The organism is Ruegeria sp. YTSC004 (assembly GCF_059609805.1).
Genome location: NZ_JBXWMJ010000013.1, coordinates 1 through 114,683 on the forward strand (window position 1 = coordinate 1; position 114,683 = coordinate 114,683).

112 protein-coding genes and 2 pseudogenes (1 of these 114 running past the window's edge) are annotated in these 114,683 nt (G+C 55.1%); 74 read left to right on the forward strand and 40 right to left on the reverse strand.

Features of this window, described 5'->3' with window-relative positions; translation table 11 throughout:
• Positions 1-330 precede the first annotated feature (330 nt).
• The 4 genes from AC2FFP_RS19335 to AC2FFP_RS19350 all read left to right on the forward strand — a co-directional run bounded on the left by AC2FFP_RS19335 (position 331) and on the right by AC2FFP_RS19350 (position 3,015).
• A complete protein-coding gene (locus AC2FFP_RS19335; RefSeq protein WP_496881383.1) occupies positions 331-1,359 on the forward strand; it encodes a branched-chain amino acid ABC transporter permease in 1,029 nt (342 codons plus the stop codon).
• Positions 1,360-1,363: 4 nt separating this feature from the next.
• A complete protein-coding gene (gene kce, locus AC2FFP_RS19340; protein ID WP_496769514.1) occupies positions 1,364-2,302 on the forward strand; it encodes a 3,5-dioxohexanoate:acetyl-CoA acetone transferase in 939 nt (312 codons plus the stop codon).
• Between the two features lie 77 nt (positions 2,303-2,379).
• Positions 2,380-2,592, forward strand: a complete 213-nt coding sequence (locus AC2FFP_RS19345) for a hypothetical protein (RefSeq protein WP_496769512.1) — start codon at positions 2,380-2,382, stop codon at positions 2,590-2,592.
• A 66-nt stretch (positions 2,593-2,658) separates the two neighbouring features.
• Positions 2,659-3,015, forward strand: a complete 357-nt coding sequence (locus AC2FFP_RS19350) for a YHYH protein (protein WP_496769508.1) — start codon at positions 2,659-2,661, stop codon at positions 3,013-3,015.
• A gap of 402 nt (positions 3,016-3,417) precedes the next feature.
• Here AC2FFP_RS19350 and yghX read toward each other — a convergent pair whose 3' ends face one another.
• The 5 genes from yghX to AC2FFP_RS19375 all read right to left on the reverse strand — a co-directional run bounded on the left by yghX (position 3,418) and on the right by AC2FFP_RS19375 (position 8,309).
• Entirely contained in the window at positions 3,418-4,305 is an 888-nt protein-coding gene (gene yghX / locus AC2FFP_RS19355; RefSeq protein ID WP_496769506.1) for a YghX family hydrolase, read from the reverse strand.
• Positions 4,306-4,394: 89 nt separating this feature from the next.
• Positions 4,395-5,918 carry a malonate--CoA ligase gene (locus AC2FFP_RS19360; protein WP_496769504.1) on the reverse strand — a complete coding sequence of 508 codons (1,524 nt, stop codon included), beginning with the start codon at positions 5,916-5,918 and terminating at the stop codon, positions 4,395-4,397.
• On the reverse strand, positions 5,915-7,213 hold the full coding sequence (locus AC2FFP_RS19365) for a malonyl-CoA decarboxylase (RefSeq protein WP_496769502.1): 1,299 nt from the start codon (positions 7,211-7,213) through the stop codon (positions 5,915-5,917). The genes AC2FFP_RS19360 and AC2FFP_RS19365 overlap by 4 nt, the downstream gene beginning before the upstream one ends.
• Position 7,214: 1 nt before the next feature.
• Entirely contained in the window at positions 7,215-7,871 is a 657-nt protein-coding gene (locus AC2FFP_RS19370) for a GntR family transcriptional regulator (RefSeq protein WP_496769500.1), read from the reverse strand.
• A gap of 51 nt (positions 7,872-7,922) precedes the next feature.
• On the reverse strand, positions 7,923-8,309 hold the full coding sequence (locus tag AC2FFP_RS19375; protein ID WP_496769498.1) for a YciI family protein: 387 nt from the start codon (positions 8,307-8,309) through the stop codon (positions 7,923-7,925).
• Between the two features lie 84 nt (positions 8,310-8,393).
• On the opposite strand from AC2FFP_RS19375, the gene AC2FFP_RS19380 reads away from it, so the two are divergent.
• From AC2FFP_RS19380 to AC2FFP_RS19430, 11 genes are all read left to right on the forward strand, one after another.
• The gene (locus AC2FFP_RS19380; RefSeq protein WP_496769496.1) at positions 8,394-9,278 is read left to right on the forward strand and encodes a fumarylacetoacetate hydrolase family protein; all 885 of its coding nucleotides are present in this window, start codon (positions 8,394-8,396) and stop codon (positions 9,276-9,278) included.
• Entirely contained in the window at positions 9,275-9,940 is a 666-nt protein-coding gene (locus AC2FFP_RS19385; protein ID WP_298934018.1) for a malonic semialdehyde reductase, read from the forward strand. The genes AC2FFP_RS19380 and AC2FFP_RS19385 overlap by 4 nt, the downstream gene beginning before the upstream one ends.
• Before the next feature lie 18 nt (positions 9,941-9,958).
• On the forward strand, positions 9,959-10,414 hold the full coding sequence (locus tag AC2FFP_RS19390) for an OsmC family protein (protein ID WP_282154307.1): 456 nt from the start codon (positions 9,959-9,961) through the stop codon (positions 10,412-10,414).
• A 33-nt stretch (positions 10,415-10,447) separates the two neighbouring features.
• Entirely contained in the window at positions 10,448-11,521 is a 1,074-nt protein-coding gene (locus AC2FFP_RS19395; RefSeq protein WP_058273383.1) for a C4-dicarboxylate TRAP transporter substrate-binding protein, read from the forward strand.
• A gap of 30 nt (positions 11,522-11,551) precedes the next feature.
• The gene (locus tag AC2FFP_RS19400) at positions 11,552-12,103 is read left to right on the forward strand and encodes a TRAP transporter small permease subunit (RefSeq protein ID WP_496769494.1); all 552 of its coding nucleotides are present in this window, start codon (positions 11,552-11,554) and stop codon (positions 12,101-12,103) included.
• Positions 12,100-13,404, forward strand: a complete 1,305-nt coding sequence (locus AC2FFP_RS19405) for a TRAP transporter large permease (protein WP_282027871.1) — start codon at positions 12,100-12,102, stop codon at positions 13,402-13,404. Before AC2FFP_RS19400 ends, AC2FFP_RS19405 begins: the two co-directional genes overlap by 4 nt.
• 10 nt (positions 13,405-13,414) lie before the next feature.
• A complete protein-coding gene (locus tag AC2FFP_RS19410) occupies positions 13,415-14,281 on the forward strand; it encodes a dioxygenase family protein (RefSeq protein ID WP_496769491.1) in 867 nt (288 codons plus the stop codon).
• A 21-nt stretch (positions 14,282-14,302) separates the two neighbouring features.
• Complete coding sequence (locus tag AC2FFP_RS19415; protein WP_496769489.1) at positions 14,303-15,109, forward strand: amidohydrolase family protein; 807 nt, start codon at positions 14,303-14,305, stop codon at positions 15,107-15,109.
• A complete protein-coding gene (locus AC2FFP_RS19420) occupies positions 15,106-15,483 on the forward strand; it encodes a hypothetical protein (RefSeq protein WP_496881384.1) in 378 nt (125 codons plus the stop codon). The genes AC2FFP_RS19415 and AC2FFP_RS19420 overlap by 4 nt, the downstream gene beginning before the upstream one ends.
• The gene (locus AC2FFP_RS19425; RefSeq protein WP_496881385.1) at positions 15,480-16,607 is read left to right on the forward strand and encodes a cytochrome-c peroxidase; all 1,128 of its coding nucleotides are present in this window, start codon (positions 15,480-15,482) and stop codon (positions 16,605-16,607) included. The genes AC2FFP_RS19420 and AC2FFP_RS19425 overlap by 4 nt, the downstream gene beginning before the upstream one ends.
• Before the next feature lie 1,061 nt (positions 16,608-17,668).
• A complete protein-coding gene (locus AC2FFP_RS19430) occupies positions 17,669-18,292 on the forward strand; it encodes a DUF2971 domain-containing protein (RefSeq protein WP_496769481.1) in 624 nt (207 codons plus the stop codon).
• Positions 18,293-18,716: 424 nt separating this feature from the next.
• On the opposite strand, the gene AC2FFP_RS19435 is transcribed toward AC2FFP_RS19430, so the two are convergent.
• Positions 18,717-18,935: a GDCCVxC domain-containing (seleno)protein gene (locus tag AC2FFP_RS19435; protein ID WP_496779682.1), complete on the reverse strand. Its 219-nt coding sequence runs from the start codon at positions 18,933-18,935 to the stop codon at positions 18,717-18,719.
• A 4-nt stretch (positions 18,936-18,939) separates the two neighbouring features.
• Entirely contained in the window at positions 18,940-19,263 is a 324-nt protein-coding gene (locus AC2FFP_RS19440; RefSeq protein ID WP_496725669.1) for a hypothetical protein, read from the reverse strand.
• 95 nt (positions 19,264-19,358) lie between these two features.
• Between AC2FFP_RS19440 and AC2FFP_RS19445 the strand changes: the two genes are divergently transcribed.
• The 5 genes from AC2FFP_RS19445 to AC2FFP_RS19465 all read left to right on the forward strand — a co-directional run bounded on the left by AC2FFP_RS19445 (position 19,359) and on the right by AC2FFP_RS19465 (position 22,382).
• The gene (locus tag AC2FFP_RS19445; protein ID WP_496769477.1) at positions 19,359-19,748 is read left to right on the forward strand and encodes a MerR family transcriptional regulator; all 390 of its coding nucleotides are present in this window, start codon (positions 19,359-19,361) and stop codon (positions 19,746-19,748) included.
• Between the two features lie 535 nt (positions 19,749-20,283).
• Positions 20,284-20,715, forward strand: a complete 432-nt coding sequence (locus AC2FFP_RS19450) for a c-type cytochrome (RefSeq protein ID WP_496769475.1) — start codon at positions 20,284-20,286, stop codon at positions 20,713-20,715.
• A 10-nt stretch (positions 20,716-20,725) separates the two neighbouring features.
• Positions 20,726-21,067 (forward strand): copper resistance CopC family protein, encoded by a 342-nt coding sequence (locus tag AC2FFP_RS19455; RefSeq protein WP_496769473.1) that lies wholly within the window; start codon positions 20,726-20,728, stop codon positions 21,065-21,067.
• Between the two features lie 2 nt (positions 21,068-21,069).
• The gene (locus AC2FFP_RS19460; RefSeq protein WP_496769469.1) at positions 21,070-21,936 is read left to right on the forward strand and encodes a CopD family protein; all 867 of its coding nucleotides are present in this window, start codon (positions 21,070-21,072) and stop codon (positions 21,934-21,936) included.
• Between the two features lie 8 nt (positions 21,937-21,944).
• A complete protein-coding gene (locus AC2FFP_RS19465) occupies positions 21,945-22,382 on the forward strand; it encodes a c-type cytochrome (protein ID WP_496881386.1) in 438 nt (145 codons plus the stop codon).
• A 526-nt stretch (positions 22,383-22,908) separates the two neighbouring features.
• On the opposite strand, the gene ureG is transcribed toward AC2FFP_RS19465, so the two are convergent.
• The 9 genes from ureG to AC2FFP_RS19510 all read right to left on the reverse strand — a co-directional run bounded on the left by ureG (position 22,909) and on the right by AC2FFP_RS19510 (position 28,371).
• Entirely contained in the window at positions 22,909-23,538 is a 630-nt protein-coding gene (gene ureG, locus AC2FFP_RS19470; protein ID WP_170519465.1) for an urease accessory protein UreG, read from the reverse strand.
• Positions 23,535-24,206 carry an urease accessory protein UreF gene (locus AC2FFP_RS19475; protein ID WP_496769464.1) on the reverse strand — a complete coding sequence of 224 codons (672 nt, stop codon included), beginning with the start codon at positions 24,204-24,206 and terminating at the stop codon, positions 23,535-23,537. The genes ureG and AC2FFP_RS19475 overlap by 4 nt, the downstream gene beginning before the upstream one ends.
• A complete protein-coding gene (locus tag AC2FFP_RS19480) occupies positions 24,172-24,624 on the reverse strand; it encodes an urease accessory protein UreE (protein WP_170519459.1) in 453 nt (150 codons plus the stop codon). Before AC2FFP_RS19480 ends, AC2FFP_RS19475 begins: the two co-directional genes overlap by 35 nt.
• A gap of 31 nt (positions 24,625-24,655) precedes the next feature.
• A complete protein-coding gene (locus tag AC2FFP_RS19485) occupies positions 24,656-24,877 on the reverse strand; it encodes a DUF1127 domain-containing protein (RefSeq protein WP_170519457.1) in 222 nt (73 codons plus the stop codon).
• Positions 24,878-25,007: 130 nt separating this feature from the next.
• On the reverse strand, positions 25,008-26,768 hold the full coding sequence (gene ureC, locus AC2FFP_RS19490) for an urease subunit alpha (protein WP_496769462.1): 1,761 nt from the start codon (positions 26,766-26,768) through the stop codon (positions 25,008-25,010).
• Entirely contained in the window at positions 26,743-27,075 is a 333-nt protein-coding gene (locus AC2FFP_RS19495; protein WP_496769460.1) for an urease subunit beta, read from the reverse strand. Before AC2FFP_RS19495 ends, ureC begins: the two co-directional genes overlap by 26 nt.
• Positions 27,072-27,233, reverse strand: coding sequence for a hypothetical protein (locus AC2FFP_RS19500; RefSeq protein ID WP_496725659.1), 162 nt, complete (start codon positions 27,231-27,233; stop codon positions 27,072-27,074). The genes AC2FFP_RS19495 and AC2FFP_RS19500 overlap by 4 nt, the downstream gene beginning before the upstream one ends.
• Positions 27,234-27,251: 18 nt before the next feature.
• The gene (locus tag AC2FFP_RS19505) at positions 27,252-27,554 is read right to left on the reverse strand and encodes an urease subunit gamma (protein WP_170519446.1); all 303 of its coding nucleotides are present in this window, start codon (positions 27,552-27,554) and stop codon (positions 27,252-27,254) included.
• 1 nt (position 27,555) lies between these two features.
• Positions 27,556-28,371: an urease accessory protein UreD gene (locus AC2FFP_RS19510; protein ID WP_496881387.1), complete on the reverse strand. Its 816-nt coding sequence runs from the start codon at positions 28,369-28,371 to the stop codon at positions 27,556-27,558.
• Between the two features lie 395 nt (positions 28,372-28,766).
• Here AC2FFP_RS19510 and urtA point away from each other — a divergent pair, with 395 nt between their 5' ends.
• The 6 genes from urtA to AC2FFP_RS19540 all read left to right on the forward strand — a co-directional run bounded on the left by urtA (position 28,767) and on the right by AC2FFP_RS19540 (position 37,443).
• The gene (gene urtA / locus AC2FFP_RS19515; protein WP_496769457.1) at positions 28,767-30,047 is read left to right on the forward strand and encodes an urea ABC transporter substrate-binding protein; all 1,281 of its coding nucleotides are present in this window, start codon (positions 28,767-28,769) and stop codon (positions 30,045-30,047) included.
• Between the two features lie 62 nt (positions 30,048-30,109).
• Entirely contained in the window at positions 30,110-32,062 is a 1,953-nt protein-coding gene (urtB, locus tag AC2FFP_RS19520; RefSeq protein ID WP_496769455.1) for an urea ABC transporter permease subunit UrtB, read from the forward strand.
• A 3-nt stretch (positions 32,063-32,065) separates the two neighbouring features.
• Positions 32,066-33,295, forward strand: a complete 1,230-nt coding sequence (gene urtC, locus AC2FFP_RS19525) for an urea ABC transporter permease subunit UrtC (RefSeq protein ID WP_496769453.1) — start codon at positions 32,066-32,068, stop codon at positions 33,293-33,295.
• Positions 33,292-34,032 (forward strand): urea ABC transporter ATP-binding protein UrtD, encoded by a 741-nt coding sequence (urtD, locus tag AC2FFP_RS19530; protein ID WP_496769451.1) that lies wholly within the window; start codon positions 33,292-33,294, stop codon positions 34,030-34,032. Before urtC ends, urtD begins: the two co-directional genes overlap by 4 nt.
• Positions 34,033-34,035: 3 nt before the next feature.
• Entirely contained in the window at positions 34,036-34,731 is a 696-nt protein-coding gene (gene urtE / locus AC2FFP_RS19535; RefSeq protein ID WP_496725652.1) for an urea ABC transporter ATP-binding subunit UrtE, read from the forward strand.
• 1,080 nt (positions 34,732-35,811) lie between these two features.
• Positions 35,812-37,443 carry a bifunctional aspartate transaminase/aspartate 4-decarboxylase gene (locus AC2FFP_RS19540; RefSeq protein WP_496881388.1) on the forward strand — a complete coding sequence of 544 codons (1,632 nt, stop codon included), beginning with the start codon at positions 35,812-35,814 and terminating at the stop codon, positions 37,441-37,443.
• A gap of 107 nt (positions 37,444-37,550) precedes the next feature.
• On the opposite strand, the gene aspT is transcribed toward AC2FFP_RS19540, so the two are convergent.
• Positions 37,551-39,251, reverse strand: a complete 1,701-nt coding sequence (aspT, locus tag AC2FFP_RS19545; RefSeq protein ID WP_496769448.1) for an aspartate-alanine antiporter — start codon at positions 39,249-39,251, stop codon at positions 37,551-37,553.
• A 965-nt stretch (positions 39,252-40,216) separates the two neighbouring features.
• Between aspT and AC2FFP_RS19550 the strand changes: the two genes are divergently transcribed.
• From AC2FFP_RS19550 to AC2FFP_RS19605, 12 genes and pseudogenes are all read left to right on the forward strand, one after another.
• A complete protein-coding gene (locus AC2FFP_RS19550; RefSeq protein ID WP_496725649.1) occupies positions 40,217-41,233 on the forward strand; it encodes a substrate-binding domain-containing protein in 1,017 nt (338 codons plus the stop codon).
• A gap of 20 nt (positions 41,234-41,253) precedes the next feature.
• Positions 41,254-42,825, forward strand: coding sequence for a sugar ABC transporter ATP-binding protein (locus tag AC2FFP_RS19555; RefSeq protein ID WP_496881389.1), 1,572 nt, complete (start codon positions 41,254-41,256; stop codon positions 42,823-42,825).
• Positions 42,826-42,839: 14 nt separating this feature from the next.
• A complete protein-coding gene (locus AC2FFP_RS19560; protein WP_496769444.1) occupies positions 42,840-43,835 on the forward strand; it encodes an ABC transporter permease in 996 nt (331 codons plus the stop codon).
• 3 nt (positions 43,836-43,838) lie between these two features.
• On the forward strand, positions 43,839-44,819 hold the full coding sequence (locus AC2FFP_RS19565) for a sugar-binding transcriptional regulator (RefSeq protein WP_496845171.1): 981 nt from the start codon (positions 43,839-43,841) through the stop codon (positions 44,817-44,819).
• The gene (locus AC2FFP_RS19570) at positions 44,809-45,804 is read left to right on the forward strand and encodes an aldo/keto reductase (protein ID WP_496845170.1); all 996 of its coding nucleotides are present in this window, start codon (positions 44,809-44,811) and stop codon (positions 45,802-45,804) included. The genes AC2FFP_RS19565 and AC2FFP_RS19570 overlap by 11 nt, the downstream gene beginning before the upstream one ends.
• Before the next feature lie 61 nt (positions 45,805-45,865).
• Positions 45,866-47,605: a glycerol-3-phosphate dehydrogenase/oxidase gene (locus AC2FFP_RS19575; RefSeq protein ID WP_496881390.1), complete on the forward strand. Its 1,740-nt coding sequence runs from the start codon at positions 45,866-45,868 to the stop codon at positions 47,603-47,605.
• Positions 47,578-48,420 carry a class I fructose-bisphosphate aldolase gene (locus AC2FFP_RS19580; RefSeq protein ID WP_496769438.1) on the forward strand — a complete coding sequence of 281 codons (843 nt, stop codon included), beginning with the start codon at positions 47,578-47,580 and terminating at the stop codon, positions 48,418-48,420. Before AC2FFP_RS19575 ends, AC2FFP_RS19580 begins: the two co-directional genes overlap by 28 nt.
• Complete coding sequence (locus AC2FFP_RS19585; RefSeq protein WP_496769436.1) at positions 48,413-49,930, forward strand: FGGY-family carbohydrate kinase; 1,518 nt, start codon at positions 48,413-48,415, stop codon at positions 49,928-49,930. Before AC2FFP_RS19580 ends, AC2FFP_RS19585 begins: the two co-directional genes overlap by 8 nt.
• Positions 49,931-49,977: 47 nt before the next feature.
• Complete coding sequence (locus tag AC2FFP_RS19590) at positions 49,978-51,594, forward strand: GMC family oxidoreductase (protein WP_496769434.1); 1,617 nt, start codon at positions 49,978-49,980, stop codon at positions 51,592-51,594.
• A gap of 278 nt (positions 51,595-51,872) precedes the next feature.
• Positions 51,873-52,025: a transposase gene (locus AC2FFP_RS19595; protein WP_496845188.1), complete on the forward strand. Its 153-nt coding sequence runs from the start codon at positions 51,873-51,875 to the stop codon at positions 52,023-52,025.
• Between the two features lie 55 nt (positions 52,026-52,080).
• Positions 52,081-52,218, forward strand: a pseudogene (locus AC2FFP_RS19600) (IS5/IS1182 family transposase); the annotation flags it as partial.
• Between the two features lie 22 nt (positions 52,219-52,240).
• The gene (locus tag AC2FFP_RS19605; RefSeq protein ID WP_496881406.1) at positions 52,241-52,567 is read left to right on the forward strand and encodes a hypothetical protein; all 327 of its coding nucleotides are present in this window, start codon (positions 52,241-52,243) and stop codon (positions 52,565-52,567) included.
• Between the two features lie 84 nt (positions 52,568-52,651).
• On the opposite strand, the gene AC2FFP_RS19610 is transcribed toward AC2FFP_RS19605, so the two are convergent.
• From AC2FFP_RS19610 to AC2FFP_RS19620, 3 genes are read right to left on the reverse strand one after another with little or no spacing between them, the layout of a single operon-like run.
• Positions 52,652-53,407, reverse strand: a complete 756-nt coding sequence (locus tag AC2FFP_RS19610; RefSeq protein WP_496741970.1) for a formylglycine-generating enzyme family protein — start codon at positions 53,405-53,407, stop codon at positions 52,652-52,654.
• 19 nt (positions 53,408-53,426) lie between these two features.
• The gene (gene nirK / locus AC2FFP_RS19615; RefSeq protein ID WP_496881391.1) at positions 53,427-54,644 is read right to left on the reverse strand and encodes a copper-containing nitrite reductase; all 1,218 of its coding nucleotides are present in this window, start codon (positions 54,642-54,644) and stop codon (positions 53,427-53,429) included.
• A gap of 60 nt (positions 54,645-54,704) precedes the next feature.
• The gene (locus AC2FFP_RS19620; protein WP_496725637.1) at positions 54,705-55,136 is read right to left on the reverse strand and encodes a pseudoazurin; all 432 of its coding nucleotides are present in this window, start codon (positions 55,134-55,136) and stop codon (positions 54,705-54,707) included.
• 153 nt (positions 55,137-55,289) lie between these two features.
• On the opposite strand from AC2FFP_RS19620, the gene AC2FFP_RS19625 reads away from it, so the two are divergent.
• Positions 55,290-56,003, forward strand: a complete 714-nt coding sequence (locus AC2FFP_RS19625; protein ID WP_496881392.1) for a Crp/Fnr family transcriptional regulator — start codon at positions 55,290-55,292, stop codon at positions 56,001-56,003.
• A 5-nt stretch (positions 56,004-56,008) separates the two neighbouring features.
• Here the strand turns inward: AC2FFP_RS19625 and AC2FFP_RS19630 are convergent, their stop codons facing one another.
• Positions 56,009-56,224, reverse strand: coding sequence for a DUF1858 domain-containing protein (locus tag AC2FFP_RS19630; protein ID WP_496725636.1), 216 nt, complete (start codon positions 56,222-56,224; stop codon positions 56,009-56,011).
• 119 nt (positions 56,225-56,343) lie between these two features.
• Between AC2FFP_RS19630 and AC2FFP_RS19635 the strand changes: the two genes are divergently transcribed.
• From AC2FFP_RS19635 to AC2FFP_RS19690, 12 genes and pseudogenes are all read left to right on the forward strand, one after another.
• Positions 56,344-56,796 carry a c-type cytochrome gene (locus AC2FFP_RS19635; protein WP_155147961.1) on the forward strand — a complete coding sequence of 151 codons (453 nt, stop codon included), beginning with the start codon at positions 56,344-56,346 and terminating at the stop codon, positions 56,794-56,796.
• A 21-nt stretch (positions 56,797-56,817) separates the two neighbouring features.
• Positions 56,818-58,167, forward strand: coding sequence for a cbb3-type cytochrome c oxidase subunit I (locus AC2FFP_RS19640; protein ID WP_496881393.1), 1,350 nt, complete (start codon positions 56,818-56,820; stop codon positions 58,165-58,167).
• Positions 58,168-58,170: 3 nt separating this feature from the next.
• Positions 58,171-58,965, forward strand: coding sequence for a CbbQ/NirQ/NorQ/GpvN family protein (locus tag AC2FFP_RS19645; RefSeq protein WP_496725634.1), 795 nt, complete (start codon positions 58,171-58,173; stop codon positions 58,963-58,965).
• 5 nt (positions 58,966-58,970) lie between these two features.
• On the forward strand, positions 58,971-60,857 hold the full coding sequence (locus AC2FFP_RS19650) for a nitric oxide reductase activation protein NorD (protein WP_496769423.1): 1,887 nt from the start codon (positions 58,971-58,973) through the stop codon (positions 60,855-60,857).
• A gap of 1 nt (position 60,858) precedes the next feature.
• On the forward strand, positions 60,859-61,032 hold the full coding sequence (locus AC2FFP_RS19655) for a protein NnrT (RefSeq protein ID WP_496725217.1): 174 nt from the start codon (positions 60,859-60,861) through the stop codon (positions 61,030-61,032).
• Between the two features lie 62 nt (positions 61,033-61,094).
• Positions 61,095-61,268, forward strand: coding sequence for an NnrT protein (locus tag AC2FFP_RS19660; protein ID WP_496725632.1), 174 nt, complete (start codon positions 61,095-61,097; stop codon positions 61,266-61,268).
• A 24-nt stretch (positions 61,269-61,292) separates the two neighbouring features.
• Positions 61,293-62,465 carry an NnrS family protein gene (locus AC2FFP_RS19665; RefSeq protein WP_496881394.1) on the forward strand — a complete coding sequence of 391 codons (1,173 nt, stop codon included), beginning with the start codon at positions 61,293-61,295 and terminating at the stop codon, positions 62,463-62,465.
• Between the two features lie 1,080 nt (positions 62,466-63,545).
• Positions 63,546-63,785: a potassium channel family protein gene (locus AC2FFP_RS19670; protein ID WP_162896884.1), complete on the forward strand. Its 240-nt coding sequence runs from the start codon at positions 63,546-63,548 to the stop codon at positions 63,783-63,785.
• A 221-nt stretch (positions 63,786-64,006) separates the two neighbouring features.
• Positions 64,007-65,041, forward strand: coding sequence for an AI-2E family transporter (locus AC2FFP_RS19675; protein ID WP_496881395.1), 1,035 nt, complete (start codon positions 64,007-64,009; stop codon positions 65,039-65,041).
• Positions 65,038-66,102, forward strand: a complete 1,065-nt coding sequence (locus tag AC2FFP_RS19680) for an HlyD family secretion protein (RefSeq protein WP_496881396.1) — start codon at positions 65,038-65,040, stop codon at positions 66,100-66,102. The genes AC2FFP_RS19675 and AC2FFP_RS19680 overlap by 4 nt, the downstream gene beginning before the upstream one ends.
• Entirely contained in the window at positions 66,092-67,102 is a 1,011-nt protein-coding gene (locus AC2FFP_RS19685) for a DUF2955 domain-containing protein (RefSeq protein WP_496742016.1), read from the forward strand. The genes AC2FFP_RS19680 and AC2FFP_RS19685 overlap by 11 nt, the downstream gene beginning before the upstream one ends.
• Positions 67,103-67,211: 109 nt before the next feature.
• A pseudogene (locus AC2FFP_RS19690) lies at positions 67,212-67,966 on the forward strand (IS5 family transposase); the annotation flags it as partial.
• Between the two features lie 79 nt (positions 67,967-68,045).
• Here AC2FFP_RS19690 and curA read toward each other — a convergent pair.
• The 4 genes from curA to AC2FFP_RS19710 all read right to left on the reverse strand — a co-directional run bounded on the left by curA (position 68,046) and on the right by AC2FFP_RS19710 (position 71,252).
• Positions 68,046-69,080 carry an NADPH-dependent curcumin/dihydrocurcumin reductase gene (gene curA, locus AC2FFP_RS19695; protein WP_496769414.1) on the reverse strand — a complete coding sequence of 345 codons (1,035 nt, stop codon included), beginning with the start codon at positions 69,078-69,080 and terminating at the stop codon, positions 68,046-68,048.
• Between the two features lie 201 nt (positions 69,081-69,281).
• A complete protein-coding gene (locus AC2FFP_RS19700) occupies positions 69,282-69,767 on the reverse strand; it encodes a cation efflux transmembrane domain-containing protein (RefSeq protein WP_496881397.1) in 486 nt (161 codons plus the stop codon).
• A 95-nt stretch (positions 69,768-69,862) separates the two neighbouring features.
• Complete coding sequence (locus AC2FFP_RS19705; protein WP_496769410.1) at positions 69,863-70,771, reverse strand: c-type cytochrome; 909 nt, start codon at positions 70,769-70,771, stop codon at positions 69,863-69,865.
• Between the two features lie 13 nt (positions 70,772-70,784).
• Positions 70,785-71,252 carry a c-type cytochrome gene (locus tag AC2FFP_RS19710; RefSeq protein ID WP_496725623.1) on the reverse strand — a complete coding sequence of 156 codons (468 nt, stop codon included), beginning with the start codon at positions 71,250-71,252 and terminating at the stop codon, positions 70,785-70,787.
• Positions 71,253-71,338: 86 nt separating this feature from the next.
• Between AC2FFP_RS19710 and AC2FFP_RS19715 the strand changes: the two genes are divergently transcribed.
• The 4 genes from AC2FFP_RS19715 to AC2FFP_RS19730 all read left to right on the forward strand — a co-directional run bounded on the left by AC2FFP_RS19715 (position 71,339) and on the right by AC2FFP_RS19730 (position 73,339).
• Positions 71,339-72,184: a LysR family transcriptional regulator gene (locus tag AC2FFP_RS19715; protein ID WP_496742006.1), complete on the forward strand. Its 846-nt coding sequence runs from the start codon at positions 71,339-71,341 to the stop codon at positions 72,182-72,184.
• A 170-nt stretch (positions 72,185-72,354) separates the two neighbouring features.
• Complete coding sequence (locus AC2FFP_RS19720; protein ID WP_496783170.1) at positions 72,355-72,792, forward strand: Crp/Fnr family transcriptional regulator; 438 nt, start codon at positions 72,355-72,357, stop codon at positions 72,790-72,792.
• Positions 72,793-72,804: 12 nt separating this feature from the next.
• Entirely contained in the window at positions 72,805-72,996 is a 192-nt protein-coding gene (locus tag AC2FFP_RS19725) for a helix-turn-helix domain-containing protein (protein WP_496725621.1), read from the forward strand.
• Between the two features lie 166 nt (positions 72,997-73,162).
• Positions 73,163-73,339, forward strand: coding sequence for a YgaP family membrane protein (locus AC2FFP_RS19730; protein WP_496725620.1), 177 nt, complete (start codon positions 73,163-73,165; stop codon positions 73,337-73,339).
• A 199-nt stretch (positions 73,340-73,538) separates the two neighbouring features.
• Here AC2FFP_RS19730 and AC2FFP_RS19735 read toward each other — a convergent pair whose 3' ends face one another.
• From AC2FFP_RS19735 to AC2FFP_RS19745, 3 genes are read right to left on the reverse strand one after another with little or no spacing between them, the layout of a single operon-like run.
• Positions 73,539-74,879: a sensor histidine kinase gene (locus tag AC2FFP_RS19735; RefSeq protein ID WP_496725619.1), complete on the reverse strand. Its 1,341-nt coding sequence runs from the start codon at positions 74,877-74,879 to the stop codon at positions 73,539-73,541.
• Complete coding sequence (locus tag AC2FFP_RS19740) at positions 74,879-75,538, reverse strand: response regulator transcription factor (protein ID WP_496725618.1); 660 nt, start codon at positions 75,536-75,538, stop codon at positions 74,879-74,881. The genes AC2FFP_RS19735 and AC2FFP_RS19740 overlap by 1 nt, the downstream gene beginning before the upstream one ends.
• Positions 75,539-75,582: 44 nt before the next feature.
• Positions 75,583-76,269 (reverse strand): PepSY domain-containing protein, encoded by a 687-nt coding sequence (locus tag AC2FFP_RS19745; protein ID WP_496725617.1) that lies wholly within the window; start codon positions 76,267-76,269, stop codon positions 75,583-75,585.
• Positions 76,270-76,467: 198 nt separating this feature from the next.
• Between AC2FFP_RS19745 and AC2FFP_RS19750 the strand changes: the two genes are divergently transcribed.
• The gene (locus AC2FFP_RS19750; RefSeq protein ID WP_496742162.1) at positions 76,468-77,637 is read left to right on the forward strand and encodes a hypothetical protein; all 1,170 of its coding nucleotides are present in this window, start codon (positions 76,468-76,470) and stop codon (positions 77,635-77,637) included.
• A gap of 257 nt (positions 77,638-77,894) precedes the next feature.
• On the opposite strand, the gene AC2FFP_RS19755 is transcribed toward AC2FFP_RS19750, so the two are convergent.
• The 9 genes from AC2FFP_RS19755 to AC2FFP_RS19795 all read right to left on the reverse strand — a co-directional run bounded on the left by AC2FFP_RS19755 (position 77,895) and on the right by AC2FFP_RS19795 (position 89,658).
• Positions 77,895-78,083 (reverse strand): hypothetical protein, encoded by a 189-nt coding sequence (locus tag AC2FFP_RS19755; RefSeq protein WP_480794126.1) that lies wholly within the window; start codon positions 78,081-78,083, stop codon positions 77,895-77,897.
• A 1,485-nt stretch (positions 78,084-79,568) separates the two neighbouring features.
• On the reverse strand, positions 79,569-80,930 hold the full coding sequence (locus tag AC2FFP_RS19760; RefSeq protein WP_496881398.1) for an aminotransferase: 1,362 nt from the start codon (positions 80,928-80,930) through the stop codon (positions 79,569-79,571).
• Positions 80,923-82,485: a trimethylamine methyltransferase family protein gene (locus AC2FFP_RS19765; protein ID WP_496881399.1), complete on the reverse strand. Its 1,563-nt coding sequence runs from the start codon at positions 82,483-82,485 to the stop codon at positions 80,923-80,925. Before AC2FFP_RS19765 ends, AC2FFP_RS19760 begins: the two co-directional genes overlap by 8 nt.
• Entirely contained in the window at positions 82,478-83,710 is a 1,233-nt protein-coding gene (locus AC2FFP_RS19770; protein ID WP_496881400.1) for an aromatic ring-hydroxylating oxygenase subunit alpha, read from the reverse strand. Before AC2FFP_RS19770 ends, AC2FFP_RS19765 begins: the two co-directional genes overlap by 8 nt.
• Positions 83,710-85,770: an oxidoreductase gene (locus AC2FFP_RS19775; protein WP_496881401.1), complete on the reverse strand. Its 2,061-nt coding sequence runs from the start codon at positions 85,768-85,770 to the stop codon at positions 83,710-83,712. Before AC2FFP_RS19775 ends, AC2FFP_RS19770 begins: the two co-directional genes overlap by 1 nt.
• A gap of 60 nt (positions 85,771-85,830) precedes the next feature.
• Positions 85,831-86,892 (reverse strand): extracellular solute-binding protein, encoded by a 1,062-nt coding sequence (locus AC2FFP_RS19780; RefSeq protein ID WP_109310916.1) that lies wholly within the window; start codon positions 86,890-86,892, stop codon positions 85,831-85,833.
• 17 nt (positions 86,893-86,909) lie between these two features.
• Complete coding sequence (locus AC2FFP_RS19785; RefSeq protein WP_496769392.1) at positions 86,910-88,007, reverse strand: ABC transporter ATP-binding protein; 1,098 nt, start codon at positions 88,005-88,007, stop codon at positions 86,910-86,912.
• On the reverse strand, positions 88,004-88,792 hold the full coding sequence (locus AC2FFP_RS19790; protein WP_496690593.1) for an ABC transporter permease: 789 nt from the start codon (positions 88,790-88,792) through the stop codon (positions 88,004-88,006). The genes AC2FFP_RS19785 and AC2FFP_RS19790 overlap by 4 nt, the downstream gene beginning before the upstream one ends.
• Entirely contained in the window at positions 88,789-89,658 is an 870-nt protein-coding gene (locus tag AC2FFP_RS19795) for an ABC transporter permease (RefSeq protein ID WP_496706694.1), read from the reverse strand. The genes AC2FFP_RS19790 and AC2FFP_RS19795 overlap by 4 nt, the downstream gene beginning before the upstream one ends.
• Before the next feature lie 109 nt (positions 89,659-89,767).
• Here AC2FFP_RS19795 and AC2FFP_RS19800 point away from each other — a divergent pair, with 109 nt between their 5' ends.
• A complete protein-coding gene (locus tag AC2FFP_RS19800) occupies positions 89,768-90,421 on the forward strand; it encodes a TetR family transcriptional regulator C-terminal domain-containing protein (RefSeq protein ID WP_496741652.1) in 654 nt (217 codons plus the stop codon).
• 662 nt (positions 90,422-91,083) lie between these two features.
• On the opposite strand, the gene AC2FFP_RS19805 is transcribed toward AC2FFP_RS19800, so the two are convergent.
• Positions 91,084-91,845: a helix-turn-helix transcriptional regulator gene (locus AC2FFP_RS19805; RefSeq protein WP_496725609.1), complete on the reverse strand. Its 762-nt coding sequence runs from the start codon at positions 91,843-91,845 to the stop codon at positions 91,084-91,086.
• 129 nt (positions 91,846-91,974) lie between these two features.
• Here AC2FFP_RS19805 and AC2FFP_RS19810 point away from each other — a divergent pair, with 129 nt between their 5' ends.
• The 17 genes from AC2FFP_RS19810 to AC2FFP_RS19890 all read left to right on the forward strand — a co-directional run bounded on the left by AC2FFP_RS19810 (position 91,975) and on the right by AC2FFP_RS19890 (position 113,380).
• Positions 91,975-93,951 (forward strand): CocE/NonD family hydrolase, encoded by a 1,977-nt coding sequence (locus tag AC2FFP_RS19810; protein WP_496881402.1) that lies wholly within the window; start codon positions 91,975-91,977, stop codon positions 93,949-93,951.
• Positions 93,952-93,972: 21 nt separating this feature from the next.
• Positions 93,973-95,538, forward strand: coding sequence for an ABC transporter substrate-binding protein (locus AC2FFP_RS19815; RefSeq protein WP_496769382.1), 1,566 nt, complete (start codon positions 93,973-93,975; stop codon positions 95,536-95,538).
• Positions 95,539-95,624: 86 nt separating this feature from the next.
• Positions 95,625-96,563 (forward strand): ABC transporter permease, encoded by a 939-nt coding sequence (locus AC2FFP_RS19820; protein ID WP_170765187.1) that lies wholly within the window; start codon positions 95,625-95,627, stop codon positions 96,561-96,563.
• Positions 96,564-96,575: 12 nt separating this feature from the next.
• Positions 96,576-97,433, forward strand: a complete 858-nt coding sequence (locus AC2FFP_RS19825) for an ABC transporter permease (protein WP_496845157.1) — start codon at positions 96,576-96,578, stop codon at positions 97,431-97,433.
• Positions 97,430-98,410, forward strand: a complete 981-nt coding sequence (locus AC2FFP_RS19830; protein ID WP_496845156.1) for an ABC transporter ATP-binding protein — start codon at positions 97,430-97,432, stop codon at positions 98,408-98,410. Before AC2FFP_RS19825 ends, AC2FFP_RS19830 begins: the two co-directional genes overlap by 4 nt.
• Positions 98,407-99,330, forward strand: a complete 924-nt coding sequence (locus tag AC2FFP_RS19835; protein WP_496845155.1) for an oligopeptide/dipeptide ABC transporter ATP-binding protein — start codon at positions 98,407-98,409, stop codon at positions 99,328-99,330. The genes AC2FFP_RS19830 and AC2FFP_RS19835 overlap by 4 nt, the downstream gene beginning before the upstream one ends.
• 11 nt (positions 99,331-99,341) lie before the next feature.
• Positions 99,342-100,991, forward strand: a complete 1,650-nt coding sequence (locus AC2FFP_RS19840; protein ID WP_496845154.1) for an amidohydrolase — start codon at positions 99,342-99,344, stop codon at positions 100,989-100,991.
• Positions 100,988-102,505, forward strand: a complete 1,518-nt coding sequence (locus tag AC2FFP_RS19845; RefSeq protein WP_496769378.1) for a M81 family metallopeptidase — start codon at positions 100,988-100,990, stop codon at positions 102,503-102,505. Before AC2FFP_RS19840 ends, AC2FFP_RS19845 begins: the two co-directional genes overlap by 4 nt.
• Positions 102,506-102,909: 404 nt before the next feature.
• Entirely contained in the window at positions 102,910-103,557 is a 648-nt protein-coding gene (locus AC2FFP_RS19850; protein ID WP_496845153.1) for a glycine-rich domain-containing protein, read from the forward strand.
• Positions 103,558-103,917: 360 nt separating this feature from the next.
• Positions 103,918-104,511 (forward strand): hypothetical protein, encoded by a 594-nt coding sequence (locus AC2FFP_RS19855; RefSeq protein ID WP_496769375.1) that lies wholly within the window; start codon positions 103,918-103,920, stop codon positions 104,509-104,511.
• Between the two features lie 5 nt (positions 104,512-104,516).
• Positions 104,517-105,461: a hypothetical protein gene (locus AC2FFP_RS19860; protein WP_496845152.1), complete on the forward strand. Its 945-nt coding sequence runs from the start codon at positions 104,517-104,519 to the stop codon at positions 105,459-105,461.
• Positions 105,462-106,049: 588 nt separating this feature from the next.
• A complete protein-coding gene (locus AC2FFP_RS19865; protein ID WP_496845151.1) occupies positions 106,050-107,210 on the forward strand; it encodes a LacI family DNA-binding transcriptional regulator in 1,161 nt (386 codons plus the stop codon).
• Positions 107,207-108,562, forward strand: coding sequence for an ABC transporter substrate-binding protein (locus tag AC2FFP_RS19870; protein ID WP_496845150.1), 1,356 nt, complete (start codon positions 107,207-107,209; stop codon positions 108,560-108,562). Before AC2FFP_RS19865 ends, AC2FFP_RS19870 begins: the two co-directional genes overlap by 4 nt.
• Before the next feature lie 66 nt (positions 108,563-108,628).
• Positions 108,629-109,864: a carbohydrate ABC transporter permease gene (locus AC2FFP_RS19875; protein ID WP_496741223.1), complete on the forward strand. Its 1,236-nt coding sequence runs from the start codon at positions 108,629-108,631 to the stop codon at positions 109,862-109,864.
• Positions 109,864-111,072 (forward strand): carbohydrate ABC transporter permease, encoded by a 1,209-nt coding sequence (locus AC2FFP_RS19880; RefSeq protein WP_496741225.1) that lies wholly within the window; start codon positions 109,864-109,866, stop codon positions 111,070-111,072. The genes AC2FFP_RS19875 and AC2FFP_RS19880 overlap by 1 nt, the downstream gene beginning before the upstream one ends.
• Positions 111,073-111,077: 5 nt before the next feature.
• Positions 111,078-112,325 (forward strand): MGH1-like glycoside hydrolase domain-containing protein, encoded by a 1,248-nt coding sequence (locus tag AC2FFP_RS19885; protein ID WP_496769369.1) that lies wholly within the window; start codon positions 111,078-111,080, stop codon positions 112,323-112,325.
• Complete coding sequence (locus AC2FFP_RS19890) at positions 112,325-113,380, forward strand: ABC transporter ATP-binding protein (protein WP_496769367.1); 1,056 nt, start codon at positions 112,325-112,327, stop codon at positions 113,378-113,380. The genes AC2FFP_RS19885 and AC2FFP_RS19890 overlap by 1 nt, the downstream gene beginning before the upstream one ends.
• Positions 113,381-113,668: 288 nt before the next feature.
• On the opposite strand, the gene AC2FFP_RS19895 is transcribed toward AC2FFP_RS19890, so the two are convergent.
• Both AC2FFP_RS19895 and AC2FFP_RS19900 read right to left on the reverse strand, forming a co-directional pair.
• Complete coding sequence (locus AC2FFP_RS19895) at positions 113,669-114,130, reverse strand: SDR family oxidoreductase (RefSeq protein ID WP_496769365.1); 462 nt, start codon at positions 114,128-114,130, stop codon at positions 113,669-113,671.
• Positions 114,131-114,260: 130 nt separating this feature from the next.
• Positions 114,261-114,683 carry the final stretch of a Gfo/Idh/MocA family protein gene (locus AC2FFP_RS19900; RefSeq protein ID WP_496881405.1) on the reverse strand. The gene runs 732 nt beyond the window's last position, so 423 of the gene's 1,155 nt are visible here — the last part of the coding sequence; its start codon lies off the right edge, out of view; the stop codon is at positions 114,261-114,263.

Genomic DNA, 114,683 nt, shown 5'->3' on the forward strand with positions numbered 1-114,683 from the left:
TTGGCGGTTACGATGAGCCAGAAACCCTCTCTTATCAAATCTACTTAAACTGTCCCATTGGTGCTGACGTCAGACAGCCGGTATTCTGCTTGGTATTCGAACAAGCTTTGATCCTTCGATTGGTGGCGGTCGCCTGATCTTTGGCTTTGAGGCCGTTATCATCGGTGGGCTTGGCAACCTTTGGGGTACATTAATTGGCGGCGTTATCCTTGGCGTCGCGCAAACCATCGGAGCCAAGATTGATCCGGGCTGGCAAGTGCTTGCCGGACATATCGCGTTCCTTGTCATTCTTGCCGTTCGTCCGAACGGCCTCTTCCCGAGGGTTTCTGGATGAATCTGCAAGATTATTCCGTATCTCGATCATCAAAGGCAGCGCGAGTTGCTGCGATCCTGACCGCTATTGCTGTGCTTGTTTTGATTGCAGCGCCCTGGTGGGCAGGCCGGGCTGACATGCGCCTGATGGGCGAGCTGTTTCTCTACCTGTCCCTCGCCACTCTTTGGAACCTCATGGCGGGTTATGCCGGTCTCGTCTCTGTTGGTCAGCAAGCCTATGTGGGCTTTGGCGGCTATATGCTCTTTGCACTTACGATGCTGGGTGGGCTGAACCCATTGGTTGCTATTGCAGCCGCAGGCGTGCTGGGGGCTTTGATCTCGATCCCGGTGGCTGTTCTGATCTTCAGGCTTCGGGGCGCATATTTTGTCATTGGCACCTGGGTCATCGCAGAGGTCTTTCGGCTGAGCTTCGCGCAAATCTCAGCGCTTGGTGGGGGATCAGGATCTTCGCTGCCCGTTGCCATCGTCAAATCTCTGGCGTCCGGGCGCGCGATGCGAGAAGCGCTCAGTTATTGGCTGGCGCTCGGAGCTGCTGTGCTGGTGGTGACTGCGGTGTATCTCTTCTTGCGGTCTCGCCAAGGTTTGGCATTGACGGCAATTCGCGACAACGAGCTGGCAGCCGGTAGCCTCGGCATCGATATCTGGCGCACGAAGTTCATTGTTTACGTCGTCACGTCGGCGTTCACGGCGATGATCGGCGCGCTGATCTTCTTGCAAAAGTTGCGCATTTCGCCGGATGCGGCGTTCAGCGTCAACGACTGGACCGCCTTCGTCATCTTCATCGTCGTAATCGGCGGCATCGGTACCGTCGAAGGACCGATCATCGGCACACTCGTCTTCTTTGCGTTGCGCGAAACGCTGGCCGACCTTGGGACAACGTACCTCATCGTTCTCGGAGTGGTTGCGATTGTCGTCATGCTCAAGGCGCCGAAAGGCATCTGGGGCGTGATCCGTAGCCGTTATGATCTGCAACTATTCCCGCTGGGCTATCGCGTAAAGCACATCGGACAATCCAAGGAAAACTGAACTCATGGCCCGTCAGAAAAAGACCATCATTACATGTGCTGTAACAGGAGCGATCCACACACCAACGATGTCGGATGCACTTCCCTACACCTATGATGACATCGCACGGCAGGCGATCGAGGCCGCCGAGGCCGGAGCGTCGATCCTGCACCTGCATGCGCGCGACCCAAAGGACGGTTCTCCATCGGTTGACCCGAATGATTTTGCGCCTTTCCTGCCGCGCATCAAACAGGCTACCGACGCAGTTGTGAATCTATCGACCGGTGGATCGCTGACTCTGTCTATTCAGGACCGGATCAATCCGGCTAAGACCTTCAGTCCCGAAATGTGCTCGATGAATATGGGTTCGATGAACTTCTCGTTTCACCCATTGGCCAATCGGTATGGCGACGACGACTGGAAGTTTGATTGGGAGAAAGACTATGTCGCGAACTCCGATCAGAACATCTTTCGCAATACGTTCCGGGACATTCGCGAGGCGGCGGAAACGCTTGCGCCTCATGACATCAAGTTCGAACACGAATGCTATGATGTCGGGCATTTGTACAACCTGAAATTCTGCATGGATATCGGACTGTTCAAGGCACCTATTTTCATTCAGTTCATCATTGGCATCCTCGGCGGCATTGGACCCGAAGTCGACAATCTGATCTTCATGAAACGCACTGCCGACAGGCTGTTCGGTGACGACTATCGGTGGTCGGTCTTGGGCGCAGGTGGAGCACAGATGTCCCTTGCCACGACGGCAAGCCAGATGGACGGCAACATTCGCGTAGGTCTTGAAGACAGCCTGTTCATCTCTCGTGGAAAACTGGCCGAAAGCAACGCTCAGCAAGTCGCCAAAATTCGACGTATTGTAGAAGATTTGGGCAGTCAGGTCGCAACTCCCGACCAAGCGAGAGAAATTCTGGATTTGAAAGGAGGAGACCGCGTCGCATTCTGAGGCTAGGGTGACAGGCATCAACTCATATCGAGCGATTTGTTTGTTTGAAAATTTCGAAACACTGAGGAGATTGAGCCATGCGAGTGAAGATCTTGACCTTCAGCGCGCTTCTGACAGGATTTACGGCCGTTCAGGCTCCTGCGCAGAACGCAGCTCAGGACATCACCGATCTTTTGCTCAGCAACCGGTCTGCCGACTGTGCGGGAGTGTATTCCGCTTCAGTGGAAGACGTCACCCGCCAGCAACGTTTTAACTCCGAAATCGAAATCTCGTCTGATGATCAGCACTGAACTCTCAAGACCAATGGCATTCCTAACCATGATTTCAATGGGCCTACAGCCAACTTCGCCAACGATGTGCGGGAATTGTCAGGCACATTTCGGATTCCCAGAAATCCGGAAAAGGCCCGCAACCAAACCGCGCTGTCGCAACGGAGTTATGATGCCATTTTGTTGAATGGCGTGCCGGTCGATTTGCTCTCGGCCGGGTGTTATCGCCCAAGCGGCCCACGTGCAGACAAGAATGGCAACGTTCTGGCAGGGTGTCGGGATACTGATCCCTGGTTGCTCGACCCGCCGTCTTACGATCAGTATTTTGGCGTAGATCTCCACAATGCCCATGCCCAGCCAGACACCTGGTGTTTCCCCCGCGATACTAGCAATACGGCCGAATTGCTCGCAATTCTGATCTTATTGGGTTTGCCATCTGTTTAAAGCGGTCACAGTGGTTCATTTAATTTGCGACTGCCGCCTAGGCGCTTATGTCAGGTGTTCTTTGCAAGCATGGTCAAAGGATGAATTCAGGCAGGGCTAGGTGATTGTGCTGGCTATATACTGACAAGCTGACCACTCAATCAGAGAACGCTTCACATAACTCCCACAGGACGCTCGTGTTTCGGTGTTGTTCAGTAAACAGCCAGTGGTCTTGTACCCCGCCAATGAAGGCTTCTGTTAACGATGATGTCTTTTTGCACCCAAGCCTTTAGCCAAGCGTTCCTTTCAGCTTCTCTGATCATGAGAGATAGAATACTGGGGCTTCAAATGACTTGGCCCCGGTAAACTGTGCGTTGCGACGAAGCGACAAAAACACAATGCTCGCTTCGCCGTGCGCTGTAGTTACTTCAGATAAGTGTTGAACCAATCAATGGTGCGGTCCCAGGCTAGGTTTGCCATTTCCTCGTCATAACGAGGCGTGCTGTCGTTATGAAAACCGTGGTTGGCATTTTCGTAGATGTAGGCCTCATAAACCTTGCCGTTGGATTGCAGAGCGGCTTCAAAATCCGGCCAACCTGCGTTGATGCGCTCATCAAGCTCCCCCATCTGAATCAGCAGCGGTGCCTGAATTTTGGCTACATCTTCGGCCGCTGGCTGGCGGCCATAGAACGGCACGCCCGCCGCCAGTTCCGGGTAGGCCACCGCAATTGCGCTGACCACACCACCGCCATAGCAGAAACCCACAGCGCCAACCTTCCCGGTGCAGTCTTCTCGGTTCAATAGGTATTCAAAGCCATTGAAGAAATCATTCATCAGCGCGACCCGATCGACCGTCTTTTGCAACTCGCGCCCATCAGCATCGTTGCCTGGGTATCCGCCAACCGACGTCAGACCATCTGGAGCCAGAGCCATAAAGCCTGCTTTCGCCAAGCGGCGCGCCACATCTTCGATGTAAGGATTAAGGCCGCGGTTTTCGTGGATCACCAGCACCGCGGGCAGAGGCTCGTCCACACCAGCAGGTCGGACAAGGTAACCCCGTACGTCGCCGGTCCCATTTGGCGAGGGATAGGTGATGTAGTCTGCATGGATATCGGGATCGTTGAATGACACCTGCTCGGCCAATGCATAGTTCGGGCTGAGCATGTTCAGCAACGCGACCGCAGATAAACCGCCAACCGCGAACTTACCTGCGCGATCCAGAAACTGACGCTTGGTGATCTTGCCGTGCGCGTAAAAATCGTACAGGTCCAAAAGTTCCTGGTCGAAGTCTTTTGCCGTCATGCGAGTCATGGTCAATCTCCTGATGAGGTGGCGGTTCAAGCCGTAGGGTATTTTCAGATCAAAAGGTCATGGTTTGTTTGAGGCTTAAGGCAGGTCTGCTAGGACCCTGCCGACGCGGTTTCCTTTTCTGTGCGCTGATCGCGCAGTACGTTCTTTTGAACCTTTCCCATTGTGTTTCGTGGCAACTCTTGGACGAGTTCGTAGCGGCGAGGATGTTTGAATCGCGAAAGCTTGTTTCTGATGATCGACTCGATCTGTTCCACCTGAAGCTGTGCACCGGGCTCTGCAACCAAAGCAGCAATAATTGCTTCTCCAAATTCGTTGTCGGGAATGCCAAAAACTGCCGATTCCAGGATGCCGTCGATGTCGTTCAAGACGTCTTCAATTTCTTTGGGGTAGACGTTGTAACCACCAGTTATGATCAGGTCTTTTGACCGACCAACAATCGACAGATAACCATCCTCGCTGCATTGACCCAGATCACCGGTGATGAAGAACCCGTTTTCCCGTAGCTCTTCGGCGGTTTTCTCGGGCATTTGCCAATAGCCTTGGAACACATTGGGCCCTCGTACTTCGATCAATCCAACCTCGCCCCGGGGCAGCGGTTCTCCAGTTTCAGGATTGGTAACGATCACCTCGGTGCCGGGAAGCGCCAAGCCGACAGTTCCTGCGCGACGCTCACCGTCATAGGGGTTCGAGGTGTTCATGTTCGTCTCGGTCATTCCATAGCGCTCAAGGATGCGGTGGCCGGTGCGCGTTTCGAACGCTAGGTGGGTCTCGGCTAGCAATGGGGCCGAACCAGAAATGAATAAACGCATGCTCTCTGTGACTTCTTTGGTGAAACCGTCATCCGCAAGCAATTTGGTGTAGAAAGTGGGGACTCCCATTAGAAGGGTCGAGTGGGGCAATTCCTCCAAGATCATACCAGTGTCGAATTTTTCCATCAGCCGCACTTTGGAACCGGCGAGTAGTGATGTGTTCATCGCCACGAAAAGCCCGTGCGTGTGAAAGATGGGCAACGCGTGAATCAAGCGATCAGAGCCGGTGATACCCCACAAATCCACAAGGGCTTGGGCATTGGAAAGCAGGTTTCGGTGGCTGAGCATCGCGCCCTTGGACCGGCCCGTGGTACCTGATGTGTAAAGAAGCGCCGCGAGGTCGTCCGGCGCGCGATCCACGGTTTCGAATACACAAGGCTGTGCGTCCGCTTCGCGGCTCAGGCTTGGATTTTCGCCACCCAAGGTCAGCAGTTTTGCACCAGACCGGGTCGCCAATTGTTCGAATTCAACTTTGTCGTTGCTGTCGCAAACGATTAACGCAGGTTGTGCGTCAGAGATGAAATAGTCCAACTCTGCCATGGTATAGGCAGTGTTAAGGGGCAGGTAGACAGCACCTGCCTGAACCGAAGCGGCATAGAGCGCAATCGTGTCGGCTAGCTTGGGCGCTTGCACAACGATGCGATCGCCGGGGGAAACTCCGCTGTTCTGCAAGACATGCGCGATCTGGGCGGTGCGCTGCAGAAACGCGTCATAAGAGACTACCTGGCCACTATCGAGTTGCAGGAATGGAGCCATGTTGCCCTCGTGGCGGGCAAACAAACTGTCGTAAAGTGTATTAGTCACGCTGTATTTTCCCTAGGCTTTACCGCAAGCGTCGCAGTTGAAACCGCGCGAATTGAACGCGAGGCTTGGATCGTGGAACGTGTCGCGAATTCTTCGTGATAACGTTCTGTTTTGTTTAAATCGTAAAGGTAGTTGACCATCGCACCTCCGGACTGGGCGCGTCCGTTCGGCGAGGGATCGGCTTCGGCATGCACTTCATGAAGCTCGGCGCCATTGCCCAGATGAAAGCGGGCCACAGGGTCCAGTGGCATCCCATCTTCGCGCTTGGCGAACATCAAGTATCGGGCAGCCATCGCGCGCGTGTCCTGCGGTGCTGCTGTTTCTGCAAGCACGGCCTCGGCGGCATGCCCGTGTTCTGGGTGGTCTGTTTCACCAGCCAGCCACCGGTTTAGCCCCGGTACCGGCGACAATGTCACAAAGGTATCAAGCCCGCGAAGCTCTCGCGAAAGCTCGGTCACAACCTGCTTTATCAATAGATTCCCAAAGCTGATGCCCGCTAAACCCATTTGGCAGTTTGAAATTGAATAGAACGCCGCGACCTTTGCCTTCTCGGCTTCGATCGGTTCTCGTGCTTCGGATAGAAGCGTATCTATTGCATCCGGGATTTCAACGGTCAGAGCGACCTCGACAAATATCAGTGGCTCATCTGGCATCGAAGGATGGAAGAACGCAAAACAACGACGGTCTGGCGGGTAGAGTCTTCGCCGCAAATCGTCCAGATCGTTGATCTGGTGCACCGCTTCATAGGCGACGATCTTATCCAGAACGCGGGCAGGGGTGTCCCAGCTGATTTGTTTGAGAACCAGAAAGCCCCGGTTGAACCAACTGCGCAATAAATGGACGAAATCGATATCCGTTCGCTTGAGTTCCGGTTTGGATTTGAGAAAGCGCAGTAGATCAACGCGCATGGCCACAAGTTCCTGCGTCGCACCAGACGGCTGGTTCAGCCGTCGCAACAACTCTTGTCGCCGTGGTTCTGAAACTTCACTAAGTCTTTCATAAAGATTGACACTTCGATCACTGGCATAGAGGCGGGCTGCTTCAGAAAGCTGATCGGCGTCTAGCTCTAGGTGGTCATTCAAATAGGCAAAAAAGTCTAGCTTCTCGGGGTCATCCAGAGTGTGGTAGCGCTCAAGAATCGTAGACGCCAGTGTGAAACCCGATACTTCACCCTCTGCGGACAGAAGCGCCTCACATAGTTCGGCAATGGACCGTTTGTCATCCTTGCCACGCCTTTTGTCGGGACGGTCCAGCAATTGGTTTAGTAGATCACCCAGAAACCAATTCCGCTGCATTTCAGGGCTCCATCTGGCTGCTAAGGTACTCACCTGTGCGGCGGTAGTGATCGATCAAGTGCCGAGTTGCGCTGTCTGCGTCGTGATTTAATGCGGCGTCCAGGATTTGCTGATGTTCGGCGGCGATGTCTCGCTTTTTGTAGCTCGACCCGCCGGCCGCCAGATAGCGGTAGCGAATGTTCAGGTCGTAAAGCTGCGAGCAATACCGCAGCAGCAACGGCAGTTTCGAATTGTCCAACAAGGCCATATGAAACGCCTTGTGAGCGTCCTCAAAGTCTCGTGCCCCGTTCTGGCTGGCCTTTTTCATATGATGGTGACGCAAGACAAGCCGATCTTCCCAGGCCGCATCCGCATTGGTGATGGAAGCGCGCAACGCGGTTTCCTCAAGGTTGCAGCGCAACAGAAGTATTTCCTCAAAGTTACACTTGCTGACTGGCGCTGCCCGAAATCCGCGCTGATCAATCCGCTCGACCAACATGTCCGAAGTCAAAAGGCTAAGCGCTTCACGAACCGGACTGGCGCCAGTGTCCAAAAGTCCGCGAAGCTGTTCGATCTTGAGTTTTTGACCCGGAGGTAAATCTCCTGTCAGGATCATTTCGCGCAGCCTTCGATACGCTCCATGAGTGGCTGATGTCTCTTTGCCCTCAGTGTCAAGCATGGCGTCCATATCCGACTGTTCCTATTTCGCTGCAAATACTCGTGAGTGCACTTAACTGAAGGCACTCGTTCCAGTCGATAGACCAACTGAAAGGTTCAGCGAGCCTTCGTTGATCAACCAGCGCCGAAGTACAAAGCTACGCGCCCCGCTTTTGTGCATAGGATCGTCTTCCGCCAGCTTCCGCGCGGCTTCAAGACTGTCAGCGCGATAGATGATCAGGCCCATTCCTTGCATATGCTCGCCGGTTTCATCCGACATGGGGCCTGCAAAAGCCAGTTGCCCCGAACGTTCCAACTGCGCCTGATACGCCAAGTGATCTGGCAGTGACGCCTTTACATTTTCGGGCGCTTTGGCTGGCGTGCTCAGCGCGACGTAAAGCTCCAAAGCAAGCGCACCGCGGCTTTTTGCTTCTGATTTGTAGTCTGCCCAAGCAACCATTTGCCGCCTCCAAAAATATCGATATTATTTGACATATTGCAAAATAGTCGGCAAAAATCAAGCGAACTGACATGGATGGTGAAAATGAAATACCTGGTGGGAGAGACTTCGGAAGGCACAGCGGTTTTTGCTGTAGATGGCGAAAACGCAGTGAATCTAACGGCTTTGGACCCTGCCGTCGGTTCGGATTTGATGGGTTTGATAGCCAAGCCTGAACTGGCCGACTCACTTGCCAGCAAAATTGACTCGGCAGACAGTGTGCCCGTGTCTTCCATCACTCCGGCATTGCCCGTTACCGCTCCAGGAACGATCATTTGCATGGGGTTGAACTACACGGACCACATCAAGGAAGGCGGGTATGATATTCCGGAGTATCCGACGCTGTTCATGCGCGGGAAGAACTCGATCATGGCGGCGGGGCAACCCATGGTGCGGCCTGCCTGTTCCGAGAAGCTCGACTACGAAGCCGAACTTATGCTGATCGTTGGAAAGCGCGGACGCCATATCTCGGAGCAGGACGCACTGGATTATGTCTTTGGCTACACTGTATTCAACGATGGCTCGCTGCGGGACTATCAGCGCAAAACCGTTCAGTGGACGCCCGGCAAAAACTTTGATGACACGGGCGCGATCGGTCCTTTCACCGTGACGCCGGATGAGTTGCCCGAAGGGGCATCAGGTCTGAAGATCGAGAGCCGTGTGGGTGATGAAATCCTGCAAAGCTCGAACACGGCCAATATGATCTGGGGTGTTCGTCAGGTCATTGCGACAATTTCGGAATACACCACTCTGGAACCCGGAGACCTGATTGCGTTGGGCACACCACCGGGTGTCGGTCACGCCAAAAAGCCCAATCCCCGTTGGCTGAAGCCGGGTGAAACCGTCGAAGTCGAAATTGAAGGCATCGGAATCTGCGCCAGCCCGATCATCGACGAAAAGGACACCGAGTCAAAGGTGGCCGCAACATGAGCGCCCCAACCGGGGCAGAGCTGGAGGCACTTCGCGCCAAGGCGCAGCAGGATCATCGCGATCTGCGCGATCGCATTCCACGTTTGTCGGATGACGCGATTGCCTTGATCCTGCGCGAATCCAGATCGCACTACGCGTGGACCGACAAGCCTGTTTCCGACGACCTACTTGAAGAGATCTACGACATCACGATCAATGGTGCGACCAGCATGAACACGTTGCCCGCGCGCTTTATTTTCGTGAAAAGCGCAGAGGGAAAAGAGCGGCTTGCCAAGTCGCTAAAGCCTAAAAACGTGCCAAAGATGATGGATGCACCGGTCACGGCGATCATTGCCTACGACTTGGACTTCTGGAAGGAACTGCCGTTTCTTTTCCCGCACGAAGATCGGCGGCCCTTGTTTGAAAACAAACCCGAATACGTAGCGGACACGGCCTACCGAAACGGCACGCTTCAGGGCGCGTACTTCATGATTGCGGCCCGGGCTGTCGGGTTGGATGTCGGCGCCATGTCAGGTTTTTCGAACAAGATCGTCGACGAGGAGTTCTTCGCGGGCACAACTCTCAAGTCCAATTTTCTTTGCAATCTTGGCTACGCGGATGAAACCGGTTTGTTCCAGAAGCTTCCACGTTTTCCATTCGAAAAGGTTTGCTCGTATGCATGAGGAGGTAACACCGTGGCCATGAAAGTAAAACCTGTCGTGACTTACCGAACGACAGCTCAATGCCCGACACATGCGCGTACCGAGATCCCAATTCGCGACCTTGATGTGGTTGTCGACGAACCCGTCGAACGCGGCGGAACAAATCTTGGCCCGTCTCCGACCGAAACCGCAATGGCAGCCTTGATCGCCTGTACGAACGTCATCGGGCACAAGAATGCACACCGGTTGGGAATTGATCTTGGCGCGGTGACAATCGACGCGAAATGCAGGCTGGATCGGCGCGGTGTCCTGATGGAGGAGGAGATCGATGTTCCGTTTCCGGAAATCGAGCTCACCGTGAAGTGTGACACGCCGGCCAGTCAGGAGGAGCTGACACGGGTGGGCGAAGAGACAGCCAAGTATTGCGCCATCGCAAAACTATTTGAAGCGGCAGGCACGGACCTGACCGTCAACTGGGTCAAAACAAACCAATAAAGACAAAAGGCCCGACTTTCTGGGAGGAGAGAAATGAAAATCTGGACCAAACGCAGCCTTATCGGAGCTGCTCTGGCAAGCGTCATGGCGCTGCCCGCCGCAGCAGAGGAAACTATTTCTGCCGTTGTCATCGATGGCTACCCAGACCGGGCATTATGGGTGAAGGAGTTCACCAACTTCTTCATTCCGGAGGTGGACAAGCGACTGGCCGACGCCGGCAACTACAAGATGAACTGGCAGGAGAACTATGGCGGTTCAATCGTAAAGCCGAAAGGCGTTCTGGAGGGAATCCAGCTGGGCCTTGGTGACATAGGCATCGTCACAACCATCTTCCATTCTTCGAAGCTGCCCAGCCAGGGTATTTCGGGATCGACACCCTTTGTGGCATCGGATTCCCGTGCGGTCGCCAAGGCCGTAGATGAAATCGCACGCGAATACCCGGCGATGCAGAACGAGTTTGCCGCACAGAACCAGGTGTATCTGGCCACGGGTGTTGTTCTGGATACGTATCAGATTTTCTGCACGGAACCGGTTGCCTCGGTATCAGATCTAGAGGGTCGCAAGATTGCAGGTGCTGGCCTCAACTTGCGGTATCTCGAAGGCATCAAGGATGCGGCAGGTGTGCGCGGTGGGCTGACCGATTTCTACAACATGCTTCAGACGGGTCTGGTTGATTGTGGAATGCTGTGGCCCGAAGCGGCGAAGACTTTTAAGATCGCTGAAGTTGCCCCGTATATGCTCAAGGCCGATCTGGGTGCTGTGAACTCAAAAACCATCACGGTTAATGCAGACTATTGGGCAAGCCTGCCGGACGAAGTCAAAGAGGTGTTGACGGCGGTTGCCATCGATTACCGTGACCATGTCGCCGGTATCGCGATGGACAGGGCTGCTGCTTCGCGGGATGCTTACGTTGAGGCCGGTGGAACGATCGTTGAGGTTTCGGACGAAGACCGCGCCGCATGGGCAAATGCCATGCCGAATGTCGCGCAGGAATGGGCCGCGACGCTGAATGACAACGGCGAACAAGGAACTGAAATGCTGGCCGCCTACCTTGGCAAGCTTCAAGACGCCGGTTTCACCGGAGTGCGTGACTGGACGGCCGAATAACTGTCCGGCGATCCACGAAAGGGGCCTTTCATGCTGAAGACCGCAGTTGCTGGCCTGTCGCGGGTCGCCAATTTTCTAGCAATCGCCGCCAACGCTTTGGGTACGCTCGTCGTCCTGGCGTTGGTGGTTGTTCTGAATGTCGACGTTATTGCACGTGGCCTGTTTTCAGCCCCATTGCGTGGCACTTATGAGATGGTGCAGTTTTCGGTCGTGATGATCGTCTTTCTGCAGTTGGCGGACGTGGTCAGAGTAGATCGGTTAACACGCTCGGACGGGTTCCTGAATCTGCTGCACCATCGCCGCCCGGGTCTGACAGCCAGCCTGAGGCGCATCATCAACGCCATATCGGCAATCTTTATGGCCTTGATTGCGTATGTAACCTTCCCAGAATTTCTTCATATGTGGGAGACACAGGACTACTTCGGAGTACCCGGTCTTTTCACATTGCCATGGTGGCCGGTCAAACTGGTCATCGCGTGCGGTACTGCGCTTGCCTGCGTGATCTTCCTGCTCAAGGTCGTCACGGCGCAGGACCGTCCGCAACTTATTCGCACCCCTGAACATGACGAGGCCGCAGAATGACGCCGATTGAGATTGGCCTGATCTCGGTCGTTGCCATCGTCTTTTTGATCTACGCAGGCGTCTACATTCCGATTGCTTTGGGCGTAGTCTCCTTCGTGTCGATCTGGCTGATGCGAGACAACTTCACGCTTGCGCTCAACCTGCTGAAGGTTGCGGTAGGCGACAGCGCGATGGAATACAGTTTCGCGACTATCCCACTGTTTACCTTTATGGGGCTAATCGTCTCAAAAGCGGGACTAGGCAGGGACATTTACGAAGTCATGACCATGCGGTTTCGCAAGGTCAAAGGCGGTATCGGAATGGCGACCGTCGGAGCAAATGCCGTGTTTGCGGCCGTTACCGGGTCGTCCATTGCGTCTGCATCCGTGTTCACCAAGGTCTCGGTCCCGCAGATGATGGCGCAGGCATATAATCCACGTTTTGCGGTTGGGGTAGTGGCCGGGTCGTCGGTTTTGGGGATGATTATTCCGCCCTCGGCGATGCTAATCATCTATTCCTTTGTCGCCGAACAGTCCGTAGGGGACATGTTTCTGGCGGGAGTAATACCCGGTATCATGCTGGCGATAGCTTATGTGGGTGCGATCTGGTTTATGGGCCGTTTCACCCCTGCATTTGTGGGCGGCCGGGTCGTCGAAGACACCGAATGGATGTCCGGGCGCGAGATCGCATCCAAGACCCTTCCCACATTGTTCATTATCACGGTAGTGCTCGGTGGCATTTACACAGGATGGCTAACCGCTGTCGAGGCGGGTGCCGCCGGGGCACTGGTTGCGCTTGTGATTGCAGTCGTACGCAAGTCTATGACACCAAGAGCGTTCTGGGACGCGTTGCTGGAAACCGGTCATATTACAGCGGCGATCTTGTTCCTGATTACAGCAGCTTCGATTTACAGCCGCATGCTGGGACTGGCCGGGCTGCCCAATCAGTTGCAGGACTTACTTGCGGGGAATTCAGCGTCCTTTTGGTCGATCATGCTGCTCTACGTCCTCTTGATGCTTTTTCTGGGAACTTTGCTCGATACGGCGTCCATCATTCTGATCGTCGTCCCGCTGTTCCTGCCCATGGCCGAAGCGCTGGACATGTCGTTGATCTGGTTCGGGATCGTCACCGTAGTCGGAGCCGAAATCGGACTATTGACCCCGCCTTTGGGCATATCTTGCTTCGTCATCAAATCGACGATCAATGATGACCGGATATCACTCAAAGACGTGTTCATGGGCGCGCTTCCCTTTGCGTTCGTGATGCTGATCGTTCTGTTTATTCTGATCGAGTTCCCGATCCTCAGCCTTGCCCTGATTTAAGGAGGCCCAGATGCGCTCTGTCACCAAAGACAATATCACCGACGTGTTCATGGGATACCTATCCAAGGACACCGATCCGCGGATGCGAGAAATCATCGGGTCTCTGGTCAAACACCTCCACGATTTCGCGCGGGAAACCAACCTGACACATGACGAATGGCGCGCCGGGATTGCGTTTCTGGAGGGATGCGCCGCCGTGGAATCCGAGGACAGGCATGAGTTCGTGTTGGCCTCGGACGTGTTGGGCCTGTCCTCATTGGTGGACATGCTACATTCCAGTCCGGAAGCAACAAGTTCATCAGTACTTGGCCCTTTTCATGTCTCTGGCGCGCCGCCTCTGCCATTCGGCGGGGATATGAAGCGCCACTACGGTGGACCTGTGCTGCTTGCTGAAGGCGTGATCCGGGATACCGATGGTAATCCGATTTCCGGTGCAGAGCTGGATATCTGGCAAACCGCACCGAATGGAATGTATGCAAGCCAGGACGAAGAACAGGACACCTATTCTTTTCACGGCCTGATGACTACCGGTGAAGACGGTAAGTATGCATTCACGACCGTCAAGCCAGTTGAATACACGGTACCGTCAGATGGGCCTGTCGGGGACATCCTTCGCGCCTGCGGCCGCCATCCCTGGCGACCGTCACACCTGCACTATATCGTCAAGGCTCCGGGGTACCGATCTCTGGTGACCGAGATTTTCCCCGACGACGATCCTTATTTGGATCAAGATACGGTCTTTGGTGTTCGGGATGATCTGGTGATGACCTATGTCGAAAGGCCAGTTTCGGAATTTCCGGATGGCATGGAGCTTTCTGGTAAGATCACTGAACCTTTCTTGCACGTGAAATTCGATGTGAAGCTTGCCAGATCCTGAACGATATTGAGGAGGCTTGAGGTGCTGAAACATATCTTCATTTTAGGTGCCGCGCTGTTTTGCAGTACCGCCATCGCAGAAGAGCGCCCGATCTTTGACGCGCATATTCATTACAGCCACGATGCCGTCAAACTGGTTCCTCCCGAACAGGTGGCCAAAATCCTTCGGGACGCGGGCGTTCGTAAAGCCCTGGTCTCCAGCTCGGATGACAATGGCACTCAACTATTGTTGGCCGCAGCACCAGATATCGTTGTTCCTGCACTGCGCCCTTACCGTCGCCGCGGTGAAATCAACACCTGGATGCACGATGAAACTGTAATCGACTATTTGGAAGCAAATCTGGCCAAAAACGAATACGAAGCCATCGGCGAGTTTCACGCTTACGGAGACGACATTAAGACGCCGGTTATCCAGCGCATGATTGCACTGGCGAAAGAGCGGAACCTCATTCTACACCACCACGGCGATCGAGAGGCAGTTGACCTGATCTTCGAAACCTGGCCTGAAGCTCGGGTACTGTGGGCCCATTCTGGCTTTGACGACCCGGCGAGTGTTGTTGACGCGCTGGATACCTATCCCAGGCTTTGGGCCGATTTGGCATTTCGTTCGGACATGGCCTCACGAGGCCGTATCGACCCGAATTGGAAGGCTGCGTTCGAAGCCCATCCCGATCGGTTTATGGTCGGTACGGATACATTTGCGCCGGAACGTTGGTACTATGTCGGCCCCCACGCAGATCTTTCGCGTGAATGGTTGGATTTGCTGCCGGACCAGATTGCGGACAACATCGCCTATGCGAACGCAGAACGTTTGCTGGCATCAGAATGATCCGCTGCGCCGTCTGGTTCATGATTTGGTCCAGCGCGGCCGCTGCTTGTGAGGCGACGGGGCAACGCATGAATTCGGACGCTCAAAACGCGCCCGAGGTGTATCTGTCCGTCGATGAAATTCCGTTGGCTCAACCGTTTTCCGTACTGGTTTCTATTTGTAGTGAAACTGCCGTGGGCCAAATGCGTGTGAATGCAATCATGCCCGCTCATCGACACGATATGAACTATACCCCCAAAGTTACCGCCTTGGGCGGCGGAGCGTTCCGCGTTGATGATATGCTGTTTCACATGCCGGGTTTGTGGGAACTGCAGGTCGATGTCGACATCAATGGCCAATCAATTTTCTACTCGTCAGAAGTTACGCTGAAATGAAGCTGTGGGTTACAGCTGCGCTTATTGCCTTGACAGGTGCAGTGCGTGCAGAGGTCTTGTTATCTGCAGGCGAAATTGAACAAACGCTTTCCTTTGGACCGTGGCCACCATCCTTCCAGTCTGACCCAAGCAACAGGGTTTCGAACAATGCCAGAGCGATCGCGCTTGGAGAGGCCTTATTCAACGATCCGGTGTTGTCCGTCGACGGTGCACTTTCTTGCGCAAGTTGTCATGATCCTGAACAGGCATTTACAACGCCAGAGGCGCGGGCGCTCGGCCGTGTACTGTTAGATCGAAACACTCCATCACTGCGGAACCTGGCCGGACTCCGCTGGTATGGGTGGGGTGGCAAAAGCGATAGCCTTTGGACAGCCAGCCTGCATCCGATCATCGAAGAACAAGAGATGGCCCACAGTGCCGATAGCCTAAAAACCGCTATCTCAGAAAGTACCTACATTGATGAATTTGAAGCCATATTTGGCGACATACAGGTTCAAGATTCAGAGCTTGTGCTGGTGAACATTGCCAAAACTCTATCCGCCTACTTGGAAACTTTAGCTACGGACTGGACACAGTTTGATGAATTCCGTGATGCATTGGAGAACCAAGATTTAGCAGCGGCTGCGAGCTACCCCGAAGCTGCACAGCGAGGTCTTCAGCTGTTCATAGGGCGTGGAAACTGTGTGTTGTGCCACAATGGTCCGAGATTTTCCAACAACGAGTTCCATGACGCTGGCGTACCATACTTTCTGAATGAAACCGAGGTCGACGAAGGGCGGTTCGGTGGACTGAACTTTTTACTCTCAAGCCCCTATACTCTGGACGGCGACTGGAATGACGATCCGGATAAGCAAGGTGCTTGGGCGGTTCGAAATGTACGTCGAAGCCACGCTGATTTTGGAACCTTCCGCACGCCCAGCCTGCGCGGAGCGGCTGAAACCGCACCGTACATGCATGACGGCAGCCTAAGTGATCTGAACGCAGTGATCCGGCATTACAGTAAGATTGATACGGAAAGGCTGCACGCCGACGGTGAAGCCATTCTCTCGCAATTGAATTTGTCTGAGCAAGAGATTGCAGACTTAATTGCGTTTTTGATGACGCTGTCCAAGGCGCCTTACTAAAGCGTTTGTGTTTAACGCTCGTGAATGGGCTGTTTGGCAAGCTGGTTCGGCGACTATCGTTTGCAGTGCCGATGAGGGGGTTCTGCTCGCTCCGGGTCAGAATTGCTTGACGTTTACGTCAGAAATGGATGACGTGATCGGCCGATTTGTTGAGGTTTTGGATTTCGATTGAGTCAAGTATCAGTGACGTTCCACATCTGTTGAACGTCACACGAACCTGACCCAACCGTCACAGTTGGATCAGAGTCGGGATGAATGTTCGACATCGGAAGGCACCCCCAACGTTGGACATCAGTAGAGTTTGACCTTTGCGTCATCAACCAACACGCCGCCCGCATTTCATACTCTAGCAGACAGTTTGGTTTGATCCGACTTCCCTTTCGGAAATCAGGGCTGATTTGCAGACCAGACGGCGAAGCCGCCTGTTACTAGGAATCTGCAACGGGGCGAACGCGGGAGGAAGACGGCCGCGCCCTCACCCTGTCGGTGAAAGGCGTTTGGCTTGTCCAAATCCCGCCGGCTCAAAAATGGAAATCGGTGAGGAAGAAAGCCTGCGGCCATTTGCAGTTGTGCCATTCTATCGAACTGCAATAAGTAAAGGCCACAAAGCTGCCGTTCGCTGCCTTTGCGGCATGGTTCGCTTCAAATGGCAGCTACGCGCACATGTCGGTCGTTGCAAAGTTGGATGCTTATTGAGTTTCCTAAGTTGCTTTTCTCGTTTTGTGACACCACTGTCAGCCCTGTGTACGAGCGCAAGTATTTTTTATCAATTTTGTGGCAAGGCATCGTTAAGGATCGCCGCTAGCGTGTATAGATCGGACAGAATGATGAACGGTTGGTTTCCAGAAAAGTTGTTTAGGTATCGCGGAACAACTTCCAAGCACTTTGATGAAGAGCTTGAGCAACTTCGGGATAACAGGGTTTGGTTGAATTTCCTGGATACTCAAAATGATCCATTTGAGGGATGCGTTAGTCACCGGGTAGGTACTTACGATGAGTTCACGTCTAGGCACCGTGAATAGCGCGATCTGCTGGCAAAACAGTTTCCGGATTTTGAGCTTTTGCCGGAGACTATTTCAGAGCAGGACTTCAATATCTGTAATATCCAAAGCCCCCTGTTTCACGAGACAGTTAGACAGCAAGCTGTAGTCGCATCCTTTAGTAAAGGGTGGCAGAATACACTGATGTGGGGGCACTATGCAGACGCCTTCAAAGGAATTTGCTTGCAGTTCACTGCAAATCCAACGGCTGGTGTTGAAGGGCCGCCCTTCTTTCCTGTGCAGTACTGGAAAGAAGAGCCCCCTGAGTTTTCGTCATTTGACTTTTTCGTCCAAACGCGTGTGGCGATGAGCTTGAGCGGACTTACAGAAAGTGAACAACGCTCCAAGATAGAAAACCTTGCCTACGAAAAAATAAAAATTGCAGCCACATCAAAAAGCTATGACTGGGTCTATGAGGAAGAATTCCGAATGGCATCATTTTTGGGGGTGCCGGGATATTACCAAGTGTCAGGTATGAAGCTGACAGGCGTTATTTTCGGGCCACGGGTAGAGGCACCAACATATTCAAGAGTTATGAATGCGCTTGGCGAAGGCATTGACTACTATAGGATGGACTTGCGAGCCAATGCTTATGGCTATGTACTTTTTCCAATAACTACACCGGCGAAGCAAGCAATCATTTAGGTGTGGGCTATGTGTGGTTTGTAACTTGCTGCACCGGCGAGACATCAAAAGGTGACCAAAGGCGGTAATGGGTTCCAAGCCACCCACTTAAACCTGCTACAGAGAACGACTATTCAGAGCCCAAAGTGACCAGTGGTACGCCGGGCTTGAATGGCGACAATGCGCAGTAAGCTGACCTTGCAAAGTTCAACTTTCGGCCGAATTCTAATAATTCGGGGAGGTGCTGAATTTCTGCGCCCGAAACGATGACCACTGTTGTGTCCGTGGGACCCGCCGAAGCCGCGTGACGTCGTGTCGCGAGAAGCACGCCAAACGAAGTCAGAGGGCTGTTTCCCAAGATCACAGACCGGAGCAACGGTTGGGCAAATTGTCGAAATCCTCCGGTGGCAAGTTCACCAAGTGAGCAACACCGGAATCCTTCACACTATCCGCAGCAGCCATTACCCGACTGAATTGGTGGACAGGGCACGTTGGCATAAGAGCAATAGACGCAACAGTCGCCTTCCAACGGCTTCAAGACTGTTCTGCATGACTTGCATTCATAGAACCACTGGCAGGCATCCGTAGGCATTTTTTCGGTTTCACTGTGCCCACAGTTTGGGCAAGTCAGTGTGCTTTCAAGCACTACAGTTTGTTCCATCATTGTCTCACATCTGCGTAATCAGGAAATCGTTGATTCGAGCCTCATAGAACACGACAACCCAAGCCAATCCGGTCATCGCGGTTGTTCCCCAAAGCCACCACTTCAACTTTGGCAATGACCCGCGCTGATAACAAACCAGCCAAGACACCGCGACAAGAGTGGTCGAAATCGCCAGAACATAAAAGCTTGCTGCTGCTATCTTCCCAAAGATCGCTAACCAGCTGCCGCCCAGTCCTAGAAGCATCATTGTCATGGGCATTACGCAGCAGGTCGCGACGCCAAGCGCGGACAGAGATCCTATGTAACTGAGGCTAAGGTATTTCTGCATTTTTGTTCCTGACGCCTTTTTGTGCGGAATTGTCTAAGCGGCGATTACTGGTATAACCTCTGTAGTGACTACAGGATCAAGACGGAACATCTCACATGTTTGCGATTGGGGAAGCATCCCGTCAAAGCGGTGTCGGCATTGAAACGATTCGCTACTACGAACGCGAAGGGATCGTGCCTAAACCGGAACGCGCTTCAAATAACCGGCGGATGTACTCTACGCACGACATTGGACGGCTTCGGTTTCTAAAGAAATGCCGTGACTTGGGCTTTCCGCTTGCCGATGCGAGGACACTCCTGGAATTATCCGAAGGCGATAGCGAAGACTGCCAATCCGTTAAGGAATTGGCTGAGCACCACGTTTTCAATGTGCGCGAAAAGATAAAGGAACTTGAGCGTTTGGAAGTGGCGTTGACTGAACTCACAGCCAATTGCGACAGCGGGAATGTTTCATGCCCTATGCTTTCTCAATTGCGTACACTGTAGCCGGAAGTTGGGTATTGCGCCCCTTTGGCCCGCGCGTTGTGTTCGGTCAGAATCCGGGGTAGCTTCGCCACGTGAAGCACCTTCGGCCAATAACCACGACACTTCTTACGGTTTTTCTGATCCTTGTAATGGGGCTTGGGAACGTCGCGCATGCGCTAGCTAGTGAGTGCGCTGGCGGGCATTGTATTGATCACGTGGCCACAAGTGTTGGGGCTCAACACGATGACCACAGGCTGGTCGCTCCTAGCGAAGACAGGCAGCATGAACCGGACAGCTCGGCGCATGAAGGATGCAATCCATTCCTGTGTAACGTTCTCGCACTCACGACACAGGCATTCGAAACCAAACCTAACCAAGCAGCGGTCGAATTAGCATTGCGGGCCACAAGCCTTTCGACGCTCAATGAACCGGACAACCCGGACCGGCCACCTAACACTTGAAACAGAATTCCAACGTTGTTCGCGGCAGTGAACACGTTCCAGTGTGCTGCAAATTATTGCGGCACCACTCTGTTACATAAGGTTAGGACCAGTACATGAACCAAAAATATCTCCTGATCAGCGCGTGCGCCGTGGCAGCTGTCGTTGCCTACATCACTCTACGCCCCGCGCCAGTTGAGGAAGCCGCGCAGTCGGCAGCTACCGAAGGCGATGCAATGGTAGCAATTCAGATGCCGCTTATCGAAGGAAATGCCGTCATCGGGCAGCGTATATTCGACAACGCCTGCGCCGCATGCCACGGCAGCAACGCGGTCGGCGTTGACGGCGCTGGTCCGCCGCTGATCCATGTAATTTATGAACCCAGCCATCATGCAGACGAGTCCTTTCAACGCGCGGTCGCAATGGGCGTCAGAAGCCACCACTGGCAGTTTGGCGACATGCCTCCGGTTGAAGGCTTGACCCGTGGCGATGTGGCTATGGTCATCGACTACATCCGCGAAATCCAGCGCGCTAATGGAATAAACTGAGGAACCCCCAATGAAGACGCTCACCACATCGGTATTGATCTCCATGCTTGCCACAAACGCGTTTGCCCATTCGAGCGTGGACACCACCACACCCGAAAACGGCGCGACTGTTGCCGAAGTGCCCTCTGAGATCAGTTTCAAATTCGCGGATGATATTCGCCTGACAAAAGTCAACATGATCCATCAGGAGGCTCATACCGTCACGCTCGACCTAGGAGATCAAACAAAATTTGGCCGCGCGTTTGAACTCCCGGTTCAGAGCATGGGCGAAGGCATCTATCGCATTGAATGGCGTGGCTTGGGGGCAGACGGGCACGCCATGCAGGGCGAGTTCACCTTCATAGTAGATTGACCATGCCCGATATCTGGGGAATAGGCGCGATACTGTCCAAGCTGATGCTGTATGTCGGCATTGGTGGCACGACGGGTCTTTTGATCATTCGGGCTGTCTTTGCCGACCTAGTGTTACCACTTGGCGATAAGATGCGTGTTCAGATTGCTATGTTGGCGGGGCTCGCGCTTGCGGGCTCTGTCCTTGGGTTCATGTTGCGTGGTGCCGCCCTGACGGGTGGAGCCGATGGTATGACCGATCCAGAAATGCTCGGTCTGTTGTGGCAAACCCCGGTTGGAGACGTTCTGATCTATCGGGTTGTCGGGGCGGTTCTGATAATCTTCGGGATATTTATACCCCTAGTCGGCCAATGGGTCGCATTTGCAGGCGGATTGTTCGCGCTTTGGTCATTTGCTCAGGTCGGGCATGTCCCCGCATTGGAGAAAACCGGCGTCCGATTGCTATTGCTCCTGCACCTTCTGGGAGTTGCGTTTTGGATCGGTATCCTTGGGCCGTTGCGCGCCCTGTCCCAACGGCCAGAATATCTGAACAACGCGGCCATGTTGGGGCATCGGTTTGGGCAGGCGGCTTCGATTATTGTTCCTGTATTGATTTTGGCGGGACTGCTGATGGCTTGGATGTTGCTTGGCGATATGTGGGCGTTAATGACAACAAGCTACGGGCAAACCCTGCTAATCAAACTCGCGCTCGTAGGCGCGGTCCTGATGTTGGCCGCTGCAAACAAACTCCGCTTCGTCCCGGCCATGCAATCCGGGGACAAAAAAGCTGCCCGCCACTTGGTACGCTCCATTGAAATCGAAGCAGTAATCATTCTTGTGATCCTTGCAGCAACCGCGACGCTCACCAGTGTTTTGACCCTACCGAACTGAGGTATTGCATGGCCAGGCTCGACTTTTTGATCGTCACATTTTTCAGCTTCGCCACGAGTGCAAGTGCCGGTCATGAAATGGACGACCGGGATTTGACCAATGGACAGACCCTCTACGCCGAACACTGCGCGTCCTGTCATGGCGTCAATCTCGAAGGGCAGCCGGATTGGCAGACGCCTGACGACAACGGCATTCTGCCTGCACCACCCCATGACGAGACCGGGCATACCTGGCACCACGACAACCAGCTTTTGTTCGAATACACACTACTGGGTGGCGAGGAGGCGTTAGCCGCGCGTGGCGTCGACGGCTTTGCAAGTGGCATGCCTGGATTTGGTGATACCCTCACCAATAACGATATTTGGGACATTCTCGCCTACATAAGGTCCACTTGGCCCGAGCGCGTTCAGGAAATTCAAGCGAGCCGCAACCCACCGCATGACTAAGGATGACAACCTTCGCCACATGGTCGGTGCGGTGACACTTCAATTGCGCGGCGACTACAGTGCCATAGTCCGGCAGGATTAGGTCGAAGAACTGAGCGCGCCCAAAACACTAGGCGCGCCCTTGATTGCCGACCTTGGCGCTAGCGCAGCGAATTGGTGCTTTGTCCCGCGAGGCAGCCTTTAGAACTTGTTCCACTGAACGGCCATCACTCAACCAGAGATCGCTTCACATAACACCGCTTCAACGACGTTCGCGGTTTGTTACAGCGCGGCAAGTCACCCGATGGTTGCGAAAACTTGCCATTCGATACGCTGGTTACTGATAGCTGGGATACGCAACAAGCGGGTCAAGGAAAAGGTTTTTCTTAACAAATTTTGTCAAAAATGCCGTGGTGAATTTCGTTTGCAGTTAGCCTGCAGACAAAAACAAAATATTACATCCAGACAAATGCCAAAATGATGATCGTGCTTTCGGTTTGTCCAATCAGCTTTGAGCATCGATAACTTGGCCTCTTCGTCTCGGGAGCTAACTCGCTTTCGAAACCTCTAAACCTCCCCCTTTCACAAGCAGATCCACAATTGTGTCGACCCCGCTTCTGTGACGAAGTGACGAGAACAAGAAGGGCCGTCCTTTACGCATTCTTTGCGCATCACGTTCCATAACCTCCAGCGAAGCGCCAACATGCGGCGCAAGGTCGGTCTTGTTGATTACAAGGATGTCCGATTTCGTAATCGCCGGTCCGCCTTTCCTGGGGATTTCCTCGCCTGCGGCGACATCGATCACGTAGATGGTCAGATCCGCCAGTTCCGGGCTGAATGTGGCTGATAGATTGTCGCCTCCGCTTTCAATCAAAACAATGTCGAGATCCGGATGACGTGTCTGCATCTCGGCGACGGCGGCCAAATTGATCGAGGCGTCTTCGCGAATTGCTGTATGCGGGCAACCGCCAGTTTCGACGCCGATGATCCTGTCCCGCGGCAGGACCTGCATGCGCATCAGCGCTTCGGCATCTTCCTGCGTATATATGTCGTTGGTAATAACACCCACCGAACAGACATCGCGCAGCGCTTCAGATAAGGCGGCGGTTAAAGTAGTTTTTCCGGCTCCTACCGGGCCTCCAATACCTACGCGAAGAGGGCCGTTTATACTGGTCATGTGCGGAAAATCCTCGAATATTGTGTTTCGTGTTTCATGGCCGCAATGTCCCCCAAGAACGCAGTAGAGCTTAACTCGTCCAGACTCGCCTTTTTTGCGTTTTCAGCAATCTGGGCACACAGCGGTGTCAGTTGACGGATCAACCTCTGAGCATCGGTCTGTCCAAGTGGCACAAGGCGCGTGGCACAGGCGACAAGGTTGCTTGCGAATGCTTGCAGAAACATCTTGGTCGTCAGCAGCAAGGGAAGGTTTTGTAGTCTTGCAGCCCGTCCAATCGAGACGGGGTAGGTGAAGTGCCCAAGGTCCAATTCCCAGACACCTTTGGTGACATTTCCGAAGGCCTGTCCCAGCAACTCGGTTTCCATGAGCCTTTCGGATGTCGCGCAAAAGGCCCGCGCCGTGACATCGACGTTGATCAGTTCATCTTTGTCCAGCGCATTGAAGGCCGCCACAACGAACAGAGCATCATTCCAACCAGAGCCATATTCTAGCACATCTGAAATCCAGGCTTCGGTATCCTGAGAATTCGCGACGGTTCCCCGGTCAATCGCGGATTCAAGTCCGTGAGAGTAGGCAAACCCCCCCACAGGATAGGCAGGGGACAACCATTGTGTCAGCGTCAGGATGTCGGCGTCAGTGGGTGTGGCCATGGGTCCTGCCGTGGCCATAGGCGCCGCCTTCAGGGGTGAACGGCTCGTGCACTTCTCGCACGGTAGCCCCGATTTTGAGAAGCATATCTCGGATTACGTGATCGACCTGGATCAACAGGCGAGCCTTTTCGATCTGGCAAGGCGTGTGGCGATTGCCGATATGCCACGCGATGCGCGTCAGATCCGGGGCTTTTACCTCCAGCAATGCTTCGGGCGCAGCCTGTATTTCCACTTCGCGACCATCGTCCAGAACCAACGCGCCGCCGTGGTTCAACGAAGTCGTTTGTGCCAGGTCGATGAGAATCTGTTCACCACTTTCGCAGGTCAGAACCTTGCGCCGCAAAAAACGGTCTTCATAGGTCAGCGACAGGGCATCTGCAGGCTCGCCGTGTAGATGATCAGAATACCGCCGTGCTGTACAAAGGAGGATGGTCATGCCAGCGCCCCCTCTGTGGAACGGGTAGCTATTACCAGATAGAACCCGCGAAAACGTGTTGTACGATCCGGTCGCGTGACAGGCCGCGTTTGCGCAGTTCTTCGTCGCTCAGCGATTGCAGGAACTGGATTTGATCGGTGCGCGATCGTGCTTCTGCCAATCGAGCAAGAGCCGAATAGATCGACGAACCAATTGCCGAGAACAGACCGAATACGGAAAAACCGGAATGCTGTTGATTTTCTGTGTGTGCCATTGGGACCCTCGTAAAATTGCGAGACGTTGGTCCTCCCTTCCGTTCTAATATCTGTCATCTTTCACTCGCTTAGTAGTAGGCGATTGGTCATGCCCGGGATGCGTTTGCTGCAATGCAGCGTAAATTTTAATCAGAACATAAAGTATCGCTGTGCCATCGGTAGAACTTCGGCAGGCTGACAGGTAAGCAATTCGCCATCCGCGCGCACCTCATAGGTTTCCGGGTCAACATCGACATGCGGTGTCGCGTTGTTCAGCAGAAGATTCCGCTTGCCAATTTCTCGTGTGTTTTGGACGGCGACGGTTTGCTTTGCCAATCCCAGTGTATCACCGATCCCATCCACATGGGCCGCCTGCGAGACAAATGTGATCGCCGAGTTTTCCACCGACCGTCCGTAAGCGCCAAACATTGGGCGACTATAAACCGGCTGCGGTGTAGGGATCGACGCGTTGGGATCGCCCATCTGCGCACAGGCTATCGTGCCGCCCAGCAGAACCATCTCGGGCTTAACGCCGAAAAAGGCCGGGTTCCACAGGACGAGGTCAGCGCGTTTGCCTTCCTCGATACTACCAATCTCGTGGCTCAGGCCATGTGCAATGGCCGGGTTGATGGTGTATTTCGCAATATAGCGGCGGACGCGAAAGTTGTCGTTCTCACCGGTTTCCTCGGGCAGGCGCCCGCGCTGTTTCTTCATCTTGTCTGCGGTTTGCCACGTGCGGATCAAGACTTCTCCAACTCGACCCATGGCCTGACTGTCAGACGCGATGATCGAGAAAGCACCCATGTCGTGCAGGATATCCTCGGCTGCGATTGTCTCACGCCGAATGCGGCTTTCTGCAAAGGCTACGTCCTCGGGAATAGATTTGTCGAGGTGGTGACAGACCATCAGCATGTCCAGATGTTCCTCGACTGTGTTCACGGTGAAGGGCCGCGTCGGGTTCGTCGAAGACGGCAGAACGTGGTTCTCGCCGCAGATCTTGATGATGTCCGGGGCATGGCCTCCGCCAGCGCCTTCGGTGTGGAAGGCGTGGATCGTGCGGCCTTTTATGGCGGCCACGGTGTTTTCGACAAATCCAGATTCGTTAAGCGTGTCGGTGTGGATCATCACTTGCACATCCATCGCATCAGCCACCGATAGGCAGCAGTCGATAGCGGCAGGGGTCGTGCCCCAATCTTCATGCAGTTTCAGGGCGCAGGCCCCAGCACGGACCTGTTCCTCAAGCGCTGCGGGCAATGAGGCGTTGCCCTTGCCTGCAAAGGCCAGATTCATGGGAAAGGCATCTGCCGCCTGCAACATCCGCCCGATATGCCAGGGGCCGGGGGTGCAGGTGGTCGCCAGCGTCCCATGCGCCGGACCGGTGCCGCCGCCCAGCATAGTGGTCAGGCCGGAATGCAGCGCATCTTCGATTTGTTGTGGGCAGATAAAGTGAATATGGCTGTCGAACCCGCCCGCCGTCAGGATGCGGCCCTCGCCTCCGATTGCCTCGGTCCCCGGACCGATGATAATGTCTACGCCAGGCTGCGTATCGGGGTTTCCCGCCTTGCCGATCTTGGCGATCCGCCCGTTCTTAAGCCCCACATCCGCTTTGTAGATACCGGAATGATCGACAATCAGCGCGTTGGTAATCACCGTATCCACGGCGCCCTCGGCGCGCGTGAACTGAGATTGCCCCATTCCATCACGAATGACTTTGCCGCCACCGAACTTGACCTCCTCGCCATAGACGTCTTCGCGGTGCCCGGTTTCGCTGAAACGCGCGGCTGTTGCACGCTCAACGATCAGGTCTTTCTCGACCTCAATAATCAGATCGGTATCCGCCAATCGTACTTTGTCGCCGACCGTGGGGCCAAACATAGAGGCGTAGTCACTCCGACTGATTTTGCCCGGCATTTTTCAGAGCCCCCATGATATGCATATTGAAACCGTAGATGTGGCGGCGCCCGTCGTAGGGCACCAGCATAACCTCGCGAGTCTGACCCGGCTCAAATCGCACGGCAGTACCTGCTGGGATGTCTAATCGCATCCCTAAAGCTGCATAGCGAGCGAAATCCAAGGCGGAGTTCGCTTCGGCGAAATGGTAATGGCTGCCGACCTGAACGGGTCGATCACCGGTATTGGCGACAACAACAAGAAGACTGCTGCGTCCGGCATTGAGCGTCAGTGAACCCTCGGCGGGTATGATCTCACCGGGGATCATTTTGGCAGTTTCATAATCACTGTGACAGCGATGACCGCGATCAATGCCAGCCCAGCTGCGAGCAGAGCATAATCACTGCCATGGGAGTGAACATGGGTATCCGAATGGGCCATGGCAGGGCCAGCCAGAATAAGGGCGGGAAACAGCATTCGATACATTGGGAACTCCTCTGAGGTTTAGCGAATAGGGTTATGGACAGTCACAAGCTTGGTGCCATCCGGGAAGGTGGCTTCGATCTGCACCTCGTGGATCATCTCGGGCACGCCTTCCATACATTGGTCGCGGGTGATCACTTCAGCCCCGGCCTGCATCATGTCGGCAACCGAATGGCCATCTCGCGCGCCCTCGACCACGGCGTCGGTGATCAGGGCGATAGCCTCGGGGTGGTTCAGTTTGACGCCGCGGTCCAGCCGCTTTCGGGCGACCTCGGCGGCCATGGCGACCAGAAGTTTGTCTTTTTCACGAGGTGTCAGGTTCATGTCAGAGCATCCAGCATCGGGGTAATGTGTCTTTGTTCAACCAGCGCAAAATCGGCATCAATGTGCGGCGAAGAGCCAAGCTGTTGTCTGCCAGAATACGGATAGCCAAAAGGCCGTCTTGGATTAGTGTTGCCCCTGCGTCCTCGGGCAGCATTTTGCGAATGGAATCCAGATGACCTTCGGCTAACTCCGAAGCAAAGACGATCAGCGCCATCGCTCCTGCGCCGTTTGCAATATGCGGCTTGGACAGATGCTTGTGCCAATCACCAGAGAACCGGATCGCGTCAAGGAACACCGTTTTTCCTTGGCGTTGTATCTCGATCTGATCGTTTAGGCGGATATCGGTAAGCGTCTCGCCCATTGCGATGCGCCCGAAGATGAGAGGCTCTACCATCAGCATTTCGGCATCCGGCGCCATCTCGATTTTCAGGCGTCGGTTCAGAGCACTGCCATTGAACAGAATGGTCTCTTGCGGCAACCAGTTCAGTCGGGCTTCAGTCTCAACAGACAGATGATTGGTAATCTGGCCACATTCTTGCGGCTTGGCCTTGTAGGCGCGCTCGCAGGCTTGTGTTGTCAAGGTCAGCGCCGTTCCTTTCGCCGCCTTGCCGGCAAATCGAAATGAATCGCCGCCGGTTACACCGCCGGCAGTGTTTAAGAGAACCGCGGCAAGATCAGGTGTATTGGTTCTGGGGAACAGGCACTTAAAAGAGCCGGACTGGCGAAACTTGTTCAGCACCGTCCTGTCGCCCAATTGCTTGGTGCTCAAGCTGACGGCGCCTGCAGCACGCGGTGGAACAGCACTGTGCGTGGGCAATATGGCTGTAACTTGGGTAATAAGGCACCTATAGAGCTTGGTTTGGTGGCACCTGTTTCTCTGTTGAAGGGGCGGAACACTAATCTACAGTGTCGAAATCTGCTTATTTCGACATCGCGCGTCTAAATTTTAGACAGCGACCCCGGTCTTGGATGAAAAAATAGGCGCATCTCGCCGATTTCCCAAATTGGGTAAATGGTAAGTTGCCAAGCTTGCTGCGATGCAGAAACCGTATGGGTGCCACCGCGGAAACGACCCGGGGGTGTGTGACGGCTGCGCGAATTGGACCTCGAACACAACCGCCACACGGAACGCAACAACAGTTGCGGGGATCAGGTAGAAGAAGAGTGCGCCATTGCGCAAGCCCTCTCTCCCGGCCCCGCCAGGAGGAAAACATGAATTCACTCAAATCAACGCTCGCCGGATCGGTTGTATTTGCTGCTTTGGCCACCGCGGCGTTTTCGGCCGATGACACGATCAAAGTCGGCGTACTGCACTCGCTGTCGGGCACGATGGCAATCTCAGAAACCACGCTGAAAGACACCATGCTGATGCTGATCGACCAGCAAAACGCCAAGGGTGGCCTGCTGGGCAAACAGCTTGAGGCGGTCGTGGTGGATCCTGCATCGGATTGGCCGTTGTTCGCTGAAAAAGCGCGTGAACTGCTTACCGTGCATGAGGTGGATGTAATCTTTGGCAACTGGACGTCCGTCAGCCGCAAATCGGTTCTGCCTGTCATCGAAGAGTTGAACGGCCTGCTGTTCTACCCGGTGCAGTACGAAGGTGAAGAGTCATCGAAAAACGTGTTCTACACCGGTGCAGCTCCGAACCAACAGGCCATCCCGGCCACCGATTACTTCCTGGAGGAACTGGGGGTCGAGAAATTTGCTCTGCTCGGCACGGACTATGTCTACCCCAGAACCACCAACAATATTCTTGAAAGCTATCTGAAACAAAAGGGTATTGCTGATGACGATATCTTCGTCAATTACACCCCTTTCGGCCATTCCGACTGGTCCAAGATTGTGGCTGATGTGGTCGCGTTAGGCGCGGATGGCAAGAAAGTCGGCGTGATTTCGACCATCAATGGTGACGCCAATATCGGATTTTACAAGGAACTGGCAGCGGCTGGTGTTTCGGCAGATGACATTCCGGTCGTGGCCTTCTCGGTCGGTGAGGAAGAACTGTCCGGTCTGGATACCACCAACCTCGTCGGTCACCTCGCCGCTTGGAACTACTTCCAGTCGGCGGATACCGAGGTCAACGCAGAATTCGTGGACACCTGGAAAGCCACCATGGGCGATGAACGCGTGACCAACGACCCGATGGAGGCGCACTACATCGGCTTCAACATGTGGGTGAACGCCGCGACCGAGGCCGGTTCGACCGAAGTCGATTCCGTGCGCGCTGCGATGTACGGGCAGGAGTTCCCGAACCTGACCGGTGGCACCGCCGTCATGCTGCCAAACCACCACCTGGCGAAACCGGTTCTGATCGGTGAGATTCAGGAAGACGGCCAGTTCGATATCATCAGCGAAACCGAAGTCGTGCCGGGTGACGCGTGGACTGATTTCCTTCCGGAGTCGGCTGTGCTGGTCTCTGATTGGAAAGAGCTGGGTTGCGGTATGTACAACACCGAGACCAAGACCTGCGTTCAGACCCTGTCGAACTACTAACAGACCACGCAAGGCGGGTTTGTTTGCCCGCCTTGCCACAAAAGACATTCGGGTTTCACCACATGGTACGACTTTTCCTTGCGGGCCTCGCAATCCTGTGCGCCTGCCTGACTGCAAACGCTCAAGAGGTCGGTCTGCAACCGATCCTGCAAGAACATCAGGAGATCATCGCCAAAAGCTCGCGTAAGACGATCAAACCGGCGATTGATGCTATTGCGTCGAGCGGTTTGCCTCAGGCGCAAGTAATGCTTGAGACATGGGCCGCCAAAAACATGTGGATGCGCAAGTCTGACGGTCTGTTCTTCGCTGGCCAGAAAGGTGAGGGGCGGTCGTATGAACTGACCGATTTCGATACAGGTGCGATCGTCGGCACCTTCGAGAAGTCCGAGCTTAAGCAGTTGAAGCCCAACAGCGGTATCCGCGCGATGATTGGGACAGCGTTGGTGCAGTTCCAACTGACCGATCCCAACCGCGCGAAGCGGCTGGCGGCCCTGCAATCCATTCAGCGTGATCTCGAAAGCGCACTATTAGAGCCGCTGCGGGCTTCGATAGACGATGAACCGGACACGGAATTGAAAGCGCAAAAACAGCGGCTTGAACGATTGCTGACGATTGGATTTGACGAAGATACCGCAGCCCGCGTGGCCGCAATCGAAGAAATGTCCGGCGATCTGGGCGTAGATGTTCGTGCCGCTTTGAACCCTTTGGTCGTCACCTCCCGGCACGCCGCTCTCGAATTGCCCACGGACCTGAACGTCGCAGTTATTCTTGAAGCGGGCTCAGAAGTCTTAACGTCCGACGAAGCATATGACTTGCTCGTTGCGGGAAACCTCGCCCCACCGCGTGTTTCAGCGGATGATATCAGAGCGGCACTATCGACTAACATTGTCGGTGGTCGTGTAGGTGACATTCCCGTCGCGCAACTGAGTTCAGATGCAATGCGCGAGCGTGCGTATGCCTCTCTGGCAGAGGCCGGGCTTGTGCCAGCCTTATTCACGGACGCAGACATTGACGCTGCAGTAAACGCGCATGTATTCTTCGAGACCTACAGCGAGTCGTCTGCTGAGGTCACCGAAGCAGCCGAGAAAACTCTGGAACAGATCGAACTGAAGGTCGGCCTGAACCAAACACTCGACCTGACGCTGGACGCGATCTCACTGGCGTCGATCTATTTCCTCGCCGCCATTGGTCTGGCCATCACCTTCGGCGTGATGGGCGTGATCAACATGGCCCATGGCGAGTTTATTATGATGGGCGCCTATACCGGCTACGTGGTGCAACAGTTTATCCCTGACCACACGCTTTCGATCGTCGTGGCAATCCCCATGGCCTTTGCCGTGACATTTGCCATGGGTGTCGCAATGGAGAGGTTGGTGATCCGCTGGCTATACGCCCGGCCGCTGGAGACACTTCTGGCGACGTTCGGTATCTCAATTGCCCTGCAGCAACTGGCCAAGAACATCTTTGGTACACAGGCTCGTCCGCTGACCGCTCCAGGCTGGCTCAACGGGGCGTGGATGCTGAACGACGTGGTCGCGATCAGCTATATCCGCATCGCGATCTTCGTGCTGGCTATGATCTTTCTGGGGCTGTTCCTCTACATCATGAAACGGACCCGGCTGGGGCTTGAGATGCGCGCGGTGACGCAGAACCCGCGCATGGCGGGGTCGATGGGGATCAATCCGGGGCGGGTGAACATGCTGACCTTCGGGCTGGGCTCGGGCATCGCCGGGATTGCGGGTGTCGCCATCGGCCTCTTTGCCAAGGTCACATCAGATTTGGGCAACGATTATATCGTACAAAGCTTCATGACCGTCGTTGTCGGCGGTGTCGGCAACATCTGGGGCGCGCTGGCGGGTGCCGGAATGATCGGCTTCCTGCAGAAAGGGATCGAGTGGATGAACCCATCGAACACCCTCGCGGCGCAAACCTACATGATCATCTTCATCATCATTTTCATCCAGTTCCGGCCAAGGGGCATCATCGCCCTCAAGGGCCGCGCGGCGGGGGATTGAGCCATGGAACGCAGCTTTATCTCCAAGAACCCATCCGTGCTGGTCTTTCTTGCCATCCTGTCCCTGTTCACCCTGAGCGTGACCATCCTGTCCGAGGGTTTCGGGATCGGCGTAATCTCGACCAGTTTCGTTAAAACACTGGGCAAGACCCTGTGCCTGTGCCTGATCGCAGTGGCGATGGATCTGGTCTGGGGCTTCACTGGCATCCTGTCGTTGGGCCACTTCGCCTTTTTCGGGCTGGGCGGCTACATGATCGGTATGTGGCTGATGTACGAGCGTACACGCCTGATCGTGGTAGACTCGCTGGCACAGGCCGAAATTCCACCGACTTCGGCCGAGGTGGTGGACGCCATCGCTACACAAGTCTTTGGCGTTGTCGGATCGTCGGAATTTCCGTTGATCTGGGCGTTTTCCCACAGCCTGACACTGCAACTGATCCTGATCGTGCTGGTCCCTGGTCTACTGGCGCTGATCTTTGGATGGTTGGCTTTCCGGAGCCGTGTCACCGGTGTGTATCTGTCGATCCTGACCCAGGCTATGACTCTGGCGCTGGCCCTGTACCTGTTCCAGAACGACAGCGGCTTGCGCGGTAATAACGGGCTGTCCGGCTTGCAGAACCTGCCAGGTGTCACCGCCTCGCAGGACGTGGTGTCGATCTGGTTCCTCTGGGCTTCAGCACTGGCGCTGGGTCTGGGCTATATGCTGGCCGCATGGATCGTGTCAGGCAAGTTCGGCTCGGTCATCCGCGGCATTCGCGATAACGAGGCACGAGTGCGCTTCCTTGGCTACTCGGTCGAGGTCTACAAGCTGGCCGTCTTCACCCTGACTGCTTGCATCGCAGCCATTGCCGGCGCGCTTTACTATCCGCAAGCTGGCATCATTAATCCCGAGGAGATGGCCCCCATCGCCTCGATCTATTTGGCCGTCTGGGTCGCCATCGGTGGACGAGGCCGCTTGTACGGCGCGGTAGTTGGCGCAGCCTTTGTCAGCCTTCTGAGCACGTGGTTCACGGGCGGGCAGGCCCCGGATATTCCGCTTGGGTTTTATACGATCAAATGGGTTGATTGGTGGCAGGTGCTACTGGGCGTAACTTTCGTGTTGGTTACGTTGTTTGCCCCTCAGGGCATCGGAGGATTGTTCGACTTGTGGACCGATCGCCGCCACCCGGACAGGCATGGGGCAAATTTGGGACCGGGTGACGGCGCTCTGCGAGAGAAGGAGGCCATGGAATGAACACTTTGCTTGAGGTTAGCGGTGTTTCGGTCACTTTCGACGGTTTCCGAGCTATCAACAACTTGTCGTTCCAGATCGGCGACGTTGAGCTTCGCGCAGTGATCGGCCCGAACGGGGCCGGTAAGACTACGTTCATGGACATCATCACAGGTAAAACCCGGCCCGATGAAGGGCGTGTCATCTGGGGAGAGAAATCCCTATCTTTGTTGGGACTTTCCGAAGCAAAAATTGCGCAGGCTGGGATCGGGCGGAAGTTTCAGAAACCAACGGTTTTCGAAGACCAGACCGTGCACGAAAATCTGCTGATGGCGCTTCAGAACAAACGTGGCTGGCTTCACGTGCTTTTCTATCGAACCACCACTGAGGATTTGCAGAAAGTTGAAGATCTGGCTGTCGAAATCGGTCTGCATCAAGACCTAAGCCGCAAAGCTGGTGAACTGAGCCACGGTCAAAAACAATGGCTGGAAATTGGCATGCTGCTGGCCCAGGAGCCACTACTCTTGCTGGTGGACGAACCTGCCGCCGGCATGACACCGCAGGAGCGCGAACACACCACCGACTTACTGGTACAAGCCGCCAAAATCCGTGCCGTTGTCGTGGTGGAACACGATATGGAATTTGTCCGACGCCTGAATTGCAAAGTCACGGTTTTACACGAAGGGTCCGCCTTGGCTGAAGGCAGTCTTGATCACGTGACATCTAACCAGGACGTCATCGACGTTTATCTAGGGCGCTAAACAATGCTGAAGCTGACGGATCTGACTTTACATTATGGGCATTCGCAAATCCTCAACGGGATTTACATGGAAGCCAGACAAGGTGAAGTGACTTGTGTCATGGGGACCAATGGTGTCGGGAAAACCAGCCTGATGAAAGCAATATCAGGTACGCATCTGCGCTCGGGTGGCAATCTGGAACTGGACGGGAAACCTTTGGGTGTCCTGCCTGCTCATCAAATGGCGTGGAAAGGCGTGGCTTATGTTCCACAAGGTCGTGAAATATTTCCTTTGCTCACAGTTCGCGAAAACCTTGAAACGGGGTACGCCTGTCTGGCAGCCAGCGAGCATTTTATTCCAAATGAAATTTTTGACATGTTCCCGGTTCTCAAGCAGATGCAAAACCGTCGTGGAGGTGACCTTTCTGGCGGTCAGCAGCAACAGCTGGCGATCGCGCGGGCACTGATCACGCGGCCACGCCTGCTGCTGTTGGACGAGCCGACCGAAGGAATTCAGCCCAACATCATCCAACAGATAGGCGAAGTCATCCGGCACCTCAGAACCACGAGCGGAATGGCAATCATCCTGGTGGAGCAATACTTTGACTTTGCCTATGACCTTGCCGACAGATTTATCGTGTTGCGACGCGGAGAAGTCTTGATCAACGGCACTAGGGAAGACGTGACACGCGATAAGTTGTTGCAGGCCGTAACTGTCTAAAGCAGATGCTTGAAATGGGTTTCAGGATTGAAGAATGAAACGCAAAACTTGGTTAAATTTAGGCTCGGGATTTGGTTTGATCCTCTGAACACGTTCAATTGAAACTGTATTCTCTTCTGAAATCCCGTCGTTCGGTGTCTCCTTCCTTGAAGGGCAAGTATATTTGATCACATGACGGACTTCATTTCGTGCTGAAGTTCGACGTAGACGCTTTCCCAGCTTTCACCGTATTTCGAGTAATGACGGCTAACTAAAAGTACCCATGTTGTGGAAGGCTTTTGAGTCGCAAATGGCAAAACCTGTGCGCAGAAGAATTTCCGCATGATTCAAAATCAATAGCTTAGCTGTCATTGAGTGGCAAAACTATGTGTCGCCCGACAGTTGGACGTCAGACGAAATTGACCTTTGCGTCATAAACTGACCCAACACCCCCTTTTTCGTTCTCCCGTAGACTGTTTCGTTTGATCTGACTTCCCTTCCGGAAATCAGGGCTGATTTGCAGATCAGACGGCGAAGCCGCCTGTTCCTGCTGATCTGCCACGTGGCGAACGCGGGAGGGGGCGAGGCAATGCTAATCGGCAGGGGTGGTGCGGCCCGCAGGCACGGCCGAGGACACGGCCGGTCTAATAGGGTTGCCCGAGGGGGAGGGCCGCGCCCTCACACTGACGGCCAGAGCGTTTGACCTGTCCAAATCCCGCTGGCCCACGAAAGGAAAATGGTGGGGAAGAAAACCCCACCGCAAGTTGCGATTGTATCATTCTGTCGAACTGAAAAAGTAACAGTCTGGCCACCAAGCTGCCGTTCGCTGCAGTTGCGGCATGGATCCTCAAAAATGGCAGCTATGCGCAGATAGAGAACTTTGCAAATGTTCGTGGGATGTCACTACCGAGCCCAAAGCCTCGGCGTAAATTCCATCACTCTGTCTGCCTTGCAAAATGGTTACGCCCAAGGCTTGTTACGAAGACTAGTAGTCTTCGGTTTTACACCGTTCCCTTCAATTAGCGTTGTTTTAATTGACACAATGCCTTGCATGCGATCCGCTAAACTACGTCATCTGTTTTAGCGCAAGGATTTGATGTCATGCCAGAATCGCTCAACCTGCATAAATTTGAAAACCTAAGTCCTTTCCAAATCAAAGACGAACTTATCAAGTTGGCGCAAAAAGAGGCGCGGCAGATGGCTCTGCCATATCTTAATGCCGGTCGAGGGAACCCTAACTGGATCGCCACTAAAGCGCGGGAGGCGTTTTTCCTTTTAGGGCAGTTCGCTATGGCAGAAGCTCAGCGCCATCGGAATGAACCGCAGGTCGGTTTGGCTGGGATGCCGCAAGGGCCAGGCTGTTATGACCGGCTAAAAGCTTATTGCGCCAAATCGGTTGAAGGAAACGGCCCTCCAGGGGCGGAAACTTTGGTGGCCGTAGTGGATTTTGCGATTGAGAGATTTGGTTTTACGCCAGACGATTTCGTGCTTGAGCTGACCGACGGTATTGTTGGCGACCATTACCCGATGCCCGACCGGTGCATGGAGCACAACGAGGCGATTGTCCACGAATACGTCATGTGGGCGATGTGCGCGGGGAACCGACCGGATGCGAAGTTCGATATCTACGCAGTTGAGGGTGGAACCGCTGCGATGTGTTACATTTTCAAGGCACTCAAGAACCAGCGGTTGCTGAATGCCGGCGACACCATTGCGTTGGGCACACCGATTTTCACGCCCTATCTGGAAATGCCGGTACTTGAGGACTACGGGCTGAACACAGTGGATGTATCTTCGAAAGAAGAGGACCACTTTCAACTGAACGACGATGATTTCGAAATTTTGTCCGACCCGAAAGTCAAAGCACTATTTCTGGTCAACCCGGGCAACCCGTCATCAGTTGCAATCAGCCCTGAAGTCACGACTCGGCTTGTCGAGTTCGTAAAGAACCGCCGCCCGGACCTGATCATTCTGACTGACGATGTTTACGGGACCTTCGTTCCAAACTTTCAGTCCATCTTGGGGCACCTGCCTGAGAATACCATCGGGGTCTATTCTTACTCCAAGTATTTTGGTTGTACCGGGTGGCGTTTGGGCGCGATTTTGGTGGCCGAGAACAACATCTTCGACAAGATGATTGCGGAGGCTCCGGACGAAACCAAGGCCGTCGTCAACGCCCGGTACGAAACGTTGACGCCCGATCCATCCTCGTTCAAGTTCATTGACCGGATCGTTGCTGACAGTCGCGATGTCGCGCTGAACCACACCGCAGGTCTATCACTGCCGCAGCAGGTGATGATGACTTTGTTTTCACTGGTCGAGCTTATGGACGAAGAGAAAGCCTATCAGAAATTCTGCTGGGGTATTCTAAAGCATCGCTTTGACGAATTGGTCGAAGGGATGGGCATCGAAGTTCCAGATAACCCGCTATTCGACAAATACTACGGTATCATCGACTTCGAATTCTGGCTCCGTAAATACGTGGGCGAAGAGGTGGTCGAATGGATTAAGGAGAATGTCCACCCGCTAGATATATCCTTCAAACTGGCTCAGGATCACGGGATCGTTTTGCTGAATGGATCGGGCTTTGAAGCGCCCAACTGGTCGGCGCGGGTATCGTTCGCCAATTTGGATGATAGTGCCTACCGCCAGATCGGAAGAGCGGTGCGCGCAGTGGCCACTGGTTACGTGCAGGCCTACCGTGCCTCGAAAGGACTGCCTTTGCACGGTTGAAATCTAGCAATAGCAATGAGGAACGGATTAGCGTGATGGTTGCCACACACGCTGATCCCACCCTTCCAAGTTAGGATCCCGGTTGTCGCGCCCATTTCCGGTTTGACTTACGGAACAAAAGCCACAACCAGCGGCCCCCAGAGCGTCAGGAAGATGTTGGCCACGGCATAGGTCATGGTGAAGGCCGGTGTGGGAGTCGAGTTTCCAGCCTTTTCCAATAGTGTCGCAAAACCGGGATTGCCCGAGCGTGATCCGGTCACAACCGCACAGGCCTCAATCGGGTTTTTTATACGCAGGGCGAAATAGTTGATTGGGAACTGCACGATCATGGGCATCAATGTAACCACTACACCCAACAGCAGCAGCGTGATCCCATATTCCTGAATCGCCTCTAGCGCGGGCTTGCCCGCATTGAGGCCAACGACACCAACGAACACAGCTAATCCAAAGCTCTGAAGGAAATTCGCGGCTCCACGGTTAATACCGCCGATCTTGGGTCGCCGGATGCGCATGTAGCCGATGATCAACCCAGTCACCAAGCAACCAAGGCCGGACCCCAAAGCCACCTTCGTTCCCGCGATGACAAAACTGATCTCTCCTATCAGATAGCCGATGGCCACGCCGATCCCCAATGCAATGAAATTGGTTACCGAGGCCGAAGGCGGAACGTAGCCCGCGACTTTCGCAACTCGGTTCAGATCGTCCTTGTGACCGACAATACTGACCTCGTCCCCTGCGTGGATCTCAGTGTTGTGCAAGACGGGGACATCATGGCCCATGCGGGTGATCTTTGAGATATGAACACCGCGCCTCTGATCCGCAGTCAGAGCCTCGCTCAATTCTGCCAACGTTTTGCCAGTCAGTTTGCGGTTGGTGACCACTACGTTACGACGTTCCTCTACAACCGTCAGTTCAGGAGGATACTCTCCGATTTCACCACTGGCGCTACGCTCGAACTGGGTCAAAGTCGCTACGAGGCCGGAGACGACCACAACGTCTCCTGCATTGACTACTGTTTCAGGATTCGGATCCACAGGAGCGCCATCGTGGAGTAACCGTTCGACGATCAGATCGCCATCATAGCCGCTTTCGATGTCTTTGACGGGTTTTCCGGCAATGGTTGCATCGGCATTTACCTGATAGGCTCGGGCGTCAAACCGGTTCATAGGAAGGAACTCACCTTCCTCTAGTTTGCGACCGCCGCCGCTGAGTTTCTGAGCCAGCTTAATCGCTTCTTTTCGCAGGTCGACACGCATGATGATTGGAATGACACTAACTGCCAAAATCGGGCCGATCGAGCCGAAGATATAAGTGACCGAGTATCCTACGGCGATGTTAGTTTTTAGCTTTTCCGCCTCATCTGCGGCCAGCCCAAGCAGATCGATGGCATTTCCAGCGGTGCCGATGATTGCAGATTGTGTCAGGCCACCAGCGGCCAATCCAGCCGCCAACCCTTTGTCCAAGCCGGCCAACCGAGCAACAACAATAACAAAAAACAACCCCCAAAGGGTCATCATAAACGCGGCAAGTAACTTGGTCAGCGCAGTTCGGTTCAAGGCCGCAAAAAATTGAGGCCCGCCATTATAGCCAACCATAAAAATGAAGAGGGAAAAGAATACATTCTGAACATCGGTGCTAAGGTTGATACCGCCGATTTGGCCAATGAAGACCGCCACCAACAACGTACCAGCGATGCCCCCCAGTTCGAACTTGCCGACCCGAAACTTCCCTACGCCGTATCCCAGACCCAGACAAAGAAACAGTGCCATGATCGGGAAGGCGCGCAGTTGTTCTGTAATCAATTCCATTGTGAAATCTCCCGCGTCCCAACGGTGGTCCTTTCCGTTCAAGATACAGCGCCTTACTGTATTGAAAACAAAAAAATTTAGACGATGGGCGTCGTGCGGGTTTTTCGAAAGTACTCGGAATAAACTTTTTCAAGGGCAGGTGCATTTGGAACCTAAAAAGCAACATTTTGGAATGTAGTCACACCATTCACTCTTTGTTTTTGGGGAGTGAGTTTTGGCCATCCCGATGGATTTTTGTGTACCCTTCGGACAAGCTGCAATTACTCACGCAAGTTGCAGCGAACGGCGTTTGTTTTTCTGACCTGCTCTGCAGGAATGAAGCCATAAGTTTGAATCTCGGGCGACTGTGTACAGGATAGCGTCTTCGTAAACGCACTTAAGTCTTCAGTCTCTTTCTCAGGCAATTCCAGTTCCGAGAGTATGGCGGCCTTGTGGACGTGCGACTTTTAGTGGGTCTATTGGAAGACAACCAACAAATTTACGCTGGAGAAAAGACGGTCATCCGGGCTGGCAGCTTTTTCCGCTGACCCGCCAAGTGTGCTTCAAATCCAATGTCCACTTCGGGCTTGATAGGGATCCAGCAAGTGGATTTCATCAGGGCCAGCGGTCAAACGCGCCGCACAAATGACCGCTACGCAAAACGATCAAAATCACAAAGAAAACCCTTGCAACACCGGAGCTGTCCACAAATTGCATTATCCGCAGGATAGATGTGTCCAGTAAACCGCCTAGATTGGCTTTTACAATAGATTGCGAAACAACCGATAGTCGGCGACACAGCGCGAGTATTTGTGAAATTTTTTTCAAGTTTTGGGAATTTTCCTAAACTTCGTTGACCAAGCGCACGCTCCACCTATGAATAAAGCTGTGCAACAAAATGCGCACACTGAAATTTCTTGCGTTCCTGATGCTGTGGAGGAAATCTATTTCAGGAGCGACGAGCAATCGACCTAGGGAGGAATTCCATGAACTATAAGAAACTCAAGACAGTTCTTGCGTCAACTGCACTCGTCGGCAGCATCTCGGCCGCAGCTCCGGCGGCGGCTGAGGGGATCATGTGCGAACCCGGTGAGACGTATATCATGAACGTCATGGTCTCGGGCCACCCCTACTGGGTGCCTGTCTACCAGGGCTTCAAACAGGCGGCCGAGGCATTCGGCTGCGAAACGGTGTTCTCGGGCACACCCGATTACGATATCACCAAACAAATCGCCTCGTTCGAACAGGATCTGGTCAAGACCCCCGCCGGTATCCTGCTGCACCCCATGCAGTCGGACCCGTTCATCGAGCCGATCAACCGGGCCATCGGCAATGGAACCGAGATCGTGACCTTTGCCGCCGACAGCCCGAACTCGGACCGGACCGCGTATATTACGTCGGACAACCTGGCCGAGGCGAAATTTGCCGCCGAAGAGATTGTCAAGCAAGTGGGTGACAGCGCGGAATATGCGGTGCTGGAGAACCCGGGCCAATCGAACCACGACCTACGCGTGACGGCCCTGGTCGCATATATGGAAGAGAATTATCCGAACATGAACCTGGTCGGTCGTCAGGCCACCAATCAGGACAGCAACGCCGCCTATCGCGCTACTGCGTCGATCATTCAGGCCAACCCGAATGTGGCCGCGATCTGGATCCCTGAGGCAGGTTCAGCCGAAGGCGCGGTTGCGGCCAAGCTGGAAGCGAACTCGGACCTGCTGATCATGCACGCGGATGTGACGCCTACAACGCTGGAACATATCAAGGCGGGCAACATTCACATGTCGTTGAACCCCAACCAGGGTGTGCAGGGCTTCATGGGCTTCATGGCGGTGCACCTGGCCAATCGGGCGGATGTCTTTGACCCGTTCAACGACTGGCAAACCAGTGGTTTCAACCCCGTTCAGATCCCGTTCATGGACAACGGCTTTGCCGTCATCACCAAGGACAATGCCGACAGCTTTGACCTGAACGTCTATATGGAAGGCCGCGATCCGGCCTGATCCCCGAAAAGGGTGCTGCCTTGCAATCGAAGGCAACGCCCACCCCAAACGAAACTGGGCGCGATGGTGTCATGCAAGACAATGTGATCCTGAAAATCTCGAACCTCAGCAAGTCCTTTGGCCCAGTCAAAGCCTTGCGCGGCGTCGACTTTGAACTGCGCAAAGGTGAGATACACGCCATCGCAGGCGAGAACGGGGCCGGTAAATCGACTTTGATGAACGTGATCGATGGCATCCTGCAACCCGATGACGGGCAGATCACGCTGGATGGCAAGCCGGTCAAGATCACCTCGCCGACAATGGCACAGCGTCTAGGTATCGGGTTTGTCCATCAGGAAATCGCCCTGTGCCCGGATGTGTCAGTCGCCGAAAACATCTTTATGGCCAAGACAAATGTCAGCAGGTCCTGGCTGATGGATTACAAAAAGCTAGAGCATGAGGCCCGCGACGTCTTTCGCCAGCTCAGCAATATTGATCCGGCCGTTTTGGTCAAGAACCTGTCGATCTCGAACCAGCAACTGGTCGAGATTGCAAAGGCGCTGACCCTTGATTGCCGTATCCTGATCCTCGACGAACCCACCGCCGCACTGACCGAGGCCGAGGCCCAAACCCTGTTCGGGATCATGCGTGATCTGGCGGATCGAGGTATTTCCATCATCTATATCTCGCACCGCATGGTCGAGATATTCGACAATTGCGACCGGGTGTCCGTGTTCCGGGATGGCCAACATATCGTGACGCAGAATGTGGCAGAGATTCAGCCCTCGGACGTGGTCAATGCCATGGTCGGACGGGTGATCGACAATTTGTATCCCGAGAAACAGACCAAAGACGAGAAATCGGACGATATCCTGTTGGATGTGCGCAACCTGACCGAGGCGACGCGGTTCCGCAATGTATCCTTCAGCCTGAAAAAGGGTGAGATTCTGGGCATCGCCGGGCTGATCGGTGCAGGCCGCAGCGAGATCGCCAAGGGTATCTGCCGTCTGGAAGGCGACATCTCGGGAGAGGTCTGGCTGAATGGCGAAAAACTAAACCTGCGCACCTATCAGGACAGTATCGCAAAGGGCATGGTCTACCTGTCCGAGGACCGCAAAGGCAACGGCGTGTTTCTGGACCTGCCGATCTCGGCCAATATTTCGGCCCTGAAGCCCGACCAGGTAGCCAATGGGCTGGGGTTGATTCAATCGGCCTCGGAGGAGGCGCAGGCCGAAGCGCTGGGTCGAAAGCTAAACTTGAAATACGGATCCCTCTCCGATCCGGTGTCGTCGCTCTCAGGTGGCAATCAGCAGAAGGTGGCGCTTGCCAAGATGTTGTCGGTGAACCCGCGGCTGATCTTTCTGGATGAACCGACCCGCGGGGTCGACGTGGGCGCAAAAGCTGAAATCCACCGCATTCTGCGGGATCTGGCGCGGGATGGCGTCGGAATCGTGGTGATCTCCTCGGAGCTGCCGGAACTGATCGGTGTGTGTGACCGGGTGCTGGTGGTGCGCGAAGGGCAAATCAGCGGTCAGGTAACGGATGAGGATATGACAGAAGAAAACATCATGCATCTGGCCTCGGTCATGGATGCGCAGGCCACTGTTGCATGAGCGGAGAAAACAAGATGGACAACACAGTGAATATGGCCCAGGCAAACCCGAGCGACAGCACCTCGCCGCTGAAACGGCTGTTTCGGATGCGCGAAACCGGGCTGATCGTGATCATTCTGGGGCTGTTCCTGATCATGTCCTTTGCCTCGCCCTACTTTCTGACCTGGGCGAATATGCGGGCCATGTCGATGGCCTTTGCGGTCGATGGCATTCTGGTGATTGGGATGACGATCCTGTTGATTTCGGGCGGGATAGACCTGTCGGTCGGTTCGGTCACGGCCTTGGCAATGGTGATCGCGGGCTGGCTGTTTCTCAGCGGAGTAGACCCCTGGGTTGCCTCAGCAATTTCCATCGCTCTGTGCACGGGGATCGGAGCTTTCATGGGGTTCTTTGTGACCCGCGTGGGTCTGCATCATTTCATCGTGTCGCTGGCCATCATGGTCATCGCGCGCGGCGCCTGCCTGTTGTTTACCGGAGGACGACCCTTGGGCCTCTATACCCTACCGCCGGAGTTCAAGTTCATCGGGCAAGGCAGCATCGGACCAGTCCCGATTGTAATCATCATCTTTCTGGTCTTTGTGATAGCCTTTGATTTCATGCTGCGTCGGACGACCATGTTCCGCAAGGTGTTCTACACCGGCAGCAACGAAAAGGCCGCCGCGTATTCCGGCATTCGGACCAAAAAGGTCATCTTCCTGACCACCACCCTGTGTTCGACCCTGTGCGGGATCGCCGGGATCATCTACATGGCGCGGTTCGGCTCGGCCCAGCCCACCTTTGGTCTGGGGCTAGAGCTGACGATCATCGCCGCCGCCGTGATTGGCGGGGCCAGCCTGAATGGCGGCTCGGGCTCGATCCTGGGTGCGATCCTCGGGGTGATCCTGCTGTCGCTGGTGTCCAGCTCGCTCGCCCTGCTGGATGTGTCGGTCTACTGGCAGGATATCATCCGCGGCTCGATCTTGCTGAGCGCGGTGACTATCGATCATTACCTCAACAAACGGCGGCGGTAGACCATGACGGATAAACAAAAGGACTTTGAACTGATCCGACAGATCCACACGGTGCTGATCTTGCATTTCATCGAAGGTCAGAAACAGTCGGACATCGCCAAGGCGCTGAACCTGTCGACGTCCAAGGTGAACCGGCTGATCACGCAGGGCCGCCGCATGGGTATGGTGAAGATCGACATCGAAACCCCGTTCCAGACGTTGATGGATCTGGAGCGCGAGCTGGCACAGACCACCGGTCTGAACGATGCAGTGGTGACGCCCTCGGTGTCGGGCAGTGTCGAGACGACGCTGCAACAGGTGGGACGCGCCGCTGCGGGTCGTCTGGTCGAGACCCTGCGCGACGGTGACGTGATTGCGATTACCGGCGGCAAGGCCGTCAGCGCCGTGGTGGAAAGCCTGGCTCCTGAACAATCCTTTGACGTGACCGTTGTGCCGCTGACCGGCGGGGTTCAGGGCAAGTATTACACGGACGTCAACCATCTGGCGACGCAGATGGCGGAACGTTTGGGCGGTCAGACGATGCTGATGCATGCGCCGCTGTTTGCCGAAAGCCAGCAACAGCGGGACATGCTGATGGACGTCGCTTCGATCCGCGACGTACTGAATCTGGCACGGCGTGCGAATGTGGCGCTGGTCGGGATCGGTTCGATAGAGCCGGAATGTTCAAGCTATTACGACCTGCATCCCGTACCGGATGCGGATCGCAAGATGCTGATTGGGATGGGTGTCGTGGCCGAGTTTCTGGCGCATCTGATCCACAGCAACGGCGCTGTATCGAACTACGCTCTGAACTCGCGTCTGGTCGCATTGCCGCCAGGTGATCTGGCCGAATGCACAAGGGTGATCGGTGTGACCGCAGGCCCGCTTAAGGTGCAGCCGATCACTGCGGCGCTGAACGGTAAATTTTTGGATTCACTGATTGTCGATGAAGAGACCGCCAAGGCGGTTCTGGAAGAAATGGAAGGAACGCAGAATGTCGCATGACATGCTGACACGTGAAATCGGCACGTCCGGGATCGAGGCCTCGGCCATCGGGCTCGGCACCTGGGCCATAGGCGGCTGGATGTGGGGTGGCACAGATGAGGCCAAATCCATCGCCGCAATTCAGGCCTCGGTCGATGCTGGCGTGACCCTGATTGATACCGCCCCGGCCTATGGGCAAGGCGTGGCCGAGGACATCGTGGGCAAGGCGCTGAAAGGCCGTCGTGATCAGGTGGTACTGGCCACCAAATGCGGGCTGGTTTGGCACACGCAGAAAGGCAACCACTTCTTCGACTATGACGGCCGACCGGTGCATCGCTATCTGGGCAAGGATGCGATCATTCATGAGGTCGAACAAAGCCTGACCCGTCTGGGGACCGACTATATCGACCACTACATCACCCATTGGCAGGACACGACGACACCGGTGGCCGAGACGATGGAGGCGCTGGAGATGCTCAAGCAGCAGGGCAAAATTCGCTCCATCGGGGCCAGCAATACTTCGTCGGACGACGTTCGCGCCTATGTCGCCGCCGGTCAGCTGGACGCCATTCAGGAAGAATATTCGATGGTCAAACGAGACATCGAAAGCAGCCTGCTACCCGTCTGCAGCGAGAACGGGGTTTCGGTGCTGAGCTATTCCTCGCTGGCGCTTGGCCTGTTGACGGGCAAGGTCGGCCCCGACCGGGTCTTTACCGGCGATGATCAGCGCAAGGACAACCCGCGCTTTTCGCAGGGCAACCGGGAAAAGGTGGCCGAGTTGATGAAAACCATAACGCCGATTGCCGAGGCGCACGGCGCGACGCCAGCGCAGACGGTCATCGCCTGGACTGTTCAGCAGCCGGGCATCACCTTTTCACTGTGTGGGGCGCGGGATGCGACGCAAGCGGCTGAAAACGCACGGGCGGGCCAATTGCGCCTGTCGGGTGAAGATATTGCGACAATCGATCAACAAGCAAAACACCACCTGAGCGATCTGGACGCCTGATCCCGGATCAAAACCAAAACACAAAGACCATTGAAACAATGTTTCAATGAACAGGAGAGTTATGTCCGATCAACGGGAACAGAACCTGGCCACCCTGCGCAGCGATGCGGCCTTTGACGCGGTCGTCATCGGCGGCGGCGTGAACGGCATCGGCGTCTATCGCGATCTGTCCCTGCAGGGTTTGCGCGTTCTGTTGGTAGAACGGAACGACTTTTGTTCAGGCTGCAGCGCCGCGCCGTCCCGGATGATCCATGGCGGGCTGCGCTATCTGGAAAACGGTGAATTCGATCTCGTGCGCGAGTCCTTACGCGAACGCGATGCTCTACTGGAAAGCGCACCGCATTTGGTGCGCCCGCTGCCCACAATGATCCCGATCACCTCTCGGTTCTCCGGAATGCTGAACGCGGCGGCCAGCTTTGTGGGCTGGAAGGGAAAACCTGCCAGCCGGGGTGCGGTTCCGATCAAACTGGGGCTGTCGCTATACGACTGGGTAACGCGTAGCCGCCGGGTTTTGCCGCGCCACGGGTTCAACTCGGCCGCGCAGACGCGGCAGACCTGGCCCGATCTGACGCCCAAGGCCACACGGTCGGCTGTTTATCACGACGCATGGATCAGCCACCCGGAACGCCTGTGCATCGAAATGCTACGCGACACCGCACGGGCCAATCGCGCCTCAGTCGCGCTGAATTATGCTGAGCTGGACCAGCGGGACGGCACCTATCACCTGCGGGATGTGCGCACGGGTGTGACGCTCCCGGTTCGGCCAAAGGTCATTGTCAACGCCACCGGCGCGTGGCTGGACGACACGATCCGCACGCTGGGCAATGGGCTGGACAAGCCACTGGTGTCCGGCACCAAGGGCTCTCACTTGATCATCGACAACCCTGACCTGCTGAAGGCACTTGGCGGACATATGGTATATTTTGAGAATACCGATGGCCGGGTGTGTATCGTGTTCCCCTATCTGGGCAAGGTTCTGGCCGGGTCGACGGATATCCGGGTTGAACGCGCCCGGCGGGTGCGCTGCGAAGATGAGGAAAGGGACTACATCCTTGAATCGCTGCGCCTTGTGTTCCCTGACCTGACGTTTTCATCCGACGACGTCGTGTTCAGCTATAGCGGTATCCGTCCCCTGCCTCACAGCGATCATGATTTCACCGGGCGGATTTCCCGCGGCCATTACACTAGGCGCCTGGATGGAGAGGTGCCGCAATTCTGCATGATCGGTGGCAAATGGACCACCTTCCGCGCCTTTGCCGAACAAACAGCCGATGAGGTGCTGGCCGAATTGGGCAAAACCCGACGCCAGTCCACACTTGGCAGTGCCATAGGTGGCGGGGCCAGTTTTCCTGCACAACCGGCAGTTCTGGAAGAGGAATTGGTGCGCCACTACCAACTCAGCACTGAACGCGCCGCGCATTTGGTGGCTCACTACGGTACGCAAGCCCGACAAGTGGCCCAAGGCAGTCCGGCGATGGCGGACACGCCCCTGGCCCCCGGTTGCCCATACACGCACACGGAAATCCGACTGCTGCTGCGTGAGGAATATACTCAAACGCTCTCTGACATCGTGCTGCGCCGGACATCGCTGGCCATTACCGGCGGGATATCGATGCAGGTCATCGACACTCTGGCCGATCTGCTGGCGCAGGAGCGAAACCTGTCCAAACAAGACCTAAAACATCAGCGCAAGGTGCTGATCAATGAATTGGCGGAGTTTCACGGCGTATCCGCCAAGACGCTGACCGCCAGAAATATCAAACGGAGTGAAGAATGCGCATTAGCAGCAAAGCCCGCATGAACCGAATGTTCACCAATGGTGGATGTCTCGACGTTGCAGTTGATCACGGGGTCTGTAACGAGCCCAGCTTTATGGTCGGTCTGGAAGACATGCCTGCAGTCATGAACACATTGATCGACGCCAAACCGGATGCGATCCAATGCGCCTATGGGCAAGCAGATCTGTTGCAGAACCGCCCGGAAAAGGACAAGCCAGCGCTGGTCATGCGGATCGACATGGGCAACCCGTACAATGATCAACGCCACCGTGTGATGTGGTCAATGCTGCAAAACGCTGATGAACCCATCATCGGTGCGCTGGAAATGGATGCGGCGGCCGTTGTGGTGAACCTGTTCATGCTGCCGGATGAACCCGAACTGTTTCGTCAATGCGTCGAGAACATCTCACGCGTTCGGGCTGCGTGCGACAAGTACGGGATGCCGCTGATGATCGAACCTCTGGTCATGCTGCCAAATGACATTCGCGGCGGCTATCAGGTAGACGGAAACGCGGAAAAGATTGTGACTCTGGTGCGTCTTGCCTCGGAAATGGGGGCAGATATCATTAAGGCAGATCCAACCGAGAACGCGCAGGATTTTCACCGTGTGATCGAGGCGGCCCAGGTTCCGGTTCTGGTTCGCGGCGGCGGCAAAGAGGATCTGAAGACCGTTCTGGAAAAATCGGCGGCCTTGATGGCGCAAGGCGCGCAGGGCATGGTCTATGGACGCAACATTTATCAGCATGACAACCCAAAGGCGGTTGTGTCGGCCCTGATGGCAATGATCCACAACGGCGCAAACGGCGAGGAAGCCTGGGATATCTACAACCGTGGCTGAGAAGAGCACATTTTTTCTGGGGCTGGACGCCGGGAACACCGTAATCAAGGCCGTCCTGTTTGATCAGGACGGGCATCAGGTTGCGGTGCACGCGCTGGACGGGCAGTCCTCGACGCCCGAGCCGGGATTTGTCGAACGTGACCTGAATGAGCTTTGGGCCAACGCGCGTGACGCAATTGGCGGCTGTATCGCCAAAGCCGGCATTCAAGCGGATCAGATTGCCGGTGTTGGATGTGCGGGCCATGGCAACGGGCTCTATCTGCTGGATCGGGCAGGGAGCCCGCTGATCGGCATTCAATCGCTGGACACCCGTGCCGCGGATCTGGCGGCAGAGCTTTCCGCGGCCAACGGGGATAGATTGCACGAGATTTGCCTGCAATACCCCTGGCCCTCGCAAACTCCGGTTTTGCTGGCCTGGATCAAGCGGCACCGGCCCGAGATTTACGACCGCACACAGACCATAATGCTGTGCAAGGACTTCATCACCTTCAAACTGACCGGTCAGCGAGTCAGCGATCTGTCTGACATGTCCGGCTGCGGTCTGACCCGAATGCCGGACTGTGTCTATGACGACGAGCTGCTGACGCTCTATGGTCTGTCGGATGCGCGCGAATTCCTTCCGCGTCTCATCGACCCCGGAGAGGTTGCCGGTGCTGTGACCGACGAAGCCGCCGCCGCAACCGGCCTGGCACCCGGAACCCCGGTGATCGGCGGGTTTTTCGACGTGATCTCAAGCGCCATGGGGTCAGGTGTGGTTGCCGCGGGCGAGGCTTCGATCATCGCCGGAACCTGGAGCATCAATCAGGTGTTCTCAGCAGCGCCGGTCAACGACCGGAACGTCTTTATGGCCTCGTGCTTTGGCCAGGATCGTTTCGTCAATATCGAATCCAGTGCGACATCGGCGGCCAATCTGGAATGGTACGTGCGCGAGCTGGTTGAACGCGGCGGGCATCACGATGACCCGTTCGGTTATTGCAATGCGCAGGTCGGGCGGGTAACACCCCGGGCAGATGATCCGTTCTTTCACCCCTTCCTCTATGGCTCAGGTCAGGGCGCATCGTTCCGTGCCGGGTTTTACGGGCTGGCTGGCTGGCATGGCGAAGGCCATATGCTGCGCGCCCTGTTCGAAGGTGTGATGTTCGAACACCGCCGCCATATCGGAGTACTGGAACAAGCGGGTGTTTCGCTTGATCGGGCCATTCTTTCGGGTGGTGGTTCGCGCAGTCCGCATTGGCCGCAAATGTTTGCCGATTGTTTGGGTTTTCCGATCACCGTGGCCGAAGCCCGCGAGACCGGCGCTCTGGGCGCGGCTATCGGCGCGGCCCGTGCTGTGGGCGAGGTAGGAACCTATGAGGAAGGGATCGCCCGGATGACACGCGTTAAACAGGTTTTTGAACCCGACCCGGGCATGCACACCCACTATGGCGACCGATACGACACTTATCTGGATCTGATCGAAACGATGCAGGGCTTCTGGTCGCGCGCGCACATGCGGCAAGACCGACCCTGAAACTACGCTATGATCGGCACACAAATAACAGGCAATCGAGATTGACCATGACACAGGCAACACGCCTTGATGGCGACTATGACTATATCATCGTCGGGGCCGGGACCGCGGGATGCGTGCTGGCAAACCGGCTGACCGAAGACCCCGACACGCGTGTATTGCTGCTAGAGGCCGGAAAATCCGACAATTACCACTGGGTGCATATACCGGTGGGTTACCTCTATTGCATCGGCAATCCCCGCACCGACTGGATGATGAAAACCGCGCCCGAGCCCGGCCTGAACGGGCGGTCTCTAGTCTATCCGCGTGGTAAGGTGCTCGGGGGCTGCTCGTCGGTCAACGGCATGATCTATATGCGCGGGCAAGCGGCGGATTACGATCACTGGCGACAGATGGGCAATACAGGCTGGGGCTGGGATGACGTTCTGCCCTATTTCCTGAAATCCGAGGACCACCACGGCGGCGACACCGATGTGCATCGCAGCGGGGGTGAGTGGAAGGTTCAGAAACAAAAGCTCAGCTGGGACATCCTGAAGGCGGTTCAGGACGGAGCAAAAGAATTCGGTATTCAGCCGCGCGACGATTTCAACGATGGCGACAACGAAGGGTCGGGTTTTTTTGAAGTGAATCAGAAGAACGGCGTGCGTTGGAACACCGCCAAAGCCTTTCTGCGCCCGGCCTCTAAGCGCCCGAACCTGCGGGTGATAACCCAGGCCACCAGCGACCGCCTGATCCTGGACGGTAAATCCGTGCGCGGCGTCCGGTTTCGCCACAAGGGGCGAGTGTTGGAGGCACTTGCGGGGCATGAGGTGCTGTTGACTGCGGGTGCGATAAACTCACCAAAGATATTGGAGCTTTCAGGGATCGGTCGCGGCGATGTGCTCAGTTCGCTGGGCATCGACCTTCTGCACGAAAGCAACGGCGTCGGAGAGAACCTGCAGGACCATCTGCAGATCCGAACCGTGTACAAAGTGAAGAACGCTAAAACGTTGAACACGATGGCGAATTCCATCTTGGGCAAGGCTCGGATTGCTTTGCAATACGGGCTGACCCAATCAGGCCCAATGTCGATGGCACCCAGCCAATTCGGGATGTTCACCAAATCCGATCCCGCGCTGGAAACGCCGGATCTGGAATATCACGTCCAGCCTTTGTCAACCGACAAGCTAGGCGATCCGCTGCATCCCTTTCCCGCCATCACCGTGTCAGTCTGTAACCTGCGTCCCGAAAGTATCGGCAGCAGCCATATCCAAAGCCGCGACCTGGATCAGCAACCCGATATCCGGCTGAACTACCTTTCCGCTGCACGGGATCGATCGGTTGCCGTCAAGTCGGTCCAACAGACCCGCCGGATTATGACGGCCAAAGCACTTGAACCTTACCAGCCGCAAGAGATTCTGCCCGGCCCGGCCATTCAGGATGAACCGGATCTGATAAATGCCGTCGGAGATATCGCAACAACGATCTTTCACCCGGTTGGTACGTGTAAAATGGGACAGGACGACAAAGCGGTCGTGGATCCGCAATTGCGTGTAGTGGGTGTGACGGGACTGCGCGTCGTAGATGCATCGATCATGCCAAAGATCGTGTCGGGAAATACCGCCTCTCCGGTCATTATGGTCGCCGAGAAAGCAGCTGACCTAATCAGGAAATCCAGGGCATAACGGGGTTAGGTTTGGAAAGTGGATCCGCTGCGACCCTGTTTCAGGGAGCGTCTGCACAGAGTATTCCCTGGGTTTTCTGTGATGTGAGCGATGATAGATGCCCCACAAGTATCAATGATACCTGTCGGGACAAGTTTGAAAAAGCACGGTATCGGGTGGTGAATGCATTAGAGTTCAACGAAAGCCTTCGGCAACGCGGTGACTTGACGACTTGGGTTTCAGGTGATCTGGCCAAGACATGGTCGCCGCCACGGTGCAGGTCTCGCTGAGGATAGGCGATTTATTCGGACGTAGCGATCGAGATTTGCCTCACTTTGTGGGTCGTGTTTCGGCTTGCCTTGAGACAATCGCTGGGCTTTATGCGATCGCTTTCCAAGCTGATGGCTGGATCTTGTGGTGCCGGATTACTCGACGCGATCACGATGCGGTAAGGGGCTGATAGTGGCCCCAAACCGGCGCGCTTCAGAAAAGCCGATCACCCTGAGTGTGGATAGTACCGATCTGAAAATTCATACCGACCGGAGCCGGCATGAAGAAAAGCACGGTGCTAAGAACACCTGCCAAACATGCCGCAAACTCCACATCTCCCTTGACCCAGAAACCGGCGATATCGCCGCGGAGGAGTTGACCACTGAACATGCGGGCGATGAAACTGCTGTCCCGGATTTGCTCGCCAGCATTGAAACCGGTGTGGGCTGTTGCTTCGCGGAAGAACGCGGTTCACGGGGCGAATGCACAGCGCAATCAACACATCACTGCCATCGCCGAACATGGTAGAATGAAGTGGCAAACCAAGGCAGGATACAATCAAAGGTCAAAGGTTGAAGCCCAGATCGGCAGTTGGACACAAGTACTCAGCAATCGCCTGCAAGCGTGCGATTTCGACAATCAAAGATCTGAAGCGAAAATTGCATCAACAGCGCTCAACCGCATAGCAGCTCTCGGTCGTGCGGCGTATGAGCGGGTCTTCTGAAGTGATGGACAATGGGGTCAATCCGCCTCAATCGTGATCCATGCAACACGGTCGCGGGGCTCTTTGGCAAACAATGCCTGTGAATTAATTTTCTGTATCTACGTCCGAAACCAGACGCATGCCGAGGTGTGCCGGGGGTGCGCCGACGGCGCAACCGCCTCGTGCCGGATCGCGCACGAGGAAAGGCACCGCTGCGACATGCTCACCACCGACAAAAAAGGCGGGGCATCGATCAGGGTCGATGTCTTCGCTTGCCCCAGCATAACAGTCCTGAGTCCATTCCCAGACGCTGCCGTCCAGATCAGCGATCCCGTGCAGTGATATCGAAAAGCTGCCTTGCGGTTTCAGAGCACGTGGAGCGAGCCCTTCGGTCAGATAACTTGAGGCCCATGTTAGTGATGGGTCGGTAAAGATCGGGTCGGGATCTTCAGGCAGAACTGACAATGCCATGTGGTTCCATTCCGCTCTTGTCGGAAGGCGGAAATCGTGACTAGTGGCGGCATTGATCCAACGCAAGTACTCGCTCACGTCTACATAATTGAGCCCGGTAGCGGGTGTTGTAGCCGGGTCGAGACCCGACCGGGTGTGTAATTTCAGCGTACAACCACCGTTTTCGTGGCACAGATTCCATTCAGTGACCGTCACTTCGTGGCGTTGAACGTAGAGCGTTTCACCGCCGGGGAAAATGACCGGATTATCGGCCATTTCGGGCATCAGTTGTGTTCGAAAGAGTGGCCCATTCAAAAACAACACACCTGCACAGATGACCACTGCCACACTCAGACCTGCCCAACCTAGATTGGTTGGATTGGTGATCCGTTGCATGGCAGTGGTTTTCATGATCTGAAGTCCAGCGGCGTTAGGTTGCAAATGGCCGGGGTGCTACAACCTGTTCCATCAGGTTGTTGTTCCAGTCCCCTTCGACAATGAAATGCGCGGTGGCCCCCAATAGCGCGGCTTCGATCAGGTTGTGGTTCACATAGGCATACACGCCTGGCTGTTCGAACGTGTACATTGCGGCAACTGCACATCCTCCGCGGACGAACCATGTTTCGACACCGGTCTGAGGCGCATCGGTGAACGAGGTCTCCCAGACATAGTTACCGTGGCCGCCGATCAGGTGCGGACGGGTGTCGCGGTTAGCCTGATTGTGAATCATCAGAACCGTCTCGCCGACGTTGAACTTCAGCGCGTTCTCGCCGGTCAGGGCACCTACCGCGCCGTTGAACACCGAATGGGTCGGGGTCAGCGTGCGCATCGCATCCAGGCTGTCGGCATAGTCGTCGCCGGCGGCCTCATAGGTCTTGTACTCGCCGTTTTCGTCCAGCGGCAAATAGTAATCCTGCTCGCCGATATAGGCGATCTTGTCATATGTCAGCGGATTGCCATCCGCGTCCTTCAGGCCGTCGCGCGGCAACACCATCACCGCACCGTTCATGCCATGGGTGACGTGATACGGAATCATCGCCCCGCCCGGCGCGCAGTGATAGGTAAAGCAGCCCGGTTTGGTCGCCTTCCAGCGCAGCACGGTTTCCTCGCCCGGATAGACATGGGTCAGGCCACCGCCGCCCAACGCACCGGTCGAAGCGTGGAAGTCGATATTGTGCTCCATCACGCTGTCTTCGGGGTTGCGCAGGGTCAGTTCGATCATGTCGCCTTCGTGGCAGATGATCAGCGGTCCTGGGACTGAACCATTGTAGGTCAGAGCCCAGACAGACGCACCGGTATCCTCGTCAACGACCATAAGACGTTCGGTTGTCTCCATGGTGATTTCGATGATCTTTGGTCCGCCTGTGGCCACCTGCTCGTGCTCTGGTGCGAAGGGGGGTGCAACGAGTTCCTGTTTAACACGGGTATAACCAGACAAATCCGCCGGTTTGGCTGTGCTGTCAGCCTTTTGTTCACCCGCAACTTTGTAGAGTTTAGCCGAGGCTGCATCTGCCTTGAGCGGCATTGGTGTACGACGAGCTGCCATGGCACCTGCGCCGGTCATAGCTGCGGCGCCTGCCAGAACCGATCCCCGCAACACATTGCGGCGGCTGGTTTTCATAAGGCCGGGGTTGATGAATTTGGTCATAGTATCCTCCTTGAGGTCGGATGTGTGCAGCGAGTAAGCATTTCGCCGCCGTATCGGGGATCAGAAGTTTTCAAGTTGGGCTGTGAAACGCGCCTTGGCTTTTTTGGGGACGCGGCCTTCAAGGAAACCCTCGGGAATTTCGACGTCACCCACCGCTACGGTCATCACCATGCCCATTGCATAGTGGGGTTTGCAGATCACGCCATAGACGCCTTCGGTATCCAGCGTGACTTCGATTTCCTCATTGATTTTGCCCTTAAACGGCTCGGCGCCATCAGGGAGCATGCCTTTGGCTGTTTCCGCGTTGTGGCCCTTGTCCGATGCGATGAACTTGATCGTGTCACCCGGGGCAGCCTGTACAAACGCGGGCTCGAACACCATGCGTTCACCATCACTGCCTTTGTTGAGCATTTGCACCTCGAAGGTTTCCGCGAAGGCGGCACCGGCCAGCAGGGTGGCCAGTGCAACGCTGGTTGTAAGCGTGCGGATCATCGAATTGTCCTTTCCTGAATGATCTCTTGGGCCTGACTCTATTGATTTCCGCGATCTGAAATTTGCGCTGGCGCAAGGTTTGGTGCGTTTTCGGGAAACACTGACCGTTACGATCTGGTTTTGCGGCTGTGATTGTGCCAAATCAGGTAAGCCATGATGGAAGCAGCCAAGAAAATATTGCCGCGGCTTGATGAAAGCCTGCTGACGCATTTGCCACCATTTTCAAAACTGGATCGTCGGCAAATCCGCACGATTCTGGATCAGGCCAGTTCGCGCCGCTATGAAACGGGCGCGCATATCTTTGAAGAAGAAGACCCGGCCGATCGTTTCTTCATGTTGCTGGATGGCTATGTCCGAGTGGTGCGGGTTACGCAGACCGGTGAACAGGTCACCGCGTTGCATATCCCTGCAGGCCAACTTCTGGGAATTGCAAAGGCGATCGGGCGCGAGACTTATCCGGCCACGGCAGTCACGGCGACGGAGTCCATCGCGCTGAGCTGGCCCACCAGACTGTGGGATACTTTCGTTACCGAATATGACGGCTTCGCCACTGAAACCTACAAGACGGTTGGCCACCGTGTAGGAGAAATGAACACCCGTATTGTGGAGCTTGCGACGCAACAGGTGGAACAGCGCGTGGCTAACGCGCTGTTACGTCTGATCAATCAGACTGGTCGCAAGGTGGAGGATGGGATTGAGATTGATTTCCCCATCACCCGACAGGATCTTTCAGAGCTTACTGCGACCACCTTGCATACGGTCAGCCGATTGCTGAGCGCATGGGAAAAGCAAGGTATCGTTGAAAGCAAACGCAAGCGCATCAAAGTATGTGATCCACACGCGCTGGTCGAGCTCAGCCAAGGTTAGTCCGGTCAGGCACAGCTAGAAATTGCGCTCTTCAGCTCTTCCAAAAAGGCCGTTTCATCCAGATCGTATTCCAGACAGGCATCTGAGATGGTGTGAAACGGGTTCACCAGGCATCCGACACATAACATTCCATGCTTTAGGAAAACACGCATTGTCTGCGGCCATTGCGCCATAAGATCCGCAAGCGTCAGGTCTGGATCGTCAATGTTCGGGCAAGGCATTGGGGTTCCTCTCACCCTCGACTTTAGGCTTGGAACCGTTCCAAACGTTGCGCTGGCGCAAACAGTGCCTTCTTCGCTCGGGCTAGCAATAAGCATCCCGATCTGAAGGAGGCCGACGCATGGCTGAAATCTTAACTAAATCGCGGGCGCGAAACATCTTCTACGGGGGCTCGATCTTTTTCGTCGTGATCTTCGTGGCGATGACCGTCCACAGCCACCGTTACGTGGTTAATACGTCAACCGCAGGCATGGAACTCAGCGAAGAAGTCGTTCTGGGCAAACATGTCTGGGAACGTCATTCTTGCATCAACTGCCACAGCCTGCATGGCGAGGGTGCCTATTTCGCCCCCGAGCTGGGCAACGTGATGACCCGCTGGGATGTCATGGACTCGCCCGAGGACGCCTATGAAATCCTCGATGGCTGGATGAAGGCGCAGCCTTCGGGCGTCGAGGGACGACGCCAGATGCCCTATTTCGATCTGACCGAAGAAGAGATGCGCGGCCTCGCCGAGTTCCTGCGCTGGGCGGATCAGACCGACACGCAGGGCTGGCCGCCCAATGACGCTGGCTAAGCGGCACGAAGGAGAAATCACATGAAATACCAATCTCAAAAAGTGGCGTATTACTATTTTCTGGCCGCAATAGCCCTGTTCGGCATTCAGGTGCTGGGCGGGCTTCTGGCGGGTTGGATCTATGTCTCGCCCAACTTCCTGTCCGAACTTCTGCCATTCAACATCATCCGCATGATCCACACCAACGCGCTGATCGTCTGGCTGCTGCTGGGCTTCTTCGGGGCGGCGTATTTCCTCATCCCCGAGGAATCCGAGCGCGAGATCTACTCGGTCAAACTGGCCTATCTGCAACTCATCATCTTGCTGGTGGGGACGCTGGGTGCGGTCGGCTCCTATCTGGTGGGCATCCATGGCGGGCGTGAGTTTCTTGAACAGCCCCTGTGGGTCAAGTTCGGCATCCTTGTTGCGGCGCTGATCTTTTTGTTCAACGTCTCGATGACCGTTCTGGCGGGCAAGAAAACGGCAATCACCAATGTGTTGCTGATGGGCCTGTGGCTGCTGTCGCTGCTCTGGGTGTTTGCGTTCATCAATCCGGACAACCTGAGTCTCGACAAAATGTACTGGTGGTTCGTCGTGCACCTGTGGGTCGAAGCGACCTGGGAACTGGTTATGGCCGCTATCCTCGCCTTCCTGCTGCTCAAGCTGACAGGTGTGGACCGTGAAGTGGTGGAGAAATGGCTCTATGTCATCGTCGCCACCGCTCTGTTTTCCGGCATCCTCGGCACCGGGCACCATTTCTACTGGATCGGTCTGCCGGGCTACTGGCAGTGGATCGGTTCGATCTTCTCGACCTTTGAGGTGATCCCCTTCTTCCTGATGATGAGCTTTGCCTTCGTCATGGTCTGGAAGGGCCGCAAGAACCACCTGAACAAGGCCGCGCTGCTGTGGTCGCTCGGATCCTCGACCGTGGCCTTCTTTGGCGCCGGTGTCTGGGGCTTCCTGCACACGCTGCATGGGGTAAACTTCTACAGCCACGGCACGCAGATCACCGCAGCCCACGGCCACCTTGCCTTTTACGGGGCCTATGTGGCGCTGAACCTGGCGGTCTTCACCTACGCGATGCCGATGCTGCGGGGCAGGGCGCCCTATAATCAGGTGCTGAACATGGCCTCGTTCTGGCTGATGACCGGCGGCATGGCGTTCATGACCTTCGTGCTGACCTTCGCAGGCACCATCCAGACCCATATGCAGCGGGTGGTCGGTGACTATTACATGGACGTGCAGGACGCCCTGTCGATCTTCTATCTGATGCGGTTCGGCGCCGGTGCTGCCGTGGTGATCGGTGCGTTGCTGTTCATCTACTCGATGCTGGTCGTGCGCAAGCAAGAGATCATCACGCCCGGCGCCGCAGACTCGGTTCCCGGAGAGTAAGCCATGAACATGCAAACACCTCCGACCCTGCCGTTCTATCAGCCCGTCGCGCGTGAATGCGAGCTGTTCGAGACGGCCTATGACAATGGTTTGCCCCTTCTTCTGAAGGGGCCGACCGGCTGCGGCAAGACGCGCTTTGTCGAACATATGGCGGCCAAGATGGGCAAACCGCTTTATACCGTTGCCTGTCATGACGACCTGTCAGCGGCCGACCTGATCGGGCGCTACCTGCTCAAAGGCGGGGAAACCGTCTGGGTCGATGGCCCGCTCACCCGTGCGGTGCGCGAGGGCGGCATCTGCTACCTCGATGAGGTGGTCGAGGCCCGCAAGGACGTGACCGTGGTGCTGCACCCGCTCACCGATACGCGCCGGACACTGATGATCGACCGCACCGGGGAAGAACTGGTGGCACCACCGGGCTTCATGCTCGTGGCCTCCTACAACCCCGGTTACCAGAACGTGCTGAAGCGGCTGAAACCCTCGACCCGGCAGCGGTTCCTGTCCATCTCGTTCGACTTCCCCAACGAAGAGATCGAGATTGCCGTAGTGGCCCGCGAAAGCCGCCTTGAACCCGGCCGCGTCGCGCCTCTGGTACGTTTGGGCGGTCATATCCGGGCGCTATCGGGCATGGACCTCGAAGAGGGTGTCTCGACCCGTCTGCTGATCTATGCCGCCACGCTGATGGCCGGGGGCATGGGGGTCAATCAGGCGATCGAGGCCGCCATCGTCGAACCCCTGACTGATGAGGCCGACATGCAGCAGGCGCTGCGCGATCTGGTTGCCACAATTTACGGATAAGCGTCATGCGACTTCTCGATCTCATGGAACCCGAAGAAACCGTTGGCAATCTCTGGCACGAGATGGCCAGCGGGATCGCGGCGCATGTCAGCTACCCCGAGGCGGGTGTTTCCCTTGCCTCGGTCCGGCCCAGCCTTGCGGTCCTGTTCCGCGCGCTGGGCGGTGCGCCGGGCGTGGAACTGGCCGAGGCCCCCGCGACGCTGGTGCGCCACCGCCGTCCGGTGCGCCGCAATCTGGGGACCGAGCGAGACCGCGAATGGGTGGCAGGCTACGACGGCGAATGCTTGTCGCTGCCTCCGGCCATCGCTGCCTTCCCCGAGCCACACCTGAACCGCGCCGCCTATTTCTGGCTGACCGCGCTGGCGGCTGTCAGCGAAGTGACCGATTTCGATCTTGAAGGGGATGGCGCTGTCTTGGACGGGGCACTAATTCGCGCCAATGCCGCAGCCGCCGACCGGGCCTATGCAAGCTGCCCTGGCCTGCGCGGTGACTACGCCCGGATGGCAGAACACTGCGCCGCCACACGGCTCGACGTGTTGCGCCCCAAGCCTGAGGCGCAGATCGAAACCGCGATCCGCGACCAGCTTTGCGGCGCAACACCGGTAATCGGTGCCGAAACCACCTCGCGCGGCTATAAACCCTTTGCGCCGGTACCGATCTGGCTGCGTTTTTCCCGCCCAGGATCGGGTGCGGCGGCAACCGAAGAACAGGCCGACCCTGCGGCCCCTCCGCCCAATGCCGCACAGACGAGCCGGAAACTGGGCCGCCGCAAGGATCAGGATCAGCAGAACCGCAAGGACAGCATCATCATCCACCGGTTTGAGTCGATCCTGTCTTGGGTCGAGTCGATGAACATCAATCGCAGCGTCGATGACGACGATGACGAGAACGCCCAGAAGGCGGCCGAGGATCAGGACGAGATCATTCTGTCGAAACAGCACCGCAAGGCGGCGACGCGCCTGCGCCTGCATCTCGACCTTTCCCCCGCCGATGCCGATCACGAAGCCTTGGCCGGTGAGCATACCTATCCCGAATGGAACCACCGCGCGCGCTCTTACATGGAAGGGCATTGCCGCGTGCTGGATGCCCCGGCTCAGCCCGACGCCGCGCATCCCTTCCACCCGAACGAGCGCCGCGTCCGCGAAGTGCGCCGCCAGTTCGAAGCCCTGCGCCCGCGCCGCATCAAACAGCCGAGGCAGGTCGACGGATCGGAGCTTGACCTCGATGCCCTGCTGACCACACGGGCGGATCTGGCCGCAACCGGGCGCGGTTCCGACCGCATCTGGCAGGCCGCACGTCAGACCGAGCGTGATCTGTCGGTCGCCTTCCTGATCGACAATTCCCGATCGACCGAGGCCGCCATCGGCGACACCTCAGTGATCGAAGTAGCGCGCGAGGCGATGGGCGCATTGGCTGCGGGCATCGACGCGGCAGGTGATCGGCTTGGCATCTGGGGCTTTTCTTCACTGCGCCGCGACCGGGTGTTCCTGACCCGCTGCAAAACCTTCGACGCCCCTATGAGCCCCGACATCACCGCCAACATTGGCGCGCTGAAGCCGGGCCACTACACACGCCTGGGCGCCGCCATCCGGCATGTCAGCGCACAACTGGCCGAAGAACCCTCGTCCCACAAGCTGCTCATCGTGCTGACCGACGGCAAGCCCAACGACCTTGACCATTATGAGGGCCAGCACGGGATCGAAGACAGTCACATGGCCGTCCGCGAAGCCCGACGCGCAGGGCAGAGCCTGCATGGCGTCGTCATCGACGAAGACGGGCAGGACTGGTTCGCGCGCATCTTCGGGCGCGGCGGTTTCACCCTGCTGCCCAACCCCGAACGGCTGACCCGGGCATTGCCAGATATTTATCGCACTCTGACAAAGGAAACTTGACATGCGTGTCCTTCCCTTTTTCCTGACCCTTCTCGCATCCCCGGTTTGGGCCGAAAGTTTTGACCGCCCGATCCCGCAGGCCCAATCCGCCACCGCCGAGTTCTGGTTCGCAGTTGGCAGCGTCACGTTGATCGCCGCGCTGGGGGTTGTGCATTGGCTTGTGTCGCGCCGATGACCCAGGAGAGTTGGACAGTTACCCGTATTACCCTGGTTCTGTACCCGTTAGGGGCAGGCGCCATGGCAGTTAACGTTTTCTTCTTGTCTCTGATATTCAGCTGGATAGGCGGACCGGTTCTGTCGACCGGATGGTCCATCGCGTTGGGCTGTGTAATTGGTGGACCTGCGACATGGTATTTTGCCAGTCACATACGGCACCTGATGGATATCGCCGATGGCAGAACAGAGGGCTAGGGATTAGCTGTGGCAAACTCATCAATGCAACAGATGCGCGCCTGGCGTGGACTGGCGCTGTTCAGTTACGGATTTCGCCCGTTCTTCCTGTTCGCTTCGGTCTGGGCTGTGCTGTCCATGCTGCTTTGGATCCTGATATTGTCTGGTGTGCTGACATTGCCTACGCGGTTTGATCCGGTATCGTGGCACGCCCACGCTTTTTTGTTTGGCTACCTTGGTGCTGTGCTCGCAGGATTTCTGCTGACCGCAGTGCCAAACTGGACCGGTCGATTGCCTCTGGTGGGCTGGCCTCTGATCGCGCTTTTTGCGATCTGGTGTGCAGGACGCGTCGCGGTACTGACCTCCGCATTCCTTCCGCTTGGATGGGCCGCCGCCATTGATCTTATATTTCCGATAATTCTTGGCGGGCTGATATTGCGTGAGATCGTGGCAGGCAGGAACTGGCGCAATCTGTTGGTTCTGGGGTTGCTGGCCCTGTTCACGATTGCAAACGCGCTGTTCCACATCGAGAACGCACGTGGCGGCTTTGCAGCCCAAGGCATTGGGTTACGTATGGGGCTCGCCACTGCATTGATGATGGTTGCAGTAATTGGCGGTCGGATCATCCCTTCGTTCACGCGCAACTGGTTGGTTCAGCGGCAGCACAATAAACTCCCGGCGCCTCCGATGCAGTCATTTGACAAAGTCGTGCTTGTGGCGACGATGGCAATTCTAATGCTGTGGGCGGTTCAGCCGGCCCTGAAAGTCTCCGCTGTGCTGCTTCTTTTGCTGAGTGTCCTCCATCTGGTACGTCTATTGCGTTGGCAAGGTCATCAGACCGCACCAGAACCGCTGCTTTGGATGCTGCATGTCTGTTACGCTTTCATTCCATTGGGTGCATTTGCGCTGGGAGCGGCCATATTATCGGGCAGCTCCGGGCTTGCTGCAGCACAACATCTTTGGATGGTTGGCGCTATCGGCGGGATGACACTTGCCGTCATGACCAGAGCCACTTTGGGCCACACCGGCCGTCCACTGCGCGCAGACCGTATGACGGTTACAATCTATTTTGCGCTTTTGGTGGCAGTTGCCGCGCGGCTATTCGCTGATAAAGTACCGAGCCTAACCGATCTTTCGGGCATCTTCTGGCTTCTGTCTTTTGGTGGGTTTGTTTTGTGCTACGCTCCTCTTTTGGTCCGCTCCACAAAAACAGGCTAACGCTTGGAAACTGCCGTGCGACCGAAACTATAGCGCTCCAAACCATCCGGAACTATCGAGTCAAAGTCCGCACGCCGGCCCTGGCTCTGGAAAATGGAAGAAAGGCGAGGACGTGAAACGATTAGTTGCAACCAAATATTTCCGCAAACATGTTTGGGAAGCGGTCTTTGATCGTTGAAAATGGAAAAATTTTCCCCGTTTTGTAAGACCGCATCAATAGCGGTCGTTTAATCCACCATAGCGAAGGACCTCTTTGTCTGCTCACCTGCTATTTGCCACCTCGTTCTGAACGTCTGGAATGTGCGGTTCGCGACTTGCTGCACGAGCGAGACTTTAGGTGTTGTCCAAGGTCAAGTAAGGGCTCAAAGGACATATTCAAGCTCACCACAGAGAACATCGGCAGTGAGCCCAATGCAGACTTTGGTTTCAGTGGTGTGAACGTAGGGTATATTTTGACCATACTAACGGAGACGTAACAAGGAGCTTCACCCAAGAAGACGCAGCCGACGTCATTAATGAGAATAAACGGGACATCAACCGACTCAGAATGACAACAACCAATATCATGACAGTGCATCACCTTAAGTTCTATCTCGACTGGCTTGATCTGAATAAGGTGGAAGTCGACAGAACTACAGTTTCACTTCCATCGTTAATGGAAATTGAGGCAATGACCGCCGCCTTTGTGATTTCGTATGGACGGCTGTTTTCATCCACTACCGGAGTGACAAAGTACGTTAGAAAAAACGTCCCAGAGGAACATAAGCATGCACATGATGAAATAATCTCACTTCGAAATGAACGCTATGCACACCACGGAGATCATGAGTCGTGCGGTGTAGGGTCAGGACCCTAGCTAAAGCGGATGCGCTGCATGAGCTTTGACCAAGGCGGCAGGACGTAAGCTTCAAGCGACAGGCAGCCAAGTGCCTCCGGTTTTCCATATTTATCTAATTACTGCTATGTATGAATTCATCAAAGAATGAGGACATGATGAATTCACTAACCAGAATAACACGTGGGATAGGCGTCGCTCTCAAAGACGGTAGAGTGAAAGGCATTCTTGCCTTCACAGTTGGAATGATTTTATGGGCCTCGGTCTTTTACCACTTTGTCGAAGGTTGGAGTTGGCTCGACTCAATCTACTTTTCTGTCGTGACCATTTCGACCGTGGGGTTTGGTGACTTCTCACCTGAAACCGCGGCAGGGAAGATCTTCACAATGATTTACATCGTCGTGGGCCTCGGTGTCTTCGTGACCGCGGCGACCACAGTGGCGGATACAATCTTGTCCCAGGACGACAAAAAAGCGGACAAGTAGATTATCCCAATTTGACCAAATCGAGTTCATGCCCAGGCATTGGTTTGACTGGGCCCCTCAAGCTGTGGCTCGGATTCATTTGTGTCTTCAAACTGATAGACGATCACTAAAATTCAAAAAAATGTACATATTATGTTTTTTGAGTGTAACATTCGAAAAACACATGGAGGGATGGAATGGAAAAGACACAGGACGCAAAGATTGTCGATCTAGCGATACGATTGCTGTTTCTCGGACTATTCCTCTACAGCGCCCTGGTCATGGTGGCCCCGCTTGCGAGCGTGGTTATCTGGGCAACGATCCTCTGTGTGGCGCTATATCCGGCATTTGATTGGCTTCAGTCCAAGCTGGGAGGGCGGAAAAAACTTGCCACGACGATCTTGGTTTTGCTGGGCCTTGTTCTGACCCTCGGGCCAGTCGCTACCGCGGTGTCTGGTGCCGCAGAACTTGGGTCTGAATTCGCGGAACAAGCAGACAAAGGTGACTTGAAAGTCCCACCTGCGCCAGAGGGTCTCAAGGAGTTGCCCTTGGTGGGAGACAAAATAGCCGATGTCTGGGGAATGTTTGAGCGCAATCTTGACGGCGCGCTTGCAAAATACGGCACGCAAATCCTTGAGATCACCAAATCGCTCTTCGGAAAGGTGCTGGGCATCGGAATCGGGCTGCTTGGTTTAGCTCTTTCCGTACTGATTATGGGGGCTTTGTTCAGCCCCGGGCCAAGTTTGGTCCAGGGTCTTCAGCGCTTTGCAAACCGTGTCTTCGCACCGCGCGGCGGTGAATTCGTAACACTGGCAGGCGCAACTATTAGGAACGTGACAAAAGGCGTGATTGGTGTAGCAGCCATTCAGGCGGTCTGCGTTTGGATACTGTTGGCTTTGTTTGGGATTTCTTCGGCCGCCACGCTGGCATTTATCTGCCTGATACTTTCGATTATCCAAATCGGGCCCGGATTGGTTCTTATACCGGTTATTATTTACGCATGGAGTTCCATGTCTGGCGGAACTGCTTTGATCTTCACCGTTTTGGCCGTTCCAGTCATGATAATGGACAGTTTCCTAAGACCCGTATTCATTTCAAAAGGCCTTGAGACTCCCATGTTGGTCATCCTCATCGGTGTTCTCGGAGGTATGATGGCGTACGGTTTGATCGGCGTCTTTATGGGGCCGGTTCTCTTCGCTGTTTTCTATGAGCTATTCAAAGTTTGGATTGATACCTCGCCCGAAGCCGAGGGCGCTGCTGAAGGTGCGGCGAAATGAGGAAGACAATATGGACAACCCTGGCTGTCATTCTGATTTTCCTTGCCTGGTACCTGGTCGCTGATCGGAAAACACCATTTACCGGGAACGCCAGAGTAAAAGCCGTGGCGACCCAGATCGTCCCGCAGGTGACTGGCACTGTGACTGAAGTTTTGGTCGAAAACGGTGAGGTTGTCTCGGCCGGAGATGTCCTTGTCCGGATCGACGCGCGACCCTACGAGATTCAGCGCGACAAGGCGGAAGCTGATCTCGAGGCAGCCACTCAAGAGGTGGGTGCATCTTCGGCAGAGGTAAGAGCGGCACAGGCCAAACTCGCAAGGGCGCAAAGCGATCTGGATACAATGCGCATTCAGACGGAACGCGTATTTGCGCTCGAAAAGAAAGGGTTGATCGCCGTCACTAAGGCCGATGATGCGCGAGGGCAACTGGCAGAGTCCGAGGCAAACTATGAGAACGCAAAAGCGGATCTGGAAAAAGCAAAACAGAGGCTTGGTGACGATGGGATTGAAAACCCGAAAATCCAGCGCGCGTTGGCGGCCTTGGCGGATGCGGAACTGAACCTGGAATGGACTGAACTGCGTGCTCCGGCGACAGGCGTGATCTCTAATCTGTTGATAGCCCCTGGAACGTATGCGCGATCCGGTCAGGATCTGTTGACATTTCTGGACGCGACTGACGTCTGGATCGAGGCGTATTTTACCGAGAACAACCTAGGAAGAGCTTCGGTAGGGTCTCCGGTTGATGTGGTTTTGGATATGCATCCCGGTCAGATTGTTCCTGGCGTCATTGAGAGCTTTAGCGCGGCCGTTTCCCTAAGTGGCGGTGATGTGCCCGGGCAACTGGCGAGTCCGCCCAGTACCAAAGGTTTCTTGCGGGAGCCGGAAAGGTTCCCAGTCAGGATCGTATTGCCGGGCTATGAAGCTGGAAGTGCCGAAGATGATCTTCGCTTTCAGTTGAACGGGCAGGCCGATGTGATCATGTATCTAAGTGACAACTCATTGCTGAACCTGGTAGGCCGCACCTACATCCGCGTGGTTTCAATACTGTCCTATGCGTATTGAGGACCAACGCTCTGTCGCCCGGCTTGCGGTGGGTGTTACCGGCGTCTTTTCCTTGGGCTTGTTTCTTGGCTGGCCACTCGCCGTCGTTGGGGCGGTGTTCGCCGCACTGTTTTTGCAGGCGCCCGCCGCATTGCCTCTGGCAGCATTTGCTAAGCTGTTTGTTTTTTCGATTGGATTGATGTTCATTTCGTTCCTGGTGTCGTCAATCTTCTCACCATATCCTCTTGTTTTTCTCATTCTGGTGGCCATTGGAATAATCCTGTCTTTCATGTGGTCAGTTTCTGGCGCCGGAGTTTTACCAGGTGTCATCGCTCTCATGGGAGCATTGATGATCCCAAACTTGGTTCTGCAATCCCAGGATCTGGCCTTGGTGCTTGTGTATTGGATACCTTTGAATCTGCTGTTTGCGGGCTTTGTATCGACGCTAATGTTCGTGCTGATCCCCGCCGAACCTCAATCAGCGGCCCAGAAGAAGGCCGCATCGTCGCCGAACTTCGACCCATATCGCCGAATAGTCAGGATGTCGCTTGTAACAGTGCCGTTTGCCTTGGCGTTTTTTGTTTCCGGCGCATCTGCATTACTAGTTTTGTTTTTTGTCGCCCTGCTGAGCCAGCAACTTGCGGCAATGCCCGCTGCAGGCAAAACAGTTGCAAAAGCTATGCTGACGGCAAACCTTCTTGGGGCGGCAGTATCCATCATTTGTTATGAGATAAACGTAATAGCTCCGGTTATTCTCACCCCCATTTTGCTGTGTTTTTTCTTTTGCCTAACACTCGGAGCACTTGGAAAGTCAAAAGTCCCGCTCGCCGCCGCCGCCGGTTCCGCTATTACGACAGCTCTGATTGTATATGGCGGTTCGGTTGCACCATTTTCAGACGAGGCTGACGTCAAGAGCATCACTCGCGTATTGCAAGTTGCCAGCGCCGCTTTTTTTGTAATCATCGCATATGTTGTTGTGGATGAATTTTGGCCGGAGAAAGAGCGCCAAGCGGCTCAATGAAGTTAGTTGCGATGTGGCATGGTTCTGAAAGAAATAGAATTTCTAGTGTCAGGACCCATTGATTTCTGCGGGGTTGCGAGATTCACGGTTCGAAAAACGAGCGGCGAACATGTCTGATCTGTTTTGGTTGACCGACGCCCAGATGGCGCGTCTTGAGCCCTTCTTCCCAATGTCTCACGGCAAACCCCGCGTCGATGACCGGCGGGTGTTGAGCGGGATAGTCTTCATTAATCGCAATGGCTTGCGCTGGCGCGATGCGCCGAAGGAATACGGCCCGCACAAGACGCTCTACAACCGCTGGAAACGTTGGAGCGGCAAGGGCATCTTCGCCCGGATGATGGCCGGATTGGCCGCTGAGCACGGCGAAGATAAGGCCGTGATGATAGATGCGACCTACCTGAAGGCGCACCGCACAGCGACCAGTTTGGGCGTCAAAAAGGGGGGCGTGGACGCCTGATCGGTCGGACCAAGGGCGGCATGAACACGAAGCTGCGCGCTATCTGCGACAGCAAGGGACGCCCACTCAACTTGTTTGTGACGGCTGGGCAGGTCAGCGATTATATCGACGCTCGGGCATTGTTGAGCAGCCTGCCAGATGTCGAATGGCTGCTTGGGGATCGCGGATATGACGCTGATTGGTTCCGGGAAGCGTTGAAAGACAAAGGTATACGCGCGTGCATCCCAGGCCGGAAGCAGCGGAAGAAAGCGGTGAAGTACGACAAGCGCCGCTACAAACGTCGCAATCGGATCGAGATCATGTTCGGAAGGCTGAAAGATTGGCGGCGATTGGCAACCCGATACGACAGGTGCCCAAACGTCTTCCTCTCAGCCATCGCACTGGCGGCTACCGTCATCTATTGGCTATGCGTCCTGACCCTAAGTACTATTAGTGCCAACCAAAAAATCGATTGGCACTTGTTCGTTAGAACTTTCCTTGGCCTCTTCAGGCACCAACATTCACAACCATTTTGCCAAAATTCTCCCCGCGAAGTAGCTGGTTCAGGGCTTCTGGTGCAGCCTCCAACCCATCCACCATGTGCTCGCGGTACTTAACCGCACCATCCTGAATCCAACTTGTCATATCGCGTGTGAACTCTTGGTAAAGCGATATTGGAAAGCTGTCGAAAATGATGAAACCCTGTGCTTTCACCTTCTGCCTCAGCAAGGTGCCCATTATTGCTGGTCCCATATCGGGACCTTTGGGTAGCTCCGTCAAATTGTACCACGAAACTACGCCGCAGATTGGCATACGGGCAAAGGGGTTGAGCAAGGGTAAAACAGCATAAAGCACCTTGCCACCAACATTCTCGAAGTAGACATCGATCCCATCGGGGCATGCTGCGCGCAGCTGGTCGGCAAAATCGGCGGTCTTATGATCAATACAGGCGTTGAAACCGAGGTTTTCGACCACATGGGCACACTTGTCGGCCCCACCAGCAATCCCGACAACTCGGCAACCCTTGAGTTTGGCAATCTGACCCACGGTAGCTCCAACAGGGCCGGAGGCTGCGGCAACAACAACGGTTTCGCCGGGTTTTGGTTCGCCTATCTGCAATAACCCTGCATAGGCAGTATAGCCAGGCATCCCAAGTATCCCAAGAGCCCAAGACGGGTTTTGGGGAGATTTACCCATGTTGATGACCTCGTGACCATCGGAGATTGCATAATCTTGCCACCCACTGTTTGAGAGGACAAAGTCGCCAACTTCGAAACCATCGAGATTTGCAGCAATGACTTCCCCTACAACCTGTCCCGTCATCACTTCTCCTATTGCTACGGGTTCGGCATAGGATTTAGCGTCGTTCATCCGCCCACGCATGTAGGGGTCGAGCGACAGGTAATGTGTGCGGACCAGCATTTCACCTGCGCCCGGCGTAGGGATATCTGCGGTTTCCAAACGGAGCGTACTGGCGTCGGGCTCGCCACTGGGACGCTCATTCAATACGATCCGGCGATTAGTATCAGTGGTCTGGGTCATTTAGTGTCTTTCCTTATACGTGTCGGTTTGAGGGAAGCGGGGGTATTCTTTGCGAAGAGTACGTATCAGTTTCAGGTTCCCGGCGCTGGATCGCCAGAACGTTCAGTTTCCCTTGAGCACGAGCTCATCAACTTCCTTACGCCAATGGACGGAAGGGCATCAACACATGCGTGGTTGCTCAAGTTCAATTGTAAAATTTTCTCACCATGGCTTGCAAGGAAACGCACAATTTCCGAACAGTGGGTAAGCCCATGCGCCATTCACACCAGTTGCGATGACATTGACAACGATTCCAAGAAGTGGCGCATCCTCAAGATGCGGGTTTGGGAGTGCCAGCACAGCTTCTCTGATGATTAAGAATGCCGCCAGCACAATCAGTACGCCCTCGGCGACGGCGGAAAGATACTCGGCCTTTTTGTGACCAAAGAGGTGTTTTTCGTCAGGGGTATATTGGAAATCCGAACTGCAAAATACGCCAGCAGCGCTGCAACGACATTTACAGTTGATTCCATTGCGTCTGACAACAACGCCACCGAGCCCGTCAGCTACCAGGTCAGCAGTTACAAGGCCGGTACCACAATGGAAATTGGAATGGACCAAAGAGCGATTTTTTGTGTCATTTGGCCACGAATCTTTGTCAATCATGAACAGAAACTCGGGTGACTGGTGAACTCCGGTGTTCAGCACGTAAAACAGGTGTTTGGTGAAAAGGGAATATGCCCTGCGGCTTCCTAACAGCGACCGACGACAGCATCTGGTCCACCTGCATGGCGCCAACGACGTTACTCTGATGGAAGCCCCGTCGACGAAACAGGAACAGCTTTGAGATACGCTGCAATCGCCAAACGGTCCTCATCTGTAAGGCGAGACGTGTTCTCGATGACCCCCACCATTTCACCACCAGCACTGTCATAATCCGGCGTGAAGCCAGATTTGAGGTACTCGGCAATGTCAGCCTCGGACCAATCAAGCTGGTCTGAAGTAAGGCCGGGGATACGACCTTTCCCGTTTGGATTTGGAGCGCCCGTCAGCCAAAGGTCTCGTTTTAAACCACCTAGACCATTTCGCGGGGTATGGCATTCAGCGCAATGACCCAGCGCCTCGACTAAATACCTGCCATGTCTTTGTTGGTCGGTCAAATCACTTTCGACTACCCAACCTGGTGTCATGAACAACAGTTTCCATCCCCCCAATCCACGACGAACATTGAAAGGAAAACCTACCTCATGCGGAACGCTTGCAGTTGTGGCTGCTGGCAGAGTGCCGAGGAATGCGTGAAGCGAAACGACGTCGTGTGCTGACATGTTGGCGTAAGATGTATAGGGAAACGCTGGAAAATAGTGCTGCCCTTCGGGTCCGGTCCCCTGGATCAAGGCGTTGGCCAGATCCAGGGCAGACCAGGACCCAATGCCGACTTCTGGGTCACTGGAAATGTTGGGGGCAGTGAACGTGCCGAAATCCGTCTCAAACCGGCGACCACCGGAGAGCATGAGCTTGTCCTCGCCAACTGCATCAGGCGCTGCATGACAGGATGCGCATCCTGCCGCGTAGAACACGATTTCACCTCTGGCGTGATCTGGGTTCAAACCGTCGAGTTGAGACGGCTCCACTCTTTGTGGTCGGGTCAGAACCAAACCGGCCAACCCAACCAAAAGTGCAACGAAAGCGGTAAATAGGAAAATCCGCTTCACAGCTATCTGCCGATTAGTCTTTCGGTGCTCTGTAAGCTTTGTGACACGCCGAACAGCTTCCACCCAGATCGCCCATGGCCGCTTTCAGGGCATCAACATCTTGGCCAGCCGCAGCCTGCATCGCAATAGCGGCATCTGCCATGGCCTGCCCTTTCGCACCAACGTCAGGGAAGTTTTCCCAGATTGCCGACAGCGCTCGGGTGGACGGATCGGACACATTGTCAGATCCCTGGGGCCACATCGCGGATTGGTCGATCTGCGTTAGCACAACAAGGTTGTTTGCAGCCCGTGTTGCGGCTTCGGCATCATAGTCCACTTCGCCTTTGGCCATGCCGCCAAGTGTACCAAGATTGAAGGCATAGAGTTGCATGATTGAGGTTCGAGCTTTCACAGCCGGGTTTTCACTTTCGTGGGCGATGGCTGTGCCAATGGCGACCAATGACAAAAGACCTGCCGCGAAGATTGAGAACTTCTTCATCATGATGTGTCTCCCTGTTCAATGCTCCGAATGTTAGCTTGAACGAATTTTCTTGTAATTGTTTGTTATTGGTCGTCACTTGTTAATTTATGAACAATGAAAACTGGGATGACATTCGGTACGCACTAGCCGTAAGCAAATACGGTTCGTTGAACGCGGCGGCGGCGGCGATGGGCGTCACGCACGCCACAGTCTTGCGCAGGGTGGCCGCATTCGAAGAACGCAATGGTTGCGTGGTTTTTCAGAAAAGTTCGTCAGGATATTCCGTTCTCCCCGAAGCCAGTGCGATCTTTTCAGCCATGGAAAGCGTTGAAGAAGCGGTGCTTTCGGTGGAGCGGGCGGTTGTCGGAGCAAATCGCTCGCCAATGGGTCACGTGCGCATTACATCGACTGATAGTCTTTGTCAGATTGTTCTCCCAAGAATACTCAACGAAATCTCACTCCTTTACCCAGGTTTGAACCTGACTCTGCTAAGCCAGAACAGCCACCATGATCTTTCCCGACTGACAGCAGACATTGCTGTGCGCCCTTCGATAAAGCTCGGGGAAGGGCTAATCGGAGAGCGTGCAGGAACGCTGTCCTTCGGTGTCTATGACGATGGTAGCCCCAATCGCAAATGGATGAGGCTAGACGGAGCGTTGAGTCGTTCACTTCCTGCCAAATGGCTGGCGCAGAATGTAAGCGCCGACGAAATGACCAATGGAGCAGACAGTTTTCTGGTGCTACAGCAGATGGCGGCCTCGGGAGCTGGTAAAACCTTTTTGCCGTCATTTTTTGGCGACGTGGATACCCGCCTTAAGCGGTCGAAGGACGTGAATCCTAAGTTCGAGGTTCCGCTGTGGGTCGCAACGTTAGAAGAAATCTCGCAAACTCCAAGGTTTGCTGTAGTTCAGAAGGCACTAGTCGAACGTATATCGGAAGCGCTAGCTAAGTGATTTTATGCAACTGAGACTTTCGAGTTCTTACATTTTTGACTTTCCAAATTTGCAATGTCCAGTCGGAAACGTTCGCATTGGGCTCCTCCAATCAATTATGATTGCTGCGGAGAACGGCAAAACTGAGCCCAGACTGCACACGAGAAGAATCTAAGGCGATCCGGCTTGAATTGATCAATTCACGAGTTTCTAATCTTCGGGAATTTGGGATATTTGCGAGAACGAGTGTCCTCCGCAGTTTTGCCGCGCCATGTGGCGCAACAGTCTTTCAACCAGGTCAAGCATGTCCAAGCTTCATCATTCTGTCAGAGGGATCAAGTCGTGTAACGCTTACAGGCCCGAGCGGACGCGAAGTGGTCCTATATCGTGTCACGTCGGCCGACGTATGCCTCCAGATTTTGTCATGCCTGATAAGGGACGAGGCCTACGGTGCCGAAGGTGTTGCAGAGACCGACTTGACCGGGCAAATCGTGCTAGCTCACGAGTTTCGAAAGAAGCTCGCCGAGGACGCTGAGTTCCGAGTTATGATTATGTTGTCCGTTTCCTCGCGGTTTTCGGAACAACAGCAGTTGATTGAAGATGTGGCGCTTACGAACTTCGATGCGTGACTCGCCAAGGCCTTGATAAGGCTTGCGTCTTCAGGCAGCAGGGTGAAGGCAACCCACTCCGTACTCACAAGCGAAACAGCCTCAGGCCGCGCCTACGTGTCCCGCAGATTGGCGGAGTTCGCGAAGAAAGGCTGGGTAAAGCAGCATGAGGACGGCATCGCCATACTTGATCGCAAGGAACTGGAACATGTTGCCGCAGGTTAGCGGTGACTCTGTCACCGTCTGTCGGCGACGTAAAAGGTTAGAATTGGGCATCAATCAACCAAGGAGGATTTAATGATGTCCAGAAATGAAGGAACACTTGGTCGCGCACGCGTATCATTCTTGACCTTGTGTTGCTGTCTTTGACCTTTGTCGGCTCTCAGACGATGTGGGGCTTATTGGCATCATCCCGCTCATCACAGGTCTAGTTGGCGTTGGCCCGATCTACTCCGCGCTAAGGATCAAGACGTGCAGCGTGAACCTGCCTGGCGCAACGGCATTGCTGCGTTGGCGCAAGGCCGCAATGAGTCAAAAACCGACAAGATGGTGCATGCTGTTCGAATAACAGTGAAGCGCAGTAACCGGGCTTTGCAAAGTTCGCCCTGTGACATGCGCCCGTTATTCTATATCTTGCTACGATTCCGCAGTCGCGGCCAACACGCACACTGTTCCCCGTACGAGAAGTGTCGAAGTCGTTCGAATTCCCATTCTTCTCAAATGAGTTGTACTTCGATTGCCCGAAGCTAGGGACTGGTCTCGGCTATTTATGTTTGTGTCTTTCCTGAAATTAGAATCCGGCAAGCCAAGCCGCCGAGGCTAGAGGATGTATCCAGTGTTAGCTTGCAGCCGTAAGCGTTCAACAAGTCAACTGTTATGGCCAAACCTAAACCGGTTCCTCGAACAGAAGTGTCCAGCCGCCCTCCGGAATGCAGTACCCCTTCACGTGCATCTTCTGGAATTCCAGGTCCGTCATCCTCAATGCAAATCTCAATACCGCCCGCAACACGTTTGGCAGCTATGTGAATTCTTGTCCGACACCATTTCAGAGCGTTGTCGAGGAGGTTTCCAATCACTTCTTCGATGTCTTGAGCGTCCATTCGGACCTGAAGTCCGCTCTCGCATTCTGTCGTTAAAGATTTTCCTTCACGCTCTGCCGTGACCGAGAACAATCTGGATAGCCTATTAACCGAATGAGTAAGATCAGTTCGAGAGTATGTAAGTTCAGCGGTGTTTGACGCACGCATGCGTGCAAGGGAGCGCTTGAGCTGAGCATCGATCCTGTTCAACGCGTCGTCGGCAGGTTCGGTATCTGCTCCGTTGTCCGACAAAGCTGCCAGTTCGTTTCGGAGGATCGCAGTCGGGGTTTTTAGCGCATGCGCCAAATCAGCCGCTTGCCGTCGAGAACCAGATACAATCTCGCGGTTTCTGTGCAGCAATTGATTGAGGTCCTCGACAAGTGGCGAAACTTCTTCCGGATAGCCCTCCGGCTTAAGATCGTCTCCCTTGTCCCAGCGATGCGCCACATCTGCGCGCAGCTTCCTGAGAGGACCGACAATTGCAGACATCAACATCAATGAACCAGCAACTCCGATCAAGCCAACCAATCCAAAAACCGGCAGCAAGTTGTCCTGCGCGGCCCGGCGTTCGCTGATCAGCTCTCCTCTGCTTTCAGCGACAGTCACGCCCCATTCGGTTCCGTCTTCGAACGTGATCTTCTGAAACACACTTCGCACGGCCTCATTATCCGGGCCAGCGGTGTTCCAGACGACTGCCTCTTCCCTCAAGCCAGCAGGTTCGGAAATTGTTTCGTCAAAGAGCGATGCGGACGTAAATATGGCGCCGCTGCCATCCGTCACTTGCCAATACCTGCCGGAGTACGGCGTTCCGTAGGCCGGGTCGAACATGAGATCACGCAGAGCCTCAGGGTCGTCTGTGGTTGCGCTCAGGCCGACAATAAGTTGCGTGTGCCTGTCGCGCAGCGTCTCATCAAACTGTTCCAGGACGCGGGTATTGATGTAGGAAAACACAACGAGCGTTCCGACACCCACAGAAAGGGCGCCAGTCGCGAGGCCGCCAAGCAACGCGCGTTGGCGAAGCGACAACATCAGGCGGTATCGATCATATAGCCGCGCCCTCTGACAGTCGTAATAAGTTCAGAGCCTAGTTTTTTACGCAGCCGGGTTATGAAAACAGCAATGGTGTTGGAATCCCGATCGCCGTCGTATTCGTAAATGTGTTCTGACAACTCGGTGCGCGAAACCATGCGTCCCATGTTGTGAGCAAGGTAGGTAAGAACGGCGATCTCTTGCGCGGTCAGAACCACAGGAATTCCACCAACACTGACGCGCCCGTTTCGTGTGTCGAGCGAGACATCCCCCATTTCGATCACAGGGTTCAACTGACCGCTTTGTCTGCGCAGGATTGCACGCACACGTGCTGCCAACTCGGGCATGTGGAACGGCTTGGTCATGTAGTCATCAGCGCCGGCATCCAGGCCATCCACGCGCTCGCTCCACCCGTCGCGAGCCGTCAGGATCAAAACAGGCGTCTTAACGCCTGCACTACGCCATTCACGCAAGACAGAAATACCGTCGCGTTCTGGCAACCCGATGTCGAGGATGATTATGTCGTAAGGTTCTGTCGCACCCAGGTGCAGGGCGTCTGTACCATTGTTGGCCACATCTACAACACGGCCTTCCGCAATTAGAAGTTTTTTAACCTGCTCGCATAGCTGCGGTTCATCTTCAGCCAGAAGTACTCTCATATTCAAAAGCTACAGTCGCAACGGCATTAGTTTAAGCACTATTTTTAACGATCGCCTTTGCCGTTCCCGCCAGAATTCCCACCGCCGTTGCCATTGCCACCTGCGTTACCACCGCCGTTCCCATTGCCGCCGCCGTTACCGTTGCCGCCACCGTTGCCATTGCCGCCGCCGTTACCGTTGCCGCCACCGTTGCCATTGCCACCGGCGTTGCCATTGCCGCCGCCGTTGCCTCCAGCATTGCCATTGCCGCCGCCGTTGCCTCCAGCATTGCCGTTGTCGCCACCGTTGCCATTGCCTCCAGCATTCCCGTTGCCACCAGCGTTGCCACCTCCGTTGCCATTGTTTCCACGGCTCGTAGAAGTATTGCGACTGTTGCTGACGTCAGCAGGTGTCGAACGCGCTGCTTTCGATATTTGTCGACCAACACTGGATCGATTGGAAACGACCGTTCCGGTCTGGGCATTCACAATTACACTGACAATTTTTCCATCGGGCTTTTTGACAAGAATGCGATAGTAAATTTGATCAGCCTGAAACGCGCGCGCATCAACGGGGGTGCCACCAAAGGCTTTCTCGACGCCTTTGATAACCCGTTTCAAACGGATGGTGCCGCCGGTCAAGGTCGCCTTGCGCAGTTCACCTTGCATGAGCTCGCGCGTCTGGGCAGCCGCTTCCCCAATGGGCAAAGCAACCAGCAAACTTGCAACAATCAAGATCACCTTCGCACGCATGAACGTCCTCGTATTTCGCGGCTAGAGGCTACGTCTTTCGACATGAACCGATGATGAACAAGCAGTTAGCCCTGCGTTCAATTACCCTCAAGTTAAATGGAAACGAACTTTGAAGATTCGTACGTGAATCGAGACTTTGGAACACAGAGAGCCGATTTAAAGAATTAACGTCCGCTGATTTCCACTGAGGAGGCTGTTATGAAAACCACCAATTTTGGACTGTTAAAAGCATCAACCTTGGCAATCGCGTTGCTGGGATCAACTGCCATCGTGGCCACCATCGCCGCGCCGGATGTAGCCTTTGCTAAGGAAGGTAAAGGCAATGGCGGAGGAAACGGTAAAGGTGGAGGAAACGGTAAAGGTGGAGGAAACGGCGGCGGAAAAGGTGACGCTGGCGGAAACGGCAAGGGCGCCGATAATGGAAACGCTGGAGGAAACGGCGGCGGAAAAGGTAATAGCAGCGGCAAAGGGAACTCAGATAAAGGAGACCGTAGCGACCACAGTTCTGCCGGTAACAAAGGCGGAAAGAAAGATGCCGACAAAGGCCGGAGTGGGCGAAGTGCTGGGAAGTCCATTTTTGGAAACTCGAAGTCAAAATCCTCGCGCTCTGCTTCTGGGAATAGCGGTCGTTTTACATTGAAGGATATCTTCAGCGGAAAAGGTAAGACTAGAACGTTTAACACTTCAAAGAAAAACACGACCACTCATAGCGGTAAGCAAAAGCCAAGGACATATTCGAAATCATCAACAACCGTGATTGTCGAAGAGTCCATCCGCCCGGCCGTGCGAACCAAAGGGAACAGTATGGCGGCGCTTCTCGGCGCTCACCCGTCCGAATTAGGAGCGCTTAACGCAGCCAATGCCAACGCAACTGCATTAGAAAACGCTGCACCCAATTCCCGTGTCGGTCGAATTGCCAATTACCGAGACACCGTTCTAGCCGGAGAGCCGCTGCGCGAGGAGCTTGCGGAACAATTGGAAGAACTCGCCGGATTGGAACCTCCAGAGCGGACTATTCCCGAGATAGAAGAAGACTTGCGCACAGCTCTGGTCGACGTTCAAGAGAATCAAGAGAGGGTCGAAGACCTTGAACAGGCGCTCGAAGACGCCGGTGGAACGGATCCTGAAATCGAAGAACAGCTCGAAGAAGCACGTGCGGATTTAGACAGTTCGGTCGAAGAAGCACAGGACCTGAACGACGAACGACAAGCTGCTGTTGAATACGAAGAAGCAACCGAAGAAGTGCAAGAACTCGTTGATCTGGTTGATGAACAAGAATTGGCTGAGCGAGAAGCGCTGGAAGCCGCAGCCAACAAACCCGTCACCGACGCAGTTGAAGAAGAGGTGAAAGCGTTGTTGGGTCTGTAACGAAAGATCCCAGCCTCTTCTCGTCAATCAACTCGAAGTGCTGACCACTCACGGAAGCACTCAGCGCCGGGCCAGCCAAATGTTTCCCAAGAGTGAGAAGCGGCTGGCCCGAAGTTCATTGAGTTCGCCAAAGGTTGCGTCAATTTCCCTAGGGCGCACAAAAAGAAACCCCGCCCCAAACCGGAGCAGGATTTAGTTATCAATTCCAATATTTAGGACGAATATCGGGAATTGTTTGAGAGTCTGCTGAACTGTCTTCAGACGTTGTTATGTGCCTCAAAAAGCCGCTTGTTTTTAACGATTTCTGTCAGTGCATTTTCTATAGGAGGGAAGCGACCACTGCTCGACCTTGTTGTGGTTGACAAACGTTCCACGGCAACTTTGCCGGAGGTTTGCATCACAGTTGTTGGGCTGGACTCTTCAGTCACAAAGGCAGACTTAATCATGCGTTTCCCCTTGTCAGCGATCAAACGGTTTACAACTCGTTCGATCCAACATGAGCACTATGCCTCAGTTTGATTGAACACTTTGAGAACACATTGTTCACGTTCGGTTAATGTTGTTCGCGAAATAAAGACAAAGGATTAAGCGGGCGACGAGGTGGACGAAGAGCACCCTAACCTGGCACTTTGGTTGGATCATGCGATCACAATCTCAGCACATGGTCTCAGGTCGTAAGCAATTTATCGTACAGGAAAGCGACTCTTCGCTGATGAACTCGCCATGACCCATTCAAACTTATATCTAGGCTGTTAAGATAGAGAAGGTGCTCGTTAGGAAAAAAATTATTGGAGTTTTGGCGCTGGCACTGACCGCACAAGGTGCGTCACCAGCCAACGCAAATCCCAGTTTGTGCAGCCATAACACAGGGCAAGCTAGTGGAGTTGGCGCTACCCGCCAATCCAAGTGAAATCCAAATCCGGACTTTGTCCACCAGGCTTGGCGAAAAAAGCGGTCCCGTTCGTACCGCCAAGACAGGCCAAAAAATACCGTCGTGGGGACTACATTTATGATGGGTATGCCCGAGTCGATAATCCTAGCCGGTGGGGATTGCGGCGCAATGGATATTACGTGCGAGCCGGAAACTACGTTTACGAAATAAACCGTGAAACTTATGAAGTGTTGAACCTGATAAGGGCAATCGCTGATGTCCTGAATTGAGTGCATTGGTGGTTTCTCGCACTAAATTCAGTTTGCAGTCATTCGGTCGAATTGCCAGATTCGAAGGGATGGACCTGCGCAAGACCTCAGTTGTGGCGAAGAATTCATCTAAACTGCGTCTATGGTTGGCCCGAACGGGGCTTTGGCAAAGCCTTCGCCACGGACTTTTTTGCTTTCTTAAGCAACTCGGGATTTGCAAAGCTCAGCTGGGAACGTCCGGTTTGGGCCATAGACCCGTCACAAGCAACCATTTAACCGACGGCAGCTTTGTCCGGAGGCTGTGTGAAAACTCTGACCGGTCGGCGAAACATGCCGAAAACTCCTTTTAGGTGCATTCTCTCGCGCTTCTGAGAGACCATTCGCACAGGCGCTGAAAACGAGCGCGACGAGAGAGTTAGTGAGAACTAGCACCTAGAAGCTTATGATGCCTTCAAAAGGAAACAGACATCATGAACTCTCAAGCTTTAGGTGAGTTCACAAGTGATTAGAAAATACAAAACAACTCCATGCGTTCGGCTACTCAATTCCCGTTGGGAAGGACGGCCGTCGACTGTGGCCCAGGCAATTGTAAAAAACGAAGTGAGTCATCCGGCATCACCCAGACTGCGAAGAGAAGTGTGACCCGGAAGAGTGAATATGGCCCCTTACAATCAAGGAAATCGAGCTTGACCCAAACGCTCAATTGGAGAAACGGACCTTGAGCTCTAAGCTCAAATGCTTCAATGGCATCCCGATCTCTGGACATTCACAACAAAGGCGCACGCATTTCATTAGTCCCTGATCCCGCCGAGCCATGCACTTGTCGCTTCAAGCCCTTTGCGCAAGACAGAAAACATCTGCTCAATTTCACTTTCGCTAATCATTAGGGGCGGTGAAAGAACACACATGTTGATCACAGGTCGAACAAGTAGCCCACGTTTCTGGCATTCAATATCGATTTGGCCGCCAATCTCGTAGTCGCATCCCAGGTCGCTCCGGGGATCACCATCAACTGAGCATTGAACGCATCCCATCAACCCCATCCCGCGCACATCGGCAACGATGTCAATCTGACGCAGCTGCTGTAGTTGATCCTGAAATACCGGAGCGACGTTCCGAACGTGTTCGAGAAGCTGTTCCCGTTCAATAATTTCCATACTTTTTAGACCAGCGGCCGCGCTGACCGGGTGGCCAGAATAGGTGTAACCATTAGAAAAGGTAGCATCTTTTCCCGCAACGTCGGCGATCAATCTATCCGAGATAACCGCGGCGCCCATAGGTGCATACCCGGATGTCATTCCTTTGGCACAGGTGATTATGTCTGGCTGAATGCCAAAAACTGCATCAGACGAAAACCAATGACCCAATCGCCCAAAAGCTGTCACCACTTCGTCCGAGATATATAGAACATCATACTTCCTGCAGATGTTTAGGCAGCCTTCGTGATATCCTTTTGGCGGTACGATCACGCCGCCAGATGCCAGAACAGGTTCGGCGATAAAAGCGGCAACATTTTCTGGACGAAGTGCCACAATGGCGTTTTCAAGATCGGAAACCTTCTCTTTCAGAAAGCTCTCTTCGCTTTGACTAGTTGCACGGTAGAGCGGATTCACGTCAGGCAGGAAATGTGCGAGGTCATCCGCCTTGTCTAGCCAAAGCCTGTCACGCTCTTTTCCACTGACGCTGGCCGCCAGATAAGTGCTTCCGTGATAGGCTTTTTGCCTTGAAATGATCTTCTTTTTCTCGGGCAGACCCAAAAGGTTGTTTCGAAAGTGGACAAAGCGGATGGCCGTATCCACCGCAGTGGAACCGCCGGTGGTAAAAAAGACATTGTTCAAGTCGCCCGGCGCCCGTTTGGCGATTTCGCGTGCGAACCGCGCGGCAGTCGAGTTGGAGTTGTTAAAGGGCGAGAAATAGGCAAGGTTCCGAGCCTGCTCAGCCATGGCCTCGGCCATCTCCTCGCGCCCATAACCGATCTGGGTGCACCACATGCCGCCCGGTCCATCGATCAAGCGTTCGCCTTTTTCGTTCACCACATGGATGCCGCTGGCACCTTCGATAAAAGTGCGGTCGTTTTCGCCCAAAGTTGCCATCCCTTCCCACGGGTGCAGGAAATGGTCGTTGTCCCAGTGCTTGGCGTTAGAGTTATCCACGGCGGGCCATACTTTCTGCGCTCATCACAATTGGGAACTCTTCGCGCACCTGAGCGTCTGAAGCGCCGAAGTAGTTGGGAAAATGGCTGTCGAGAATGGAATTGGCCTTGTCACGGGCGCGGTCCAATAGATCAGTTTTGCCTTCGTTTTCCCATGTATCTGTACGCTCACGATCCATGAGCCGCGGGTAGACAAATTCGGTGTTCATATAGTTCAGCGTGTGTGGGTTGCCGAGGAAATGACCTGGATCAATGGCGCATTGGTGGATCACATCCACCGCCATGGTTTCATCTGTGACTTCTATCCCGCGTAATGATCGCAGGATCATACCACCCGCTTCGTCATCGATAACCATGCTTTCAAAACTGCATCCCATCAGGCTGCCGATCATACCGCCAAACTCGCAAAGGCGATTGGCACCGGCATGTGCGGCAAGTGTGAAGGTCAGCGCCTTTTCCAACCCGTATTGCGCGTCGGGTATTTTGGCATCGGTCATGCCTGCGCCAACGGATGTGGGCAGGCCATAGAAATTGCCCATCTGAATGGCCGCTGCCCCGATGAGAGCCTGTTCACCGCTGCCGCCGGTAAACGACCCGCTGCGCAAGTCCGTGATGAAGGGCCAGGCGGCAAAACAGACCGGGCAGCCCGGCGTAATGAGGTTTACAATGGCAACGCAGGCCAGTGTTTCGGCCACGGTTTGAACCAGTGTTCCCGCAAGCGTCGCGGGGGCTGTGGCCCCGGCCTGAGGAGGCACGGCCAGATCGACAGTCAGACCAAGCTTGGCGGCATCAATCAGGATTTCCATGTTTTCCTTACCGATCCGCAGGGGCGAAACCATGGGGCAGCCACCAAAAATGACGCTTGGCTTTTTCATGAAAGCGCCTTCACCACCCTGAGCCAAATCAAACATTCGGATGGCATGCGGGATATGGCTGCGGTCGCGAAAGGTCAGACAGGCAGGCTTTTGGCTACCTGCGAGCATCGCATATATGGTGTTCATGTCGTGAGCGAAATCATCGGTCACGTCGGTGGCCAACACCGTGTCGCCCAGCATATGAATATTGTCCAAACGGTCAACCAGACGAGTGAAATCATAAACATCGCGCAGGACCGAAGGGCGATAAGTTTTGGTCTCGGAATCGAAGGTGGTGACGGCGGTGCCAGAGTTGGCGAAATAGACACTCTCCGCCTTGCAATGCATGTCGTCTTTGCCTTCACGTTCTCCTCGGGCATAGACGTAAAATTCCCTGGCAGCACCAGCCAGAATGTCTTCCATCAGGGCACGGGGGAAGCACAGTCGATTGAGGTCATTCATCACCGCGCCCTTGGACAGCACCAGATCAAGCAGTTCCGGGAAATGGTCGGTGACGCCAGTGTTTTCCAGAACGGTCAGGGCCGCTTGGTGGATGTTCTCCATATCTGATTGGGTCAACGGCTTATAGCGCCCGCCGCTTAAGCCTCCACGCACAGCCTCGTTGCCCGTGGTCGCCTGTTGCACCTTTATGCGCGCGGCGCGCCCACCACCACCGCGACGGCGTGATTTTGCCTCAGCCATTACCTGCCATCCTTTGTTCTGGTTCCGGGCTGATCATGGTGAAATAGAAATCGTAAAAATCCTGGATCGAGGTTTCCATTTCGCCCAAGGGGCCCGGTTGGAAGTATTGAGAATTCACGCCGGACTGGTTGTGTCGAATGATGCGTTCGTCATCCAAAGATGTGACATGCCAAAGCCAGGTCAGGTCTTCCTTGTCGTAATCCTGGCCTTCTTCGGCGTCAGCGCGAACCAGCCAGACCACCTGAATGTCGGTTTCCTGTAGGCCACGTGGAACAAAGCGGTAACCCACCATGTGATCCGAATAAATCAGGAACCAATTCAATGGACCAATATCAAAGTCAGTTGCGCCACCGTCGAAGCCATTCAACGTTCCAAGCAATGGCGCAAGCGCCTCGCCCGATTTGCTGCCGGTTTTGTAACCTTGGTAAAGCGGGTAGCGCCGATAGTACCCGCTGGTGAATGGGGTGGGCGCAGCCTCGCCAACAAGCGCCAATTCATCAGGCGTCAGCCCAACTTCTACAGCCCTTGCATTCAGCGGCTCGACCAAGCCAGCCATGTCTTGTGGCGATTTCAGGCTATGAGAGCGAGAGTATTCTTTGTGTGCTGGTCCGCAGTGGTAGCATTCAAGATAGTTCTCAACCGCCAGTTTCCAATTCGCTGGAACCGGAAATGACGCCGTATGCGCAATTTTCAAGTCGTCTAAACCATAGGGTTCGACCAAAGGCGCAAGTTGGCTGAGGACAGGATCAAGCGATGGCGTGTTTGCATCGGCACAGACAAAAATCAGGCCTTTGAAGACACTCACCTGAACGGGAAATAGCCCGAATTTGGATGGGTCAAAGTGTTCTCCCATGTTGTGGCCCGCACGAAGTTTCCCCGATAGCTCATATGTCCAAGCGTGATACGGGCAAACAAGAACACGGGAGTTGCCGGATTGTTCAGTGCAGACGCGAGATCCCCGATGCCGACAGACGTTCAAATGAGCGCGAACTTCTCCTTCGCGGTCGCGAACAATAATGATGCTCTCCGGGCCATAGTCGAACAGAAAATAGTCTCCGGGGTTTGGGATTTGGCTGACATGCCCTGCCCAAAGCCAGTTACGGTTCCAGACCTGGGCAATGTCATAGTTATAGATGTCTTGCGAGGTATAGAATTCACGCGGCAGCGCGTGGCCGTACTGGTGCGAGGCCATCAAAGCATCTAACTCAAACGGTCGGCTGTTCATCACGTATCCTCCAAATCGATTATCTCGCGGCGAAACCAATCCTTGTCTGCTTCTGCCTTTGGGCGTTCAAAATCGCGTGCCGCGCGGTGGCCTGCGAATACTGCGTCCACGATCAACCCCGGAGACGCGGCATCGCCAATAAGTTCGAGGGTTTTCAAACCGATCCCGTGCAAGCTGTCATAAAGCGCTGTCTCTCGGTGGCGCTCGGTAACCAGAATTGTCGAGGCGCACGGAATATCCGTTTCGCGTCCGGTAAAGGCACACCCGATGCGCGCGATGTCACCTTCAACCGCCGTCAGCACCTGATTGCAGCGAATGTCGATACTAAGCTCGATCAGGCGGGCCTGAATACGAGGCTGCTCCAAAGTATTGACGGCGTAAGTTGAAACTAAACTCTCTGGCGTGACGAAGACCACTTGGTATCCGGCGGTCGCCAGTTTTTCAGCGATTACCCCTGCCAGATAGATATGGTCATCATCATAGATCATCACCGGTCCATCCGGAGGCAGAAGGCCGTTCATAATATCATCAGGCGTCAACACTTTGGCGGTTTGCTCGATCTGAGGCATATGGCGCTGCGTGCTACGGCCCATGCCGTCGGTACGCCAGTGGCTGCCGGTGGCCACAAAGACATGTTCGACGCCAAGCTCTGCCACCTGATCGCCATCAAGCCTGCTGTTGGTGAACAATTGGACATTACCGCGCTGCTTCAGATCATTCAGGCGATAATCGACGACGCGGGACCAAGCCGCGAGGCCGGGAAGTTTGCTTTCCATTGCAACACGTCCACCAAATTCAGCTGAGGCTTCGGCCAAGGTCACCTGATATCCTCGCCTTGCCAACTGCGTAGCGCATTCAAGACCAGCAGGGCCACCGCCAATAACCAAAGTATCCGCGTTGCTCTTTTTCGGCGCGATGATCTCGGGGTGCCAACCACGCCGCCATTCCTCGCCCATGGTCGGGTTTTGGGTGCAACGGATCGGGATGCCCAGATTGTCAGATGAGACGCAGATATTACAGCCGATGCATTCGCGGATTTCGTCAATGCGACCCTCTTCAATCTTTTTGGGAATGAATGGGTCCGCGATGGAAGGTCGCGCCGCTCCGATAAGGTCGACAATTCCCTTTTTGACCATCGACAGCATCATATCGGGAGACGTCAGGCGACCAACACCAACCACGGGTTTCCGTGTTACCTGTTTGACGTGCGACAGAAACGCGTTCTGATAGCCATCTTCTGGTTGAAAGCGAGTTGTGGCACTGTCATTGGACCAGTCGGCTACGTTCACATCCCATAGGTCAGGAAGATCGGCCAAAAGCTCGACCACGGCACGGCCTTCTTCTGAAGCCTGCATTCCGTCAGCGCCCACCATCTCATCAATGGCAAAACGGAGCGCCACAGCGCAGCTGTCACCTACAGCTGCGTGGGTGTCTTCCAGCAGTTCGCGTGTCAGGCGCACACGATTTTCAAGCGACCCGCCATATTCATCACTACGCTGGTTCATATGCGGCAGCATGAAATGTTGCGCCAAAGTCATGTTGTGTCCGGCATAGACGTAAATGATGTCAAATCCGGCATCTTTCGCTCGCAGGGCGGCCTCGCGGTGCCAGCGGCGGAACTCGCGAATATCAGCTTTATCCATGGCCTGCGCCTGCTTGGGATGCGTCGTATCGACAGACATCTCGGAAGGTGCAAGAACCGGAGCCCGGGTCAGCAGGTTCTGCGCATGGTTGCCATTGTGCACCAGCTGGATAGCTGCCAGCGCACCATGCGCATGTACCGCATCCGTCATCAGCCGCAACGCGGGAACATCGCGCCCGTCCCATAGCCGCCCCTCGGCATAAGGAGACAGGTCTGAGGTTGGGTGAATCTCGGTCTCCTGATTGGAAACCACCGCCCACCCACCTTCGGCTTTCATCCCACGAACGGCGGCATCCGCCCGCGGTCGGACATGCCCCAGCCCGGTGCAATGTGGCACCTGATAAAAGCGATTTCTGGCTGTGACTGGTCCAATCTGAACCGGTTCAAAAAGCAGAGCATATGGGTTCGCGTTCGACATGTTCACGCGTTTTCCTGTATCTGGGATCCGGAGCCGTAAGGCCCCGGAAAAGTGGTTGTGTTAGAAGCCGGCTTTGATCCGTTCAAATTCTGCCAGCATTTTCGCCTCAAGCTCGGGATTCACCGCATCAAAGAACAAACTGCCTTCGAAGAAGCTTTTAGGGTCAGCAAAACCATAGGCTTCGATGTTGGCCTGATCGGCAACTTCGAACGCTTTTGCGTTGGAATGTGGGTAGCCCCAGTTGTCGATGATGTACTGACCGCTGGCAGGGTCAGTGAGCGCGTTCAACAGATCATAGACCTGATCGACCGGAGTCGTGGAAGACTTCAGATGCACGTAACCGCACGCCCAAGTCGCGATGCCCTTATCGACATCACGCATCATCGCGGCAGGCACTTCGTTCCAGATCAGGTTCAGTTCTGACTGGTTCCAGGCCCAACCCAATTCGATCTCACCGCTGGTCATGGCCTGATCAAATTGACCCGCATCGGACCAGTAAAAGCGCATGTTCGGGTGGATCGAGCGCAGGAAATCAGATGCTTCCTTGAACTGCTCGTCGCTCAGATTGGTATAATCGTCGGCGTTTCCAGTGGCCAGCGCAGCCAGGGCGTACGCAGATGACGCGGCATCCGGGACGGCGATCTTGCCTGCATAAGCCGGGTCCGCCAGCATTTGCAGCGAGATATCGTCGCCTGAGATTTTGTCGGTGCGATAGATAAGGCCCGTGTTCCCCCACTCGAACGGCAACATGTAAAGCTTGCCGTCTAGGACGATGGCGTCGACTTCCTTGATCTCGGGCAGAACATCGGCCCAGTTGGTCAGTTTGCTTTCATCCAGCGGCTGGATCAGGTCGGCTGCGACCCATTTCCGGACCGCGTCAGAACAAGGATGCGCCAGATCAGCCGTGAAACCCGAACTCAGTTTCGTAAAGGCTTCTTCCTGACTTCCGAAATAGGAATAGCTTGGTGCCTCATTCCCGTATTTTTCCATGTAGCTGGCAAAGAACCCGGGATCTTCATATCCCGACCAGTCAAAAACCGTCAGATCGGCGCCACCTGCTATGGCACTTCCCGTACTTATCGCCGTCGCACATGCGAAGGCCGCAATTCCCTGAAGTCTCATTTTATCCTCCCACTATTTTACTTTGTGTATGTACCTAGATCGATCACGCTTGCCCCCTGAAGCCCCAGCCAAACTGCGTCGCCGCGTTTGAAATCGACCGTGTGAAAATAGTTTGGAACTGAGACCGAGATTGGTTTCTCAGCTCCCGCCACCTGAATGTGGTAGTGAATGTTCTCGCCATAGAATGCGACGTTGCTGACAGTGCCTTGAACCGTTGATGGATAGTCTTCGGGCTTTTCAGCAGCGATTTCCAATTGTTCCGGGCGAATACCGATGTTCATGTCTTTAGAGCTGGTCGCAACGTTGGGGTTTCTCTCAATCTCAATCCGCCCGAAGGCGGCTGCATCGATCGACAACATATCGCCGGTTTCACCCAACAACTGGGCAGGCAGTATGTTCATTTCACCGATGAAACTGGCCACTTGCTGATCACAAGGACGGGCATAAAGCGTGGTCGGTGTGTCCACTTGCTTAAGCCGTCCATTGAACATCACGCCAATACGATCGGACATGGTCATCGCCTCATATTGGTCGTGGGTGACCATCACAAAGGTGATGCCAAGCGATTGCTGCAGATTACGCATTTCAAACTGCATCTGTTCGCGCAGCTTCTTGTCGAGCGCTGACAAAGGTTCATCCAGTAACAACACCTTGGGTCGCATGATCAGCGCGCGGGCGAGCGCCACCCTTTGCCGCTGCCCACCCGACAATTCGCTTGCACCGCGATCCTGAAGACCGCCCAGCTCGACCATTTCCAGGGCCTCGGCCACGCGCTGGTCAATCTCAGCCTTGGGCGCCTTGCCCCGCAAGCCATAGGCCACGTTGTTTCCGACGTTCAGGTGCGGGAAGATGGCGTAGCTCTGAAAGACCATGTTCGTTGGGCGGTTGTTGGCAGGCACACCTTCCATATCCTGACCGTCGATCAGCACGGTGCCCTCGGTCGGTTCCTGGAAGCCCGCGATCATCCGCAACACCGTAGTCTTGCCGCATCCCGAGGGGCCTAGGAGTGAGAAAAACTCACCCTCTTTGAGATCGAGATTGATCCCGCTGGCCGCCAGGAATGTGCCATAGCGCTTTTCGACGCCCCTGAGTTCTATGATGTTTCTGTCTGTCATCGGACCTCTGATGCGGATGAGCGGCGGCGGAAATACTCGGCCAGCACCAGAAGCAGAACCGAGGTGAGCAGCAAGATGGAGCCAAGCGCCAGCACATTGGGAAGCTTGGCAGGGAAACGGATCTGGCTCCAGATATAGACCGGCAGGGTTGGCTGGTTGCCTGACAGGAAAAAGGCCAGGACGAACTCATCGAAGCTGACAGTGAACGTGACCAGCATGCTGGCTACGATGCCAGGGGAAACGACCGGCAGCGTCACGCGGCGGAAGGTTTCGAACACGCCGACGCCCAGATCGTAAGATGCCTCTTCCAGCGAAGCGTCGAAGTCATCGAACGCGGACTTCAAGATCGAAACGGAAAATGGCAAGGCGAGGAACGTATGGCCCAGAACAACGGTCAGCAAAGACGGCTTGAGACCGAGAAACAGAAACAGGACCAGCATTGACGAGGCCACGATAATGCCCGGAATAACCAACGGCAGCATCACCAGTCCTTCAGCTGCACGCTGACCCCGAAAACGATAGCGAACAAAGGCGCGCGCAGCGAACAGCCCCATAGCGGTGGATAGAAGTGCGACGACCGTGCCGACACCCAGCGAATTCCAAAGGGCCTGAATCAACGTATCCTGTTCGCCCAGCTTCCGATACCAGTCCAGCGTCCAGCCCTTGATCGGAAAGGCAACGATTGTACCGCTGTTGAACGAGAACAAAGGTAGGAAAAGAACCGGCAGGTACAGAAAGACCAAATACAGAAAAGCATAGGCTGTCAGCGTCGAGGGGCGCTTCATCTGATCCTCCTCCCAAGCTGGGTGGCGGTAATGACAAACACGATGGCGACGAAGCCAACCGACAGCATCGCGATCAGCGAAAGTGTGGCGCCGAGGGGCCAGTTGTTGGCAGCCCCGAACTGCACCTGAATAAGATTAGCGATCATCTTCCCGTCCGATCCGCCGACCAGTGCGGGCGTTACGTAGTCGCCGACAGTCGGAATGAAGATGATCAGGCAAGCCGCAATGATCCCCGGGATCGTCAGCGGCAGCGTCACCCGCATGAAGCGTTGCAAAGGACTGTTGCCGAGGTCTGTGGCGGCCTCCAACAGACTTGGATCGATCTTCTGCAACGAGACATAGATCGGCAGGATCGCAAAAGGTGCCCACGCATGAGCAAGCGTCAGCACGACAGCGAATTCGTTGTACAGCAGGAAGTCGAGCGGTTCGTCGATCAGACCAAGCATCATCAGTGCAGAATTCATCACCCCGTTGAACCCAAGGATGAGTTTCCAGGCAAATACGCGCAGCAGATAGCTGGACCAGAACGGAATGGTGATGAGCAGAAGCCAGATAGTCTTTTTCCGGGCCTTCATCGCGATGAAGTAGGCGATGGGATAGGCCAATGCGACAGTGACTACCGTAACTGCTCCGGCAATCCAGATCGACCTTAGCATTAAGTGTCGAACCAGCGGATCAGCAAGCGCGTCGCTATAGTTTTTCAACGTCGGTGTCTTGTCGAGCGTTACGTAGGTTTGGGTCCAGAACGAATAGGCGATCAGGATCACCAAAGGCGCCGCCACCAGAAACCCCACGTATGCCGTGGCTGGTGCGCTTAGGGTATAACCCCGGGACGCTTCGCTACGAAAAATCACCCTATCTCCCATCTCGGTACTTACGAGTCGCTAATGGACGATCGTCCATTTAATGTTGCGCCAGAAAGGCCTTTCGTGTCAATCTCCCTGTGAGCGGCCCATATGAGAAGACCCTAAGATAATGGAATCATTGAATAGAGTGACAGATCCTAAAGGAAGAAAGCGTAGTTCGAAGCGCGATCCGGAAGCCAATAGGCAGCTTCTGATTAAGGCGACACTGGATACAATTGCTGATATTGGAGTTACCGATACCTCGGTCAGTCGCATCTGCGAGCGCTCAGGTCTGTCGCGCGGAATGATCCATTTGCATTTCGGGGGGAAGGACAATTTGCTGACCGCTGCGGCCCAGCATTTCAGTACTGAGTATTATGCCGAGATGGACAGAATGACCGATCTGGGCTCGGATGCATCGCCCGAAGACCGAGTGATGGCTGTGATCGAGGCGGATCTGTCCGAAGCTTTGCTCAATCCACGAAGTACGAAAATCTGGCATGCATTCCGAGGCATCGCAAGTTCACATCCAGGTATTGCCCGATACAGCAGCACTCAGGACCCCAAACTTGTCGAGACTTTGCGGCGTGCGTTCTTGGAGATAGCCCAACAAAACGAGCAAGATCCGAACTTGGTGGATGATGCCACCAGCGGAACTCTGGCCTTGCTGGAAGGTATGTGGGTAAATTACCTGACCGATATGCAGATGTTTTCGCGACGACGCTCTGCGGAACTTATTCGAAGGTTTTTAGGCGGGCTTTTCCCAGGCAAATTCATGTTATGAGCCTTGGCGACGCTCAGATTTGACGTAGAGACAAAACCCCTTCTTGGAAAGCCGACAACTGGTACTGGTGATACCCCCAGCTACTAAGCGCCATCCAGCCGAACACGCGACCTATCCATCGCCCAGCAGGGCATTGCAACGCAATGTCCCGAGAGGGATTCACCCAGAGCCGTCCTTTCGTCGGTTGTTTTAGGGGCCCTTTCAGCCCCTCTCGTAGCCAAAGCCTTTCAATTGCGTATTCCCAGTCGATTGCCGCTTGGATCCCAATAGTGCTGCCGCCCAATCTTGTAGAGAATTAGCGATGGGGCATGGAACCATCAAAGGCAAAAAGCGTGAAGACCTCCGAACATCGTAGCGGTTTCTGCCTTTGGTGAGAACTTTTCAAGGTTGATAGCTATGAAGCAACAACGAGTCCTGATCCTAGGTTAGTGTTGGCTAAAGCAGTGGAGAAGGTTCATGCCATGGCGTCAACAGGGCCTTCTTGCAAAGCTGGCGCTAAATTATCTCGGGCTTCAAATCCTGGAATCAGAGCGGTAGGAAATGAAGTCGCGTTATCAGGCTGATCGACACATCAGATTTCGCGAACCTTGGATCAAAAATTGCCACCGGAATTGGATGCCGCACCAAAGAAAATGTGCCGCCGCTTGTGTCGCTTCGGCGCTTCAAATCTCGTAAAGGTGCTTCCGGACAGTTGGATCGATCCTATTGCTTTGGGCAGGGTAGATACCGCAGGAGGCAATGGCCTCGCGTGCTGATACGCGCTCGTGCAAGCGCTTCCAGATTGTTTTGGCTGCGTAGGGGTGCGGGTATGGGCGCCAGGCGACGCCCATGGTCATGCCGCGCAGATATTTTAGTTGCTGGCGGTGTGCGGAATACAAAATCGTATTGGCGACGCTGCCTTCGCGCGCCAGCTCATGTTCGGTCACGAATATCCTGTTACCCCGCATCGTCACTAGACCAGAGTAACGCGAAATCTGGTGTGTGCTCTTGTCTGGCGAGGTGGCAATTTCCCGGGATCGAATAGTGAACAGTCCGTCACTTTCCTGAATTCGGATCAGGGAACAAAAAATCTTACCTTCCCAGGACGGCGTGCAGAAATAGGAATGATAGAAGCCTACGTAACGTCGCAGGTTTTTTTGCTGGCCCCGAAAAGGGCCCAGAAACGCGTCCGTAGGTGTATTCCCGGCTTGTGGCAGAGCACGCTTGAGCATTCGTTCGAAACTTGCTGTTTCCGCGAACAGGTCGGCTTCTGTCAGGTCGAAATGACGCGCAATACGCCGCATGTTGTGGGCAGAGGGTAGGCTGGCGCCGTTCAGGTAGCGATTGAACTGCTGTCTGTTGACGCCGATATCTCGGCAAATCTGCGAAATGTTCCCATGCTCTGCGCATAATGATCGCAGGTTGGCAGAAAAATTCTCTGACATAGGCAAAACCTTTCGCGTTCTGACGCTATATCACGACAATTCGCGTCAGTTCGCGCAAGATCACACAATTTGCTTTATCTGCAAATCGGTTTCTTCTTCGGCATCACTTTGCAACAGACAAGCGACCAGATGCCAATTGAACCCATCGAAAACACATGGATCACGCTCGCCGACGGGCGACGGTTGGCTGCGCGCATCTGGTTGCCCGAATCCAGTCCCGCCCCTGCAATTCTGGAATACCTGCCTTACCGCAAACGCGACGGCACCGCGCCAAGAGATGAAACGACCCACACCGTATTTGCCGACGCAGGTTATGCCTGCGTCCGGGTCGACATCGCGGGCACCGGGGACAGCGAAGGGCAGTTCGACGACGAATACTCCGAGCTGGAACTGCGCGATGGTGAAGAGGTCCTGGCCTGGATCGCCGCGCAGGATTGGTGCGACGGTCATATCGGGATGATCGGAATATCGTGGGGCGGATTCAACGGCCTGCAACTGGCCTTTCGGCAACCACCTGCGTTGAAGGCCGTTGTCAGCGTCGCCTCGACCGTGGATCGCTATGCGGATGACATCCATTTTATGGGCGGGTGCCTGCTGAGTGACAACATGAACTGGGGCAGCCAGATGTTTGCCTATTTGACCCGCCCCGCTGATCCGGACCTTCGTGCAGACTGGCGAGAGGACTGGCTGGCTCGGCTAAGAAACGTTCCATTCTCTGCCGCAGATTGGCTGCGCCATCAAACGCGTGACGCGTTTTGGAAACATGGATCGGTTTGCGAGGATTGGTCCGCGATCCAAACCCCCGTTTTGGCAATCACCGGCTGGGCAGATGCTTATGTCAATGCGCCCCCGGCTTTGGCGGCAAGTCTGACGGTGCCAACCAAAGCCATCATCGGGCCGTGGGAACACCGTTATCCTCACATCTCTAAACTTGATCCTGCAGACTTTCATTCCGAAGTGATCGGCTGGTTTGACCGCTGGCTGAAGGGGCAGGAAAATGGGGCCGAGGACCTGCCCGTGTACCGGACGTACATGCAGGAGCATTTTAACCCGACGGCGCACAACTCTGCCCGGCGAGGTCGTTGGATTGCCGAAACCACCTGGCCGTCGCCGTACGTGTCCGAACAGGTCTGGCATTTGACACCCGGCGGGTTTTTGCAGGAACCGGCGACAGATACGGTTGCAATAGCCTCGCCCAGTCATGTCGGCCGGGAAGGCGGGTATTTCTGCGCTGGCATGCGGATCGACAATGAACTTGCAGGCGACCAGGCAAGGGATGATGCCCTGTCGGTGTGTTTTGAAAGCGCACCGCTGCAAGCCCCGCTGGAGCTGTTGGGCCGCGCAAAGCTAAAGTTTCGATTCTCGGTGGATCAACCCGTTGCCCAGCTTGTCGCAAGGCTGTGCGATGTCTCGCCCGAAGGAGTATCGCAGCGCATCAGCTATCGTCCGTTGAACCTGTGCCACTACCGCAGCCACGAAGCGCCCGAAACCCTGCAACCGGGTGAAATCTATGAGGCCGAGATTGCCCTAAATGAGTGCGCGCATCATCTGCGCGAGGGCCACGTGTTGCGACTGGCGCTGACGACGTCGTACTGGCCGATCGTTTGGCCATCGCCCCGTTCGGCCGAGGTGACTTTGCACTTACAGGAGTGCGCCCTGCATCTGCCGGTGCGCGAAGTCACGCACGAAGTTCAAGCCTCGGAACCTGGTCCGGCACAGGATTATCCGGTTCTTGCCGCTGAACAATTGCGTCTGCCATCCGCGCAATCCGAACGCATCATGACTGACGATGGTCGGATCGTTCTGGAGACATTTGATGACTATGGCAAAGCGCGCGATCCCTACCATGATCTGACTGCCGGTAGTGACGTGCGCATGCACTACGGCATTCACCCCGATGATCCGGCATCCGCATGTTTCGAGACCGCCTGGAATTTCACCTTCGAACGAGCGGATTGGCAGGTCGCCATCTCAACCGAATGCCGGATGACCTGCGATGCACAGAATTTTTATCTCGACCGCAAGCTACGCGCCACCGAAGGCGCGGATGAAATCGAAGTTCTGACGAAGGAATGGTCCGAAACCATTCCGCGCGGGCTTCTGTGACTTAATCTAAGGGAGGATACTATGAAGATCGAATGGACAAAGGCCAATGTAGGCCGCCGGGGGTTTCTGAAGGGCGCAACCGCGCTTGGGGCCGCTACGGCGCTTCCGATGGGATGGGCGAACCGTGTGCTTGCTGCAGATGACGGCGTGCTGCGGGTGCGAGCCTATGGCGATGCGCAGAATATGGATCCGGCCCATTCTGTTGGTGTCGTTGAAGAAGAGGTTCATGCCTCGATCTACAACAAGCTGATCCAGTACAAACCAGGCGAGGAATGGGGCTGGCAGATGGATGCCGCCACGATGATCGAGCAGGTTGATCCGACCCATATCAAGTTCGCGTTGCGTGACGATATCGGGTTCACCAATGGATTTGGCGCCATGACCGCCGAGGACGTCAAGTTCAGCATGGAACGGATCGTGGACGACGCAACCGACAGTCCGAACAAGCCCGATCTGGGGTCATTCAGCCACGTGGACGTGACCAGCGAACGCGAAGGCACGATCGTGCTGAACAAACCGTTCGCACCGATCTGGTCGATCGCCCTTCCCTACATTACCGGCAACATCGTGTCGAAGGCCGCTGTCGAAGCCGCCGGTGGCCGGATCGGCGCTGATCCGGTGGCAGAGTCCGGCCCATATCTGCGGGACAGCTGGTCGCCCAAGGAAAAGACGGTTCTTAAGCGCAACCCCGACTGGAAAGGGGACGCGCCCACTTGGGACACCGTCGAGATCTATCCGATTGACGATGAAAACACCGCCGAGATCGCTTTTGAGGCCGGTGAACTGGACGTCACCCGCGTGTCGCTGGGTTCGGTCGAACGGTATCGTGCCGGGGTGCCCAATGGCGGATCGTTGGTTGAGAAGCCCTCGCTCTACTATGTCTGGATGGGCATGAACGTCGAGCATCCGAAGCTTCAAAATCAAAAACTGCGGCAAGCGATTCAGCACGCAGTGGATGTACCCAGCATTCTGGAGGCCGCCTATTTTGGCGCTGCCGAACCAGCGACCGGCATCATCGCACCGGGCCTCGCCGGGCATCGGGCTTCTTCGCTGGTGCCACCGGCGGCGGATTTTGAGAAAGCGGCGCAACTGCTGGCGGAATCCGGTGAAACCAACGTTACACTGACCCTCGACACGTTGAACAAGACGACGTTCACGACAACCGCTCAGATCATTCAGGCCACGCTCGCGCAGATCGGGATCACGGTTGAGGTGAACGTTCTGGAATCCGGGGCGTTCTGGGCGTCTGGTGACAATGAAAACCTGCAGCTTGTTTTGAACCGCTATTCGATGACGCCCGATCCGTATTATGCGACGTCGTGGTTCACGCCTGAACAGATCGGAAAGTGGAACTGGGAACGCTTTGACAGTCCTGAATTCAACGAAATCCATGAAACGGCTGCAGCTGAAACGGATGTCGCCAAGCGGGCGGAAATGTATCAGCGCGCGCAGGATCTGATGGAGGAAAGCGGTGCTTACCGCTTTATCACACACGAGGCGACACCGGTTATTCACAGCGCACGTGTCATTCCAGCGCTGCGGCCAGATGGCCTGTCCCTGCTTCGTTATTTCGGCAAGGCGACCTGACCACCCCAGTTCGAATGGGTACGGCGGGCTGGAAATGTCCGTCGTACCAATACTAACGCCATCAAGCCTTAAGGAGCCAGTTGGCCATGCTGAATTTCGCAACCCGTCGCTTCGGGCTGTCGCTGCTCATCCTGTTCGTGGCGGTCACCGTCATGTTCCTGATGATCCGCGCCGTGCCTGGCGATCCGGTCCAGATCATGCTGGGCCCGCGTGCCACGCCCGAACTTCAGGCCCAACTCACAGCGGCGCTGGGGCTTGATCAACCGATCTGGAAACAGCTTTTGATCTTTTACGGAAACCTTTTGCAGGGTGACCTTGGAACCGATGTTTTCTCGGGCCGTTCCGTGACCGATATCGTGTTCCAGCAATTGCCGTTCACGCTGGAACTGATTTTTGCGTCAATCCTGTGGTCTGCAAGCCTGGGCATCGCACTTGGTGCCTATGCGGCGGCGCATCCCAACACGCTGATCGACCGGATCGCCGCCGCAATATCCGTCAGCTTCGTGGCTGCCCCGGCCTTTGTTGTCGCGCTTTTAGCGCTGCTGGTATTCGCCGTGCATTTGCAATGGTTTCCCGCCATCGGTGCCGGAGAGGGGTTCTGGGACCGTCTCGACCATCTGGTTCTGCCAGCCTTTGCGATCGGCCTCAGCTGGGTCGGCTATATTGCTCGACTTGTACGCGCTTCGATGCTCGAGGTTATGGGCGAAAGCCATGTGCGCACCGCGCGCGCCTTTGGGATCGCCGAGCGTCGCGTGGTCATGGTTTATGCACTGCGGATCGCCATTTTGCCGGTCGTTACCGTGATCGGGGTTGGGATGGGCTTTCTTCTCAGCTCCGCCGTTTTTGCAGAAATTGTCTTTGCCCGACCGGGTCTGGGCAAACTGGTGATCGATAGCATCACCACCCGAAACTACCCGATTGTTATGGGTTCGGTCCTCATATCAACGGCGTTGTTCGTAGTGTCGACCGCGTTGGCAGACCTGATCAATGCGTTGCTCGACCCGCGCGCGCGCACGGCGCATTGAGGAGGGAGCGTTATGGAAAAATCTCGTTCCGAACTTGGGCAGATCATCACCGGCGTCGCCCGTGACCCGCTTGGACTTATGGGCCTGATCATCGTCGGCGTAATCGTGTTCTGCGCAATCTTCGCCTATTGGATCGTTCCATATGATCCGATTGCGATGGATATCAAATCCCGCTTGCAAGGACCGTCCGCCGCACATCTGCTGGGTACAGACCAATTGGGGCGCGATACGTTTTCGCGGGTCATCGCGGGGGGGCAGGTTGCGCTCAAGGTTGCATTGCCGGCCGTGTTCGGTGCAATGGCGATTGGCCTGACATTGGGCATGATTGCCGGGTATGGGCCGAAATGGCTGGATAACCTTCTGATGTTGCTCTTCGATACCATCCGGTCCTTTCCGACGGTGATGTTCGCCTTGGCCGTTGTGGCTCTTGTCGGACCCAGTCTGCAAACTGTGGTGTTCGTGGTCATGGCAACCTCAATCCCGACCTATGGGCGCGTGGCCCGGACCCAGACGCTGACCCTGCGCAATTCTGAATTCATTCTGGCCGAGCGGTCGATGGGAGCCAGCATGGCGCGCATTCTAGGCGTGCATATGCTGCCCAATATCATCGGCGTTCTAGCTGTGCTGGCGGCGATGGATATCCCGACAGTCATCGCGCTGGAGGCGGGCCTGTCCTTTTTGGGGCTGGGTGTGAAACCCCCGACGCCCAGCTGGGGTGCTTTGCTTAAGGATGGCTATTCTCTGATCCGTCAAACGCCGTGGCTGGTGGTGGGCGGGGGTCTGCCGATCATCTTGGCAACGCTTGGTTTCACATTTCTGGGCGAAAGCCTGCGCGACGTGGTTGACCCGAAACTGAGGAAGCAGCGATGACTGAGACACTTCTGGAAATCGACCACCTCAGCGTCGATTACGAAACAGGCCGTGGTGACCTCAAAGCTCTGAGGGACATTACATTCGACGTCAACAAGGGCGAAATCGTTGGCATCGTCGGGGAATCCGGCTGCGGTAAATCCACTCTGATCTCATCCATCCTGCGCCTGACCGCACCCAATACGCGGTTCCGCGAAGGAGAGATCAGGTTCAAAGGGCAAGATTTGCTGCAGGCCTCAGAACGACACATGCGCGACTTGCGTGGGGCGGACATATCCATCGTCTTTCAGGACCCGATGCAAACGCATAATCCGGTTTTGACCATAGGGCAGCAGATGCTGGACATTCAGCACCGCTCCAAACAGTCAAAGGCGGACAAGCTGGCCCACGCGGCCAAGATGCTGGGCGCAGTTGGCATTCCCGATCCCGAAGCGCGCTTGAAGCAGTATCCGCATGAATTCTCGGGCGGGATGCGTCAACGGATCGCCATTGCGATGGCGTTGATGTCTGAACCTGATCTTTTGATCGCGGATGAGCCAACAACAGCACTAGATGCGACGCTTGAGGTTCAGATAATCGAGCGTCTGCAAGAACTTCAGCGCGAGTTTCACTGTGCCATCCTGTTCATCTCGCACCATCTGGGCGTGATTGCGGAACTCTGCGACCGGGTGGTGGTGATGTATGCTGGCGCAGTTGTCGAAAGCGGCGAAGTGCGTGAGATTTTCCACAACCCAAAACACCCCTACACACGCCGCCTGATCGAATGTGATCCCGGTCATATCAAAGAACGCGCGCGTGTTTTGCCGACCATTCCCGGTGAAGTGCCTGATCTGGCCAACCTGCCGGGTGGCTGCATCTTCCGCGATCGTTGTGATCAAGCGATGGCACGGTGCGCCACCGAAGTACCGCCGTTGGATCAATTGAAAGAAGGCCATCACGCCGCATGCTGGCTGAACCACCAGGAGGTCACAACATGAGCTTGCTGAACGTCGTGGACCTAAAAACTAGCTATGGCCCAGTCAATGTTTTGGCGGGTGTCAGCTTTACCGTGCAACCCGGCGAGACCTACGCGCTGGTTGGCGAAAGCGGATCCGGCAAAACGACTGTGATACGCGCCATTGCGGGTCTTGCGCCTGCGCAAGACGGCTCAGTCACTTTTGAGGGGCAGGAAATTCGCGGCGCGCCAGAACGTGTCATGCGCCCGCTGCGCAAAGACATGGCAATGATGTTTCAGGATCCGGTGGGAAGCCTGTCGCCGCGTCTGACAATCCGCAGCCTGATCACTGAGCCTTACCGTATTCAGGGCCTGAAAGACAAAGATCTGGATGCAGAAGCCAAGCGACTGCTGGAAATGGTCAATCTGCCCACGCATTTCGCAGACCGCTATCCCTACCAGTTGTCGGGTGGGCAAGCGCGGCGAGTAGGCGTGGCCCGAGCGCTGGCGTTGGAGCCGAAATTGATCCTCGCGGATGAACCGACCGCAGGCCTCGACGTGTCGGTGCAGGGTGAACTTTTGAACCTGCTCAACGATCTGCGCGAACGGCTGGGACTGGCGATGGTAATCATCACCCATAACCTCAGCGTTGTACGGCACGTGGCCGACAGAATGGGCATCATGTATCTAGGTCGATTAGTAGAAGAAGGCACAACCGAGACGATTTTCAGCGATCCGCGCCACCCATACACCCGCTGCCTCTTAAGCGCCAACCCAGAACCCGATCCGGATGCGCGGTTGGAACGGATCGCCCTAAAAGGTGAGCCTCCCAGCCTGCTCAAACGCCCCTCTGGATGTGAATTCCGTGAACGCTGTCCTTTTGCAAAGGACATTTGCACTCAGACCCCACAATGGGAAGTGGACGGCGGCCACGGGCTGCGTTGTCTGGCGCCGTTGTCGTAGTAGGAAATCCAATGCCAAGTACACTTTTTTTCAACGGCACAATCCTGACTATGGATGCGCAGAATTCTTCGCCGGAGGCCGTTCTGACCGAAGGAGACAAGATCAAGAACGTTGGAACCGAGGCCGATCTGCGCGCTTGCATGCCTGCAGATACTCAGGAACGCAACCTGCAGGGGCGTACTCTGATGCCCGCGTTTATTGACCCTCACGGGCATTTCCCGGATACGGGGTTCATTCGGCTGTTCCGAGTTGACTTGTCGTCGCCTCCTTTAGGGGATTGCCGGACCATGGCGCAGGCGTTGGACAGGCTTCGGGAAAAGGCCAACGCAACGCCCGAGGGTGAATGGATCATGGGGGTGTCGATTGACAATACCTCTATTTTCGAAGGTCGCATGCCGACGCGGGCCGAGTTGGACGACGTATCGCAACGTCATCCAATCTGGGTAATCCATGCCTCGGGCCACAATGGTGTGGCCAATTCTCTTGCGCTGGAAAGGCGCGGTGTAACCCGTCACACACCTGACCCAGAGGGCGGCCGCTTTGGCCGTGATCCCGAAACCGGAGCCCTAACGGGATTGATCGAAGGGTTATCGGCCATGGGCGAGATGGGCGATACCGATTTCCTGATCGACCGCGAAAGGTTCTGGCAGGGCTTTGATGCCTGCCGTGACGAATATCTGACCCATGGGGTGACCTATGCCCAAAATGCCTGGACGTCGCAAACTATGCTGGATCACTTCGCCAGTCTGCCCGCCGATCATGATCCGGGAATTAATATCGAGCTGTTACCCGTCGGAAATCTGGAGCCAGAGCTAAGTACCCAATGGATCGGCACGAACTGGCCCGGCAACCCGCATTTCACACTAGGTCCGCGCAAACTGTTCACGGATGGGGCCTTTCAACTGCAGACCGCGTATCTGACTGCCCCGTATTTCAAGCCGTCTGATCCAGAACACCCTTGTGGGATGACTTACACCTCGCAAGAGCAGCTGGATGCTGATGTCAGCAATCTCCATTGTTCGGGTTTGCAGATTCATTGCCACTGCAATGGCGATGCCGGCGCCGAGATGTTCATTGATGCAGTGGACAAAGCGCTTCAGGCGCACCCACGCCAAGATCACCGTCATACTATCATCCATGGTCAGGCCCTGCGGGATGATCAGCTTAAGCGCATGGCCCAGCTTGGTCTTACTGTTAGTTTCTTCCCCGCTCATGTGTATTTCTGGGGGGATCGCCATTACGACTCCTTCCTTGGGCCTGAGCGGTCCGAGCGGATATCCCCGGCCGCATCAGCAGAACGGTTTGGCGTGCGATACACGATCCACAATGATGCATCGGTCACGCCAACACGTCCGATCCACCTGGCCCATTGCGCGGTAAATCGGAAAACCTCTTCAGGCCGTGTACTGGGCGAGGATCAGAAGATCAGCGTTCTGTCAGCTTTGCGTTCTCAGACCATCGATGCCGCTTGGCAGGTCTTCAAAGAAGATCAGCGTGGGTCTATCGAACCGGGTAAAGTAGCTGACTTCGTTATCCTTTCGCGTAACCCACTAATCGCTCCTGAGCACCTGACCGATACACAGGTGCTTGAAACGATCCGCAATGGTCAAATTGTCTTTGGTGTGCCGCATGCTGAACAAGTAATCGAGCGTATGGAATGACGATCAGGCGTATTGTGATCGCAGGGTTTCAGCATGAAACGAACTGCTTTGGTGTGACAAAGGCCGGTCTGCACGAGTTCGAGATGGCGGATTCCTGGCCCGGAATGTTGCGCGGCGAAAAGGTCTTGTTGGAAAGCGATGGCATGAACTTACCGATCGCAGGATTTGCTGCGACCGCTAAAGCGGCTGGGTTTGAGGTTGTGCCAATTCTGTGGTGCTCAGCCGAGCCGTCCGCGCATGTCACCGATCACGCCTTTGAGGCGATTTGCGGGATGCTGTTGGACGGCATTCGCGATGCAGGCCCGATTGACGGCGTTTATCTTGATCTCCATGGGGCAATGGTCACCGAAAGCCATGCTGACGGTGAAGGAGAGATTTTGCGCCGCATTCGAGAGCTTGTGGGTTCCACTGTCCCTGTCGTCGCAAGTTTGGATCTACACGCCAACGTCTCGGCTCGGATGGTGGCGCATGCGGACTACCTGTCAGTTTTTCGCACTTACCCTCATTTGGATATGGCAGAGACAGGTGCCAGATGCGTTCCGGTTTTGCAACGATTGCTAACTGGCGGAGCCCTATACAAGGCGTTCCGGACCGTGCCTTACCTCATCCCTCTGCATGCACAATACACTGGTTCTCCTCCTTTCGATGAAATTTATCTAAAGCCGACAAGGTTGGAGCAGCAGGGAATTCTGGCGGAGATCGCTCTTGGATTCACGGCAGCGGATTTCCCCGACACCGGGCCATCGTGCATTGCTTATGCAGCCACTGCCGATAGCGCCGCCGCCGCCGCTGAAGAAATCGTCAACTTGTTTGCGGCCCGGGAAGCAGATCTTGATTGCACGATGTTGTCTTTGGAGGAGGCAGTTTCGACATGCGGTCAAAGTCGGGTAGGGCCAGTCGTTCTGGCAGATGTTCAAGATAATGCTGGGGCAGGCGGGACGTCCGACACCACTGGACTGTTGGCGGCACTGATTGAAGGCGGGGTAAAAGGCGTACTGATGGGTCTGTTCCATGATCCGGAAAGTGCAAATCAGGCCCATGTGGCAGGTGAAGGCGCGTTGGTCAATTTGGCTATCGGCGCAAAGTCTGACCTGGCTGGCAACGTTCCGGTCATGGCAGAGTTTGAAGTCCTTGCTGTGGGTGATGGCACGTGCCGCTATACCGGAGAAATGTATGGCGGCGGCGTTGCGACGCTCGGCAAGACGGCAGCACTAAGATTGGTTGGGTATGAGGCCGAGATTGACCTCGTTGTGACGAGTATTCGCAACCAATGCCTTGATCGTGCGCATTTTACCCATATAGGGCTGAATCCCACAAACTATTCAGTGATTTGCGTAAAAAGCACGACGCATTTCCGAGCAGACTTCGAATCTACTGCAAGCGATGTTTTTTCGATCTCTTCGCCAGGTGCCTTTCTCTGCGATCTCGAGAAAATCCCCTACACTTGTATCACCAGGAGGTTGCCCAGCACTCGCAGTGCGTCTTCTAGCCAACACAAAATGAAAGTCTATTGAATTCTGAACCACCCAATCTCAGTGTGTTGCTACCCTAGTTTTTGAACATAATCGCTTGGCAATGAAAGAATGAATACCAAATCCGCGCCCTCATTCCGTTGCTAATCACTGCCGCATTTCCGAGGATTCAATTCTGTCGCTTGATTGTGGGGGTATTGTGTAACAGAGAACGGTGTCCCAAGCGGCACTTTTTACAAGTGTGCGGGTATTCACGGGCTCTCGGGACACTTCCTGTAAATTCCCTGATTTGGGGTGGAGGAAGTTTTGATGACGAACGAAGAGCGGGACATCCAACGTAATCTGTGAGTGCTTCGACATGCCGAGAAGATCGGCAAGGTGTCACATACTTGTCATATTTGTGCGTTAGTCAAAAATTGAAAAAAGAGAAAACATAGGAGGCTCCGATGACCTCTCTCAATACTCAGCTATGGGAGCTGATTAAGACGCATAAAATGCCTGATGATGCTGCAGGCTCGCCGTTCATTGAACAACTAATGGCCGAAAACCGCATCTCTCGCGATACCGCCAATGTGGCTATCGCCGAATATCAAAAGTTCATGTATCTTTGTGCCACGCGACCAGAGCGTAACGTTCCCTCAAGCGCGGTCGATTTGGTTTGGCATTTGCACATGCAACACAGCCGCGACTATTGGGATGTCTTTTGCAAGAAGCTGGGCAAACCAGTACACCACAACCCCGGCGGTCACGGGCTCCAACATCTGGAAGACTATAAAGCCACAGTCAAAGCCTATTCGGACCTGTTTGGAACACCCCCAAAAGGGATTTGGAAGCGGAAAGACAGAGTTGGTACTTTCACAATGCTGATCTTCTTGCTGGTGTTCATTTGCATCGGCGCCAGCTCCATTGTTCAAAGTGGCGATCTTTTGTTTGGAGTGCTTTGGCTAAGCGTACCGCTTGTCTGTTTTGTTATCACCCTCAATAGCCTGACCTCCAGAAGTGAGCTGACGCTGATTTTTGAAAGTGATGACCCTTTTGCCGACAAAGATGCAGGTGACTGTGCTTCTGGCGACGGTGGTGGCTGCGGCGATTGAGCCGTCAGTCGCTCATTCCGGCTACGGTTGCTCTGGGCCGTATTACGGTCGTAGAATGGAAATTTCGTCCTTGATCGGATTGACCCAAAATCGCGACCCCATACCTCCGCTGCCATGCAGCCGCCGCCTATTGCGGCATATCAACGTCAAAACTCGCTAAACTTAGAGTGCAAAGCAATCGGTCGGGCGGGCCTCGTTTCATTAAAATAGCGGGCTGTATCGTCTACAAAACAACCGATCTTGACGACTGGCTAAACGCTCATGCGGTAGGTGCATCATGAGCGATTCAGAAAACTGTGACGGCCCGAAAAACCCCAAGGTAATTTCGAAAAAATTCCAGCCGTGCAAAACCGCTAAAAAATGCAAAGCAAGTCAAGCGCCAAGGATGTCTTCGCCCAAGCCGAGCAGGTTCGTGCGGAACGCGCTAAGTCCGGCGACAGACCCTCCATCATCCGGCAACCGTCGCCAATACCGGTTCTCACCAAGACAAAGGTGTGGTTCCGCGTTCACCATGACGGCGTCTTCCCGGGTATCCCGGTTTTCATAGACCCTACCAGCGAGGATATGGAACGGATGCCGTACTACCTGACACTCGATATTGCGGACGAGTTGGAAGGTTCAGGCGGCCTGCAATTCATGACTGGCTATCTAATCTGTACCGCTAACATGAAGCTCCAACTCCTGCTGGTTAAAGAGGCGGACATCGACGGAAACATGCACTCGGCTACAGAAGCCAAGCATGAAGCCTGTGTTGACGGCCAAGGCCAATGGGTCCGTATGACTTGGGGCCGCGATGCGGGCCAGTACGACGTGCATATTGCAGAGTTTCAACGCAAGAAACCACGCTGGCCGGAAGATGTGGAACGCGTATCAATCATGTGGTTGGCGTTCCGAAAGGCCCTGATTGTCGACATTGACCACCCGGTTCTGAAAGCCTGGCGCTGGGAGAAGTGAAGACGGTGTACCTACCCCTACGCCCGATCTCGGTCGACTTCGAGTTCATCCCGATGGATGACGGCACCATGCGTGTGATCTGTCTTGTGGCAAAGGACCTGTGGACCGGGGAAGTCACGAGTCGGTTCGGAGACGAACTGGGCCAAAAGGCCCCGTTCCCGACCGGTCCAAACAGCCTAGTGGTGGCCTACTTCGCTGCCGCCGAGATCGAGGCGTTCTGGGCATTGGGGTGGGACCTGCCCGTCAACGTCATCGACCTGTATGCCGAGCACATGCGCCTTACGAACGGCCTGCCAACCACTGAGATGCATGGTGTCCCCAGTGGCACCCGGGGCAGCCTGCTCGCCGCTTTGCGATGCCACGGACTCCCTGCGCGCGAACACGAGAGCAAGCGCCGGGCAATACGCAAAATCCTCGCTGGGCCGCCGTTCGATGCTGCGACGCGTAAGGAAATTCTCGACTACTGCCAGGAATCCGAAAGAGATACGAGATATTGTTCGGGAATTGACGATGAGGGGTTACACGTCAGACCAACCCGAAAATACCAACGACTGTTTGAACCAAGAAAAGCAAGTGGCGGAGCCAAGCTGATGCTCCGCCGTGCATGCTCACCAGTAGTAGTGATGGGGTTTGCGGCTATCCGGCCAAGCAATGTCATCAGGATCAGCGCCTTTCAGGATGCCAAGCGCAAGGGCCTTGGATTTGCGTCTTGTTGGACGTGTGTGAAAGATGATGTCGTGGCCGCGCGGCCAATTGCCGAGCCACCGGACATCATCCAGGTCTTTTCCGAGACGACGGCTCAGACCCAAGAGCGAGTACCCGTTCCCAGGCACGGTGCGGGGACGTTTGCGTTTGTAGTGGGCCATGTCTTTGGCCTTTCATGCAGTTTCAGAACTACATGGCACCCTCCATCGTTTGGTTTGCTGGTCTTGGGCTGGGCTCTGCTTTGACACTGAACACGCAGCCGGACTGGATATCGGATTGGGTCTTCAAAATCAATCGAAGGGAATAGGACGGCTTTGCAAAAGAATTTGTGCATCGGCTCTGGCAACCGGAGAGGCCCTTTCGCTACGGGTGCAATCTGATCGATCAGGCTGTCCAATAGCTGACCTTCGGTTTTTGCCTTCAGCGCTTACGTCGAGAGATAAAGGAAAAATCCCCGAGCCTTTAACCATCTATTCGGTTCTTCGTGCGAGTTCCAGAAATAGGCTAACAAGCACGCTGAAACAGTTACGGATTTCGCGACACATGTGGGAACAGGGAGCGAGTGTAAATAACGCGCCTAAGATGATTGCCTAAAGCCGCGTGTACGAATGCGGATGGTGAATAACCCTGGTCCAGATTTACGAGCCGGAGCGACCATTGCGTGCCACTGGAATGCTCGCCGGCGCGGACTGGGTTTCGTCAACTCACCGAAGCGTCGAGATGGTGGCGTGAACGTCGGAACACAGTACGTTTAACGTTTCAAACAAGTCACCTGAGAGGTCGTTCGACTTTTTTTGTTGCCGAAACCGGTTTCGAAGCGAACAAGTAGTAGGATGACAACGAATCCCAATCTGCAAAATCGCCAATCTCAGTCTAGGAACCCCTCACCGCCACGGCGGGTGAAACTCGACGAATTGGCGGATCATCTCGGGCTTTCAAAGAGCACGGTATCGCGCGCATTGAACGGGTATTCAGACATCTCAGAAGTCACGCGAAAGAGAGTTGAGGTCACGGCAAGAAAGATGGGCTATCGCCCGCTCAGTCACGCGCAGGCTATTCGAACAGGAAAAGTTCGCGCTATTGCGATGGTCATCAACAGCGAAGAACCGGACCAGCACAACCCGTTTCTTCAGGATTTTCTGGCAGGCGCTTGCGAAGCAGCCAGTGCGTCGGACTGGACAATGACAATTTCCACGGCAAAGTCCGGGAAAGATATGCTCAATGTGTTGGGACGTCTTGTCGAAGAACGCAAGGCAGATGGTTTCATTTTGCCCCGGACCGAAGTGGACGACGCGCGGGTAAAGTACCTCAAAGAATTGCAGGTCCCATTTATCCTATACGGGCGGACAGAATACGGCCAATCGGATCCTATGGATGATATGTCATGGTTTGATATATCCGGTGAGACGGCAATCCGGAATGCGGTCGTTCGCTTGGTCAGCTTTGGCCATAGCCGTATCGGTTATGTCGGCAGTGATCCGAAGTTCAACTACAGCCACCTGCGCCGCGACGGGTATCTCGAAGGTCAAAAAGTTGCGGGTTTGCGGGATGATCCCGAATTGATCCGAGAAGGTGCCCGGACACGCGAAGAAGGGGCGATCGAAGCGCGGGCGCTGTTAAATTTGGAACACCCGCCAACCGCGATCGTGTTTGCGACCGACTTAGCTGCTTTAGGGTGTTATCCAGTTTGCGCTGAGCTTGGCCTTGAAATCGGAAAAGACGTTTCAATCCTTGGATATGACGGCATTCCCGAATGCCAATACGTCAATCCAGGACTGACGACCTTTAGTGTGGACTCGCAGCGTGCTGGTGAGCGTCTTGCTACATTACTCATACGCCAGACCAGAGGTGAAGAACCAAAAAATCTACGCGAAATCAGAGAAGCAGTTCTTATTGAACGGAAATCTGACGGGCCACCAAGGCTGACGCCTGAAGAGCTGGCGCAAAAAATACGAAATTCCAATGATCATAACCGGGGAGGAGACCGCCTATGAAACATTCACCAAATGCATCTCGATTGCTGCTTGGAACATCACTCGCGATTGTCTTGACGGCGGCATCTGCGCAAGCAGATACAATTCGCTTTTGGACGACCGAGGAACAGCCTGAACGCTTGGCGAAGCAGCAGGAAATGGCGGATCAATTTAAAGCCGAAACTGGCACCACAGTTGAGGTCATCCCGGTAACCGAAACAGACCTGGGCACTCGTGCTACTGCCGCCTTCGCGGCCGGAGATTTGCCGGACGTGGTCTACCATCCGCTGCAATACGCCTTGCCTTGGGCAGAAGCGGGTATTCTGGACACCGAAGCCGCAACCGAAGTGATCGAAGAGCTGGGGGCCGATACCTTCGCGCCCGGTGCGCTGACTATGGCAGCCTTCAACGATGAAACCGCATCCGTGCCAGTCGATGGTTGGACACAGATGGTCGTCTATCGCAAGGATCTGTTCGACGAAACCGGACTGGATGCCCCGAGTTCATTCGCCAACGTTTTGGCTGCTTTGGAGAAACTGCACAACCCGCCAGAGATGTACGGATTTGTTGCCGCGACCAAGGTTGATGAGAATTTCATGAGCCAGGTTCTGGAACATGTGTTCCTTGCCAACGGCGTTAGCCCTGTAGGCCCGGACGGCTTCCAAGCATTGGACGAAGCCAAAACCACCGAGGTCCTGGACTTCTATAAGGCGATCTCGAAAGCGTCGCCCCCCGGTGAGCTGTATTGGAAGCAGTCCCGCGAGCTGTACTTCGATGGCAAGGCCGCAATGATCATCTGGTCGCCGTTCATTTTGGACGAACTGGCCGGTCTGCGTGACAGCGCCCCGCCGACCATTTCCGACGACCCGACGTCGAGCGAGCTGGCAACCAAAACGGGGATCGTCACCAATTTCTCCGGTCCATCCAATCCAGACGGTGCAGCCTGGGGTGACGTGCGGTATTTCGGGATCACCAGTGATGCCGATACCGACGCTGCGATGGACTTTGTGAAGTTCGCGATGGATGACGGTTATACGCAAACTCTGGCCATCGCACCCGAAGGCAAGTTTCCGGTACGTCGCGGAAATGCTGACAATCCAACAGCTTTTGCCGACGCTTGGGCGGAACTGCCGGTAGGTGTGGATCGCAAAGCACCTTTGGGTGAGCTGTACGATCAGGCCATGATTGATGAGATCGTCGGAGGTTTGGATGTCGCGCAGCGCTGGGGTGTAACCGACGGGCAGCTCTCTCTGGCGTCGAAGATGATCAACTCTCAGGCCATCAACCGTGTCGTTCGTCAATATATCGACGATGAGATTGACGCTGCTGCCGCAGTCGCAGCCATGAACGAAGAGCTTGCCAAGGTTCAGTAAAACCCTGTCTCAACCGGCAACTGCAGCGGCATTTTTGCCGCTGCACCCAACCCTCTGAGGTCTCTTATGTCTTCGGCCACCCCACCGACCGGAACCGGGGCTCTTGCCAAGCGCGAAGCGCGCCTGGCCTGGGCATTGCTGGCTCCGACCGTGATAAGCGTGTCTCTTGTTGTGATCCTGCCGCTGCTGGCGATCATCTGGATCAGCTTCAAGCCCTTTACCCTGTCCGACCTGCGCCCACCTGCGCCGGTTGTCCGAGAAAGCTTGCGTGGATCGGGCGATGATCTGCGGATCGAGTATCGCCTGCGCAATTCCAGTCAGGAGATTGCTATTGGCGGCGTCACTCTGAGTGATGTGCTGCCTGAGGGCATGACACCCACTGATGAAATCGCGGAACCGTGTGTGCTGGACGGGCAAGACCTATTCTGCGATTTTGGTATCTTGGATGGTGGCCAACGCGAGAGAATTCGTATTCCGGTAACCGTTGACGGCGACCCTGACGCGTTCGAAGAGTTGGTCGAAGGGTCGGAACCTGGTGTCACAGGCAGCGGCCCCAATGTGCTGACAAACCTCGAATTCAGCCTGGAAAACTACGCCCGTGTCTTCGATGGGGCAGAGTTCTGGGGCGTGCTCTGGGTGACGCTGTTCTACACCGTCTTCGGAACCATCGGGGCATTGGTCATGGGGTTGTTCGCGGCCCTGCTGCTTAACAAAAGTTTCCGCGGCCAAGGGTTCATACGCGGTCTCTACCTGTTCCCGTATGTCGCTCCGGTGATCGCAGTGGCGTTCACTTGGGTTACATTGTTTGATCCGTTCTCAGGCTCAGCCAATGCACTGTTGGTTCAAATGGGGCTGAGCAGTGAACCGATCAACTTTTTCGGCGAACGCCCCTTGGCGCTGATCATGGTGACAGTGTTCGAAATCTGGCGCTACTTCCCGCTGTCCTTCCTGTTCATTCTGGCGCGAATGCAATCCATCGACAGCAGCATGTACGAGGCGGCGGATATGGACGGGGCCTCGCCGTTCCAGAAGTTCTGGCTGCTGAGCATCCCACAACTGTTGGGCATTCTGTCAGTGCTGTTCCTTCTGCGCTTCATTTGGACGTTCAACAAATTCGACGACATCTTCTTGCTGACCGGCGGCAATGCGGGCACCCGCACGCTGACTGTGAATGTCTATGAACAAGCCTTTGCGATCTCGAACATCGGGGCAGGGGCGGCGGTGGCCGTGGTGATCCTGATGTGCCTGATTGCCTTCAGCTTTGTCTTCTTCCGCTTCATCAGCCGAGAGGAGGGTCTGTGATGCGAAAAGGGTATGTTACCGGCCCGGTTCTGGGCGCGCTCTGGATGGTGGTGATCGCAACCACCGCCGCCATCACCATGTCGTTCTCAACAGGCGACGCATTCCGGCCGCAGGTCTTGCTGAGCCTGATATGGGGCGCGTTGGCGGGTCTCGTATATGTCCGGTTCCCGCTACAGCGCGCGCCCGCGCGTCTGGGCATCTCAGCACTATTGGGCCTGTCCAGCCTCACCGGATTTGGCCCGGTTCTGATTGGCTCTGACACGTCAACGCAGGCCGTGCTGGTAACTGTGATCGGTATTGCCGTCGTGATGCATCTGTCGATGGCGGCGATTTTGAAGGAAACACCGATCGGTGAGCTCACCCGCCATGAATACGAGGACGCGGTGATCCGGTTCTGCACCGGTTTCGGCTATATCTTTTTCACGGCGATCGTGATCATCCCCTTCTACGTGATGGTGATGACCAGCCTGAAATCCCAGCAAGCATTGTTGCAGAACCCGCTGGATTTCTCGGTGGACTTAACCCAGGGAACCGCCCTGTTCCGCAGCTACACTGAATTGTTCCGCGACTTCAATTTCGGCACCTATCTTTGGACGTCTTTCTATGTTTCGGTGCTGACCGTGTTCATCACGCTACTGTTCAGCGTACCCGGTGCCTACGCCGTGGCTCGTTTCCGGTTTCAGGGGCAAAAGGCGTTCTCTCGCTCGATCCTGCTTATCTACATGGTGCCGATGATCGTTCTGGCGCTTCCGATCTATATTGCATTCTCGCTGACTGGTCTGCGGAATTCGATCCTAGGCATCGTTATGATCTACCCGGTCACGACAATCCCCGTCGCGCTTTACATGCTGCAAGGTTACTTCCGCGGCCTGCCGATCGAGGTGGAAGAGGCAGGCCTGATGGACGGCCTGTCCCGTCTGGCAGTGATCTGGAAGATCACCCTGCCGCTGAGCTTGCCAGCGCTGGCGTCGGTCTCGCTCTATGTCTTCATGATTGCCTGGAACGAGTTCCTGCTGGCCTTCATGCTTCTGGACGACCCGTCGAAATTCACCCTGACCCGAGGGGTCACGATGCTGAACTCCTCAGAAATTCCCCGTCAGCACCTGATGGCCGGTGCGGTGATCGCCACCGTTCCGATCATGGCGCTGTTCCTGGGGCTTGAACGTTTCATGACCAAAGGCCTCACAGCGGGGTCTGTCAAAGGATGACCGAGATGAACCAACACACAAACCCAGACCGCGAGGCGCGCAATATCCTGATCGCCAATGATCGCGGCGGTTACACGATCCCAACCGAAGGGCTGTACCCATACCAATGGAACTGGGACAGCGCGATTACTGCGCTTGGATTTGCCCAGTTCGACCTTGACCGCGCCTGGGCTGAGATCGAGACGCTGTTTGCCGGACAATGGGACAACGGCATGGTGCCGCACATCCTGTTCCACCAGCAAGACGAGGGGTATTTTCCCGGCCCGGATGTCTGGGGCTGCAACGGTCCAATCCCCTCCTCGGGCATTATCCAACCACCCATTGCGGCCACGATGGCGCGCAAAATCTGGGAACAGGATACTTCGTTTGGAGACGCGCGGATGAAGGCGCTATTCCCCAAGATGCTAGCTTGGCACCACTGGATCATGAAATGGCGATTGGATGAATTCGGGGCTGTTTGCACAACACACCCTTGGGAAGCGGGTCGCGACAACGCGCCTGACTGGGACAACTCTATGGCGCGCATGGATGCGTCAGATGTGGGAGACTATCAACGCCGCGATACCAGCCATGTAAACAGCGAGGACCGCCCGACAAAGTTCGACTATGACCGATACATCAAGCTGGTACAGATCGGTCGAAATGCTGGGTGGGATCAGCAGGAACTGCTGTCGCTGAACCCGTTCCGGGTGGCCGATCCGACGATGACATTCACCACATTACGGGCCGCGCGGGACTTGTTGGTGATCAGTGAGCAGCTTGATCTGGCAGCTGAAGGCTTAAGCGCGGATATCGAAATACTGGAAGTTGGTGCTCGCTCACTTTGGAACGAAGAGCTGGGCAGCTTTGACGCGCGCGACGCACATACCGGCGAGATGGCAGGCAGCGTATCGAATGCGTCTTACTTGTGCTGGTATGCCGGTATTGAATCAGGCAAGATGCTGAAACGGTTGAAAACCACGCTGGAAACCGTGCCCTATCCGGTTCCAAGCTATGATCCAGAAATGCCGAAATTCGACTCGCGCCGCTATTGGCGCGGGCCCACTTGGGCCTTCATGAACATGATGATTGGCTTCGGGTTGCAGGATCTGGGTCACACCGAGCAAGCAGATCAGTTGCGCAAAAAAACCGGAGATCTGATCTCGGGCTTCGGTTTCGCAGAATACTTCGATCCAATAACCGGGAGCCCGGCTGGCGGTAAGGCGTTCTCTTGGACGGCAGCGGTTTGGCTTCACTGGGCAGGGAGGGCCTGATGGGTAGCATCGAACTAAAATCAGTCGAAAAATGGTTCGGCTCGGCCCAGGTCATCAAAGGCGTGGACCTCAAGATCGAGGAGGGCGAGTTCATCGTCTTCGTCGGCCCATCGGGCTGCGGTAAATCCACTTTGTTGCGCATGATCGGCGGGCTCGAGGATATCTCGCGCGGGTCGCTGCAGATCAATGACAGCGATGTCACGGATCACCCGCCCTCAAAGCGCGGCCTGACGATGGTGTTCCAATCCTACGCGCTGTATCCACATCTGACAGTCGCCGAGAACATGGGGTTCTCTTTGAAGGTTGCCGGTGTTCCCAAGGCGGAAATCACCGAACAGGTCAACCGCGCAGCAGAGGTTCTCAAGCTTGGACCGTTCCTGGAACGCAGACCAAAAGACCTTTCTGGTGGTCAGCGGCAACGGGTGGCTATCGGCCGATCCATCGTCCGCGATCCCACCGCTTTCCTGTTTGACGAGCCGCTTTCCAACCTTGACGCCGCCCTGCGAGTCGAGATGAGGTATGAGATCGCCAAGCTGCACCAAAGCCTCAAGCGCACGATGATCTACGTGACGCACGACCAGGTCGAAGCGATGACATTGGCCGACCGCATCGTGGTTTTAGAATACGGCAAGATCGCTCAGGTCGGTACGCCGCGAGAACTCTATGAACGCCCTGCGAACCTGTTCGTGGCCCAGTTTATCGGAAGTCCAAAGATGAATATCCTGCCCTGCACGACCGACGGTGACAGTTTCCAACTTGAGCACGGCCGCAGTGGCCCGTTTTCACGATCTGCAGCCGCCACAAAGCTTGGCATCCGCCCCGAACACATTCAGGTGGGTGCTGCGGGCGAAGGTCAAACTGACGGCGTCATCGAGGTGATCGAATACCTGGGTGCAGATACTTTCCTGATTGTGGATTGTGGAGGCGAAGACAAGGCCACAGTCCGTCTGAACGGCGATACGGACCTTACACCGGGCACCCAGATTGGTCTGCACTTCCCAACCGACAATCTGCATTTTTTTGATAAAGACGGGCAGGCTCTGGGGCTTGGATAGCTGAACGCACCGGTACCTATTACACATTCTTGGCCTTTGACGCTCGAGAACACAGGGAGTGCACAGCCGAACCTGAAGAACTGAAGCCGAAGCCACCCCTTTCAAAGCGGGTTGCTGTTGTCAGCCCAAATCGAGGGACCTACTCGGATGTCGGTGTTGCGGGTTCTTCGAAGATCCGAGCGAGGCCGCGTCAGAAGAAGAGGCCGAAAAGCTGAGCCAAGACCCTGATTGGTCCTGTCACAATATTATTGGCAAGCCCTGTTCTTAACGTTGGAGATGGGTCAATTCTCAATCACGCACAAGGTGGCCGCCATCGACATCCAGAATTGAGCCACTTAAAAACCCGTTTGTCATAGCCATGACCACGGCTTGTGCAATACTCTCTGCCTGGCCGACCCGTCCTACGGGCAGGCGGTCACCTGTCTGTGCATACATGACTTCACGTGCATCTTCCGCCATTGCGGCGTAGGCTTCGGTTGCGACCATGCCGGGGCTGATGCAATTGACCCGCGCCCGACCAGCCAACTCCAGCGCCAGCCCTTTCGCCAGGGCTTCGACCGCCGCGTTAACTGCGCCCAAGCCCGTGGCCCCGGCGGATGGGCGGCGGCTGAGCACGCCCGAAAAGAACGTGATGGAGCCGCCTTTGACCAACATGGGCAACACTTCTCGCGCGGCAACATATCTGGCGCGGTGAAGTGATGGTTCGTTGGTCCGCAGATGCGGGGCCCACTCAACTAAAGGTCGCTTCACATATCGCCCATTCAGGGACGTTCGCGGTTTGTTGTTCAGGAGTGTTCATCTATAGGTTGCGTGCGCTTCGATTATTGGCAGATACCCGCGCTGCCTTCCAAGATTTCTGCCTTATGCCCACAACCAGATTTTAAGTTAAATTGACCCAAGCCGCATTCCTTGAAGAACTTTGCACGCATGCATCCACAAATTTAACACCATTGAGTCCGTCATGAACTGTTGGATAAACAACCGACACGTCAGGTGAAATCCCATTTCGGAAGGCTTGGATCGCCTCTGCTGCCTCTCCATAGATATTCGCGAACCCCTCAAGGTATCCCTCGGGATGTCCCGGAGGAACTCTACTCAACCGATTGGCTGCGTCACCAGCTCCAGCTCCATTTCGGGTGATCAAACGCTTGGGTTCGTTGTATGGCGTGAACCAAAGATAATTGGGATCTTCCTGAGACCACTCAAACCCACCTTTTTCGCCGTAGACGCGCAAACGAAGTGCGTTTTCATTGCCGGGAGCCACCTGAGAAGACCACAGCATACCACGCGCTCCGCCTTCAAA

Bases quoted from the DNA above. Each gene is read 5' to 3' on its own strand.
- AC2FFP_RS19655 (WP_496725217.1), top strand. From the start codon at position 60,859: ATGCGTGTCCTTCCCTTTTTCCTGACCCTTCTCGCATCCCCGGTTTGG.
- AC2FFP_RS19540 (WP_496881388.1), top strand. From the start codon at position 35,812: ATGCCAGAATCGCTCAACCTGCATAAATTTGAAAACCTAAGTCCTTTC.
- AC2FFP_RS19455 (WP_496769473.1), top strand. From the start codon at position 20,726: ATGAAGACGCTCACCACATCGGTATTGATCTCCATGCTTGCCACAAAC.
- AC2FFP_RS19865 (WP_496845151.1), top strand. From the start codon at position 106,050: ATGACAACGAATCCCAATCTGCAAAATCGCCAATCTCAGTCTAGGAAC.
- AC2FFP_RS19465 (WP_496881386.1), top strand. From the start codon at position 21,945: ATGGCCAGGCTCGACTTTTTGATCGTCACATTTTTCAGCTTCGCCACG.
- AC2FFP_RS19770 (WP_496881400.1), bottom strand. From the start codon at position 83,710: ATGAACAGCCGACCGTTTGAGTTAGATGCTTTGATGGCCTCGCACCAG.
- AC2FFP_RS19735 (WP_496725619.1), bottom strand. From the start codon at position 74,879: ATGTTGTCGCTTCGCCAACGCGCGTTGCTTGGCGGCCTCGCGACTGGC.
- AC2FFP_RS19390 (WP_282154307.1), top strand. From the start codon at position 9,959: ATGAAAGTAAAACCTGTCGTGACTTACCGAACGACAGCTCAATGCCCG.
- urtB (WP_496769455.1), top strand. From the start codon at position 30,110: ATGGTACGACTTTTCCTTGCGGGCCTCGCAATCCTGTGCGCCTGCCTG.
- AC2FFP_RS19645 (WP_496725634.1), top strand. From the start codon at position 58,171: ATGAACATGCAAACACCTCCGACCCTGCCGTTCTATCAGCCCGTCGCG.
- AC2FFP_RS19550 (WP_496725649.1), top strand. From the start codon at position 40,217: ATGAACTATAAGAAACTCAAGACAGTTCTTGCGTCAACTGCACTCGTC.
- AC2FFP_RS19750 (WP_496742162.1), top strand. From the start codon at position 76,468: ATGAAAACCACCAATTTTGGACTGTTAAAAGCATCAACCTTGGCAATC.
- AC2FFP_RS19670 (WP_162896884.1), top strand. From the start codon at position 63,546: ATGATTTTATGGGCCTCGGTCTTTTACCACTTTGTCGAAGGTTGGAGT.
- AC2FFP_RS19625 (WP_496881392.1), top strand. From the start codon at position 55,290: ATGATGGAAGCAGCCAAGAAAATATTGCCGCGGCTTGATGAAAGCCTG.
- AC2FFP_RS19660 (WP_496725632.1), top strand. From the start codon at position 61,095: ATGGCAGTTAACGTTTTCTTCTTGTCTCTGATATTCAGCTGGATAGGC.
- AC2FFP_RS19475 (WP_496769464.1), bottom strand. From the start codon at position 24,206: ATGGCCACGGCAGGACCCATGGCCACACCCACTGACGCCGACATCCTG.
- AC2FFP_RS19810 (WP_496881402.1), top strand. From the start codon at position 91,975: ATGCCAATTGAACCCATCGAAAACACATGGATCACGCTCGCCGACGGG.
- AC2FFP_RS19755 (WP_480794126.1), bottom strand. From the start codon at position 78,083: ATGATTAAGTCTGCCTTTGTGACTGAAGAGTCCAGCCCAACAACTGTG.
- AC2FFP_RS19710 (WP_496725623.1), bottom strand. From the start codon at position 71,252: ATGATGAAGAAGTTCTCAATCTTCGCGGCAGGTCTTTTGTCATTGGTC.
- AC2FFP_RS19370 (WP_496769500.1), bottom strand. From the start codon at position 7,871: ATGCTTGACACTGAGGGCAAAGAGACATCAGCCACTCATGGAGCGTAT.
- AC2FFP_RS19425 (WP_496881385.1), top strand. From the start codon at position 15,480: ATGAAGCTGTGGGTTACAGCTGCGCTTATTGCCTTGACAGGTGCAGTG.
- AC2FFP_RS19845 (WP_496769378.1), top strand. From the start codon at position 100,988: ATGACGATCAGGCGTATTGTGATCGCAGGGTTTCAGCATGAAACGAAC.
- AC2FFP_RS19495 (WP_496769460.1), bottom strand. From the start codon at position 27,075: ATGATCCCCGGTGAGATCATACCCGCCGAGGGTTCACTGACGCTCAAT.
- AC2FFP_RS19445 (WP_496769477.1), top strand. From the start codon at position 19,359: ATGTTTGCGATTGGGGAAGCATCCCGTCAAAGCGGTGTCGGCATTGAA.
- urtC (WP_496769453.1), top strand. From the start codon at position 32,066: ATGGAACGCAGCTTTATCTCCAAGAACCCATCCGTGCTGGTCTTTCTT.
- AC2FFP_RS19885 (WP_496769369.1), top strand. From the start codon at position 111,078: ATGAACCAACACACAAACCCAGACCGCGAGGCGCGCAATATCCTGATC.
- kce (WP_496769514.1), top strand. From the start codon at position 1,364: ATGGCCCGTCAGAAAAAGACCATCATTACATGTGCTGTAACAGGAGCG.
- AC2FFP_RS19840 (WP_496845154.1), top strand. From the start codon at position 99,342: ATGCCAAGTACACTTTTTTTCAACGGCACAATCCTGACTATGGATGCG.
- urtE (WP_496725652.1), top strand. From the start codon at position 34,036: ATGCTGAAGCTGACGGATCTGACTTTACATTATGGGCATTCGCAAATC.
- AC2FFP_RS19375 (WP_496769498.1), bottom strand. From the start codon at position 8,309: ATGGTTGCTTGGGCAGACTACAAATCAGAAGCAAAAAGCCGCGGTGCG.
- AC2FFP_RS19480 (WP_170519459.1), bottom strand. From the start codon at position 24,624: ATGACCATCCTCCTTTGTACAGCACGGCGGTATTCTGATCATCTACAC.
- AC2FFP_RS19890 (WP_496769367.1), top strand. From the start codon at position 112,325: ATGGGTAGCATCGAACTAAAATCAGTCGAAAAATGGTTCGGCTCGGCC.
- aspT (WP_496769448.1), bottom strand. From the start codon at position 39,251: ATGGAATTGATTACAGAACAACTGCGCGCCTTCCCGATCATGGCACTG.
- AC2FFP_RS19870 (WP_496845150.1), top strand. From the start codon at position 107,207: ATGAAACATTCACCAAATGCATCTCGATTGCTGCTTGGAACATCACTC.
- AC2FFP_RS19715 (WP_496742006.1), top strand. From the start codon at position 71,339: ATGAACAATGAAAACTGGGATGACATTCGGTACGCACTAGCCGTAAGC.
- AC2FFP_RS19630 (WP_496725636.1), bottom strand. From the start codon at position 56,224: ATGCCTTGCCCGAACATTGACGATCCAGACCTGACGCTTGCGGATCTT.
- AC2FFP_RS19440 (WP_496725669.1), bottom strand. From the start codon at position 19,263: ATGCAGAAATACCTTAGCCTCAGTTACATAGGATCTCTGTCCGCGCTT.
- AC2FFP_RS19380 (WP_496769496.1), top strand. From the start codon at position 8,394: ATGAAATACCTGGTGGGAGAGACTTCGGAAGGCACAGCGGTTTTTGCT.
- AC2FFP_RS19830 (WP_496845156.1), top strand. From the start codon at position 97,430: ATGACTGAGACACTTCTGGAAATCGACCACCTCAGCGTCGATTACGAA.
- AC2FFP_RS19570 (WP_496845170.1), top strand. From the start codon at position 44,809: ATGTCGCATGACATGCTGACACGTGAAATCGGCACGTCCGGGATCGAG.
- AC2FFP_RS19800 (WP_496741652.1), top strand. From the start codon at position 89,768: ATGGAATCATTGAATAGAGTGACAGATCCTAAAGGAAGAAAGCGTAGT.
- AC2FFP_RS19450 (WP_496769475.1), top strand. From the start codon at position 20,284: ATGAACCAAAAATATCTCCTGATCAGCGCGTGCGCCGTGGCAGCTGTC.
- urtD (WP_496769451.1), top strand. From the start codon at position 33,292: ATGAACACTTTGCTTGAGGTTAGCGGTGTTTCGGTCACTTTCGACGGT.
- AC2FFP_RS19765 (WP_496881399.1), bottom strand. From the start codon at position 82,485: ATGGCTGAGGCAAAATCACGCCGTCGCGGTGGTGGTGGGCGCGCCGCG.
- AC2FFP_RS19590 (WP_496769434.1), top strand. From the start codon at position 49,978: ATGACACAGGCAACACGCCTTGATGGCGACTATGACTATATCATCGTC.
- AC2FFP_RS19685 (WP_496742016.1), top strand. From the start codon at position 66,092: ATGCGTATTGAGGACCAACGCTCTGTCGCCCGGCTTGCGGTGGGTGTT.
- AC2FFP_RS19605 (WP_496881406.1), top strand. From the start codon at position 52,241: ATGAAACTGCTGTCCCGGATTTGCTCGCCAGCATTGAAACCGGTGTGG.
- AC2FFP_RS19620 (WP_496725637.1), bottom strand. From the start codon at position 55,136: ATGATCCGCACGCTTACAACCAGCGTTGCACTGGCCACCCTGCTGGCC.
- AC2FFP_RS19395 (WP_058273383.1), top strand. From the start codon at position 10,448: ATGAAAATCTGGACCAAACGCAGCCTTATCGGAGCTGCTCTGGCAAGC.
- AC2FFP_RS19640 (WP_496881393.1), top strand. From the start codon at position 56,818: ATGAAATACCAATCTCAAAAAGTGGCGTATTACTATTTTCTGGCCGCA.
- AC2FFP_RS19405 (WP_282027871.1), top strand. From the start codon at position 12,100: ATGACGCCGATTGAGATTGGCCTGATCTCGGTCGTTGCCATCGTCTTT.
- AC2FFP_RS19435 (WP_496779682.1), bottom strand. From the start codon at position 18,935: ATGATGGAACAAACTGTAGTGCTTGAAAGCACACTGACTTGCCCAAAC.
- AC2FFP_RS19345 (WP_496769512.1), top strand. From the start codon at position 2,380: ATGCGAGTGAAGATCTTGACCTTCAGCGCGCTTCTGACAGGATTTACG.
- AC2FFP_RS19505 (WP_170519446.1), bottom strand. From the start codon at position 27,554: ATGAACCTGACACCTCGTGAAAAAGACAAACTTCTGGTCGCCATGGCC.
- AC2FFP_RS19400 (WP_496769494.1), top strand. From the start codon at position 11,552: ATGCTGAAGACCGCAGTTGCTGGCCTGTCGCGGGTCGCCAATTTTCTA.
- AC2FFP_RS19665 (WP_496881394.1), top strand. From the start codon at position 61,293: ATGCAACAGATGCGCGCCTGGCGTGGACTGGCGCTGTTCAGTTACGGA.
- AC2FFP_RS19635 (WP_155147961.1), top strand. From the start codon at position 56,344: ATGGCTGAAATCTTAACTAAATCGCGGGCGCGAAACATCTTCTACGGG.
- AC2FFP_RS19745 (WP_496725617.1), bottom strand. From the start codon at position 76,269: ATGCGTGCGAAGGTGATCTTGATTGTTGCAAGTTTGCTGGTTGCTTTG.
- AC2FFP_RS19680 (WP_496881396.1), top strand. From the start codon at position 65,038: ATGAGGAAGACAATATGGACAACCCTGGCTGTCATTCTGATTTTCCTT.
- yghX (WP_496769506.1), bottom strand. From the start codon at position 4,305: ATGACTCGCATGACGGCAAAAGACTTCGACCAGGAACTTTTGGACCTG.
- AC2FFP_RS19500 (WP_496725659.1), bottom strand. From the start codon at position 27,233: ATGTATCGAATGCTGTTTCCCGCCCTTATTCTGGCTGGCCCTGCCATG.
- AC2FFP_RS19485 (WP_170519457.1), bottom strand. From the start codon at position 24,877: ATGGCACACACAGAAAATCAACAGCATTCCGGTTTTTCCGTATTCGGT.
- AC2FFP_RS19365 (WP_496769502.1), bottom strand. From the start codon at position 7,213: ATGCAGCGGAATTGGTTTCTGGGTGATCTACTAAACCAATTGCTGGAC.
- AC2FFP_RS19610 (WP_496741970.1), bottom strand. From the start codon at position 53,407: ATGAAAACCACTGCCATGCAACGGATCACCAATCCAACCAATCTAGGT.
- AC2FFP_RS19835 (WP_496845155.1), top strand. From the start codon at position 98,407: ATGAGCTTGCTGAACGTCGTGGACCTAAAAACTAGCTATGGCCCAGTC.
- AC2FFP_RS19875 (WP_496741223.1), top strand. From the start codon at position 108,629: ATGTCTTCGGCCACCCCACCGACCGGAACCGGGGCTCTTGCCAAGCGC.
- curA (WP_496769414.1), bottom strand. From the start codon at position 69,080: ATGACCCAGACCACTGATACTAATCGCCGGATCGTATTGAATGAGCGT.
- AC2FFP_RS19575 (WP_496881390.1), top strand. From the start codon at position 45,866: ATGTCCGATCAACGGGAACAGAACCTGGCCACCCTGCGCAGCGATGCG.
- AC2FFP_RS19855 (WP_496769375.1), top strand. From the start codon at position 103,918: ATGCAAAGCAAGTCAAGCGCCAAGGATGTCTTCGCCCAAGCCGAGCAG.
- AC2FFP_RS19825 (WP_496845157.1), top strand. From the start codon at position 96,576: ATGGAAAAATCTCGTTCCGAACTTGGGCAGATCATCACCGGCGTCGCC.
- AC2FFP_RS19785 (WP_496769392.1), bottom strand. From the start codon at position 88,007: ATGACAGACAGAAACATCATAGAACTCAGGGGCGTCGAAAAGCGCTAT.
- AC2FFP_RS19850 (WP_496845153.1), top strand. From the start codon at position 102,910: ATGACCTCTCTCAATACTCAGCTATGGGAGCTGATTAAGACGCATAAA.
- AC2FFP_RS19460 (WP_496769469.1), top strand. From the start codon at position 21,070: ATGCCCGATATCTGGGGAATAGGCGCGATACTGTCCAAGCTGATGCTG.
- AC2FFP_RS19795 (WP_496706694.1), bottom strand. From the start codon at position 89,658: ATGGGAGATAGGGTGATTTTTCGTAGCGAAGCGTCCCGGGGTTATACC.
- AC2FFP_RS19740 (WP_496725618.1), bottom strand. From the start codon at position 75,538: ATGAGAGTACTTCTGGCTGAAGATGAACCGCAGCTATGCGAGCAGGTT.
- AC2FFP_RS19385 (WP_298934018.1), top strand. From the start codon at position 9,275: ATGAGCGCCCCAACCGGGGCAGAGCTGGAGGCACTTCGCGCCAAGGCG.
- AC2FFP_RS19565 (WP_496845171.1), top strand. From the start codon at position 43,839: ATGACGGATAAACAAAAGGACTTTGAACTGATCCGACAGATCCACACG.
- AC2FFP_RS19820 (WP_170765187.1), top strand. From the start codon at position 95,625: ATGCTGAATTTCGCAACCCGTCGCTTCGGGCTGTCGCTGCTCATCCTG.
- ureG (WP_170519465.1), bottom strand. From the start codon at position 23,538: ATGACCAGTATAAACGGCCCTCTTCGCGTAGGTATTGGAGGCCCGGTA.
- nirK (WP_496881391.1), bottom strand. From the start codon at position 54,644: ATGACCAAATTCATCAACCCCGGCCTTATGAAAACCAGCCGCCGCAAT.
- AC2FFP_RS19410 (WP_496769491.1), top strand. From the start codon at position 13,415: ATGCGCTCTGTCACCAAAGACAATATCACCGACGTGTTCATGGGATAC.
- ureC (WP_496769462.1), bottom strand. From the start codon at position 26,768: ATGCCGGGCAAAATCAGTCGGAGTGACTACGCCTCTATGTTTGGCCCC.
- AC2FFP_RS19790 (WP_496690593.1), bottom strand. From the start codon at position 88,792: ATGAAGCGCCCCTCGACGCTGACAGCCTATGCTTTTCTGTATTTGGTC.
- AC2FFP_RS19560 (WP_496769444.1), top strand. From the start codon at position 42,840: ATGGACAACACAGTGAATATGGCCCAGGCAAACCCGAGCGACAGCACC.
- AC2FFP_RS19880 (WP_496741225.1), top strand. From the start codon at position 109,864: ATGCGAAAAGGGTATGTTACCGGCCCGGTTCTGGGCGCGCTCTGGATG.
- AC2FFP_RS19650 (WP_496769423.1), top strand. From the start codon at position 58,971: ATGCGACTTCTCGATCTCATGGAACCCGAAGAAACCGTTGGCAATCTC.
- AC2FFP_RS19335 (WP_496881383.1), top strand. From the start codon at position 331: ATGAATCTGCAAGATTATTCCGTATCTCGATCATCAAAGGCAGCGCGA.
- AC2FFP_RS19780 (WP_109310916.1), bottom strand. From the start codon at position 86,892: ATGAGACTTCAGGGAATTGCGGCCTTCGCATGTGCGACGGCGATAAGT.
- AC2FFP_RS19815 (WP_496769382.1), top strand. From the start codon at position 93,973: ATGAAGATCGAATGGACAAAGGCCAATGTAGGCCGCCGGGGGTTTCTG.
- AC2FFP_RS19775 (WP_496881401.1), bottom strand. From the start codon at position 85,770: ATGTCGAACGCGAACCCATATGCTCTGCTTTTTGAACCGGTTCAGATT.
- AC2FFP_RS19420 (WP_496881384.1), top strand. From the start codon at position 15,106: ATGATCCGCTGCGCCGTCTGGTTCATGATTTGGTCCAGCGCGGCCGCT.
- AC2FFP_RS19580 (WP_496769438.1), top strand. From the start codon at position 47,578: ATGCGCATTAGCAGCAAAGCCCGCATGAACCGAATGTTCACCAATGGT.
- urtA (WP_496769457.1), top strand. From the start codon at position 28,767: ATGAATTCACTCAAATCAACGCTCGCCGGATCGGTTGTATTTGCTGCT.
- AC2FFP_RS19805 (WP_496725609.1), bottom strand. From the start codon at position 91,845: ATGTCAGAGAATTTTTCTGCCAACCTGCGATCATTATGCGCAGAGCAT.